This window comes from Enterobacter sp. UNJFSC 003 (assembly GCF_036903355.1).
GTDB lineage: Bacteria > Pseudomonadota > Gammaproteobacteria > Enterobacterales > Enterobacteriaceae > Enterobacter.
On sequence record NZ_JBAKHK010000001.1, the window covers coordinates 1,034,565 to 1,149,907 of the forward strand.

General features: G+C 55.8%; 104 protein-coding genes and 1 pseudogene (2 of these 105 cut by a window edge). 59 read left to right on the plus strand and 46 right to left on the minus strand.

The features are described 5' to 3' along the window. From V5P19_RS04845 to V5P19_RS04855, 3 genes are all read left to right on the plus strand, one after another. Positions 1-258 carry the 3' portion of a helix-turn-helix domain-containing protein gene (locus V5P19_RS04845; protein WP_334400632.1) on the plus strand. The gene continues 318 nt to the left of window position 1, outside the view, so only the last 258 of its 576 coding nucleotides appear in the window; the start codon falls outside the window, past its left edge; the stop codon is at positions 256-258. A gap of 65 nt (positions 259-323) precedes the next feature. Then, complete coding sequence (locus tag V5P19_RS04850; RefSeq protein WP_334400634.1) at positions 324-1,358, plus strand: NADP-dependent oxidoreductase; 1,035 nt, start codon at positions 324-326, stop codon at positions 1,356-1,358. A gap of 258 nt (positions 1,359-1,616) precedes the next feature. Next, positions 1,617-2,285, plus strand: a complete 669-nt coding sequence (locus V5P19_RS04855; RefSeq protein WP_334400636.1) for a GntR family transcriptional regulator — start codon at positions 1,617-1,619, stop codon at positions 2,283-2,285. A gap of 173 nt (positions 2,286-2,458) precedes the next feature. Here the strand turns inward: V5P19_RS04855 and pqqU are convergent, their stop codons facing one another. Then, positions 2,459-4,567: a TonB-dependent receptor PqqU gene (gene pqqU / locus V5P19_RS04860; RefSeq protein WP_334400638.1), complete on the minus strand. Its 2,109-nt coding sequence runs from the start codon at positions 4,565-4,567 to the stop codon at positions 2,459-2,461. A 244-nt stretch (positions 4,568-4,811) separates the two neighbouring features. On the opposite strand from pqqU, the gene V5P19_RS04865 reads away from it, so the two are divergent. Further along, positions 4,812-5,873 carry a YncE family protein gene (locus V5P19_RS04865; RefSeq protein ID WP_334400640.1) on the plus strand — a complete coding sequence of 354 codons (1,062 nt, stop codon included), beginning with the start codon at positions 4,812-4,814 and terminating at the stop codon, positions 5,871-5,873. Between the two features lie 51 nt (positions 5,874-5,924). On the opposite strand, the gene ansP is transcribed toward V5P19_RS04865, so the two are convergent. Both ansP and V5P19_RS04875 read right to left on the minus strand, forming a co-directional pair. Continuing rightward, complete coding sequence (gene ansP / locus V5P19_RS04870) at positions 5,925-7,421, minus strand: L-asparagine permease (protein WP_334400642.1); 1,497 nt, start codon at positions 7,419-7,421, stop codon at positions 5,925-5,927. 287 nt (positions 7,422-7,708) lie between these two features. Then, entirely contained in the window at positions 7,709-8,641 is a 933-nt protein-coding gene (locus V5P19_RS04875) for a LysR family transcriptional regulator (protein WP_334400644.1), read from the minus strand. A 112-nt stretch (positions 8,642-8,753) separates the two neighbouring features. Between V5P19_RS04875 and V5P19_RS04880 the strand changes: the two genes are divergently transcribed. Next, complete coding sequence (locus tag V5P19_RS04880; protein ID WP_334400646.1) at positions 8,754-9,152, plus strand: cupin domain-containing protein; 399 nt, start codon at positions 8,754-8,756, stop codon at positions 9,150-9,152. Here V5P19_RS04880 and V5P19_RS04885 read toward each other — a convergent pair. Next, positions 9,149-10,684 carry a PAS domain-containing methyl-accepting chemotaxis protein gene (locus tag V5P19_RS04885; protein WP_334400648.1) on the minus strand — a complete coding sequence of 512 codons (1,536 nt, stop codon included), beginning with the start codon at positions 10,682-10,684 and terminating at the stop codon, positions 9,149-9,151. The genes V5P19_RS04880 and V5P19_RS04885 overlap by 4 nt on opposite strands. A 343-nt stretch (positions 10,685-11,027) precedes the next feature. Between V5P19_RS04885 and V5P19_RS04890 the strand changes: the two genes are divergently transcribed. The 11 genes and pseudogenes from V5P19_RS04890 to V5P19_RS04940 all read left to right on the plus strand — a co-directional run bounded on the left by V5P19_RS04890 (position 11,028) and on the right by V5P19_RS04940 (position 20,888). After that, positions 11,028-11,567: an adenylate kinase gene (locus V5P19_RS04890; protein WP_334400650.1), complete on the plus strand. Its 540-nt coding sequence runs from the start codon at positions 11,028-11,030 to the stop codon at positions 11,565-11,567. A 110-nt stretch (positions 11,568-11,677) separates the two neighbouring features. Next, positions 11,678-12,679, plus strand: coding sequence for an LLM class flavin-dependent oxidoreductase (locus V5P19_RS04895; protein ID WP_334400652.1), 1,002 nt, complete (start codon positions 11,678-11,680; stop codon positions 12,677-12,679). Beyond that, positions 12,676-13,797, plus strand: coding sequence for an amidohydrolase (locus tag V5P19_RS04900; protein ID WP_334400654.1), 1,122 nt, complete (start codon positions 12,676-12,678; stop codon positions 13,795-13,797). The genes V5P19_RS04895 and V5P19_RS04900 overlap by 4 nt, the downstream gene beginning before the upstream one ends. Before the next feature lie 16 nt (positions 13,798-13,813). Then, positions 13,814-16,077: pseudogene (locus V5P19_RS04905) on the plus strand (NtaA/DmoA family FMN-dependent monooxygenase). Between the two features lie 9 nt (positions 16,078-16,086). Beyond that, positions 16,087-16,596, plus strand: a complete 510-nt coding sequence (locus V5P19_RS04910) for a GNAT family N-acetyltransferase (protein WP_334400657.1) — start codon at positions 16,087-16,089, stop codon at positions 16,594-16,596. Positions 16,597-16,605: 9 nt separating this feature from the next. Further along, positions 16,606-17,532, plus strand: coding sequence for an amino acid ABC transporter permease (locus V5P19_RS04915; RefSeq protein WP_334400659.1), 927 nt, complete (start codon positions 16,606-16,608; stop codon positions 17,530-17,532). Beyond that, on the plus strand, positions 17,516-18,289 hold the full coding sequence (locus V5P19_RS04920) for an amino acid ABC transporter ATP-binding protein (protein ID WP_334400661.1): 774 nt from the start codon (positions 17,516-17,518) through the stop codon (positions 18,287-18,289). Before V5P19_RS04915 ends, V5P19_RS04920 begins: the two co-directional genes overlap by 17 nt. Before the next feature lie 9 nt (positions 18,290-18,298). Next, positions 18,299-19,186: an ABC transporter substrate-binding protein gene (locus V5P19_RS04925; protein ID WP_334400663.1), complete on the plus strand. Its 888-nt coding sequence runs from the start codon at positions 18,299-18,301 to the stop codon at positions 19,184-19,186. A 38-nt stretch (positions 19,187-19,224) separates the two neighbouring features. Beyond that, complete coding sequence (locus V5P19_RS04930; protein WP_334400665.1) at positions 19,225-19,842, plus strand: glutathione S-transferase family protein; 618 nt, start codon at positions 19,225-19,227, stop codon at positions 19,840-19,842. Between the two features lie 37 nt (positions 19,843-19,879). Then, positions 19,880-20,110 carry a tautomerase PptA gene (gene pptA, locus V5P19_RS04935; protein WP_334400667.1) on the plus strand — a complete coding sequence of 77 codons (231 nt, stop codon included), beginning with the start codon at positions 19,880-19,882 and terminating at the stop codon, positions 20,108-20,110. Between the two features lie 124 nt (positions 20,111-20,234). Further along, the gene (locus tag V5P19_RS04940) at positions 20,235-20,888 is read left to right on the plus strand and encodes a DNA-binding protein (protein ID WP_334400669.1); all 654 of its coding nucleotides are present in this window, start codon (positions 20,235-20,237) and stop codon (positions 20,886-20,888) included. On the opposite strand, the gene V5P19_RS04945 is transcribed toward V5P19_RS04940, so the two are convergent. Continuing rightward, positions 20,869-21,300, minus strand: coding sequence for a hypothetical protein (locus V5P19_RS04945; RefSeq protein ID WP_334400671.1), 432 nt, complete (start codon positions 21,298-21,300; stop codon positions 20,869-20,871). The two genes, V5P19_RS04940 and V5P19_RS04945, sit on opposite strands and share 20 nt — an antisense overlap. A gap of 9 nt (positions 21,301-21,309) precedes the next feature. Beyond that, the gene (locus V5P19_RS04950) at positions 21,310-21,789 is read right to left on the minus strand and encodes a GNAT family N-acetyltransferase (protein WP_334400673.1); all 480 of its coding nucleotides are present in this window, start codon (positions 21,787-21,789) and stop codon (positions 21,310-21,312) included. 86 nt (positions 21,790-21,875) lie between these two features. Here V5P19_RS04950 and V5P19_RS04955 point away from each other — a divergent pair, with 86 nt between their 5' ends. Then, positions 21,876-22,808 (plus strand): LysR family transcriptional regulator, encoded by a 933-nt coding sequence (locus tag V5P19_RS04955; protein ID WP_334400675.1) that lies wholly within the window; start codon positions 21,876-21,878, stop codon positions 22,806-22,808. 27 nt (positions 22,809-22,835) lie between these two features. Here the strand turns inward: V5P19_RS04955 and V5P19_RS04960 are convergent, their stop codons facing one another. Next, entirely contained in the window at positions 22,836-23,138 is a 303-nt protein-coding gene (locus V5P19_RS04960) for a helix-turn-helix domain-containing protein (RefSeq protein ID WP_334400677.1), read from the minus strand. Positions 23,139-23,309: 171 nt separating this feature from the next. On the opposite strand from V5P19_RS04960, the gene fusA reads away from it, so the two are divergent. After that, positions 23,310-25,409 carry an elongation factor G gene (fusA, locus tag V5P19_RS04965; protein ID WP_334400679.1) on the plus strand — a complete coding sequence of 700 codons (2,100 nt, stop codon included), beginning with the start codon at positions 23,310-23,312 and terminating at the stop codon, positions 25,407-25,409. A gap of 65 nt (positions 25,410-25,474) precedes the next feature. Here the strand turns inward: fusA and V5P19_RS04970 are convergent, their stop codons facing one another. Then, positions 25,475-26,047 (minus strand): flavin reductase family protein, encoded by a 573-nt coding sequence (locus V5P19_RS04970; protein WP_334400681.1) that lies wholly within the window; start codon positions 26,045-26,047, stop codon positions 25,475-25,477. Positions 26,048-26,188: 141 nt separating this feature from the next. On the opposite strand from V5P19_RS04970, the gene V5P19_RS04975 reads away from it, so the two are divergent. From V5P19_RS04975 to nhoA, 4 genes are all read left to right on the plus strand, one after another. Next, positions 26,189-26,878 (plus strand): ABC transporter ATP-binding protein, encoded by a 690-nt coding sequence (locus V5P19_RS04975; RefSeq protein WP_334401156.1) that lies wholly within the window; start codon positions 26,189-26,191, stop codon positions 26,876-26,878. Continuing rightward, positions 26,875-27,843: an ABC transporter substrate-binding protein gene (locus V5P19_RS04980; protein ID WP_334400683.1), complete on the plus strand. Its 969-nt coding sequence runs from the start codon at positions 26,875-26,877 to the stop codon at positions 27,841-27,843. Before V5P19_RS04975 ends, V5P19_RS04980 begins: the two co-directional genes overlap by 4 nt. Positions 27,844-27,882: 39 nt before the next feature. Further along, entirely contained in the window at positions 27,883-29,538 is a 1,656-nt protein-coding gene (locus V5P19_RS04985) for an iron ABC transporter permease (protein ID WP_334400685.1), read from the plus strand. 72 nt (positions 29,539-29,610) lie between these two features. Next, complete coding sequence (gene nhoA, locus V5P19_RS04990) at positions 29,611-30,456, plus strand: N-hydroxyarylamine O-acetyltransferase (protein WP_334400687.1); 846 nt, start codon at positions 29,611-29,613, stop codon at positions 30,454-30,456. A 38-nt stretch (positions 30,457-30,494) separates the two neighbouring features. Here the strand turns inward: nhoA and V5P19_RS04995 are convergent, their stop codons facing one another. Further along, positions 30,495-31,424, minus strand: coding sequence for a LysR family transcriptional regulator (locus tag V5P19_RS04995; protein ID WP_334400689.1), 930 nt, complete (start codon positions 31,422-31,424; stop codon positions 30,495-30,497). A 155-nt stretch (positions 31,425-31,579) separates the two neighbouring features. Between V5P19_RS04995 and V5P19_RS05000 the strand changes: the two genes are divergently transcribed. From V5P19_RS05000 to V5P19_RS05055, 12 genes are all read left to right on the plus strand, one after another. Further along, positions 31,580-32,668, plus strand: a complete 1,089-nt coding sequence (locus V5P19_RS05000; RefSeq protein WP_334400691.1) for a 4-oxalomesaconate tautomerase — start codon at positions 31,580-31,582, stop codon at positions 32,666-32,668. A 41-nt stretch (positions 32,669-32,709) separates the two neighbouring features. Further along, positions 32,710-33,984 (plus strand): MFS transporter, encoded by a 1,275-nt coding sequence (locus V5P19_RS05005; RefSeq protein ID WP_334401158.1) that lies wholly within the window; start codon positions 32,710-32,712, stop codon positions 33,982-33,984. A gap of 70 nt (positions 33,985-34,054) precedes the next feature. Further along, entirely contained in the window at positions 34,055-34,918 is an 864-nt protein-coding gene (locus V5P19_RS05010) for a fumarylacetoacetate hydrolase family protein (protein ID WP_334400693.1), read from the plus strand. Positions 34,919-34,941: 23 nt separating this feature from the next. Then, positions 34,942-36,009: a [citrate (pro-3S)-lyase] ligase gene (gene citC, locus V5P19_RS05015; RefSeq protein ID WP_334400695.1), complete on the plus strand. Its 1,068-nt coding sequence runs from the start codon at positions 34,942-34,944 to the stop codon at positions 36,007-36,009. Between the two features lie 26 nt (positions 36,010-36,035). Then, positions 36,036-36,326, plus strand: coding sequence for a citrate lyase acyl carrier protein (citD, locus tag V5P19_RS05020; RefSeq protein WP_041145400.1), 291 nt, complete (start codon positions 36,036-36,038; stop codon positions 36,324-36,326). Then, positions 36,326-37,201, plus strand: a complete 876-nt coding sequence (gene citE / locus V5P19_RS05025; protein ID WP_115192841.1) for a citrate (pro-3S)-lyase subunit beta — start codon at positions 36,326-36,328, stop codon at positions 37,199-37,201. Before citD ends, citE begins: the two co-directional genes overlap by 1 nt. 20 nt (positions 37,202-37,221) lie before the next feature. Further along, positions 37,222-38,742 carry a citrate lyase subunit alpha gene (citF, locus tag V5P19_RS05030; RefSeq protein ID WP_334401160.1) on the plus strand — a complete coding sequence of 507 codons (1,521 nt, stop codon included), beginning with the start codon at positions 37,222-37,224 and terminating at the stop codon, positions 38,740-38,742. Positions 38,743-38,747: 5 nt separating this feature from the next. Continuing rightward, positions 38,748-39,290: a citrate lyase holo-[acyl-carrier protein] synthase gene (citX, locus tag V5P19_RS05035; protein WP_334400710.1), complete on the plus strand. Its 543-nt coding sequence runs from the start codon at positions 38,748-38,750 to the stop codon at positions 39,288-39,290. Continuing rightward, positions 39,262-40,137 (plus strand): triphosphoribosyl-dephospho-CoA synthase CitG, encoded by an 876-nt coding sequence (gene citG, locus V5P19_RS05040; RefSeq protein ID WP_334400712.1) that lies wholly within the window; start codon positions 39,262-39,264, stop codon positions 40,135-40,137. The genes citX and citG overlap by 29 nt, the downstream gene beginning before the upstream one ends. A gap of 21 nt (positions 40,138-40,158) precedes the next feature. Then, positions 40,159-40,707: an alpha/beta hydrolase gene (locus V5P19_RS05045; protein ID WP_334400714.1), complete on the plus strand. Its 549-nt coding sequence runs from the start codon at positions 40,159-40,161 to the stop codon at positions 40,705-40,707. 58 nt (positions 40,708-40,765) lie between these two features. Further along, entirely contained in the window at positions 40,766-43,360 is a 2,595-nt protein-coding gene (gene acnB / locus V5P19_RS05050) for a bifunctional aconitate hydratase 2/2-methylisocitrate dehydratase (protein ID WP_334400716.1), read from the plus strand. 94 nt (positions 43,361-43,454) lie between these two features. Then, on the plus strand, positions 43,455-44,894 hold the full coding sequence (locus V5P19_RS05055) for an anion permease (RefSeq protein ID WP_334400718.1): 1,440 nt from the start codon (positions 43,455-43,457) through the stop codon (positions 44,892-44,894). A 31-nt stretch (positions 44,895-44,925) separates the two neighbouring features. Here the strand turns inward: V5P19_RS05055 and narI are convergent, their stop codons facing one another. The 6 genes from narI to V5P19_RS05085 form a co-directional block, all read right to left on the minus strand. After that, positions 44,926-45,606: a respiratory nitrate reductase subunit gamma gene (gene narI / locus V5P19_RS05060; RefSeq protein WP_334400720.1), complete on the minus strand. Its 681-nt coding sequence runs from the start codon at positions 45,604-45,606 to the stop codon at positions 44,926-44,928. After that, a complete protein-coding gene (gene narW, locus V5P19_RS05065; RefSeq protein ID WP_334400722.1) occupies positions 45,603-46,298 on the minus strand; it encodes a nitrate reductase molybdenum cofactor assembly chaperone in 696 nt (231 codons plus the stop codon). The genes narI and narW overlap by 4 nt, the downstream gene beginning before the upstream one ends. Continuing rightward, positions 46,298-47,842: a nitrate reductase subunit beta gene (gene narH, locus V5P19_RS05070; protein WP_334400724.1), complete on the minus strand. Its 1,545-nt coding sequence runs from the start codon at positions 47,840-47,842 to the stop codon at positions 46,298-46,300. Before narH ends, narW begins: the two co-directional genes overlap by 1 nt. Further along, a complete protein-coding gene (locus V5P19_RS05075; RefSeq protein ID WP_334400726.1) occupies positions 47,839-51,579 on the minus strand; it encodes a nitrate reductase subunit alpha in 3,741 nt (1,246 codons plus the stop codon). Before V5P19_RS05075 ends, narH begins: the two co-directional genes overlap by 4 nt. 23 nt (positions 51,580-51,602) lie before the next feature. Continuing rightward, positions 51,603-52,994, minus strand: coding sequence for a NarK family nitrate/nitrite MFS transporter (locus V5P19_RS05080; protein WP_334400728.1), 1,392 nt, complete (start codon positions 52,992-52,994; stop codon positions 51,603-51,605). Positions 52,995-53,189: 195 nt separating this feature from the next. Beyond that, positions 53,190-53,777 carry a TetR family transcriptional regulator gene (locus tag V5P19_RS05085; RefSeq protein WP_334400730.1) on the minus strand — a complete coding sequence of 196 codons (588 nt, stop codon included), beginning with the start codon at positions 53,775-53,777 and terminating at the stop codon, positions 53,190-53,192. A gap of 116 nt (positions 53,778-53,893) precedes the next feature. Between V5P19_RS05085 and V5P19_RS05090 the strand changes: the two genes are divergently transcribed. Beyond that, positions 53,894-55,384 carry an MFS transporter gene (locus V5P19_RS05090; protein WP_334400732.1) on the plus strand — a complete coding sequence of 497 codons (1,491 nt, stop codon included), beginning with the start codon at positions 53,894-53,896 and terminating at the stop codon, positions 55,382-55,384. A 74-nt stretch (positions 55,385-55,458) separates the two neighbouring features. Beyond that, positions 55,459-57,333, plus strand: coding sequence for a KUP/HAK/KT family potassium transporter (locus V5P19_RS05095; protein WP_334400734.1), 1,875 nt, complete (start codon positions 55,459-55,461; stop codon positions 57,331-57,333). A gap of 38 nt (positions 57,334-57,371) precedes the next feature. On the opposite strand, the gene V5P19_RS05100 is transcribed toward V5P19_RS05095, so the two are convergent. From V5P19_RS05100 to V5P19_RS05130, 7 genes are read right to left on the minus strand one after another with little or no spacing between them, the layout of a single operon-like run. Next, positions 57,372-58,598 carry a Zn-dependent hydrolase gene (locus V5P19_RS05100; protein ID WP_334400736.1) on the minus strand — a complete coding sequence of 409 codons (1,227 nt, stop codon included), beginning with the start codon at positions 58,596-58,598 and terminating at the stop codon, positions 57,372-57,374. Continuing rightward, positions 58,595-59,077 (minus strand): L-2-amino-thiazoline-4-carboxylic acid hydrolase, encoded by a 483-nt coding sequence (locus V5P19_RS05105; RefSeq protein WP_334400738.1) that lies wholly within the window; start codon positions 59,075-59,077, stop codon positions 58,595-58,597. The genes V5P19_RS05100 and V5P19_RS05105 overlap by 4 nt, the downstream gene beginning before the upstream one ends. Before the next feature lie 17 nt (positions 59,078-59,094). Then, a complete protein-coding gene (locus V5P19_RS05110; RefSeq protein WP_334400740.1) occupies positions 59,095-60,252 on the minus strand; it encodes a branched-chain amino acid ABC transporter substrate-binding protein in 1,158 nt (385 codons plus the stop codon). Between the two features lie 24 nt (positions 60,253-60,276). Continuing rightward, positions 60,277-60,996 (minus strand): ABC transporter ATP-binding protein, encoded by a 720-nt coding sequence (locus V5P19_RS05115; protein ID WP_334400742.1) that lies wholly within the window; start codon positions 60,994-60,996, stop codon positions 60,277-60,279. Next, the gene (locus tag V5P19_RS05120) at positions 60,989-61,756 is read right to left on the minus strand and encodes an ABC transporter ATP-binding protein (RefSeq protein ID WP_334400744.1); all 768 of its coding nucleotides are present in this window, start codon (positions 61,754-61,756) and stop codon (positions 60,989-60,991) included. Before V5P19_RS05120 ends, V5P19_RS05115 begins: the two co-directional genes overlap by 8 nt. Continuing rightward, positions 61,753-62,859 carry an ABC transporter ATP-binding protein gene (locus V5P19_RS05125; protein WP_334400746.1) on the minus strand — a complete coding sequence of 369 codons (1,107 nt, stop codon included), beginning with the start codon at positions 62,857-62,859 and terminating at the stop codon, positions 61,753-61,755. Before V5P19_RS05125 ends, V5P19_RS05120 begins: the two co-directional genes overlap by 4 nt. Before the next feature lie 8 nt (positions 62,860-62,867). Beyond that, positions 62,868-63,818 (minus strand): branched-chain amino acid ABC transporter permease, encoded by a 951-nt coding sequence (locus V5P19_RS05130; RefSeq protein ID WP_334400748.1) that lies wholly within the window; start codon positions 63,816-63,818, stop codon positions 62,868-62,870. A gap of 170 nt (positions 63,819-63,988) precedes the next feature. Here V5P19_RS05130 and V5P19_RS05135 point away from each other — a divergent pair, with 170 nt between their 5' ends. Then, the gene (locus V5P19_RS05135; RefSeq protein WP_334400750.1) at positions 63,989-64,927 is read left to right on the plus strand and encodes a LysR substrate-binding domain-containing protein; all 939 of its coding nucleotides are present in this window, start codon (positions 63,989-63,991) and stop codon (positions 64,925-64,927) included. Between the two features lie 42 nt (positions 64,928-64,969). Here the strand turns inward: V5P19_RS05135 and ompC are convergent, their stop codons facing one another. Together ompC and yddG are read right to left on the minus strand one after the other, a co-directional pair. Beyond that, complete coding sequence (gene ompC / locus V5P19_RS05140; protein ID WP_334400753.1) at positions 64,970-66,052, minus strand: porin OmpC; 1,083 nt, start codon at positions 66,050-66,052, stop codon at positions 64,970-64,972. Positions 66,053-66,682: 630 nt separating this feature from the next. Continuing rightward, on the minus strand, positions 66,683-67,561 hold the full coding sequence (yddG, locus tag V5P19_RS05145; RefSeq protein WP_334400755.1) for an aromatic amino acid DMT transporter YddG: 879 nt from the start codon (positions 67,559-67,561) through the stop codon (positions 66,683-66,685). 221 nt (positions 67,562-67,782) lie between these two features. On the opposite strand from yddG, the gene fdnG reads away from it, so the two are divergent. The 3 genes from fdnG to fdnI are packed head-to-tail and all read left to right on the plus strand — an operon-like array spanning position 67,783 to position 72,375. Beyond that, positions 67,783-70,830 carry a formate dehydrogenase-N subunit alpha gene (fdnG, locus tag V5P19_RS05150; protein ID WP_334400757.1) on the plus strand — a complete coding sequence of 1,016 codons (3,048 nt, stop codon included), beginning with the start codon at positions 67,783-67,785 and terminating at the stop codon, positions 70,828-70,830. An 11-nt stretch (positions 70,831-70,841) separates the two neighbouring features. After that, positions 70,842-71,726, plus strand: a complete 885-nt coding sequence (gene fdxH, locus V5P19_RS05155; protein WP_334400759.1) for a formate dehydrogenase subunit beta — start codon at positions 70,842-70,844, stop codon at positions 71,724-71,726. Next, on the plus strand, positions 71,719-72,375 hold the full coding sequence (fdnI, locus tag V5P19_RS05160) for a formate dehydrogenase-N subunit gamma (RefSeq protein ID WP_334400761.1): 657 nt from the start codon (positions 71,719-71,721) through the stop codon (positions 72,373-72,375). Before fdxH ends, fdnI begins: the two co-directional genes overlap by 8 nt. Before the next feature lie 38 nt (positions 72,376-72,413). Here the strand turns inward: fdnI and ppk2 are convergent, their stop codons facing one another. Next, the gene (gene ppk2 / locus V5P19_RS05165) at positions 72,414-73,232 is read right to left on the minus strand and encodes a polyphosphate kinase 2 (RefSeq protein WP_334400763.1); all 819 of its coding nucleotides are present in this window, start codon (positions 73,230-73,232) and stop codon (positions 72,414-72,416) included. 169 nt (positions 73,233-73,401) lie between these two features. On the opposite strand from ppk2, the gene araJ reads away from it, so the two are divergent. Then, a complete protein-coding gene (gene araJ / locus V5P19_RS05170) occupies positions 73,402-74,577 on the plus strand; it encodes an MFS transporter AraJ (RefSeq protein WP_334400764.1) in 1,176 nt (391 codons plus the stop codon). A 6-nt stretch (positions 74,578-74,583) separates the two neighbouring features. Here the strand turns inward: araJ and V5P19_RS05175 are convergent, their stop codons facing one another. From V5P19_RS05175 to V5P19_RS05205, 7 genes are all read right to left on the minus strand, one after another. After that, positions 74,584-75,675, minus strand: a complete 1,092-nt coding sequence (locus tag V5P19_RS05175) for an alkylhydroperoxidase domain protein (protein ID WP_334400767.1) — start codon at positions 75,673-75,675, stop codon at positions 74,584-74,586. 10 nt (positions 75,676-75,685) lie between these two features. Then, entirely contained in the window at positions 75,686-76,675 is a 990-nt protein-coding gene (locus V5P19_RS05180) for a putative FMN-dependent luciferase-like monooxygenase (protein ID WP_334400769.1), read from the minus strand. Continuing rightward, positions 76,672-78,279: an ABC transporter ATP-binding protein gene (locus V5P19_RS05185; protein WP_334400771.1), complete on the minus strand. Its 1,608-nt coding sequence runs from the start codon at positions 78,277-78,279 to the stop codon at positions 76,672-76,674. Before V5P19_RS05185 ends, V5P19_RS05180 begins: the two co-directional genes overlap by 4 nt. Further along, positions 78,276-79,127 (minus strand): ABC transporter permease, encoded by an 852-nt coding sequence (locus V5P19_RS05190; RefSeq protein WP_334400772.1) that lies wholly within the window; start codon positions 79,125-79,127, stop codon positions 78,276-78,278. Before V5P19_RS05190 ends, V5P19_RS05185 begins: the two co-directional genes overlap by 4 nt. Next, a complete protein-coding gene (locus V5P19_RS05195; protein ID WP_334400774.1) occupies positions 79,124-80,068 on the minus strand; it encodes an ABC transporter permease in 945 nt (314 codons plus the stop codon). Before V5P19_RS05195 ends, V5P19_RS05190 begins: the two co-directional genes overlap by 4 nt. A 10-nt stretch (positions 80,069-80,078) precedes the next feature. Then, on the minus strand, positions 80,079-81,698 hold the full coding sequence (locus V5P19_RS05200) for a TIGR04028 family ABC transporter substrate-binding protein (protein ID WP_334400776.1): 1,620 nt from the start codon (positions 81,696-81,698) through the stop codon (positions 80,079-80,081). A gap of 140 nt (positions 81,699-81,838) precedes the next feature. Beyond that, positions 81,839-83,041 (minus strand): FAD-dependent oxidoreductase, encoded by a 1,203-nt coding sequence (locus V5P19_RS05205; protein ID WP_334400778.1) that lies wholly within the window; start codon positions 83,039-83,041, stop codon positions 81,839-81,841. Positions 83,042-83,173: 132 nt separating this feature from the next. On the opposite strand from V5P19_RS05205, the gene V5P19_RS05210 reads away from it, so the two are divergent. Continuing rightward, on the plus strand, positions 83,174-83,680 hold the full coding sequence (locus V5P19_RS05210; RefSeq protein ID WP_334400780.1) for an Rrf2 family transcriptional regulator: 507 nt from the start codon (positions 83,174-83,176) through the stop codon (positions 83,678-83,680). 43 nt (positions 83,681-83,723) lie between these two features. Here V5P19_RS05210 and adhP read toward each other — a convergent pair whose 3' ends face one another. Continuing rightward, a complete protein-coding gene (gene adhP / locus V5P19_RS05215) occupies positions 83,724-84,734 on the minus strand; it encodes an alcohol dehydrogenase AdhP (RefSeq protein ID WP_334400782.1) in 1,011 nt (336 codons plus the stop codon). 244 nt (positions 84,735-84,978) lie between these two features. On the opposite strand from adhP, the gene V5P19_RS05220 reads away from it, so the two are divergent. Further along, positions 84,979-85,578, plus strand: coding sequence for an inorganic diphosphatase (locus V5P19_RS05220; protein WP_334400784.1), 600 nt, complete (start codon positions 84,979-84,981; stop codon positions 85,576-85,578). A gap of 37 nt (positions 85,579-85,615) precedes the next feature. On the opposite strand, the gene V5P19_RS05225 is transcribed toward V5P19_RS05220, so the two are convergent. The 5 genes from V5P19_RS05225 to V5P19_RS05245 form a co-directional block, all read right to left on the minus strand. Beyond that, positions 85,616-87,325, minus strand: a complete 1,710-nt coding sequence (locus tag V5P19_RS05225; protein ID WP_334400786.1) for an ABC-F family ATP-binding cassette domain-containing protein — start codon at positions 87,323-87,325, stop codon at positions 85,616-85,618. A 361-nt stretch (positions 87,326-87,686) separates the two neighbouring features. Then, positions 87,687-89,384, minus strand: a complete 1,698-nt coding sequence (locus V5P19_RS05230; protein WP_334400788.1) for an NAD-dependent malic enzyme — start codon at positions 89,382-89,384, stop codon at positions 87,687-87,689. A 176-nt stretch (positions 89,385-89,560) separates the two neighbouring features. Next, complete coding sequence (gene sra, locus V5P19_RS05235; protein WP_013096533.1) at positions 89,561-89,698, minus strand: stationary-phase-induced ribosome-associated protein; 138 nt, start codon at positions 89,696-89,698, stop codon at positions 89,561-89,563. 95 nt (positions 89,699-89,793) lie between these two features. Further along, positions 89,794-90,009, minus strand: coding sequence for a biofilm-dependent modulation protein (bdm, locus tag V5P19_RS05240; protein ID WP_013096534.1), 216 nt, complete (start codon positions 90,007-90,009; stop codon positions 89,794-89,796). A 231-nt stretch (positions 90,010-90,240) separates the two neighbouring features. Further along, positions 90,241-91,092, minus strand: a complete 852-nt coding sequence (locus V5P19_RS05245) for a Vmh family MBL fold metallo-hydrolase (protein ID WP_334400793.1) — start codon at positions 91,090-91,092, stop codon at positions 90,241-90,243. A 111-nt stretch (positions 91,093-91,203) separates the two neighbouring features. Between V5P19_RS05245 and V5P19_RS05250 the strand changes: the two genes are divergently transcribed. Both V5P19_RS05250 and V5P19_RS05255 read left to right on the plus strand, forming a co-directional pair. Beyond that, positions 91,204-92,142 (plus strand): LysR family transcriptional regulator, encoded by a 939-nt coding sequence (locus V5P19_RS05250; RefSeq protein WP_334400795.1) that lies wholly within the window; start codon positions 91,204-91,206, stop codon positions 92,140-92,142. Positions 92,143-92,160: 18 nt separating this feature from the next. Then, positions 92,161-92,589 (plus strand): OsmC family protein, encoded by a 429-nt coding sequence (locus V5P19_RS05255; RefSeq protein WP_334400797.1) that lies wholly within the window; start codon positions 92,161-92,163, stop codon positions 92,587-92,589. Between the two features lie 23 nt (positions 92,590-92,612). Here the strand turns inward: V5P19_RS05255 and V5P19_RS05260 are convergent, their stop codons facing one another. Continuing rightward, entirely contained in the window at positions 92,613-93,518 is a 906-nt protein-coding gene (locus tag V5P19_RS05260) for a LysR family transcriptional regulator (protein WP_334400799.1), read from the minus strand. Between the two features lie 121 nt (positions 93,519-93,639). Here V5P19_RS05260 and V5P19_RS05265 point away from each other — a divergent pair, with 121 nt between their 5' ends. After that, positions 93,640-94,389 (plus strand): SDR family oxidoreductase, encoded by a 750-nt coding sequence (locus tag V5P19_RS05265; RefSeq protein ID WP_334400801.1) that lies wholly within the window; start codon positions 93,640-93,642, stop codon positions 94,387-94,389. Here V5P19_RS05265 and V5P19_RS05270 read toward each other — a convergent pair. From V5P19_RS05270 to V5P19_RS05300, 7 genes are read right to left on the minus strand one after another with little or no spacing between them, the layout of a single operon-like run. Continuing rightward, complete coding sequence (locus tag V5P19_RS05270) at positions 94,386-95,315, minus strand: ABC transporter ATP-binding protein (protein WP_334400803.1); 930 nt, start codon at positions 95,313-95,315, stop codon at positions 94,386-94,388. The two genes, V5P19_RS05265 and V5P19_RS05270, sit on opposite strands and share 4 nt — an antisense overlap. After that, on the minus strand, positions 95,308-96,294 hold the full coding sequence (locus V5P19_RS05275) for an ABC transporter ATP-binding protein (protein ID WP_334400805.1): 987 nt from the start codon (positions 96,292-96,294) through the stop codon (positions 95,308-95,310). The genes V5P19_RS05270 and V5P19_RS05275 overlap by 8 nt, the downstream gene beginning before the upstream one ends. Then, positions 96,291-97,187, minus strand: a complete 897-nt coding sequence (gene ddpC / locus V5P19_RS05280; RefSeq protein ID WP_334400807.1) for a D,D-dipeptide ABC transporter permease — start codon at positions 97,185-97,187, stop codon at positions 96,291-96,293. Before ddpC ends, V5P19_RS05275 begins: the two co-directional genes overlap by 4 nt. Then, on the minus strand, positions 97,184-98,206 hold the full coding sequence (locus tag V5P19_RS05285; protein WP_334400809.1) for an ABC transporter permease: 1,023 nt from the start codon (positions 98,204-98,206) through the stop codon (positions 97,184-97,186). Before V5P19_RS05285 ends, ddpC begins: the two co-directional genes overlap by 4 nt. 23 nt (positions 98,207-98,229) lie before the next feature. Continuing rightward, a complete protein-coding gene (locus V5P19_RS05290) occupies positions 98,230-99,762 on the minus strand; it encodes an ABC transporter substrate-binding protein (RefSeq protein ID WP_334400811.1) in 1,533 nt (510 codons plus the stop codon). A gap of 15 nt (positions 99,763-99,777) precedes the next feature. Continuing rightward, positions 99,778-100,353: a D-alanyl-D-alanine dipeptidase gene (gene ddpX, locus V5P19_RS05295; RefSeq protein ID WP_334400813.1), complete on the minus strand. Its 576-nt coding sequence runs from the start codon at positions 100,351-100,353 to the stop codon at positions 99,778-99,780. A 12-nt stretch (positions 100,354-100,365) separates the two neighbouring features. Next, positions 100,366-101,217, minus strand: a complete 852-nt coding sequence (locus tag V5P19_RS05300; RefSeq protein WP_334400815.1) for a MurR/RpiR family transcriptional regulator — start codon at positions 101,215-101,217, stop codon at positions 100,366-100,368. A gap of 268 nt (positions 101,218-101,485) precedes the next feature. On the opposite strand from V5P19_RS05300, the gene V5P19_RS05305 reads away from it, so the two are divergent. The 13 genes from V5P19_RS05305 to V5P19_RS05365 all read left to right on the plus strand — a co-directional run. Beyond that, a complete protein-coding gene (locus V5P19_RS05305) occupies positions 101,486-102,967 on the plus strand; it encodes an alpha/beta hydrolase (protein ID WP_334400817.1) in 1,482 nt (493 codons plus the stop codon). A 93-nt stretch (positions 102,968-103,060) separates the two neighbouring features. Continuing rightward, entirely contained in the window at positions 103,061-104,272 is a 1,212-nt protein-coding gene (locus V5P19_RS05310) for a diguanylate phosphodiesterase (protein ID WP_334400819.1), read from the plus strand. A gap of 88 nt (positions 104,273-104,360) precedes the next feature. Beyond that, positions 104,361-105,263 carry an aminoimidazole riboside kinase gene (locus V5P19_RS05315; protein ID WP_334400821.1) on the plus strand — a complete coding sequence of 301 codons (903 nt, stop codon included), beginning with the start codon at positions 104,361-104,363 and terminating at the stop codon, positions 105,261-105,263. 172 nt (positions 105,264-105,435) lie between these two features. Next, positions 105,436-106,953 carry a carbohydrate porin gene (locus V5P19_RS05320; RefSeq protein WP_334400823.1) on the plus strand — a complete coding sequence of 506 codons (1,518 nt, stop codon included), beginning with the start codon at positions 105,436-105,438 and terminating at the stop codon, positions 106,951-106,953. A 68-nt stretch (positions 106,954-107,021) separates the two neighbouring features. Continuing rightward, entirely contained in the window at positions 107,022-108,392 is a 1,371-nt protein-coding gene (locus V5P19_RS05325) for a sucrose-specific PTS transporter subunit IIBC (protein ID WP_334400824.1), read from the plus strand. Next, positions 108,392-109,798 (plus strand): sucrose-6-phosphate hydrolase, encoded by a 1,407-nt coding sequence (locus V5P19_RS05330; RefSeq protein WP_334400826.1) that lies wholly within the window; start codon positions 108,392-108,394, stop codon positions 109,796-109,798. Before V5P19_RS05325 ends, V5P19_RS05330 begins: the two co-directional genes overlap by 1 nt. Positions 109,799-109,825: 27 nt before the next feature. Beyond that, positions 109,826-110,842: a LacI family DNA-binding transcriptional regulator gene (locus tag V5P19_RS05335; protein WP_334400828.1), complete on the plus strand. Its 1,017-nt coding sequence runs from the start codon at positions 109,826-109,828 to the stop codon at positions 110,840-110,842. A 95-nt stretch (positions 110,843-110,937) separates the two neighbouring features. Then, a complete protein-coding gene (locus tag V5P19_RS05340) occupies positions 110,938-112,488 on the plus strand; it encodes a methyl-accepting chemotaxis protein (RefSeq protein WP_334400829.1) in 1,551 nt (516 codons plus the stop codon). A gap of 181 nt (positions 112,489-112,669) precedes the next feature. Continuing rightward, positions 112,670-113,272 (plus strand): hypothetical protein, encoded by a 603-nt coding sequence (locus tag V5P19_RS05345; RefSeq protein ID WP_334400831.1) that lies wholly within the window; start codon positions 112,670-112,672, stop codon positions 113,270-113,272. A 261-nt stretch (positions 113,273-113,533) separates the two neighbouring features. Next, positions 113,534-113,947, plus strand: a complete 414-nt coding sequence (locus V5P19_RS05350; RefSeq protein ID WP_334400833.1) for a hypothetical protein — start codon at positions 113,534-113,536, stop codon at positions 113,945-113,947. Positions 113,948-113,952: 5 nt separating this feature from the next. Continuing rightward, positions 113,953-114,507, plus strand: coding sequence for an RNA polymerase sigma factor (locus V5P19_RS05355; protein ID WP_334401162.1), 555 nt, complete (start codon positions 113,953-113,955; stop codon positions 114,505-114,507). 89 nt (positions 114,508-114,596) lie between these two features. Next, the gene (locus V5P19_RS05360; protein WP_334400835.1) at positions 114,597-114,974 is read left to right on the plus strand and encodes a hypothetical protein; all 378 of its coding nucleotides are present in this window, start codon (positions 114,597-114,599) and stop codon (positions 114,972-114,974) included. Between the two features lie 47 nt (positions 114,975-115,021). Then, on the plus strand, positions 115,022-115,343 hold the beginning of the coding sequence (locus V5P19_RS05365; protein WP_334400837.1) for a thioredoxin family protein. The gene runs 1,712 nt beyond the window's last position; the window shows 322 of its 2,034 coding nt (coding positions 1-322); its start codon is at positions 115,022-115,024; the stop codon falls past the right edge of the window.

Genomic DNA, 115,343 nt, shown 5'->3' on the forward strand with positions numbered 1-115,343 from the left:
GACTTGCCGATAGACCTTGTTCAGGTCGAACTGCCCGGCGGCAGCGATGTCCCCATGCCTGCATCTTCCTACGCGCTCGCACGACAGCTGATCTGGCTCCAGACGGGCGAACTGGTGTTTCAGGAGGGGGAGACTCGCCACGAAATGAAGGCTGGAGATTGCCTGGAGCTGGGGCCGCCGAATGACTGTCGGTTTATCAACGAAACAAATGATGCCTGTGTCTATCTGGTCGTGCGGCTTAACCAGTCTGGCTCGTAATGATAAAGCACGGTCATGGATTATGAGCCAGGCTCTACTGACATTTGCATTGTAAGGAGTTTCTTATGAATCAATCTGTTTCACGCAATCGTCGCTGGGTTCTGGCCTCCCGTCCGCACGGCGCGCCGGTGGTAGAAAACTTCCGACTGGAAGAACAGCCCGTTCCCGAACCCGGTGCGGGGCAATTGCTGTTGCGTACGGTGTGGTTATCGCTCGATCCTTATATGCGCGGCCGCATGAGCGACGCCCCCTCCTATTCGCCGCCGGTTGAAATTGGCGCGGTGATGGTGGGGGGAACCGTCAGCCGCGTTGAGCAGTCAAACCATCCTGATTTTAAGCCGGGTGAGTGGGTTCTGGGCTATAGCGGCTGGCAAGAATATGCACTCTCTGACGGCAGCGGCCTGGTGACGCTGGGCGATAATCCTTCCCACCCGTCCTGGGCGCTGGGCGTGCTGGGTATGCCCGGCTTTACCGCGTATATGGGACTTCTGGATATTGGTCAGCCTAAAGCGGGTGAAACGCTGGTGGTAGCCGCCGCAACGGGGCCGGTGGGCGGTACGGTCGGCCAGATTGGTAAGCTCAAAGGCTGCCGGGTGGTTGGCGTCGCCGGTGGCGCAGAAAAATGTCGTCACGCTGTTGAGGTGCTGGGCTTTGATGCGTGTCTGGATCACCGTGCCGATGATTTCGCTGAGCAACTGACAAAAGCCTGCCCGAATGGCATCGACGTCTATTATGAGAACGTTGGCGGTAAGGTGTTTGATGCGGTACTGCCGCTGCTTAACACCGCTGCGCGCGTGCCCGTGTGTGGCCTGGTCAGCGGCTACAATGCGACCGCGCTACCAGAGGGTCCGGATCGTTTACCGCTGTTGATGGCAACCATTCTGAAGAAACGCATTCGCATGCAAGGGTTCATCATCGGACAAGACTACGGGCACCGTATTGGCGAGTTCCAGCAAGACATGGGGCGCTGGGTGCAAGAGGGTAAAATTCACTACCGTGAGCAGGTTACTGACGGCCTGGAAAACGCGCCGCAGTCGCTGATCGGTCTGCTTGAAGGGAAAAACTTTGGCAAAGTGGTGATACGCGTTGCCGCGGACTAAAAAATAAAACGGTTTATGGCGGGGTTTCCCGCCATAATTATTTGTGAAGATACGATATATTGTCTTTAATTAAGCCTAGACAGCATTCCGCGCCATCAGTCATAGATGAGCCAGAGAATGATAAAAAAATAAATTTGCACTTTTTTGCGTTTTATAACGTTTCCCATCACCAGGCATAACGATACAGGATATATCGGTTCGGTGTCTTTTTATACAGACGCTGTAAATAGCATATTGTTTTGGCTACGGGAATTGAACATGCTTGATTTGGATCATTTAGAAAAGGCACAGCGCGTCAGTCTTACCATGCAAGTTGAGATCACTCTGAAAGGGGCATTAATTACCGGATCGCTGAAGCCGGGTGCCAGACTGATTACCAAAGAAATTGCGGATAAATTAGGCACCAGCATTACGCCTGTCCGGGAAGCGCTGCTTCGGCTGGTCTCCTCCGGGGCGCTGCATGCCACTCCCGCACAGGCATTTCTGGTGCCGGAGGTGACGCTGGATCGTTATAACGAGATCAATGCCATCAGAAAGCAGCTTGAGCCGATGGCCGTTGCTGCGGCCTGCGAGAATATGTCGGGGATTAAACTTGTTGCGCTCCGCGATTTATCGGCCGCCTTCCATGAGGCGATGCATCAGGGGAATGTTCAGAAAGCGCTGCACGCCAACCGCGTTTTTCGCTTTACGCTTTATCAATATGCTGAGATGCCAACGCTTAGCGCACTGATTGAGCAACTTTGGGTGCGTATTGGGCCGTGTATCAACTATCTCCATGAGCAGCTTAAAGACGTTCCGGCAGAAACTTACCACTATCAGGATTTACTTACTGCACTTGAACGCGGGGATGTTGAAGGCAGTAAGCAGGCCATTGATCGTGCAATTGATGAAGCCAATGAACTTTTACAGCGGCAATATTTTAGCTAAGGAATTATCAAGCAGAGTGCTTTTATTCTCACTTTAATATTTGTTTCGTGAATAATTCCCGAACGTGTTTCGCATTCGGGAGCGTTATTTCATTTGTCGATGATTTAATCAGACAGACGTCGAAATAATCACGTACGCTGAAACCCGGCAGCAGAACGCTGCCGGGTATTCACTTACTCGAAGCGATACGACACCGACAGCCCTACGCCGTAGTTACGACCCGGGGCGGGCTCGTAATAACGTCCGTTGGATTCATTGACAATAACCGAGCCGACATACTCTTTATCGAACAGGTTATCGACGCGTCCGAAGACGTCCATTCCCCAACTGCCATAGTTGAATTTATAACCCGTATTCAGGCCGACCAGCGTATAGGACGGGGCTTTCGCCGTGTTCTCATCGTCGGCCATGATATCGCTCATGTAACGCACGTCCGTACCGGCATACCAGCCTTCTTCAGGCTGCCAGCCAAATGAGGCGTACCCCATATTACGGGCAATGCCGGGCATCCGGTTGCCGTTACAGTCAGCATCCTTACACACGTTGGTGCGGTAGGTGGCGTCCAGATACGTCCAGGCCATCTTCAGCTTCCAGTTCTCAGCAAACTGCTGATCGAGGGAGACTTCCACACCCTGACGGCGGGTTTTGCCAGCATTTTTATAGCTGGTACGCCCGCCAGAACTCGCGTCCGCCACAATCTCATTGTCGGTGTCTGTACGGAACAGTGCCGCCGTCAGCAGACCGTTACCCACGCGCGTTTTGCTGCCTACCTCATACGTATTGTTGGTGGACGGCTTCAGGCCAAAGTTGAGCCCGCCCTTATCATCCGAACGGTACGAGAGTTCATTGATGGTGGGGGTTTCAAAACCACGCCCCGCGGCGGCATACAGGTTCCACGCGTCGGTTACGGCGTATTTCACGGAACCGGCCGGGAGCCATTTGTGGTAGCTCGCGTCGCCGCTGTCATCGCCGTTGCCCGGCGTTACGTAATGATCGTTCGAATCAAACCAGACGGAGCTGTAACGGACGCCAGCGTCCACGGACAGTTTTTGCGTTAATTGCCAGCTGGTCTGAAGATAAGGATCGACGTTCCACATCAGGTTACGTTCGTCACGACGCTTATCGCCTTTGACGCCGTAGTCTGGCGCGCCGTTGTTCATCACGAAGTTCTCGTAACCGCGGCGATCTTCGCTCATGTTTTCGTAGTTCAGGCCGGTCGTAAAGGTGACCGGTACCAGCAGCTCGCCGCGGTGCGTCCAGCGGGTATCAATCCCCTGATAGTGACGCTGCATGTCGATCACGCCGCCGGAGTGGGTCGGCTTCAGCTGCGGCTGATACGGAATCGACTGGTACTGCGTCATTTCGCGTTCACCGGCGTACATCATGACGCTGAGATCGTCCTGCTCGCTCAGCTGACGGTCGTAGCGCAGTCCGGCCTGGGTCTGCTTAATGGTTTTACGGGTGTTGTACTGATCGGCGCGCGGTGACTGGCGAGGGTTGTCACGCCATTCCTGATAGCTCAGACCGCCCGGGTCGTTGGCCTTCATGTCCACGCTGTTGAAGATCAGCGTCAGCTTGCTGACGTCATCGATACGCACGCCCAGCTTGGCGTTGGCGAGATTTTTACGCGCGCCGCTGTGGTCGCGATAGCCTTTGGTGGTGAAGCGGGTGGTCGAGACGGTGTAATCCACATCGCCCGCATGGGTGCCGTCACCCATCGCGCCGGTGGCTTTCATACCGTAGCGCCAGGTGCCGTAGCTGCCGTAATAGCTGCTGGCTTCAAGGGTGGGCGGCTGTTGTCCGGTCTGGGTCTTGATGTTAATTACGCCGCCTGATGCGTTGCCGTAGAGGGCAGAGAAGGGGCCGCGTAACACGTCGACGCTCTCTATGCTGCTGAGGTCGATGTTAGAGGTCTGCCCCTGACCGTCAGGCATGGTTGCCGGAATTCCGTCTACGTACATACGAATGCCGCGGACGCCAAAAGTAGAGCGTGCGCCAAAGCCACGTATTGAGAGCTGGAGATCCTGAGCATAGTTCTGGCGGTTCTGAATTTGCAGACCCGGGACGCTGCCGAGGGATTCCGACAGGTTAATGCGCGGCGCGGCCTGGCGCATATCGTCACCGCTCACGACGCTGACGGCCGCTGGCGTATCCAGCTCTGATACGGTTTGCGGCGCGGCGGTGACGATCATCGTCTGTTCATCCGCACTCATCGCGGTGAGGGGCGTAAAAATGACAGGAACGAGCAACAGCGTTGCCTTACGGGCAGTAATGATTTTCATGAATAAAACCGGTTATGGAATAAAAACGAACCAAATGGAACATGTGCGTGCATGTTAAATCTTTTGTAAATGTTTTGAAAACTATAAACGCACATTGCGTTAATTCCAGACGCTAATCAAAAGAAAGACTCCACATTTAGCCCATTAATGATTACTATTCTCATTATCAAAAAGGGCAATGCCATGACGTTGCCTGTTGGAAGCGATGTCTGCACTACACCCCCTCTTGTAAAAAGGAATTGTTATGTCTTTACGTCATCTGTGCTCGCCGCGCCTGCGGGGTTCTCTGCTGTTAGGCTCTTTACTGATTGCCGGTACGTTCCAGGTTCATGCTGCTGAAGAAATGCTGCGCAAGGCGGTGGGTAAAGGGGCGTATGAAATGGCCGTGAGCCAGCAGGAGAATGCGCTGTGGGTGGCGACCTCGCAAAGCCGTAAAACCGACAAGGGCGGCGTTGTTTACCGTCTTGACCCGGTCACGCTTGACGTGACGCAGGTTATTCATAACGATCTCAAGCCGTTTGGCGCAACGATTAACCAGGCCACCCAGACGCTGTGGTTTGGTAACACCATCAGCGGCGCGGTAACGGCCATTGATGCCAAAACGGGTGACGTAAAAGGGCGCCTGGTGCTTGATGACCGCAAACGTAGCGAAACGGTCAAACCCCTGCAGCCGCGTCAGCTGGTGGCGGATGAGCGCACCAACACCGTTTACATTACCGGCGTTGGCAAAGAGAGCGCGATCTGGGTTGTGAATGGCGCAACGTTGATGCTGAAAGAGACCATCGCCAACACGGGCACGTATAGCACCGGTCTTGCGTTGGATGCGCAGGCGAAACGCCTGTACACCACCAATGCTGACGGCGAGCTGGTAACGATTGACACGGCAACCAACAAAATCCTGAGCCGTAAAAAAGTGCAGGATGACGGAAAAGAGCACTTCTACCTGAACCTGAGCCTGGATACTGCCGGTCAGCGGGCGTTTCTTACGGATTCAAAACAGCCGGAAGTGTTGGTCGTGAGCCTCAAGGACGGCAGCACGATCGCGAAAATCGCCGCGCCGGAATCACTTGCCGTGCTGTTTAACCCGGCACGTAATGAAGCCTATGTGACGCACCGCGAAGCGGGAAAAGTGAGCGTAATTGATACCAAAACCTACACGGTGATTAAAACCTTCGATACGCCGGTATACCCGAACAGCCTGGCGTTATCCGCTGATGGTAAGACCCTGTATGTGACGGTTAAACAGAAATCGACCCGCCAGCAGGAAGCCACCCAGCCTGACGACGTCATTCGAATCGCGCTTTAATGCAGTAACGATAAAAGAAAAGGGAAGGCATTTGCCTTCCCTTTTTGTTGATTACCGCGACGTCTCTTCGACCAGCGGACCATCCTGTTTTTGATCGTCAGGATGAACCGGCGCGGTGCTGTGAATTTCGTTCACGCGCTTGCGCACGCCAAACCAGCCCGCAATCAGCAGCACGGCCAGCACCGGAATGGTGGCGATGGTATAGGTGCCGTTCGGATAGTCGAATGCCATCAGCACCAGCACGCTGAGCAGGAACAGCAGGGTGAGCCATGACGTCACCGGTGCTCCCGGCATTTTGAAGCTCACATCAGCGGCTTTGCCTTCTTTAATGGCTTTGCGCAGACGCATCTGGCAGACCACGATAAAGGCCCAGGATGCGATAATCCCCAGCGCGGCGACGTTCAGCACGATCTCAAACACCCGGGACGGAACCAGATAGTTCAGGAACACGCCAAAGACATACACCACCAGCGTCGCCAGAATACCCGCGTAAGGAACCTGCTGCTTGCTCATCTTCGACATGAACTTCGGCGCAGAGCCGCCCATCGACATCGAGCGCAGGATACGGCCGGTTGAGTAAAGACCGGAGTTCAGGCTAGAGAGCGCCGCCGTCAGCACCACGATGTTCATGATGCTGCCCACGTATGGCACGCCGAGCTTGGAGAAGAAGGTGACAAACGGGCTCTGGCCCGCCTGATAAGCGGTCCACGGCAGCAGCAGTACCAGCAGTACCACAGAACCCACGTAGAACAGGCCAATACGCCAGATCACGCTGTTGATGGCTTTTGGCACCATGGTCTGCGGATCTTTACATTCGCCTGCAGCGGTACCCACCAGTTCGATAGAGGCAAAGGCGAAGACGACGCCCTGAACCAGCACCAGCGCGGGCAGCAGGCCGTGCGGGAAGAAGCCGCCGTTATCGGTTATCAGATGGAAGCCGGTGGCATTACCGTCCAGCGGCTTACCGCTGCCGAGGAAGACCGTACCGACCACCAGGAACACCACAATGGCCAACACTTTAACCAGCGCAAACCAGAACTCCATCTCCGCGAACCACTTCACGCCGATCATGTTCATGGTGCCGACAATGGCCAGCGCGCCCAGGGCAAAGACCCATTGCGGCACATCACCAAACGCGCCCCAGTAGTGCATATACAGCGCAACCGCCGTGATATCGACAATACCGGTCATCGCCCAGTTAACGAAGTACATCCAGCCCGCAACATAGGCGGCTTTTTCACCGAGGAATTCGCGGGCGTAAGAGACAAAACTGCCGCTGGAAGGGCGGTGCAGGACCAGTTCGCCCAGCGCACGAAGAATAAAGAAGGAGAAGATACCGCACACCAGATAGACCAGCGCAAGAGCCGGACCTGCCATCTGTAGACGCGCACCTGCGCCTAAAAACAGACCTGTACCGATAGCGCCGCCGATGGCGATCATTTGAACCTGACGGTTGCCCATCGCTTTGTGGTAGCCCTCTTCATGAGAGTTTAACCAGCGACGTTTCGCAGCATGATGATCGGCTGCGCTTTTATTGCTTGTTTTCATTGAGTTACCTGTTTGCCTGTCTGAACCATTATCGTGATAGTCCTGTCTGGCAGGTGGCGAACCAAACGATTGCCTCTGCGCAAACACATGTCACCTTTCCAGTCATTCTGCGTATGGATAAGGTGAAACATGGCGAGGCATCCTACCCGCAATTCATAAGCGACGCAAAATATAACCGTGCCGAAAGTGATGCACGTCGAAGGAAATCGTGTGGTCAGAGCAGACGACGATCACAATGCGCTGAAATGTGGTGAGTTTTTAGACAAAGCACCAAATGAAGCGCTGCTTTAATCATCAGATTTGCTTAATGGTTTCGCGGGGGTAGGGTAGGCCGTTTGCCGAAGGGCATCCACCAGTAAAGTAAACGCCGCGGTGTGCTGGCGGCGGCTGGGGTAATAAAGATGATAGCCGTCAAAGGCGGGACACCAGGCTTCCAGAACGCGCACCAGATGCCCTTGTGCAATAGCGTCCTGGACGGCGTCTTCCGGCACGTAGGCCAATCCCAGTCCGTTTTCTGCCGCGTCGATGCGCCGCGGCAGGCTGTTGAGCGTCAACTGACCCTCAACCCTTACGCGCAGTTCGCGTCCGTCGCGTTCGAATTCCCAGGCATATAACCCGCCGAGCGTAGGCAGACGCATATTGATGCAGCGGTGCGCGGCAAGCTCGTCCGGCGTTTCCGGGATGCCAAAACGCTGCAGATAATCGCCCGACCCGACGACGGCCATCCGCATATCCGGCGCAATGCGTACCGCAATCATATCTTTCGCGACCTGTTCTCCCAGACGCACACCGGCGTCAAAACGACCGTCCACGATATCCGTCAGGCCATCATCTACCGTCACTTCGACGTTAATGTCGGGGTAGTGTGCCATAAATGGTTTCAGTACCGGCCACAGCACGGCAGACATCGCATGTTCACCGGCCGTGAGGCGAATATTTCCTGCCGGCCTGTCGCGCGTCTCGCGCAGCGCGGTCAGCTCCTGTTCTATTTCCAGCAGGTGAGGGCGCAAACGCGTAAAGAGTTGTTCACCGGCCTCAGTAGGCGCCACGCTGCGGGTGGTGCGGGTCAACAGACGAACATCCAGGCGGGCTTCAAGATTGCGCATGGCATGGCTTAATGCCGATTGCGAAACGCCAAGCTGCGCCGCGGCGCGCGTAAAGCTGCGTTCACGGGCGACCACCATAAAGGAGAGCAGATCGTTGAAATTGTCTTTTAACATGGCGGTGCCCCTGATTTATGAATTTTACTCATGGTTCCTTTCTGATTATGCACTCTAATGCTCGCGCCACGTTTCCGCTACTGTTAACACATCACCAAACGAGGAGTTCACCATGAAAATTATCCGTAGCGGTTCTTTACCGTCGGCCCAGGGCCCAGCGGCCTGGTTTACCGGCAACGTGCGCATTGATGCGCCGTTTCAGGCGAGCGAGCCTGCGAAAGTGGGTGGCGCAACCGTCACCTTTGAACCGGGCGCCCGCACGGCCTGGCACACGCATCCTCTTGGGCAAACGCTGATCGTGACGCAAGGGCGCGGCTGGTTACAGGAGTGGGGCAAAGAGGCTGAACCGCTGAATCAGGGCGATATTGCGTGGATCCCACCGGGCGTGAAACACTGGCACGGTGCCAGCGGGCAAACGGCGATGACGCACATCGCCATCGCCGAATCGGTAAACGGCAGCCCGGTAGAATGGCTGGAAAAAGTGACCGACGAGCAGTACCAGAACCGTTAACCCCCGAACACCGCGATAGCCTGCTGCAGACGCGTCGTGCGCTGCGTCAGGTGATTTGCGGCCTGGGTAACGTTATCCACCATTCCCGTATTATTATGCGTCATCACGCCAATACGGGAGATGGACGCATTAATAAGCGTCAGGGCCTGAGTTTGTTCCTGCGTGGCGTGGCCGATCTCTTTAATCAACGACGAAACCTGCAGCACGTTATCAATCATTACCGCCAACTGCGTTTCGGTTTGTTCAACCATTTCCACGCCCGCGTTCACGCTGGAGACGTTTTTCTCAATCAACGTTTTAATCTCTTTGGCCGCCGTCGCGGAATGCTGCGCGAGGTGACGGACTTCGGCGGCCACCACCGCAAATCCCCGCCCGGCTTCCCCTGCACGCGCCGCTTCAACCGCCGCGTTCAGCGCCAGAATATTGGTCTGAAATGCGATACGGTCGATCACCGCGATAATATCGACGATCTGGCTGTTATCTTGAGAAACAGACTGCATCATGCCGATAGTTTGCTTCATCATTGCTTCACCGCTGTGCGCGCTGGCACGGGTGCGATCCGCCATGTGGGTTGCCTCTTTCGCTGTCTCTGCCGTCTGTTGTACGGCGCTGGCAATCTCTTCCACCGCAGAGGCGGTCTGCTGCAAATCACCAGCCGTCTCTTCGGAGCGCGCCTGCAGGGCTGCACCTTCTTTTGCAACCTGCTGGCTGATGGTGCCAATACCGCTAATCTGGGTACCGACATCGTCCACCAGCGAATTCAGGTTTAATCCTGACTGGTTGACGAGGCGCATCATCAGTCCTATGTCATCGACGCGGTTAAAATGGGTAGAGTGCGTTTTACGGCCAGAAACGACACGCTGCATTTGCCGCACGATGGATTTTACGGGGCGCGTTATCTGACCGTGTAAATAAAATGCGAGGGCGATAAAAAGCAGCATTAATCCACCGGACTGAATAATTCGGTTGGTTAATAAAATACAGAGCGCAAAAGAGAGAAGTGCAGCGATTGCAATACCGAGATTGATGCGTTTCCCCGTGCTGAGCCGTTTAAAAAGAGACGTGAAGGAGAATAAGCCTCGACGGATAACCAACCCTTTATAAAATCGATGTTGTTTTAATTCGTTATTTCGTACTTTCTCATAGAGTTTTTCACTCGCGTCGATCTCTTCCCGCGTCGGAATATTGCGTACTGAAATATAGCCCGTTAACGTGTCCTTCTGATACACCGGCGTCACGTTGGCGCGCACCCAGTAGTGATCGCCATTCTGACGGCGATTTTTCACCAGCCCCGTCCAGCTTTCGCCCTGCTGTAGCGTAAACCACATATCGCCAAAAGCCTCGGTGGGCATGTCGGGATGGCGGATGACATTATGCGGTTCACCCAGAAGATGCTCTTCTTTATACCCGCTGGCTTCAATAAAGGCAGAGTTCGCATAGGTAATATGGCTGTGCGTATTGGTGGTTGACATCAGCGTCGAACCATCGTTAAGTAAATACTCGTTTTGTGTAACGGGAGTGTTACGCCTCATGAGTAACTCCATGGTGTAAATAAAAAATAAAAATACCTGAGAATAGTCAGGGGGAAATTAACGCTTATTATTTTGTTAGGCTGCTGGCGTATTCTCCCTGAAATGAAAGCCATCCGGAATACCTGAAAATAACTATTTTTTATTTGGCTATGTTGCCGCATGTAATAAAAATGAAAATATTTACAGTTCCGCGCGTTTGCTTCGCGTAAAAAAAATACTTAAGCCAAATAAAAAGATAGACGTAGAGGCTCCAGCCAAACTATTACGCCGAAATAGCGTTTCGTTAACAGGTTTAAAACGCTATGATTTGGACGGTTTTCGTGACGCAGGAGGAGACAGCGCGGTGAAAATGAATGTCATTGGCACCAGCGGCAGCGGCAAAAGCACGCTTTCACGGCGGATCGCCGCAGAGCTCGCGATCCCTTACGTAGAGATGGATCAACTTTACTGGCGTCCGAACTGGCAGGGAACGCCAGACGATGTGTTTTTGGAAAAGCTGGAGAAGGCATTATCCGCCTCAGCGGACTGGATCCTGGACGGCAACTACAATCGCACGCGGCCCGTTAAGTGGCGCGATGTGGAGGTGGTTGTATGGGTAGATTACGGATTTACACGCACCCTGTGGCAGGCGGTGACGCGAGCATGTCAGCGGGCATGGCACCATCAGGAGCTCTGGCCCGGCACGGGAAACTGTGAAAGTTTTCGACGCGCTTTTTTGAGCCGCGAGTCCATTATCATTTGGACCATTAAAACCTGGCGCAGTAACCGCGCCCGCTACGAGGCCGATCTGCGAAATCCGCAGTACGCGCACATTCGCTTTATACGCCTCACCCGTCGGCAGGACACAGACGCGCTGATTTCATCGCTAAAACAACAGGCTTAGCAGGGTTATGCATTTCTGATTTCCGGCAAACCAAATGTAAATTAATTGTTTCTCAGTGGTGAAATTCGCCTTTAATAATGACGACATGTTAACGCAAACGAGAACGCAACATGTCATGGCGAATCAGTATTCTGGATAAAAGCCCCCTCGCTGAAAATGAAACCGCGGCCGATGCGCTGGCACGAACCTTAGCGCTCGCGCAGCAGGCGGACACTCTGGGCTATCACCGCTTCTGGATTGCCGAACACCACAATACCCCACAGTTGGCCAGCCCGTCACCGGAGCTGCTGATTGCCTGGATCATCGGGCAAACCCGGCGCATACGCGTGGGGTCAGGCGGCGTCATGCTCCAGCATTACAGTCCCTACAAGGTGGCTGAAAACTTCAACGTGCTGGCGGCACTTGCCCCGGGACGCGTCGATCTGGGCGTAGGAAAAGCGCCCGGCGGTTTACCACTGTCTACCCGTGCGCTGCAGCAGGGGCTTAACTCTCAGGAAAAGGGCAGTTTTGCCGAGCAGCTGACCCAACTCGATCGCTGGATCCGCCCTGAAAATCAGTCGGTGGAGGAGGCTGTTCGCGCCACGCCGCTGCCGCCGGTGCCCGCGCAGGGCTTTTTGCTGGGGGCGAGCGTGGAAAGCGCGCTGCTGGCCGCCTCACTGGACTGGAATTTTGTCTTTGCCGCCCATCTGAATGGCGACCCGGATCTGCTGCGCGAGGTTGTGACGACCTGGCGGAAAAGCAGCGCCCGCGAGGTGATTGTGGCCGTACAGGCCATTGTCGCGCCCACGCAGGCCGAGGCAGACGCCCTGGCGCAAAAGGTGGAGGTCTGGGGCGTGGAGTTGGCCAACGGCCAGCGCGTCACCGTAGCCAGCGAAGAGCAGGCCTACGCCTTTGCGCGTCAGGCGGGGAGTGAACCGGTACGTATTGCACGCCGCGCGCAGTCCTTGCTGACGGGCACGGCTGAAGCGGTGCTGGCACAATTGACTGCGCTGCATCAAGCGTGGGGCATCGACGAATTTATTATCGATACGCCGGTTGCGGACGGCGCTACGCGCGTGCAGTCCCTGCGCCTGCTGGCAGAGGCGCGTCGCAACAAGGAGGTCACCGTATGAGTTTTGCCGAACAACTGATTGCCTGGCGCCGCGAGCTGCACCAGAACCCTGAGCTGTCGGGTCAGGAAGTCGAAACGACGGCGCGCTTGCGTCAATGGCTCACCCAGGCGGGTATTCCACCGCTGCCCTATGAACTGTCTACCGGGCTAGTGGCGGAAATCGGCACGGGCAGCAAGCTGATCGCCTTAAGAGCCGATATTGACGCGCTGCCGATTGACGAGCGAAGCGGCGTGCCCTTTAGCTCGCAGCGTACCGGCGTGATGCATGCCTGCGGTCACGACATCCATACCAGCGTGATTCTGGGGGCGGCCCTGAAGCTGAAAGAGCGTGAAGCTTCGCTCAACGGACGCGTGCGGATTCTGTTCCAGCCTGCAGAAGAGAATTTTGGCGGCGCAAAGAGCATGGTGCGCGCGGGGGCCTTACGCGACGTCAGCGCGATTTTTGGCATGCATAATGAGCCAGGCCTGCCGGTCGGGGAGTTTGCTACCCGCGGCGGCCCCTTCTACGCCAACGTCGACAGGTTTGTGATCCGCATTACCGGCAAGGGCGCGCACGCTGCCCGCCCGCATGAAGGTAATGATGCCATTGTGCTGGCCAGTCAGCTGGTCACAGCCCTGCAAAGCGTCGCCAGTCGCAACGTGAACACGCTGGATTCCGTGGTGCTGAGCGTCACGCGCATCGCCGGAGGAAACACCTGGAACGTGCTGCCGGAAAGCGTCGAACTGGAAGGAACGTTGCGTACGCATCGCACGGAGGTACAGCAAAATGTCAAATCTCGCGTGGGCGAAATTGCGGCCGGCTTTGCCAGCGCCTTTAGCGCGCAGATCGATATTACCTGGTACGCCGGACCCACTGCGCTGGTGAACGACGAGCGCTGGGCAGAGTTTGCCACCTCCGTTGCCAGAGAGGCGGGGTATGAAACACAGCATGCCGAACTGCACATGGGCGGCGAAGATTTTGCGGTGTATTTGCAGCAGATCCCCGGCGCGTTTGTCAGCATTGGCAGCAACAGTCCATACGGCTTACATCACCCGGCGTTTAATCCGGATGAAGCGTTAATTGAGCCCGCTGCCCGTTATTTTGCACAGCTTGCGGAAAAAGCCCTGCAACACGTTTAATCCATTTGAGGTGAATATGACTGCAAATCGACAATTGCGGCTGGGGACCATTTTGCATGGTGCATCCGGAAATATGTCTGCCTGGCGTCATCCTGCCGCCACCGCAGATGCCAGCATTAATTTTAACTTCGTGAAGGAGACGGCGTTAAAAGCGGAAGAGGGGAAGCTCGACTTTTTATTCGTCGCGGACGGCCTTTATATTAATGAGAGATCTATTCCCCATTTTTTAAACCGTTTTGAACCGTTAACGGTGTTATCCGCATTAGCCAGTCTGACTTCGCGACTGGGGCTGGTCGGCACGTTATCAACGTCCTACAGCGAACCTTTTACCGTGGCGCGCCAGTTTGCCAGCCTCGATCACCTGAGCAACGGTCGGGCAGGCTGGAACGTGGTGACGTCACCGCTGGAAGGCTCGGCGAAAAATTTTTCGCGTGAGAAACACCCCGAACATGCATTGCGCTACCGCATTGCCGACGAATATCTGGACGTGGTGAAAGGGCTGTGGGACTCCTGGGAAGGCGATGCCTTTGTGCGTAATAAAGAGAGCGGGCAGTTTTTTGATCCTGAAAAACTGCATGCTCTGGATCACCACGGTGATTTCTTCCAGGTGGCCGGGCCGCTGAATATTGGCCGTACGCCGCAGGGGCGTCCCATTGTCTTTCAGGCCGGCGCGTCCGATGACGGGAAAAAGCTGGCGGCGAAGCATGCAGACGCCATATTTACCCATCATGAAACTCTGGATGAAGCAAAAGCCTTTTACCGCGATGTGAAGCAGCAGCTGGAAATAAATGGCCGCAGATCGTCGGATTTACATATATTCCAGGGCGTCAGCGTCATCGTCGGACAAGACGCCGATGACGTCGAAAAACAATATCAAACGACGGCGGCGCTGGTGTCCATTGATGATGCCCTGAACTACCTCGGCCGTTATTTCGAGCATCACGACTTTAGCCAGTATCCGCTCGATGAAGCGTTTCCGGATATCGGTGACTTAGGTAAAAACAGCTTTCGCAGCACCACCGATGAAATTAAACATAATGCCCGCGAACGCAGCTTAACCCTGCGTCAGGTGGCGCTGGAAGCCGCATCGCCGCGCCCGCGTTTTTCCGGCACGCCGGAACAGGTAGCGGACGGCCTGCAGGCCTGGTTCGACGGCTATGCGGCTGACGGTTTTATCATTCAGGGGGGCACGCCGGACACCTTCCCACGCTTCGTTGACCAGGTCGTCCCTGTCTTACAGGCCCGGGGCCTGTTCCGCACGGAATACCCTGGCACCACGCTGCGTGACAGTCTCGGCTTAGACGAACCCAAAAATCAGTTCGCACAACAATAAAAGAGAAAACCGCTATGCAGAAAACATCGTTTATTCTAGCGCTTGCGCTGGCTTTTACCCCTGCCGTCTGGGCTGAAAATGTGAATATTAATGGTACTGGCGTCAGCATCGAGGCGAACAAAGCGCCCATTAATACGGCCAAAAACAGCGACGCGGTAGCGCAGCTGCCAAAAGATTATCGTTTTGCCGTGCCGGGTAAATTCACCGTGGCGGTCGCCGCGCTTAACTCACCGCCGCTGACGGTTTTCTCCGATGACAACAAAACCTTGCTTGGGAGTGAAGTCGACGTTGCCCGCCTGGTAGCCGACAGTCTGGGCCTGGAGCTGAATGTGGTGCCGACGTCCTGGGAAGACTGGCCGCTGGGCGTGGCGTCAGGGAAATACGATGCGGCTATCAGCAACATCACCGTGACCAAAGAGCGCAAAGAGAAGTTCGATTTTGCCACCTACCGTAAGGACTCCCTCGGCTTTTACGTGAAATCCACCAGCCCGATTAAGACGATTGAGAGGGCGGAAGACATTGCCGGGCTGCGCATTATCGTTGGTTCCGGCACTAATCAGGAAGCCATCCTGCTGGCATGGAATGCTGAAAACCTCAAAAAAGGCCTGAAGCCCTTTACGCCGGTCTACACCAAAGACGATGCCGCGCAAACCCTGGCCATTCAGTCCGGGCGTGCGGATGCCTTCTTTGGTCCGAATGTGATTGGCGCATGGAAAGCGGCGTTAACCGGTAAAACCAAGCTGGTCGGCAGCGTCGACGGCGGCTGGCCGAAGGCGGCGCACATTGCCGTTACGCTGAAGAAAGGCAGCGGGCTGGTTGAGCCAGTACAAACCGCGCTGAACGGCGCGATCAAAAACGGGAACTACGACAAAGTGCTGAACCGCTGGGGCGAAGGGGTGGAACGTATCCCAAATTCAGAGGTGAACCCGGCAGGCCTGGGTGATTAAGGAGGCAGTATGAGCGAACAATTTCGTGACGTTTCGCCGGAAGATGCCGATCTTCAGCCCATTATCGAAGGGTTGTTCGGTGAGTACGCCGCCCGCTACGGGGACTTCTTTTCGAAAGACGCAGAAGTGGAATTGACGGAATGGTACCTCGCACCGCAGGGGCTGTTTATCGCGCTGGAACGTGACGGCAAGATTATTGCCACCGGCGCATACAAACCTTTCGACGAGCGCACGGCTGAAATCAAGCGTATCTGGACCGATAAATCCCTGCGCCAGCAGGGGCTTGCTGGCCGGATGGTACAGGAGCTTGAACGTCGGGCCGTGCTGGCGGGCTACAGCCAAATTTACCTCACCACCGGCTTTCGTCAGCCGGAGGCGGTCAGGCTCTATCTCAGCCAGGGGTATCAACCGCAGTTCGATCTGAACCGGGATCCGGAAGAGTACAGCCAGCCGCCGTTCGATGGTCGGCTACGGTTCACCAAAACGCTGGTACGCGAAGCGTTCAGTAAAACTGCATGAGGAACGACGATGAGCAACGTTGAAACCATTAAGGTGGTCCCGGCACGTTATCCGCTGCGTGCCGTCGGCGCGGCGGCGGCCCTGTTTGTACTGGCGGTTGTCATTCAGTCCGTAGCCTTTAACCCGCGCTGGGAGTGGGCGGTGTTTGCGCGCTGGTTCTTTGATCCTGTGATCCTTGAAGGGGTCGGGCAAACGCTGTTGCTGACGCTGATTGGCACGGCGTTGAGCGTGGTGATTGGCGGCATGCTGGCGCTGGCGCGGCTGTCTTCGTCGTGGCTGTTGAGTAGCCTGGCCTGGGGCTATATCTGGCTGTTTCGATCGCTGCCGCTGATCGTCGTGCTGATCGTTTTGTACAACTTCTCCTATCTCTACGACACGCTCTCCCTCGGCGTACCTTTTACCGATATCACCTGGGGCAGCTTTCAAACCATCAACGTGTTGGGGCAGTTCTCGACCGCGGTCGTTGGGCTGACGCTGGTGCAGAGCGCCTATACCGCAGAGATCATCCGCGGGGGCTTCCTTGGGGTGGATCACGGGCAGTACGAAGCGGCCGCCGCGCTGGGTTTGCCCGCCTGGCGTCGTACTCTGCGCATCATCCTGCCGCAGGCGCTGCGAACCATTCTGCCGTCCGGGTTTAACGAAATCATTAGCCTCGCGAAAGGCACGGCGATGGTGTACGTGCTGGCGATGCCGGAGCTGTTCTACACCATACAGATGATCTACAACCGCACGCAGGAGGTGATCCCGCTGCTGATGGTGGGTGCCGTGTGGTATCTGGTGATTACGACCGTCTTGTCCGCTATTCAGCATTTAGTTGAGCGCGGCCTGGCGCGCAGCGAGCGTCGCTCGGCGGTGAATCAGCATCGCGTTGCCAGCCGTAAGCGCACCGTATCCACCACGCAAACGCAGGAGCCCGTTCATGCAAGCCTCTCCTGAAGGACATATTTCCATTACCGGCGTCAGCAAGTTCTTTGGTCGCCATAAAGCGCTGGACAACGTCTCGCTGGAGATCCCGCCAGGCTCCGTGACGGTGATCCTCGGCCCGTCCGGATCCGGTAAGTCCACGCTGCTGCGCACCATTAACCACCTGGAGCGCGTTGACGAAGGGTTTATTCAGATTGACGGGGATTACATTGGCTACCGCCGACAGGGCGACAAGCTCTTTGAGCTAAAAGAAAAAGAGATCCTTAAGCAGCGCGTCAACGTGGGCTACGTGTTCCAGAACTTTAATCTCTTTCCGCATTTGACGGTGCTGGAAAACCTGATTGAAGCCCCTATCGCCCATAAAAAACTCAGTCGTAAAGAGGCTATCGACAGGGCCTATAGCCTGTTGGACGTGGTTGGACTGCGGGACAAAGCCGATGCCTGGTCACGCCATCTCTCCGGCGGACAGCAGCAGCGCATTGCGATTGCCCGCGCGCTGGCTTTGCGTCCGCGGGTGATGCTGTTTGATGAGCCAACGTCCGCGCTCGACCCGGAGCTGGTCGGTGAAGTGCTGGACGTGATTAAAAAACTTGCCCGCTCCGGCACCACGCTGGTGGTGGTCACGCACGAGATTGGCTTCGCCCGGGAAGTGGCGGATCAGGTGGTGTTTATGGTTGACGGCAAAATTGTAGAGCAGGGCAGCAGTGACGAGGTACTGAATCGCCCGTCGCACGCCCGAACGCGACAGTTCCTGTCAAAAGTGCTGTAAGGAGCGCAGATGAAATATGGACTTCTGGCGGGCCTGGTGTTTACCGCGGCAAGCCATGCCAGTATTGATTTGAAAGCCAATGAACAGCCGCTGCCGGTAATGGTCGATCCGCAGGCGGTGGCGAAGATCCCCGCGAACTACACCTTTGTTGAGCCGGGAACGCTCACGGTGGCGATTTCGGCCCTTAACTCGCCGCCGCTGGCGCTGCTTGCCAGCGATAACCGCACGCGCATAGGCAGCGATCCGGACATTGCGCGTTTACTGGCGGGCAGCCTGGGGCTAAAGCTGAAGCTGGTGCCCACGGCGTGGGAAGACTGGCCGCTGGGGATCAGCTCCGGGCGCTATGACGTGGCGCTGGTGAACATCGCCGTGACCGAGCAGCGCAAAGAGAAGTTTGATTTTGCGACCTATCGCGTCGATTCTCTGGCGTTTTCGGTGAAGTCCACCAGCGATGTTCAGACGATCAAAAGCGCTGACGATCTGGCGGGTAAAAAGGTGATTGTCGGCTCGGGAACCAATCAGGAACGCATTCTGCTGGGCTGGAATGAAGAGAACAAAAAGGCCGGGCGGGCGCCCGCGCTGCCCGTCTATCTGACGGACGATGCCTCCGGTAATTTGTACATTCAGTCCGGCAGGGCGGACGTCTTCTTTGGACCGCAGTCTGTGTCCGCCTATAAAGCCGCACTGACGGGTAAAACGCGCGTTGTGGGCCTGGGGCCGAAGAAGGCCTACGTTGCCACGACCACCAAAAAGGGCAACGCGCTGGTGTATGCCTTACAGGCCGCGCTGAACGGTGCGATTACGCGCGGGGAGTATCAGAAGGTGCTGGCACGCTGGGGAGAGCAGGGCGAAGCGGTGGCGCAATCGGAGGTTAACCCGCCAGGGATTACCTACTGATGCTCTACACTTAGGGTTTTGATCCCTGAGGGGGCAACATGATCAAACTCTATGGCGTACCCGGCTGGGGCTCGACTATCAGTGAAGTGATGCTGACCCTGGCCCGTATCCCTTATCAATTTATCAACGTGGACGGGTTTGACCAACCCGGCCCGCAGCGGGCGCAGCTGCAAAAGCGCAATCCGCTGTGTCAGGTGCCGACGCTGGAGCGAGAGAATGGCGTCATCATGACCGAAACCGCGGCGATCGCCCTGATGGTGCTCGACCAATGCCCGGATCTCGCCCCGCCCGTGGGACGGGTAGAGCGCCAGCAGTTTCAGCGCCTGCTCATCTGGTTTGTTGCCAACGTCTATCCCACCTTTACTTATGCGGATTATCCCGAACGTTGGGTACCCGACGCGCCGGAACAGCTGAAGAAAAGCTGTATCGAATACCGTAAATCGCTCTACCTGTGGTTCGATAGCCAGCTCAAAGCGACCCCGTACGCATTGGGTGAACAGCTGACATTGCTGGACGTGTACATTGTGGTTGCGCGGACCTGGGGACCCCGGCAGGAATGGTTTCTGGCAAATGCGCCGAAGTTCACGGCAATTGCGGACAAGATGTGCCAGCTGCCAGAACTGCACAAGGTGTTAAAGGCTAACGGCATTATCTGATAACGTGGAACCCTAACTCACAACAGGAAGCCTGCATATGCCACACGTAGACATTAAATGTTTTCCCCGCGATCTGAACGACGAACAAAAAACCGCCCTGGCGGAGGACATCGCGAAGGTGATTATTCGTCATTTTGACAGTAAAGACAGTTCTGTTTCCGTGGCGCTGAATCAGGTTCAGCCCGAGGACTGGAAAGCGCAGGTCTGGGACACCGAGATCGGCCCGAAGCTGGACGCGCTGATTAAGAAGCCCGGGTATTCAATGTAAGATTTGCTGGCCGCCGGGTAAGGGGTGAACGTTACTCGGCGATTCCCTCCGGAAAAGTCCCCTCTTTATAAAAACACCGTCTCTGGATAGAATCGCCACATCCACAGTGACGGGATACAACAGCATGACCGGAAGAGTCGATTATCAGATTGAAAAATATCTCCTGACGGAAGCCGCGGAGCCGGAGCGTCTGACGCGCCAGTGGGCTGAGGTACTGGACGAGTGTCGCGAGCAGCAGTCTGGTGCAGAAGATCGCTTACGGCTCGCGCTGCTGAATGTGGATTACGTAACAAGCTTTGAGCTTCCCTTCAGGTTACTTCTCACCCGCGCGCCGCAGTTAATTGACGGTATCAGGAATGAGCTTCAGCTCAGCCAGAAAAATGTTCTCTTCAATGGAAAGCGGTTCGGCTGCGTCTATAGCCTTAAAATGAATCTCGACGGCATCCCCGACGAATTTACCTACCAGCTGAAGACGCGCATCCAGCGAAGCGATAGCGAAGGGGGGAGCGAAGTGCCTTTCCGGCACATTGCCCAGCAGGTTAAGGCCCCGCGAGAACGCCTCAAGCTGGCGCTGGAAAACGGGCTGGCCGTCACGGCACTGGACGGGCTGTTCTGGTTTGGCATTCAACGCATCGCGGCGGATGTGCAAAGGTTAAGAAAAACGGGTGTGAGGATCGTGACGTCGGAGACCGAGGTGTTTGATACGCTCACGAAGACGACGCGGCGGATCCCCGTATATAGGCTACCCACTGTCAGCATCAAAGAAGGCGAAAAATAGCGGCCAGCTGTTTTACCGCGTCTTCTATTTCCCTCTCCGTGTACGCGGCAAATCCCATTAAAAAACCGGTGGACGCTGGGCTGCCCGCATATAAATCGGTAAGTCCCAGGAGATCAATACCAGCACGGTGGGCGGCAACCGCAATCTCTTGCTCTGATATCCCGAGCCTGAGGTGACAAGGCATCTGCATTCCGCCCGCAGGCTTGACGCAGACAACGTAATCAGAAAGATAGGCGTCCATGAGGGCAGCCAGCCTGTCGCGACGAGCCACATAAACACCGCGCATCTTGCGGATATAGGCACCGAAGTGCCCGCCTTCCAAAAAAAGCGGAATGATTGAATATCGGATGCACGTAAGATAAATACGGTAATTGATATCACGCCCCTTAAAGAGTGACGGGGTGTTTTTCATGCAATGGCATTACTCTTCAGCAAATGCCCGTAATGCTTCCCCATCAAGACGATAGCGTATCCATTCTGACTGCGGCAAAGCGCCGATGCTCAGGTAAAAATCAATGGCTGGCTGGTTCCAGTCAAGAACGCTCCATTCCAGGCGGCCGCAATTGCGGCTCACTGCACACTGCGCGATAGTTTTCAGCAATGCCTTTCCCGCCCCTTTACTGCGATATTCAGGGGACACATACAAATCTTCCATATAAATACCGTTGCGACCCAGCCATGTGGAATAACTGGTGAAGAAAACGGCATACCCCACGACGTTGCCATCTAATTCGGCGATAAGTGCTTCGGTTTTACTTTCAGCACCAAAGAGCGTTTCTCGGATCTCGTCCGGTGTGGTAACCACTTCTTCTGGCGCTTTTTCATACACGGCGAGCTCATAAATCATATCGTAAATTGCCGTGGCATCTTCTGGTCGTGCCTGACGAATTGTGATGCTCATTCGTTTTCCTGTTGTCGCTGCTTGAGGTTGATGGGGCTAAGCATAAAGGGTAATGTCAGAAGAATTAAGTGCAATGAAATCAACCCATGATGAATATTATGCATCCAGCATTAAGGCGCCTTGATTTAAACCTTCTCCCTGTTTTTGACGCTATTTATCGTCACAGCTCCGTTCGCCTGGCTGCGGATGAACTGGCGATGAGCACGTCGGCGCTCAGCCACGCCCTGTCACGGCTGCGTATTTCCCTTAACGATCCGCTATTTTTTCGCGAAGGCCACCGAATGTGTCCCAGCGTGTATGCCACTCAGCTTGCGCCCGCTATTGCATCTGCACTCAAATTCCTCAATCAGGAGCTGTCGCCGCAGCCGGAGTTTGACGCCGCGGTGAGTACGGCGTGTTTGCAGATCGCGATAACCGACTTCACCGCGTTTTGCATTTTCCCTGCGCTCATGCACACGCTGCAGCATACCGCGCCGGGCCTGCGCATTGAGTTACGCTATTTGCCGCACAGCCCGGCGCTGACGGAATTACTGGCCGGTGAAGTGGATCTGGCGTTGGGATTCAGCACGTCAGAGGATATCCGGTATCCGGAGCTGGAAGAGATCGGCTGGTTCGAAGATGAGTATGTCGTCATCAGCAACACGGACCGCACGCAGCTGACGCTGGAAGAGTATCTCGCCGCCCGGCACCTGGTGGTTACGCCGTGGAATGAGAAGCAGGGGGTTCTGGATTTACAGCTTGAACGCATGGGTTATGCCCGACAAATTGCGATCAAAACCCCGTCAATGCTCAGCGCGCCGTTCATTGTTGCAGAAAGCGATCTGCTGATGGCGCTTCCTCGATTCGCCGCCGAAAAGTTGATGCCGGCCGCGAATATCAAGATTTTTGCGCTGCCGTTCGACATTCATCGGTTTGAGGTGAAGATCTACTCGCATAAGCGCAGCGGCCAGCGAAGCGTAACGAACTGGCTCAAAGCGACGCTGCGGTCGCTGGCTGAAGGGGTGAATGCAGGACGGTAGCGCAGGGCAAGCAACGCAGGCTTGTCCTTATGATTTCGCCTGCAAAAGTATCGCCATCAGCCCGGGAAAGCGGGCGTCCAGATCCTCTCTTCGCAACGAAATGAGATTTTCACGCCCCTGCGGGCGCTGCCAGATCACGCCGCTGTCGCGCAGCACGCGCCAGTGGTGGGTCATGGTCGACTTCACCACATCGTCCGGGCGTAGCGTATTGCAGCTCAGTTCACTGCCGTCGGCCAGCCTGCGGATAATCGCCAGCCGCAGCGGGTTGCCGAGGGCAAACAGCACGTTTTCTAACAGTATTTGTTCAGGTTCTGGGTGATTGGGGGTCATGGTTTTCCTGCGTGACGCCTGCGTAAATGGTCAGATTGAGCTATATCAACAATAGGCCAACCGTTAAAAAATAGTTCGATAATACTCGTACAATAGGACTATTATAGCAAACGAACGAATACGCGACCATCCTGGTCGTCACAATGCAGTCTTAATGACTAAGGAAATATCATGCCCCGACCCATCCCCCTCGAACGTTATCGCAACATCGGTATCTCCGCGCATATCGATGCCGGTAAAACAACCACCACGGAGCGCATCCTGTTTTATACCGGGATGAGCCACAAATTAGGTGAAGTACACGATGGCGCGGCAACAACTGACTGGATGGCGCAGGAGCAAGAGCGCGGGATTACCATCACATCCGCCGCGGTGAGCTGCTTCTGGCCGGGTATGGACAGAGGGTTTGAACCGCATCGGATTAACATCATCGACACCCCGGGGCACGTGGATTTCACCATTGAAGTGGAACGGTCTATGCGCGTGCTCGACGGCGCCGTGATGGTGTATGACTCCGTGGGCGGCGTGCAGCCGCAGTCGGAAACCGTCTGGCGTCAGGCCAATAAATACCATGTTCCGCGCCTGGCGTTCGTCAATAAAATGGACCGCCCGGGTGCCGATTTCTTTCGCGTAGTGCGGATGATGCAGGAGCGTCTGAAGGCCAATCCGGTACCGATTGTGATCCCGGTTGGCGCAGAAGAGCACTTCACCGGCGTTGTGGATCTGATCAAGATGCGCACCATCCTGTGGGACGATGCAACGCAGGGCATGGCGTTTAGCTATGCGCCGGTGCCTGACGATCTGATGAGTATCGCGCAGGCGTGGCGGGAAAAAATGGTCTCTGCTGCGGCAGAAGCCAGCGAAGCACTCATGGATAGTTATCTGGAGACGGGCGATCTTGATGAAGCCGATATCATCAAGGGTTTGCGAATCCGCACCATTTCCGGTGAAATTCAGCCGATGCTGTGCGGCAGTGCCTTTAAAAACAAAGGCGTGCAGCGCATGCTCGATGCGGTGATTGAGCTGATGCCGTCGCCGCTGGACGTGCCTGCCATTGACGGTATTGATGAAAAAGGGCAGCACGCGGAGCGTCACCCAAGCGACGACGAGCCGTTCTCCGCGCTGGCATTCAAGCTGATGAGCGATCCCTACGTTGGGCAACTGACCTTTATCCGCGTTTATTCAGGCGTGCTGAGAAAAGGCGACGCGGTGTATAACCCGGTAAAAGGGAAGAAAGAGCGCATCGGGCGCATCGTGTTAATGCATGCCAACGATCGTCATGAAGTGGATGAACTGCGCGCGGGGGATATTGCTGCCTGCGTGGGCCTGAAAGATGTGACCACCGGCGACACGCTGACCGACCCGAACGCGGTCATTACGCTTGAACGCATGGAATTTCCTGACCCGGTCATTTCATTGGCGATTGAGCCGAAAACCAAGGCGGATCAGGAAAAAATGGGTATCGCGTTGCAACGACTGGCGGCGGAAGATCCGTCGTTCCGTCTGCACACTGACGAAGAGTCCGGCCAGACGATTATTTCCGGGATGGGCGAGTTGCATCTGGAAATTATCGTCGACCGCATGAAGCGTGAATTCGGCGTGGAGGCGAACATCGGTCGCCCGCAGGTCACTTACCGCGAAACCATTCGTCGCGCGGTAAAGGATATCGAAGGCAAATTTGTCCGGCAGTCCGGTGGTAAAGGGCAGTACGGACATGTGGTATTGAGTTTTGAGCCGTCAGAGCCTGGCAGTGGCTTTACGTTTGAAGATGCCACCAAGGGCGGCGTGGTGCCGCGCGAGTACATTCCCTCCGTGGAAAAAGGGCTGCGCGAAGCCATGAACACCGGCGTGCTGGCGGGTTATCCGGTTGTCGATGTGAAAGCGACCCTGACCTTTGGTTCGTACCACGACGTTGACTCCTCGGAAATGGCATTCCGCATGGCGGCAATTCTTGGTTTTAAGGACGGCATACGTAAAGCCGATCCGGCGATCCTTGAGCCGATGATGCACGTCGAGGTGGAAACGCCGGAAGAGTACGCCGGAAACATTATGGGCGATCTCTCTTCTCGTCGCGGGATGGTGCAGGGCATGGAGGAGCAGTATGGTAGCCAGATTATTCGCGCCGACGTCCCGCTGGCCGAGATGTTTGGTTATGCCACCACGCTGCGTTCGATGTCGCAGGGGCGCGCGACTTATACCATGGAGTTCCACCATTTCGCTGAAGCACCGCGAAATGTCGCGGAGGAGATTATTGCGCGGCGTGCCAGGTAATCGTTGATAGCGTGGTTTGCCAAAATGGGGGAGTGGACATGCGTGTTCACTCCCCCTTTTTTCTTTCAATCCGGTGCCTTCACTCTCTTTCCGCTCGTCACAAATGTTCCGGCCCCCAAATGATGCAGCGTATTGAGCTTATCCTCGTCAAACTGCCAGCGCCCGGCGACAAACGCGCGCTCATCCGCAGCCGCGGACACGACTTCGCCGAAGAGGGTATCGTATTTCTCTGCCGCCGCGGTCATCGGCAATAGCCGACACTCCATCCACGCCAGGCATTTCTCTTCAATCACGGGTAAACCCAGCTCGGGGCCCCTCACAACTGGGATCCCATAGCAGTTAAATTTATCTTCATCGCGACCGCTCACGCTGCCGACAGCGTAAGTCCAGTTGGCGGCCGCCACGCCCGGGATAACGATGCCAAATTTGCCGCTGCGCTCAATTAACTCCCGCGACCAGGCGCTTTTGTCTACCACGATCGCGATCCGCGGCGGTTCAAACTCGACCGGCATAGACCAGGCCGCAGCCATCACGTTACGACGGTCAATAGACTCATCCCGGCTGGTTATTAACACCGTAGGGCCATGATTCAACAGTCGACTGGCGTGCTTTAACTCAACGGGACGAAACGCGCTCATAAACAAATTCCTCTCAATAAGTCTTCCGGCAGTAAACGCCTGAAGCGGACGAGAAATCAAGACGCAACGTGAGCGTCATGGTTTCGTCACGTTCGCTCCCTACAGTGGCGGACAGTAAATCCCAAAGAGGATAACACGTTGATGACCTCCATAACGCTCAAAAGCGTGACGTACGCTTTTGGCGCGAACACCGTTTTGAATCACATCGATCTGCACATTGATGCTGGCAGCGTGGTTGCACTGCTGGGGCCATCAGGCTGCGGAAAAAGTACGCTATTACGGCTGCTGGCAGGCTTAACTCACCCTGCAGGGGGCGAAATACGCTTCGGCGATCGCCAGGTCGCGAAAGCGGACTGGTCGCTACCGCCGGAGGCACGTGATATCGGCATGGTCTTCCAGGACTATGCTCTCTGGCCGCATATGACGGTGGCACAGAACGTGGCCTTCCCGCTGAAAATGCGCAATATCCCTCGCCAGGAACGCGATGTCCGCGTGGCGCAGGCGCTTTCTCGCGTCGGGCTAACGGCGTTTGCCGACCGCAAGCCCGCAGGGCTGTCGGGCGGGCAGCAACAGCGCGTGGCGCTGGCCCGGGCGATTGTCGCCGAACCCCGCGTTCTGCTTTTTGACGAGCCGCTCTCCAACCTCGATAGCGAACTGCGTGAATCACTGTGTCAGGAGATGGCCAGCCTGTTGCGCCAGCTCCGGACAACCGCTGTGTACGTTACCCACGATCGCCGGGAGGCTGAAATCCTGGCCGATCGCATCGTGCATTTATCTGCCGGCAGCGTTGCTGCCGATCGTTTGATTTCATCCTCAGGGGAGTTTGTATGAAAGCCACGCTGTCTGTGAAAAAAGGCGTTCTGCTCGCAATGGCATTATCGTCCGTTATGATGCCCAGCGCCCATGCGCTGACGGTATACACCGCGGGGCCGGGATCGCTGGCCAAAAATCTGGCAAGCGGCTTCGAAAAACAAACCGGCATAAAGGTGGATATCTTCCAGGCGACCACCGGCAAGGTGATGGCGCGTCTGGAGGCTGAACAGGCTAATCCGCAGGCAGACGTTTTAATTTCTGCGTCATGGGATACGGCGGAAGATTTGCATACTCGCGGCTGGCTGCTGCCCTACCAGAGCGCCAATGCAGAGAACGTCCCTGCCGATCTGAAATCCGCTGATTATGTCGCGCAGGGCGTCTCGGCGCTGGGGATTGTCTGGAACACTAAAAGCGGCACGCCGGAGCCGAAAGAGTGGCAGGATCTGACAACGAATGCGTATAAAGACAAAGTCACAACCCCCGATCCGGCGCTATCCGGCGCCTCGCTGGATTTGCTGATCGGGCTGCAAAATGGCATGGGTGACAAAGCCTGGGCGCTCTTTGATGCGCTGAAAAAGAACGGCATGGTGGTCAGTGGCCCGAATGCTCAGGCGGTGACGCCGGTCATGCAGGGCGCGAAAGCGGCGGTGTTTGGCGCGGTGGACTATGTCTCCTACGGCAACATCAGTCAGGGTGAGTCCCTGAAGGTGATCTTCCCGGCCAGCGGTACGGTGATTGCCCCGCGTCCAATGATGATTCTCAAATCTACCCGGCATGCCGATGAGGCAAAAGCCTTTGTCGATTACGTACTCTCTGAGGAAGGTCAAACGATGGTCGCTGACGCGTGGCTGATGCCCGTACGCGGTGACGTGAAGGCGAAGCGTCCATTGCTTAATGCGCTGAACGTGCTGCCAACCAAAAGCGATGGCGCCAGCACGCGCAGCGATATCCTCAAGCGTTTTAATGCCATTTTCTCTTTGTAATTCATCTGACGGGGGCAGCCCCGCCTTCAGGATTGTTTCGTGAATCAACGACTATTATCCGCAATGACGCTGGCGCTGCTGGTGGTTCTGGTGGCGCTTCCGCTGTCGTTTATCGCGCTGCAGGCGGTATTTCCCCCGTTCAGCGCAGGCGAGCTGACGGGCGCATTTAGCGGATTTCCCGTCCTGTTCGCTGAACCGCAGTTGCCCACTCTGCTTGGGGGGACGCTCCAGGTGGGGATCGGCGTTGCGCTGGTGAGTGCGCTACTCGGTTTTCCTCTTGGCGTGGCGCGCGGCCTGTTACATCTTCCGCTCCCGCGTCTGTGGGATCTGCTGTTTCTGATCCCCTTTTTAACGCCGCCTTATATTGCTGCACTGTCGTGGATGCTGGTACTGCAAACCAACGGTTATCTGCAACAGTTAACCGGTATTAACCTTAACGATCTGCTGTTTAGCAAAACTGGCATTGTGCTGGTCATGGCGATGAACATATTCCCGGTGGTCTATTTTGCCGTCTCGCGCAGCCTGCTGGCGAGCGGGCAACGTCTGGCGCGGGTCGCCCGCGTCCACGGCGCCAGCGCGGGGAGGGCGTTTTGGTACATTACGCTGCCGATGCTCTCTCCGTCGCTGGCGGCGGGAATGCTGCTGGCGTTTACGTTGGCGATTGAAGAGTTCGGCGTTCCGGCAGCTCTGGGCACGCGAGCGGGCGTCTTAATGCTGACGACCGATATCGAAAAGAAACTGGCCGACTGGCCGGTCGATCTCTCCGGAGCCGCACTGCTCTCCGTGGTTTTAGTGGCGATTGCCCTCAGCGCCTGGGGGCTACAGAAAAAGCTGACCGGTCATCACGACGTCACCAGCGTGACGGGTAAACCCACTGAAAACACCGGGGCAGACGCGGGGGGCTGGACGCTGCCGATTGTGACAGCGATGGCAGCGGTGGGGGCCATCGCCGTGGTGTTGCCCGGTTTATCGATGGCGCTGTCCGGCGTATTGGGCACTTTATCCGGTGGCGTTACGTTTCAAAACGTGACGTTGTCACATTACGCTGCGCTGTTCAGTCAACACGGCGACGCGCTTTTAGCGCTCGGGACCAGTTTGTCTCTGGCCGTGGGGGCAGCCTGTATAACCGGGTTCGTGGGGCTGTTGGTCTCATGGCTGGTCGTGGTGCAGAAGATAAAAGGGCGCGGCGTACTGGACGCGCTATCACTGATGCCCGCAGCGTTACCGGGCATCGTGGTTGGTGTCGGGCTGATCCTGCTGTGGAACCGGTCGTTCTGGCCGGTCTCGCCCTACAATAGCTGGGTTATTTTGCTGCTTTCCTATTGCTGCCTTTTACTTCCGTGGCCGGTGCGATACGTCGGCAGCGCGCTGCGCCAGCTTGGCGGCAATCTCGAACCTGCCGCGCGGGTTCACGGCGCATCGGCGTTTCAGGCTTTACGGTTCATCGTCATGCCGTTGGTATCGCCAGCCTTGCTGGCGGCCATGTTGATGGTGTTCGCAATTGCCTCGCGTGAGCTGGTAACGTCTTTGCTGCTGGCGCCTGCGGGCACGCAGACGGTTTCGGTATTTATCTGGCGTCAGTTTGAGCAAGGCTCCGTCGGGCAAGGCATGGCGATGGCAACACTCACGCTTATCGCCGGGCTGGTTTTGATGCTCTGTGCGCTCGGTATCATGCAGCGCAGCACGCGCAATTAAAAAAGCACTTTCGCGCATGTGGCCCCAGTAAAATAGTTTATAAACAAGGGACATTACATAAGGAAGCGAACCATGTCCCCATTTCTGAGTGCTTATTTCACCCGCACGGGCTGGCAACAGCCTGTTCAGGTTGATATCGATACCCTGCGCGCGCTGCATTTACGCCACAACTGCGAGATCCCCTTCGAAAATATTGATGTCGTTCTGCCGCGAGAGATCCACCTTGAAGATCAATGCCTGGTCGAGAAGCTGGTGACGGCCCGCCGTGGGGGATACTGCTTTGAGCAAAATGGCCTGTTTGAGCGCGTACTGCGTGAAGTCGGGTTTACGGTGCGCAGCGTGCTGGGGCGCGTGGTTCTGGCTAATCCGCCGCAAATGCCGCCGCGTACGCACCGGCTGCTGCTGGTTGAGCTGAACGGTGAGCGCTGGATTGCCGACGTGGGGTTTGGCGGGCAGACGCTAACGGCGCCTATCCGGCTGATCGCGAATGAAGAGCAGGAAACGCCGCACGGACTTTATCGCCTGCTGAGTGAAGGTAACGATTGGGTGTTGCAGTTCCGCCACCACGAGCACTGGCAGTCGATGTATCATTTTGACCTGACGACGCAGTATTTCAGCGATTACGTGATGGGTAACTTCTGGTCGGCGCACTGGCCGCAGTCGCATTTCCGTCATCACCTGCTGATGTGTCGCCATCTTCCTGACGGCGGCAAGCTGACGCTGACCAATTTCAATTTTACCCACTGGAAAAATGGCCACGTTGAGGAGCAAATTCACCTTCCCGATGCAGGGGAGCTCTATCAGCTGATGCAGGAAAGATTTGGGTTAGGGGTGGAGGATCCGAAACACGGCTTTTCGCTGGCCGAACTGACGGCGGTAATGGCCGGCTTTGAAACGCATCCACAGGCGGGTAAATAGGGCATAAAGGGGCGTTGGCCCCTTTCTCTTGTCGGGGCTTAGAGCTGGCTAAACTTATTAATCCACGGACTGTTATCTTCGCCAGACCACAGCTGTACTAACATCTCTCTGAATTTCTCCGCCGCCGGGCTCAGCGGCGTTTCGCGACGCTGCACAAGCCCTAAGGTACGTCGAATGACGGGTTCAATCAGCGGGCGGCTGACCAGAACATGATGTTCATCAGTCGGCATTGCCAGGCTGGGAACCACCGATACGCCGAGGCCCGCCTCCACCATTCCCAGTGAAGTAGACAGGTGTCGGACCTCGTAAAACCAGTTAGGTTTCCAGGCCATTTTCTCGAAGGCCTGATCGATAAGCGACCGGTTACCGCTGGAGCGCCTGACGCCAATTAACTTCATTCCGGCAAGATCTTCCCACGTTACCAGCGGTTTTTGTGCCAGTTCATTGTCGCGCCGACAGGCCAGAACAAACGGTTCATTGACCAACGGCGAAAAATCGATATTAGGATGTGTGATGTTTATCATATTTATGCCGAAATCTGCATCGCCATTTAACACCGCTTCGAGACAATCGCTGGCGCTGTGCTCAAGTATGCGAATACGGATGTTTGGATGGTCATTGTTATAATCTCGTATCACCGATGGCAGAAAATAGAACGCGGCGGTCGGGATACAGGAAACGGTAATAACCCCTGCCTGATGCGTCGCCATCTCTTTAATACTCAATATTGAGCTTTCATAAAAATCGATTAAATTCTTTGCCTTAGGCAAAAACTCTCTGCCTACCGTCGTTAATTTGACGCTCCGCGTCGATCGTTCAAACAGCGCCGTTCCCAGGCTCTCTTCAAGCTTTTGGATTCTACGTGTTAATGCAGGTTGTGATATGTGAAGAAATTGAGATGCTTTTGTAAAGCATCCGATTTCTGCAATTTTTACAAAAGCTTGTATACCCTGTAATTCATGTTGCATCTCAGCATCCCTTTCTCGTTTCTATTTCTCCAGGGTAACTCACGCGCTATTAATGTGCAAAACGAATTAATGATGCTTTTTTTGACATTAGAGTTATCAACCCGAGTATGAAAACCTTATTGCGTTCCTGAGAAAAAGCGAAATGAGAAAAACACATGTTAACGATCCCTTGCGTATTAATGCGTGGCGGTACGTCAAAAGGCCCGGTTATTCTGGCCAGCGATCTGCCGTCTGAAAATGAAGAACGCGACGCCGTGTTGCTGGCGTTAATGGGCGCAGGCCATGAGCTCGAAATTGACGGTATCGGTGGTGGAAGTCCGCAGACCAGCAAAGTGGCGATCGTCAGTCCTTCCGACAGTCCGGATGCCGACGTCGATTATCTGTTCGCACAGGTCATGGTTAACGAGCGACGCGTCGATACCACGCCCAACTGCGGCAATATGCTTTGCGCGGTGGGGCCCTTTGCCATCGAAAAGGGGTTGGTTAAGGCGCAAAGTCCGGTGACGACGGTCCGCATCCGTAACCTGAATACCGGCACGCTGGTTGATGCAGAAGTTCAGACGCCTGATTATCGGGTGATTTACGAAGGTGATACCCAAATCGACGGCGTACCGGGTGTTGCGGCACCGGTTGGTTTGACCTTCCTCAATTCTGCAGGCTCTAAAACAGGGAAACTGCTCCCGACCGGCAGCGTGACGGACGTTTTTGAGGGTATCCCCGTTACGTGTATCGACATGGCCATGCCGATGGTGCTGATTGATGCAGCCCAACTGGGAAAAACGGGCGGGGAGTCGCCGACAGAACTGGATGCGGATACAACCTTCAAGGCGAAACTTGAACGCCTGCGCTGTAAGGCGGGTGAGGCAATGGGGCTTGGCGATGTTACATCGAAAGTGATTCCGAAACCCGTTCTGCTCAGCCGAGCGTGCAACGGAGGAACGCTTCAGGTTCGCTACTTTATGCCACACGTCTGCCATAAGTCGCTGGCCATTACTGGCTCGATTGGCATTTCAACCGCAACGCTGATTGAAGGGTCTGTTGCCCATACCCTTATCGCCGACCGGCCCAGAGATTTATTCACCAACATTATTGATATTGAACATCCCAGCGGAAAAATTTCGGTGTCATTGTTACGAGACGGAGACAAGATCGAAAATACTCGCGCAGCGGTTATACGCACGTCGCGAAAATTATTTGAAGGCGTCGTTTGCGTGCCGGAAAACGTTTTATCAGAAGCGATTTAAATAAAAACATCCTGACCTGAAAGGTTAGATAAAAAACCACTCTGTACCCAAATTATAATACTGAGGTTATTATGGCGTTAACGCATGCTAAAAATACCCTGAAAGACTCGGATTCCGTAAAGGCCAGTAGTCATATTCGTGTCATTCTGGCGTTAGCCTTATCCGGGCTTGCTGAACTTGCTTCTCTTTTCTTTATTCAGCCACTTCTTCCAACGCTGGCGGTGGAATACAACGTTCCCGTCAGTCAGGTAAGTATTATTTTATCTGCTGAAACTGCACTGCTGGCTATTGGGCTGCTCTTTACCGGGACCTTATCCGACCACTATGGCAGAAAGCGATTAATTATTGTGTCGCTGCTGTTGGGCGGTGTTTTAACGCTGCTGTGCCCGCTGGTCGAATCCTGGGCGATGCTGGTGGCTCTGCGCGCGGTGATTGGTCTGGCGTTAAGCGGCATAGCCGCAGCGGCGACGGCGTATATCAGCGAAGAAGTTGCACCGGTGGCGGCGGGAATCGTCACGGGATATTTTGTCTTCGGTAACTCGATGGGGGGAATGTCAGGGCGTATTATTGCCAGCCAGCTGATCGATCATATCTCCATAAATACCATCTTCTACGGTTTTGCGGTGAGTCTTATTGTGGTTGCCATTCTGGTTAACTTCTTGCTGCCCGCATCCCGTAATTTCACGCCGACGCAAAATCTCAACGTGATGCGCATGGTGAAAGGTGCTGCATCACATTTTAAAAATAAAAATCTGGCGCTGGCTTTTATTATTAGCTTTATTATCTTTGGCGCATTTACCTCACTTTATAACTACCTTGCTTTCTTCCTTAAAGGTGAACCTTTCCATATATCTCCAGCCAACGCGGGCCTGCTCTCCTTTAGCTTCGCGCTGAGCTTCTTTACTGCTCCACAGGCAGGGCGTTTATCGGCTAAATATGGCGCAATGAAAGTGCTGAGAGTGCTGTTCCTGATTATGGCTTTGGGGATGTTGCTGACGCTGACCGCGAATGTCGTCACCTTTATTGCGGGTGCCGTTATCTTCACCGGCTGCTTCTTCGGCTGCCACTCCATCGGCCTGAGCTGGGTCAGTAAAAATGCTACCCACGCAAGAGGCCAGGCAGTCGCGCTCTATTTATTCTTCTATTACATGGGCGGTTCGGTTGTCGGTTTTGTAAACGGTTTTGTCTTCCATTCAATGGGTTGGCAGGGGATGACGGGATTCATCCTGGCGTTACTCGGGGTCGGCGTTGTTGTGGCTACCTATCTGGCGTCCGGTACGAAACCGGCACTGGTACCCGCGCAGTCCGCTGAATAAAAGCTTGGCAAGGTGTTCACGCTGTAAGGCGTGAACACGGTATGGGCACGAATATTAATCAGGTATCAACATGAAATTAGCGAGTTATATTCATCACGGACGTAGAAGTTACGGAATAGCTATTGAGTCCGGCATTATCGATTTGGGTAATAGAATCGGTCATCAGTATGCAACCCTAAAAGATCTTCTTCAGTGGGATGCGCTTGAGGTTGCAAGGCAATATATCGATTGCCCTGCAGATATCCTTCTGGAAGACATTACCTTTTTACCCGTCATCGAAGAACCCGGAAAGATTTTCTGCGTGGGCATGAATTACGCCGAAAAACGAAAAGAGTTCGCGGAGACGAATAACGCGCCGACGCTGTTTATCCGATTCCCTGATTCGCAAACCGGACATGCCCGACCGGTGATCAAGCCTGTTCACTCCAGCGAGTTCGATTATGAGGGTGAACTGGCCGTCATTATTGGCAAACCAGGTTCCCAAATAACCACGAACAATGCGCTCGACCACGTCGCTGGCTACAGCTGCTATATGGACGGCTCGGTGCGCGACTGGCAGCACGCCTGGTTCACGGCCGGTAAAAACTGGAAACAGACCGGTGCCTTTGGGCCCTATATGACCACTGCAGATGAGATCCCCGATCCCCACGCCTTAACCATACATACCTGGCTTAACGGCAAGCTGGTCCAGGATGACTCCACCGGCAGCATGATCCACAAAGTGGCCGATCTTATCGCGTATATCAGCACTTTCACCTCACTGAGCGCTGGGGACGTCATTATTACGGGCTCACCGGGCGGCGTTGGTAAAAAACGCAATCCACCGCTCTTTATGCATGATGGCGATCGGGTTGAAGTGGAAATAGAAAATATCGGCCGCCTGATGAATACCATTGTGGAAGCTCAACCGCTGCAAGAATTGCGGGCTGTTTAATCGCTGTTCTCAGGAGAAATAAGATGTTCACCGCCAGAACGCCAGAATTTGAGGTCATTCAAACCGGCCAGGGGAATACCAGAGAGGAGATCGCCTGCTTTCTGGAGACAAATGGTTTAGGCATCGACGACGATATCGCGCAGTTTGTCATTGCGCGCTATCAGCGCAAGCTTATCGCCTGCGCCGGAATTGCCGGGAATACCTTAAAATGCATTGCTATCGATACCGAGTGGCGGGGGACTTCACTAAGCCTGACGTTATTGCATGAGGCAGAGCTTCAGGCGGCACAAAACGGCGAACATCATCTCTTTCTTTTTACCTGTCCGGGAAATGTAAAATCGTTTCGCGGGTGCGGATTTTATCCGCTAGTGACGATCGTGAATCGAGCCGCATTAATGGAGAACACGCCGATCGGTATTCACCGTTATTGCAGCCAGCTTCGCAGCCACCATTTGGTGCAGGGCAATAAGATCGGCAGCATTGTCATGAATGCCAATCCCTTTACCCTTGGGCACCAGTATTTAATTGAACACGCCGCGCGCGAGTGTGACTGGCTGCATGTTTTTGTGGTGCAGGAAGATGTTTCCGCGTTCTCTTTCAAAGAGCGGCTTGCGATGGTTCGCGACGGCTCGCGGCATCTGCACAATGTGACGGTTCATCCGGGCTCCGCCTATATTATTTCCCGCGGCACGTTCCCCGGCTATTTCCTGAAAGACAAACAGGTGATTGATAAAGTTTATGCCGCCATCGATTTAACCCTGTTCAGGAATTACATCGCCCCCGCGCTGAATATACGTCATCGCTTTGTAGGTACCGAACCATTCTGTCAGCTGACCGCGGACTATAACCGTGCAATGCATCGCTGGCTGGAAGAGGAAACCGGCATCGCTGCCGGTATTCGGGTGCATGAAATAGCGAGAAAAACGGATGGCAATAACATCCCGGTCTCCGCATCCGCCGTTCGACGTTTAATAAGTGAAAGAAATTTTTCTGCCGCCAGTCATATGGTGCCTGAAACAACACGCGTTTATCTGAATAGCGGAGTGCCGCATTCGTCTTGTTTAGCAGAACGATTGCCGGCAGAAGTTTAACCGCGTTATCACACAGGAAGAGTTATATGAAAATTGTGCAAGCCGCCATGGCGGGGACGCTGGAATCAAGCGACCTGATGGTGAAGGTGAGTCCCGTAGAGAGCGGGCTGGATGTGGTCATCCAAAGCGAAGTCTACAAGCAATTTGGCGACCGTATTACCGAGGTCGTTAATGAAACTCTTGCAGCATTGAATATCCAGCAGGGGCTGATCGTTGTCGATGATAAAGGCGCATTGGACTGTGTGATCCGCGCGCGCATGCAGGCTGCGCTGCTCAGAGGAATGGCCCGGGAAGATATTGTATGGGAAACGTTATAATGAAGAAATTACGCCGCAGTATGTTATTTTTACCCGGTTCAAGCGCCGCAATGCTCTCAACCGCATTCATTTATAAACCAGACTCTATTATGTTCGATCTGGAAGATGCCGTTGCCCTGAAAGAAAAAGACAGCGCTCGCCTGCTGGTATTCCATGCCCTGCAGCATCCTATGTATAACGATATAGAAACCGTTGTCAGAATTAATCCGCTTAATACGCCTTTCGGCTTAAAGGATCTGGAAGCTGCCGTCCGGGCTGGCGTTGATGTTATTCGTTTACCTAAAACCGATACCCCTGAAGATATTCATCAGCTTGAACGTGAAATTGTGCGTATTGAAGAGAGTTGCGGACGTCCCGTAGGCTCAACAAAACTGATGGCGGCGATTGAATCCGCTGTAGGCGTTATTAATGCCGTTGCTATTGCGAAATCTTCCGCTCGATTGATGGGCATTGCGCTGGCGGCATTTGATTACGTGATGGACATGCAGACCGAGCGAGGCGATGGGACGGAGCTGTTCTACGCTCGATGCGCGGTCTTACATGCCGCGCGGGGCGCGGGTATCGATGCCTTTGATGTGGTCTACGCCGACGTGAATGATGAGGCCGGTTTCCTCAAGGAAGTGGACCTGATCCGCAGAATGGGATTCAACGGAAAATCGCTGATTAACCCGCGACAAATTGAGATTCTCCATAACGCGTATGCCCCAACTCAGGAGGAGGTGGATTATGCAGAGCGCGTTATTGCAGCGGCAGAGGAAGGTGAACGTAACGGACTTGGGGTGATTTCGCTGAACGGCAAAATGATCGATGCGCCAATTATCAACCATGCTCGCGTTGTTATCGAACGCAGAAATGCGTCCGGCATTCGTCAGTAATAACCCTTACAGGAAAAATGATGACAAACCTCACTGAAACCCTGCATGACATTCCCGGTACCCGACGTGAATACGTTGCGTTCAGCGGCGCTAATACCGCGACGCCTTATCTTTCTGACGCTCAGCAAAAATATCAGCGCAAACTGTTTGCCAGCGTCGACGATGTCCTGGCGCGCTGCGATCTTCATGACGGTATGACGGTCTCCTTCCACCACGCGTTTCGCGAGGGGGACAAGGTCATCAACTATGTTATCGATAAGCTGGCTGAACGCGGGCTTAACGGACTCACGCTCGCCTCGAGTTCCTTAATGTCCTGTAATACGCCACTGATTGAACATATCCGAAACGGCGTCATCAGCAAAATCTACACATCAGGCATGCGTGGCGATCTCGCCGACGCGATATCACACGGTTTGATGGACGAGCCGGTACAAATCCACTCGCACGGCGGGCGAGTCAACCTGATTCAACAGGGTGAGATTGCCATCGACGTCGCGTTTCTGGCGGTATCCTGCTGCGATGAATACGGCAACGCCAGCGGCAACGGCGGGAAGTCGCAGTGCGGCTCGCTCGGGTATGCGATGGTCGATGCGAAGTACGCCAAAAAAGTGGTCCTTCTCACCGAAACCCTCAAACCGTTCCCGAACCTGCCTGCGAGTATCGTCCAGGATCAGGTTGATTATGTTGTTCAGATAGAGAGCGTAGGGGATCCGGCAAAAATCAGCGTCGGCGCTGCCAGGGTCACCAGCAATCCGCGTGAGCTGATGATTGCGCGTTCGGCCGCTGACGTTATTGAACACTCGGGCTATTTCCGTAACGGCTTTTCCATTCAGACCGGTTCCGGCGCGGCGTCAACGGCCTGTACGCGCTTTATGGAAGCCCGCATGAGGAAGCACAACATTGTCGCCCGGTTTGCGCTGGGGGGCATCACCGGCAGCATTGTCGATCTGCATCAAAAAGGGCTAATTGAAAAAATCCTCGATACGCAAAGCTTTGACGGTGCAGCAGCTGCGTCAATGGCGGTCAATCCCGACCATGTGGAGATATCAACCAACGTCTATGCGAATCCGGCGGCAAAAGCGGCCTGCTGCGACAGGGTGGACGTGGTCATTCTCAGCGCCCTGGAAGTGGACACCCAGTTTAACGTGAATGTCCTGACCGGCTCCGATGGCGTCATGCGTGGCGCTTCCGGCGGGCATTGCGATGTGGCCGCAGCGGCCAATCTCACCATTGTGGTTGCGCCGCTGATCCGTAGCCGCATTCCTACCGTGGTGAGACGCGTTACAACTCTGGTGACGCCAGGCGAAAGTATTGACGTTCTGGTGACCGATCACGGCATCGCCGTCAATCCGGCCCGTCCGGAGATCCGCGAGCGTCTGATGGCTGCGGGCCTGGCCGTTGTCGATATCGACGCGTTGCATCAAAAAGCGTTGCTTATTTCGGGTGAGCCTAAGCCGGTTGAATTTACCTCGCGGATCGTCGGCGTGGTGCGCTATCGCGACGGCAGCGTGATTGATGTGGTCCACCAGGTTAAGGAGTAATCAATATGATGGATAAGGCCTCTAACGCCATCGTCTCTCTGGAGCAAATCCTGGCAGCCAGAGAGCAGCGGGCGAAACGGCAGCAGGCGTGGCTATTTCAGTCTGAGCATACCGTGGTTTCCGTCACGCTGGTCTGGCCCGGGGAACGCAAAGATACCGAGCTCGCCAGGCGAGTAATGGCCGTTGCGGATGAGACGCTCGGTGCCGTGTTCCAGCGGCATCACTGGCGCGTCTGTCGGCACCAGACGTTGCGGCCGGTGACAGGGCCTGAAGCCCTCTGGTCAGTGGCGGCACCGGCATGGATGATCAAGCACGTTACGGCGCATCTTGAAGATACCCATCGCCTGGGACGGCTTTGGGATATCGATGTCATCTGCCCGAAGACGGGGCTGTTGAAAAGAGATGCCATCCAGCAGCCGATGCGCAGATGCTTTATCTGTCATGAACCTGCGCACGCGTGCTCCCGCGCGCGACGTCATTCGCAGGCCGAACTTACGCGCAGCATGGAGGCGTTAATCGATGACTATTTTGCCTGCCAGGCATCCTGAATGCGGTGTTCAGCGTTCCGTTGCTGAACTGGCGGCCGAGGCCATGTATCGGGAAATCACCTTAACGCCGAAACCGGGCCTGGTGGATCGCGACAATAGCGGCGCCCATCAGGACATGAACTTCACCGTGTTTATGGCGAGTATCGCGGCGGTTGCTCCCTGGTTTTCGTTGTTTTTTAACCTTGGCAAGGAGACCGCATCGCTTGGGGGAACGCAAACGCTGCGGGCAATCAGGCCGACGGGACTGGCGTGTGAACAGGCGATGTTTGCGGCTACAGGCGGAGTGAATACCCATAAAGGCGGGATCTTCTCCCTGGGACTGCTGTGCGCCGCCGCAGGGCGTCTGAGCCAAAGGGATGAAGCTCTCACTCAGCGCAGCTTGTGCAATGAAACCCGTCTTATCTGTACCGGCATTGTCGAGCTGGAGCTGAAAAAATCGGGCGTCGCAAAAACGAAGGGCGAGCAGCTGTTCAAGACGTTTGGGTTCACCGGGGCGAGGGGGGAAGCGGCCAGCGGTTTTATGACCGCGCGCACCGCGGGTCTTCCCCTGCTGGAAAAATCGTTACGGCAGGGGGAACCTGAACGTGTGGCCTTGCTGAGAATGTTGCTTGGGCTGATGGCAGAAAATCCCGACACGAATCTTCTTTCGCGCGGTGGGCTCGCCGGGTTGAATTATGTCCGACGCTATGCCAGACGCGTATTAAACATTAAAAACCTGACGTCAGAAAAATTAGATAAAGCATTAACCAGAATGAATTCGGAATGCGTCAAAAGAAATTTAAGCCCCGGCGGTAGCGCAGATCTTCTTGCCGTTGGGTGGTTATTGTCGAAATTCCCACGCGAATAATAGCGAAATAAGGAAAACGTCATGATTGAACAGCGCCTGCAGCAGCTCAGCGATCGTTACACCCTGATTCTTGTACCGGGCCTGAGAGACAGCGATGAATATCACTGGCAGAGCTGCTGGGAGCGACGTTTACCTTTCTGGAAACGCATACAGCAGAAAAACTGGTTAGCGCCCGATATTGAAAATTGGGTGTCGGCCATCAGGCGAGAACTTGCGGTTTCCCGGCTGCCTGCGGTCCTCGTTGGACACAGCTTTGGTGCCCTGGCGTCCTGCAGGCTCTTACAAACGCAGCAGGTCAACGTGGCCGGGCTCGTTATGGTGGCGCCGGCAGAACCGGCTTTCTTTGGGCTGGAGGAGGCTATCCAGCCGACGACGCTATCCGTTCCCTGCATCCTGTTCGCGAGTAAAAACGATCCCCTGATGCCTTTTTTCCGAGCCCAGTACTGGGCCACATGCTGGGGCGGTCATTTAATCGATATCGGCGAAGCCGGGCATATTAATTCGGAGTCTGGTTACGGGGAATGGCAATACGGACTCGAACGACTTACGGAATTCTGCGAACAACTTTAACGACATTTACCTATTTACGATTAACGCTCAGGCAGCTTTGTCCTGAACAGGAGAGCATATGTTAGATGATTACAATCAGCACGTGACGCTGCGTGCAAACGAGGGGATTCCGGCAAAACCGTTAACGGCTGAACAAACGCAGGCGGTCGTTAATGCATTAATCGATAACGCGTCCGAACACCATCAGGCATTCATTGATTTATTAACCCGCTGCGTGCCGCCCGGGGTTGATCCTGCGGCAAAAGTTAAAGCCGATTTTCTGTTTAAGGTCGCGCGTGGGGAGCACAGCATCAGCGGGCTTTCACCCGAAGAGGCCACCACGCTGCTGGGCACAATGCAGGGCGGCTACAACGTCCGGCCGCTGATTGAGCTGCTTGACCACCCCGTTCTGGCCCCGCTTGCCGCAACGCAACTGTCTGCCACGCTTCTTATTTTTGAAAAATTCGGTTTGGTCGAATCCAAAGCGAAGAGCGGTAACGCCTGGGCTCAAAGGGTGCTCGAATCCTGGGCACGTGCCGAATGGTTTACGCGTCGGCCTGCGGTGCCAGAAAAGATCACGCTGAAAGTCTTTAAGGTCAGCGGGGAGACGAACACGGACGATCTCTCTCCGGCCCCCGTCGCCTGGTCGCGCCCGGATATTCCGCTGCATGCGCTTTCTTTGCTCAGCAACGCCCGGGAAGGGGTAACCCCTGACGAGCCGGGCGTACGCGGTCCGTTGCGCCAGTTGGCAGAATTAAAAGAGGCGGGCTGGCCGCTGGTCTACGTTGGTGACGTCGTGGGAACGGGGTCATCGCGCAAATCTGCTACCAACTCCATCTTGTGGCATATCGGGAACGACATCCCTTTTGTCCCCAACAAACGTAATGGTGGCGTTGTGTTTGGCGGCAAAATCGCCCCTATCTTCTTCAATACCCTGGAGGATTCCGGCGCTTTGCCGATAGAACTGGATGTCTCCGCGCTGGCGACCGGAATGCTCATCGACCTGTATCCGTATCAGGGCGAAATTCGTGAGACGGAAAACCAGCATCTGGTAACGACATTCGCGCTTAAAACCGAGGTGTTACTGGATGAAGCGCGTGCAGGCGGGCGTATCCCGCTGATTATTGGACGCAGCCTGACGGCCAAAGCGCGGGAATCGCTGAAGCTGTCGCCATCGGAGGTCTTTCGCCAGCCTGGCGCACCGGCGCCATCGCGCGCTGGCTTTACGCTGGCTCAAAAAATCGTGGGTAAAGCCTGCGGCGTTTCGGGGATCCGTCCGGGGCAGTACTGCGAACCGAAAATCAGCACCGTGGGTTCTCAGGACACCACCGGGGGGATGACGCGCGATGAGCTCACCGATCTTGCCTGCCTGACGTTTTCCGCCGATCTGGTGATGCAGTCTTTTTGCCACACCTCGGCGTATCCTAAGCCTGTTGATGTCCAGCTGCATGAAACCCTGCCGCAGTTCATCACCCGCCGTAAGGGCGTGGCGCTGAAGCCGGGCGACGGCATCATCCATTCGTGGCTCAACCGCATGCTGCTTCCTGACACGGTCGGCACCGGCGCGGATTCGCATACCCGCTTCCCGCTGGGGATTTCATTCCCGGGCGGCTCCGGTCTGGTGGCGTTTGCCGCGGCAACGGGCATTATGCCGCTGGATATGCCCGAGTCCGTACTGGTGCGATTTAACGGTGATATGCAAAAAGGGATCACCTTGCGCGATCTGGTGCATGCCATTCCGCTCTATGCCAGGAAGCAGGGGCTGCTGACGGTGGAGAAGAAGAATAAACGCAATATTTTCTCCGGACGAATCCTTGAAATAGAAGGGCTGGAGACGCTAAGCGCGGAACAAGCGTTTGAGCTGGCCGATGCGTCCGCTGAACGTTCTGCCGCCGCGTGCGTGATGCGCCTGGCGGAAGAGAACGTTACGCAATACCTTCGCTCAAATGCGGCGCTGCTGCGCTGGATGGTCAAGCAGGGTTATGAGAACGCCGCCACGCTCGAAAAGCGCATTGCTGAGATCGAGGCGTGGCTGGCGAACCCGTCACTTCTGTCCGCCGATCCTGACGCTGAATATGCGGCCGTTATTGACATAGATCTTGCTGAAATCACCGAACCGGTCGTGTGTGCGCCGGACGATCCGGATGACGCCCGTCTGCTCTCAGAGGTGGCCTGTACGCCAGTTGACGACGTTTTCATTGGCTCCTGCATGACCAATATTGGCCATTTCCGCGCGGCAGGGAAAATTATGGCGGATGCGAAAGAAACTCAGGCGCGTCTGTGGCTGGCGCCTCCGACCAAAATGGATGCCCAACAGCTCTCCAGAGAGGGCTACTTTAACCAGTTTATTCAATCGGGTGCGAGAATCGAGCCAGCCGGCTGCTCCCTCTGCATGGGGAATCAGGCGAGGGTGCGGGAAGGGAGTCACGTAGTGTCAACCTCCACACGAAATTTCCCACACCGTCTGGGCACGAATGCCAAAGTCTTCCTGGCATCGGCTGAGTTAAGTACCGTTGCGGCTATCCTGGGGAAAATGCCAACCGTTGACGAATATTTCAGCCATACCGTTAAACTTAGCGATGCAAATGAAAATATCTACCGCTATCTCAGTTTCGACACGCTTACTGAATATCAATCCGGCGAGGATGATAATATTCGAGTGGTTAACCTGTAGCGGTTATTTATTTTAGAACAATCATCTTTAGTCAGCGGAGGTTTCTCCGAGGAGAGGCCTTTGCTATTCAGGGAACATTTCTCATGGGTGAGATATGATTAAATCAAATGTATTAAAAACAATATTACTTGCGGTGGTGATATTATTATCGACATTCATTCCTCCGCCTGATGGATTGAGCCGAGAGGCCTGGATTCTCGCAGGAATATACCTTTCCGCTATCGTCGGGCTGGTTATTAAACCGTATCCCGAACCCGTTATTATGCTGGTTGCTGTCGCATTAACCTGTTTTACGATTACCCAGTTTGCCGATTCACCGGTGAAGTCAATGGACGTCCTCAGCGGGTATGCTTCAGGTACAACCTGGCTGGTGTTCAGTGCCTTTACGCTTAGCGCGGCGTTCGTTACCACCGGATTGGGGAAGCGGCTCGCCTACTGGTTTATCCTCAAATTTGGCAACACAACGCTCAGGCTGGGTTATGTCACCGCGCTATTAGATTTGGTGCTGGCGCCCGCCACGCCATCAAATACGGCGCGTGCAGGTGGCGTCGTGTTTCCCATTATCAACAGTATCGCGATGGTATTAGGCTCAACGCCGAAGGAATCACCCTGTAAAGCTGGCCGCTATCTGATGGTCAACGTGTATATGGTCACCAAAACGACCAGCTATATGTTTTTAACGGGCTTTGCCGGCAACGCGTTAGCGCTACAGTTAATTTCTGATATTTTCCATATTCATATTAGCTGGATCGGCTGGATGCTGGCAGGGGCACCGTTGGGATTATTGATGCTGTGTATAATTCCCTATATCTGCTATAAGGTGTCCGCCCCGGAGATTAAACGAATCGATAATATTGGCATTGCGAATGACGGGCTTAAAAATCTTGGGCCAATGAATAACAAAGAGAAGGGGTTAGTGGTGGTATTTATCGCCGCGCTATTAGGCTGGATTTTCTCTCGTCATCTTGGTCTGAATGAATCGTCGGTGGCTATTATCGCGATGGGGAGCGCACTGCTGTTTAATATCATCAGCTGGAGTGATGTTCAGCAAAATAAAGGCGGATGGAATACTCTGATTTGGTATGGCGGCATAATTGGCCTCAGCGCCACCCTCAGCAAGGTGGGGTTCTTCCGTTGGCTGGCGGATTTCCTGTCAGCGCATCTGGATTTCCTCAGCGCAGGCAATATGACCATCGTCATTATCGTGTTCCTGAGCGTGCTGGTGCGCTATTTCTTTGCTTCCGGCGGAGCATATGTAGCGGCGATGGTGCCGGTCTTCGCCACGGTAGGGCTGGTCACCGGAACGGCGCCCGTGCTGCTGGCGCTGGCCATTTTGTTCTCAAACTCCTACGGCGGCTGCATTACCCACTATGGCGGCGCAGCGGGACCGATTATCTTCGCGTCGGGGTATAACGATATCAAGTCGTGGTGGACCATCGGCACTTTCGTGGCGCTATGCACGTTTCTGGTCCATATGGTTCTTGGCATTCCCTGGTGGGAATTCCTGCTGCAGCACGGAATGCTGCAGTCCTGATAGCCCGGCTACGCCATGCCGGGCCTCTCCCTCAACGCCGGGATCGCACTACCTGATACCGGCGCGTGAAATACTCAAACGGGGCACTCCAGACGTGCACCAGACGCGTGAACGGGAAGATAAGAAAGATGGTCATTCCCAGTACCAGATGGACGCGGAAGATGGGCGCCACGCCGCTCAGCATTTCCGATGAGCCGCCCTTAAAGGTCACGATGCCCTGCGCCCAGCCGACCAGCTTCATCATTTCACTCCCGTCTGGATATTGTGCGGAGAAGGGAATGGTTGAGAGCCCCAGAATGCACTGGATCAGCAAAATGCTCATGATGATGATATCCGGCGTGGTGGAGGTTGCGCGCACGCGCTGATTAAACAGGCGGCGGTAGAGCAGCATGGAACCGCCAATCAGCGTCAATACGCCGCACACCCCGCCGGCGATCATGGCCAGCTGCTGTTTGACGGCAACGGGTAAAAACCAGGCGTACATCCAGTGCGGGGTTAACATGCCGAACAGGTGTCCGAAGAAAATCCCCAGAATCCCAATGTGAAACAGGTTAGAACCCCAGTTCATGCCGCGCTTGCTGAGCAGCTGGCTCGATGAGGCGCGCCAGGTGTATTGCCCGTAGTCGTAACGCAACCAGCTACCGAGGAAAAACACGGTGGCGCAGATGTACGGATAAATGTCATAGAAAAACACGTTGAGGTAGTGCGTCATTTTGGGCCTCCGGCACTGACGTCCACATACTGCGGTGCAACGTCCTGGCTAAAGCGTCGTTGATATTGCTGCATCGGCGAGCTGTCGCACGATGTGGCGTTGTCTTCGATAAACTTGACCTGTTCCTCTTCCCAGACGGCGTCCAGCGCCTGGCGGGTGTCGTCCCGTTTCTCACCTGAAACCTGCTTTGCCACGCTGTCGCTGGACAGCCGCGTTCCCGCCAGCGTCAGAAGCGCATCAAACAGGTGATAATGCGCCACCCCGCGCTGCTTAAGGCGCCCGCCAATCAGCGCCAGAATAGGGGCGACGTTTTGCAGTCCATCGCGCGCTTCGTCGTCGCTGACGAGGCTGAGATACTCCAGATAGAGCGGCAGATAGTCCGGCAGCTCGCGGCAGTCCAGCTCAAGCCCGGCTTTCTCATACTGGCTCATGAGATCGACCATCGCCTGGCCGCGATCGCGGGACTCGGCATGAACGTGTTCAAACAAAAGCAGGGAGGTTGCGCGACCCCGCTCAAATACCTCGCACCACTCAGCCTGTTTATCCAGCAGCGGGGCGTCCAGGTGCTGCTGGGCAAAAGGCCGCAGCAGGGGCGCGTCTTGCTCAATAAGGGAAAGTGCTTCCTCGCGGCTTTCCCAGAGGGTTTCATCGGGATACTCAATCAGCAGCGCGATGATTTTGAGGATCTGCATTATTCTCCCTCCCCGTGTTCGCGCACCTCGGTGATGTTAATCGCGTCTATGCGGCTACTGTTGAAGAGATTGAACTTCGTGTCGGAGCCGTGGCAGCCGTCGCCGAAGGTAAAGCCGCAACCGTTTTTCTCCGGGAAAGCGTCGCGCGCCATTTCGCGATGGCTTGTCGGGATCACGAAGCGGTCTTCATAATTCGCAATAGCAAGGTAACGGTACATCTCCTCTACCTGCGCTTCGGTCAGGCCCACTTCTTCGATGGCGCGCGTATCGGTCACGCCTTCAACGGTTTGAGAGCGTTTGTAATGGCGCATCGCCATCATTCGCTTCAGGGCGCGCAGCACCGGGCCGGTATCGCCCGCGCTAAGCATATTGGCCAGGTACTGAACCGGAATACGCAGGCTTTCAACGGCAGGGAGCACGCCATCGCTCATCGGCAGGCCACCCGCGTCCGCGTAGGACTGGATCGGTGACAGGGGGGGAACGTACCAGACCATCGGCAGAGTGCGGTATTCCGGGTGCAGCGGCAGGGCAAGCTTCCAGTCCATCGCCATTTTGTAGACCGGCGAACGCTGGGCTGCATCGATCACGTTCTGCGGAATCCCCTGCTTAACGGCTTCTTCAATTATCGCCGGGTCGTGCGGGTCGAGGAAGATGTCGCACTGACGCTCGTAGAGATCGGTTTCATGCTCGGTGCTTGCTGCCTCTTCGATACGATCCGCGTCGTACAGCAGTACGCCGAGATAGCGGATACGCCCGACGCAGGTTTCCGAGCAGACGGTCGGCTGGCCGGATTCAATGCGCGGATAGCAAAAAATGCATTTTTCTGATTTGCCGCTTTTCCAGTTGAAGTAGATTTTTTTGTACGGACAGCCGCTGATGCACAAACGCCAGCCGCGGCATTTGTCCTGATCGATCAGCACAATGCCGTCTTCTTCGCGCTTGTAAATTGCGCCGCTCGGGCAGGTCGCCGCGCAGCTCGGGTTCAGGCAGTGTTCGCACAGGCGCGGCAGATACATCATGAAGGTATTTTCGAACTGGCCGTACATCTCCTTCTGGATCTTCTGGAAGTTACGGTCGCGGGCGCGCTTTTCAAACTCGCCGCCCAGCAGCTCTTCCCAGTTGGGGCCCCAGACGATCTTATCCATCCGTTTACCGTCAATCAGCGAGCGCGGGCGGGCCGTCGGAAGGTGATCGCCGTCCGGCGCGCGGTGCAGATCCTGGTAATCAAAGGTGAAGGGTTCATAGTAATCATCAATCTGCGGCATAACGGGGTTGGCGAATATCTTTGACAATACGCCGAGCTTGCTGCCAAGACGCGGCGTGAGCTTGCCGTGAATGCCGCGGATCCAGCCGCCTTGCCACTCGTCCTGATCTTCCCAGTTTTTCGGGTAGCCGATGCCCGGCTTGGTTTCAACGTTGTTGAACCACGCGTATTCCATGCCTTCTCGCCCGGTCCAGACGTTCTTACAGGTCACCGAGCAGGTGTGGCATCCAATACATTTATCGAGATTCAATACCATTCCAACCTGTGAGCGTATCTTCATTTTTTCGCCTCCTGAACCTGATCCCGACCTTCGCCATCCAGCCAGTTAATGTTTTTCATTTTGCGGATCATGATGAACTCGTCGCGGTTGGAGCCGACGGTTCCGTAGTAGTTAAAGCTGTACGCCAGCTGCGCGTAGCCGCCGATCATGTGCGTCGGTTTTGGGCAGACGCGCGTCACCGAGTTGTGGATCCCGCCGCGCCGTCCGGTCACCTCTGAACCTGGAATGTTCAGAATGCGCTCCTGCGCGTGGTACATCATGGTCATACCCGGCGGTACGCGCTGGCTGACCACCGCGCGGGCGGTGAGGGCGCCGTTGGCGTTGAAGGCTTCAATCCAGTCGTTATCCTCAATGCCCAGTTCACGCGCGTCGGTTTCGCTGATCCAGACAATCGGCCCGCCGCGCGACAACGTCTGCATCAGCAGGTTTTCGCTGTAGGTGGAGTGAATGCCCCATTTCTGGTGCGGCGTCAGGAAGTTCAGCGCTTTTTCCGGGAAACCGTTCGGGGGGATCTCACGCATGTGGGTCACGCTGCGGGTATCAATCGGTGGACGATACGCCACCAGGCTTTCCCCGAAGGCGCGCATCCACGCGTGGTCCTGATACAGCTGCTGACGCCCCGACAGCGTGCGCCACGGGATCAGCTCGTGAACGTTGGTGTAGCCGGCGTTATACGAGACGTGCTCGCTTTCAAGGCCTGACCACGTTGGGCTAGAGATGATTTTGCGCGGCTGCGCCTGAATATCGCGGAAGCGGATTTTTTCGTCTTCCTTGTTCAGGGCCAGGTGCGTGTGGTCGCGTCCGGTAAGCTGGCCGAGCGCTTGCCAGGCTTTCACCGCCACCTGGCCGTTGGTTTCCGGCGCCAGCGCGAGGATCACCTCAGAGGCGTCAATGGCCGTTTCAATGCGCGGGCGGCCTTTGGCCGGGCCATCGAGCTTGACGTAGTTCAGCTTGCCGAGGAAATCGACTTCGTTCTGCGTATTCCACGAGATGCCTTTCCCGCCGTTGCCAAGCTTATCCATCAGCGGGCCCAGTGAGGTAAAGCGCTCATAGGTTTCCGGGTAGTTGCGCTCGACGACGGCAATGCTCGGGGCGGTTTTGCCGGGGATCAGATCGCATTCGCCTTTGCGCCAGTCCTGAATATCGAACGGCTGCGACAGTTCCGCCGGGGAGTCGTGCTGCAATGGCTGTAGCACCACGTCGGTTTCGGTACCCAAATGGCCCACGCACACGTCAGAGAAGACGTTGGCGATGCCTTTGTAGATCTCCCAGTCGCTACGTGATTCCCACGCCGGGTCGACGGCGGCCGACAGCGGGTGAATAAACGGATGCATGTCCGAGGTATTCATGTCGTCCTTTTCGTACCAGGTGGCGGTCGGCAGCACGATATCGGAGAACAGGCAGGTGCTGGACATGCGGAAATCCAGCGTCACCAGCAGGTCGAGCTTGCCTTCAATGGCGGCGGTTTGCCATTCCACCTCTTCAGGCTTCACGTCATCCGTCGAGCCCAGATCCTCGCCCTGAATGCCGCTCTCGGTGCCGAGCAGGTATTTCAGCATGTACTCATGGCCCTTGCCGGATGACCCGAGCAGGTTAGAGCGCCAGACGAACAGGTTGCGCGGGTGGTTTTTGCCGTTGTCGGGCTGTTCGCAGGCGAAGCGGATATCGCCCGATTTCAGCGCCTGAACGGTATAGTCCTGCAGCGTCATGCCGGCGGCGTCGGCGCGGGCCTTAACGTGCAGCGGGTTAAGGCTGAGCTGCGGGGCCGACGGCAGCCAGCCCATCCGTTCGGCACGAACGTTAAAGTCGATGAGATGGCCGGTGAATTTTGTCGTATCCGCCAGGGGGGAAAGCAGCTCCTGTGCGGTCAACTTCTCATAGCGCCACTGGCTGGCGTGATTGTAGAAAAACGAGGTGCTGTTCATCTGACGCGGCGGACGGTTCCAGTCCAGCGCAAACGCCAGGGGCAGCCAGCCGGTTTGCGGGCGCAGTTTTTCCTGACCCACGTAATGCGACCAGCCGCCGCCGCTCTGGCCAACGCAGCCGCAGAAGACCAGCATGTTGATCATCCCACGGTAGTTCATGTCCATGTGATACCAGTGGTTTACGCCAGCACCGAGGATGATCATCGACCGACCGTGGGTTTTATGCGCCGTGTCGGCAAACTCGCGGGCGATTTTTTCAATCAGATGGGCGGGTACGCCGGTAATTTGCGCGCCCCACGCAGGCGTGTAGGCTTTGATCTCGGCGTAGTTTGCCGCCGCGTTGCCGTCTTCAAGCCCGCGATCGAGGCCGTAGTTCGCCAGCACCAGATCGTAAACGCTGGCCACCCGCGTTTGGCTCCCGTCGGCCAACGTCAGGGTTTTGCTCGGCACGCGACGATAAAGCACGGGCTCCTGCTTTACGCTGCGAAAATGTGGGTTCTCATTACCGCCAAAGTAGGGGAAAGCTACCTCCGCAATATTGTCGTGTGTAATCAGCAGCGAAAGCGTCAGCTCGGTTTCCTGGCCCGCCGCCACGGACTCAAGGTTCCATTTGCCTTTTTCGCCCCAGCGAAAGCCAATCGACCCGTTCGGTACCACCAGATTACCGGCGACGTCAAAGGCGATGGTTTTCCATTCCGGGTTATTGGCCTCACCAAGACCGTCTGTCAAATCTGAGGCGCGCAGCATACGCCCGGGCACCGCGCGGCCATCTTCTTGCTCATCAAGCATGACCAGCATCGGCATGTCGGTGTAGCGTCGGCAGTAGTTAAGGAAGTAATCGCTCGGGTTATCGAGATGGAACTCTTTAAGAATCACGTGGCCCATTGCCATGGCGAGGGCGCTGTCGGTGCCCTGCTTGGGGGCCAGCCACTGGTCGCTGAGCTTGGCCACCTCAGAGAAGTCCGGGGTAATGGCGACGGTCTTGGTGCCTTTGTAGCGCACTTCGGTAAAAAAGTGGGCATCCGGGGTACGCGTCTGCGGCACGTTGGAGCCCCAGGCGATGATATAGCTGGAGTTGTACCAGTCAGCGGACTCCGGCACGTCGGTTTGTTCGCCCCAGGTCATCGGCGAGGCGGGGGGTAAATCGCAGTACCAGTCATAGAAGCTCAGGCAGGTGCCGCCGATAAGAGAGAGGTAGCGCGTTCCGGCAGCGTAAGAGACCATCGACATCGCCGGAATAGGTGAAAAACCGGCCACCCGGTCAGGCCCGTAATGTTTGATGGTCCAGACGTTAGCGGCGGCAATCAGCTGGTTGAGTTCTTTCCAGCTTGAGCGAATAAATCCGCCGTGACCGCGCGCCTTTTTGTAGCTCTGCGTTTTTTGCGGGTCGTTCTGAATGGCATCCCATGCCAGCACCGGATCGGCCTGCTGCGCCAGCGCCTCGCGCCACAGCTCAATTAATTTTCTGCGCACCAGCGGGTATTTCAGGCGGTTGGCGCTGTAAAGATACCAGGAGTAGCTCGCACCGCGCGGGCAGCCGCGGGGTTCATGGTTTGGCAGGTCAGGGCGGGTGCGCGGGTAGTCGGTCTGCTGCGTTTCCCATGTGACCAGACCGTTTTTAACGTAAATCTTCCAGCTACAGGATCCGGTACAGTTTACCCCGTGGGTGGATCGCACAATTTTGTCGAACTGCCAGCGCTGACGGTAGCTATCCTCCCAGTCACGGTTGGTGTTATACACCTGGCCGTGTCCATTGGCGAAACTGTCGCCTTTTTGTTTGAAATAACGGAAGCGATCCAACAGTTTACTCATGACATTTCTCCTGCTTCGAACGTTTAGTTATTTTTCTCGGAGGATTTGCGGCCATATACCAGCCAGGTGACAAAAACGCAGACGATGTAAAACACGAGGAAGACTTTCATGGCGCCAACCGGCGAGCCCGTCAACGCCAGCGAGGTGCCAAAGGCTTTTGGGATAAAGAACCCGCCGACGGCACCGATGGCGGAGATAAAGCCCAGCGCTGCCGCCGTTTCGGTGACCGCTTCATGCTGCGCCTGCTCGTCGGTTCCGCCCCGTTGCTTCACGCGAGCGAGGGTTATCTGGCGAAAAATAATCGCAATCATCTGGAAGGTGGACCCGCTGCCCAATCCGGCGGTCAGGAACAGGCCCATAAAGACCAGGTAGAAGGCGATAAAGCTGCCCGAACCGGAGCCGGGCAGCGTCAGGAAAAGCAGGGCGCTGAAAGCGGCCATAAAGACGAAGTTGATCAGGGTGACGCGTACGCCGCCAAGTTTGTCAGAGATCATCCCGCCCGCGGAACGCGCCAGCGCGCCGATGAGGGGGCCGAAGAAGGCCAGATGGAGGATATTCACGTCCGGAAACTGGGTTTTTGACAGCATGGCAAAGCCTGCCGAGAAGCCGATAAAGGAGCCAAAGGTGGCGAGATAGAGCAGGCTCAGCAGCCAGAGGTGAAAACGTTTTAGAACCGGAAGCTGGCTGGCAATAGAGGCTTTAGAGCTGGCGATATCGTTCATGCCGAAGAAGGCCGCTATCGTCGCCAGCAGCAGTAGCGGCACCCAGATCCAGGCCGCGTTTGCCAGCCACATGGAGGTGCCGTCGTCCTGCGGCACGCCGTTTACCCCCAGAAAGGTAAACATCGGCAGGAAAATCACCAATGGGGCAACCATCTGCATCACGCTGACGCCGAGGTTACCCAGCCCGCCATTAATGCCCAGCGCGCTGCCCTGTTTCGCTTTCGGAAAGAAGAAGCTGATGTTACCCATGCTGGAGGCAAAGTTAGCCCCGGCAAATCCACACAGCAGGGCGATGACGATAAAAATCCAGTATGGCGTGGCGGTATCCTGAATGGCGATCCCTAGCCAGACGCAGGGAATAATCAGGATCACGGTGCTTAATACCGTCCAAAGGCGCCCACCAAATATCGGCACCATAAAAGAGTAGGGGACGCGCAATATCGCGCCCGACAGAGACGGTAATGCAGTGAGCAGGAATAACTGATCGGTAGTGAAATTAAATCCGACTTTATTCAGATTGACTGAAATGGCGCTAAATAACATCCAGACGCAAAAAGCGAGCAGCAGGCAAGCCACAGAAATCCAAAGATTTCTTCTCGCGATGTGTTTCCCTTTATTCTCCCAAAATGGCGGATTTTCTGGTTTCCAGTTACTCAGTAGGTAATGATTATTCTTCTCACTTTGTTGTGACATATCGCCCTCTTGCTTACCCAAATAATGAGAAAAGTGAAGTTAAAACAGACAGATGCCTGACGGTATGTTGTTAGCGTTATTGGATGTTTTTGGATGCAATTGAAAGGATAGATAAAAAAGCAACCCCCTGAGTTGAGAAAGGAAATAATGGGTTGCCTTATGTGTTACTAATTGTAACCTTTGAGATTGTAATACTTATAAAGGAGTATTAAACAATTCGAGAGATATTAACTTATCAAGATGTTTATTAAATGCCGCATCATCCATTTCCGGCATATCTAATACGTAAATACCGTCGAGGCCGCAGACCAGGCCAATCAATCGCCAGGCAATATTTTCAGCCCGGTCGGTAAGCGTGAAGACCCCCGCCTTGTGCCCGGCCTGGATAATTGCCACCGTCTCCTGGTGCCACATCTCCATCGTCAGCACATAGGCGCCTTTAATTTCCGTATCGCGGCTGGCGAGGATCTGCGCTTCTCGCCAAAGACGAATATAGGGTTCAAACCTGCCGTCGTCGCTGCCGAGCATGGCATGCAGCCGTTCCCGCCAGCCTGCATTTTCTCCCACGCCATCGGCGTCAAGCAGATCGCGGATCAGCCTGACAAACGCCAGCGATTTTAGTTCGCCCCCAGAGGTGAAATGGTGATGAACCTGCCCGGTCGCCACGCCGGCCTCCATTGCAATACGACGAACCGTCATCGCTGCGAGCCCTTCGGCCAGCGCCACGCGCATAGCCGCCTGTAAGATCTCTTCCCGTCGCTCGTCCTTGCTCAAATAACGCATTTTTACTCACTCTCAATGGGGATGAAACGAGTGTAACAAAAAGCTGGACAAGTGTTCAACAATACGTAGGATCCTCTGCTGGACATGTGTCCAGGTTTAGAGTGAAAAGGAAATTTATGTTTCGTCAGTGGTTAGCGTTAGTGATTATCGTGCTGGTTTATATTCCGGTGGCGATTGACGCGACGGTGCTGCACGTTGCTGCGCCGACATTGAGCATGACGCTGGGTGCCAGCGGCAACGAATTATTATGGATCATCGATATATATTCGCTGGTAATGGCGGGTATGGTGCTGCCGATGGGGGCTCTGGGTGACCGTATTGGTTTTAAGCGTCTGTTAATGATCGGCAGCACGCTGTTTGGCCTGTCATCTCTGGCTGCGGCATTTGCGCCCTCTGCGGATTGGCTGATTGCTGCCCGCGCGTCGCTGGCGATTGGGGCCGCGATGATCATCCCGGCGACGCTTGCCGGGATCCGCACGCTGTTTGTTGATGCGCGCGATCGCAATATCGCGCTTGGCGTGTGGGCGGCGGTCGGCTCCGGCGGTGCAGCTTTTGGTCCGCTGGTCGGCGGCATGCTGCTGGAACACTTCTACTGGGGATCGGTATTTTTGATCAATGTGCCCATTGTGCTGGTCGTCGTTTCCCTGGCCGCGCGTTTTGTGCCGGCGCAGCAGGGGCGGCCCGAGCAGCCGATCAATATCAGCCATGCCATTATGCTGATTGTGGCGATTTTGCTGCTGGTCTACAGCGCGAAAACGGCGCTGAAAGGCACGCTATCGCCATGGCTGGTGGCCTGCACGCTGTTTACCGGCGCGGTAATGCTGTTTATCTTCGTCCGCATCCAGCTGCGCGCCCGCGTGCCGATGATCGACATGCGTCTGTTCTGCCACCGCATCATTTTGAGCGGCGTGGTTATGGCGATGACCGCCATGATCGCGCTGGTGGGCTTTGAGCTGCTGATGGCGCAGGAACTGCAGTTCGTGCACGGATTCACCCCGTTTGAAGCCGGGATGTTTATGCTGCCGGTAATGGTCGCGAGCGGGTTCAGCGGCCCAATTGCCGGTGTGCTGGTGGGCCGCCTGGGGCTGCGCATCGTGGCGGCGGGTGGAATGGGGCTGAGCGCCGTCAGCTTTATTGGGCTGTCGATGCTCGACTTCAGCACGCAGCAGTGGCAGGCCTGGTGTCTGATGGTACTGCTGGGCTTCAGCGCCGCCAGCGCGCTGCTCGCATCAACCTCTGCCATTATGGCCGCCGCGCCGAAAGAGAAAGCCGCCGCCGCGGGCGCGATTGAGACGATGTCGTATGAGCTGGGCGCGGGGTTGGGGATCGCGATATTTGGTCTGTTGCTTACCCGCAGCTTCTCGGCGTCGATTGAACTCCCGCAGGGGCTGAATGCGTCACTCGCCGATAAAGCCTCGTCGTCGATTGGCGAAGCGATGAAGGTGGCACAGGATCTGACGCCGTCTCTCGCCGACCCGGTCGTCGAGGCCGCGAAAGCGGCGTTTATCACCTCGCACAGCGTGGCGCTTGGCAGTGCAGGGGGGATGCTGTTAATCCTGGCAGTGGGGATTTGGTTCAGCCTGGCGAAGGTTAACCAGCCGCAATAAATCACCTCTGAGTGGCGAGAGTCAGTCCTGTGGGCTATGTTTTTTAAAGGATTGTCTGACTCTCGCTGGAAACTATGAGCCTGCGCAGCAGTGAAACATCGCAACCTTTATCCCGGTTAACCCTGCTTGCAGGCGGTGCGCTGGGAGTGGTATTTGGCGATATCGGTACCAGCCCGCTCTATACCTTTAAAACCGTGCTTTCCCTTTCCGGTCATGATCCAACCCCCGACGTGGTTCTGGGCCTGCTTTCTCTTATCACCTGGACTCTGATTCTGGTGACCTCTATAAAGTATGCCGCCTTTGCGATGCGCATAGATAACCACGGCGAGGGCGGCATTATGGCGTTGATGTCGCTGCTGGTCGAAAAGGGAAAAGGCGGGCGCGGGGTGATTTTTGCCGCGCTGATTGGGGCTGCGTTAATTTACGGTGATGGCGCCATCACCCCCGCGATCTCCGTGCTCTCGGCCCTCGAAGGGTTAGAAATCGTCATTCCCGCATCCCAGCCCTACATCCTTCCCCTGACGGTGCTTGTCCTGCTGGCTCTTTTTCTTATTCAGCCTTTTGGTACGGCCAAAATCGGCAAAATATTTGGCCCGATCATGGCGCTGTGGTTTTTGGCCATCGCGGCGCTGGGCGTGTGGGGCATTGTTCAGCACCCATCGGTGCTGCTGGCGCTCAATCCGTGGTACGGCATCACCTTTTTATTCTCGAATGGCTTCATCAGCTTTTTGGTGCTTGGCGGCGTATTTCTCTGTGTCACCGGGGCTGAAGCCTTATATGCCGACATGGGCCATTTTGGCAAAAAGCCGATCTGGCTGGCCTGGTACGGCATCGTTTTTCCCGCTCTGCTGCTCAACTATGCCGGGCAGTCGGCGCTGATTCTGTCCGGCGCAGACAGCAAGAAAAACATCTTCTTTATGCTTTGCCCGCCTGCACTACAAGTTCCGCTGATTATTCTGGCCGCACTGGCCACCATTATCGCCAGCCAGGCCATCATCACCGGTGCGTTTTCGATGACGCGACAGGCCATTCAGCTCGGCTGGCTGCCACGGCTGCGTATCAAGCAGACTGCAGCCGAAAGCTACGGACAAATCTATATTGGCACCATCAACTGGCTGCTGATGGTCGTGACGATCGGGTTGGTTATTTTCTTTAAATCGTCCGATAAGCTGGCCGCGGCCTATGGTATTGCGGTGTCATTGACCATGCTGATGACCACGGGACTGCTGTTTGTGGCAATGCGTGACGTGTGGCGCTGGAGCCTCTTTAGCAGCGCCGTCATCGCTGCGGGCTTTTTCATTATGGATACCAGCTTTCTGTTTGCCAACATGATTAAGGTGCTCGAGGGTGGCTACATTCCACTGCTGATGGCGGCGGCGATTTGTACGGTGATGCTGGTCTGGAATCGTGGGGTGAAAGCCGTATCGGCGGCGGTGGGTGAGAAAAGGGTTAGCGTCGATGCTTTCTTTTCGCATCTTCATCAACAAGACGTTCCAAGGGTGAACGGTTCGGCAATCTTTTTAACCCGCACGCGGGACAACATCCCGCCGGTGATGCGCTGGCATGTGGCGCGAAACCGCGCCTTACAGCGTGAAGTTTTGTCCCTGACTATCGATATTCTTAATGTTCCCTATGTGGATGATGAGCAAAGAGTGGAGGTGGTTCAGCGCGCGCCGGGCTACTGGCATGGCGTCGCGCAGTATGGCTTTATGCAACATCCAGACCTGCCGCAGCTGCTGCAGGGGATAAGCGAAATCAACGCGCTCTTTGCCAATGAAGACGCGACCTGGTACGTCGGGCATGAGACGATCGTATCCGGTGCGGGGGGAATGGCGGCCTGGCAGCGTCACATCTTTGCCTTTATGAAGCGTAACTGCACGCATGTGATTAACCACTACCGTCTTCCCAGCGATCGGGTCGTGGAAATTAGCCGACGCGTGGCGATATAACGCCGGCGAAAACAGAGCGCCTCTGCTTTCGCCGGCCGTTATTTCTCCTGGGCTGCGCTCAGAACGCTGTGCAGAAGCACATTCGCCCCTTTCTCAGACCACGCGGGCAGGATTTTTTCCGCTTCGTTATGGCTGATGCCCTTCACGCAGGGGATAAAAATCATGCTGGCTGGCGCGATTTTGCTGACGTAGCAGGTATCGTGCCCGGCACCGGAAACCATCGGCTTAGATGAATACCCCAACGCGGCAACGGCTTTTTCCGTGCGTGCAAGACATTCCGCGTTAAACGCAATGGGAGCATAGTCAAAAATACGTTCCACGTAAGCCTCCACGCCGCGCGCGGTAAGCCTCTCCGCCGCCTGATGCAGTGCGGCTTCCATCGCGGCCAGCGCATCCTGTTCCGGATGACGAAACTCGACGCTGCACATCACGCGAGACGGCACCACGTTGCGCGAGTTCGGCGTAACCTGCGCCATACCGACAGTGGCACGGCCGTCGGGCTCATGCTGATAGCCAATCTCTTCGACCTTCAGCGCCAGCTCGGCAAAGGCGGTGAGCGCATCGCGACGGCTGTGCATCGGCGTGGTGCCCGCATGGGCAGCAAAACCGTCCAGCGTAATCGTATACCAGCGCTGGCCCATTGCCGCACGCACGAGGCCGATATCAATGGTCTCGTCTTCCAGAATCGGTCCCTGTTCGATATGCAGCTCGTAGCAGGCGTGAACCGGGAAGGCGCGAGCAGGGCGTTCACCGCAGTATCCAATGGCCTCAAGGGCCTCGCGAACCGTGACTTTTTTGCTGTCCATTCGGGTCCGGGCGAATTCCTCCGTCAGCTGGCCCGCCCACACGCCAGAGGCGAGCATCGCCGGAACGAACCGCGCGCCTTCCTCGTTGGTCCAGTTTACCAGCACGATATCGCGCTCGGTTTCAACGTGGCGATCGTTCAGCGTTCGCAGCAGCTCAAGCCCGGCGAGTACGCCGTAAATACCGTCGTAATTGCCGCCGAGCGGCTGAGAATCCACGTGCGAACCGGTCATGACCGGCGCGAGCGCGGGATTTTTGCCCGCGCGGCGGATAAACATGTTGCCCATGCTGTCCACGTCGCAGGTGAATCCAGCGCCCAGCGCCCAGTCACGCAGCAGGTTACGCGCAATGCGGTCTTCTTCGCTCAAGGCCAGGCGGGTAACGCCACCGGCGGGCGTGCCGCCGATCTGCGCCATCATCTCAAGCGTGGACCACAGCCGTTCGGCGTTGACGCGGATCATGAGGGATCCTTTTTGCTGCGATAGCGGAAGTCGCAGCACGATCCGCCCTGCATAATGGTGGAGGTGCGGGTCAGTTCGACGTCCGGCGCGTAACCCACGATGAATTTCTCATCGCGCGCGCAGGAGAGCAGGTGGCCGATCTCACCCAGCCCCATCTCGTGGTACATCTCGGCGTAGCGACAGCGCGTCACGTTGTAATTGTACTGCTGGTCGTCGGCATCAATGACGTTGACCTCCAGAGCGTTATCTTTCTCCCACAGGTACTGCAGGGCGATAAAGCTCTTCACGTCCGCGCCGTTGGGTTCTTTGCGGGCAAATTCCTTGCCCGCGTCGATCGCGGCCTGCTCAATGGCCTCGCCAATCACTGCCTGTGCGCGGGTTTTGCCGATCTCGCGCACCAGGATTTCATAAATTGGCTTAATAATTTCAGCTTCAATTTTGCGGCGGGCGAGGATGCCCAGCTCATGATTATCACTCATCACATTACCTCACTGCGTTACTTAGCGTTTGCGCCACCCAGCACGGTTTGCGGCTGCCATTTGCCGTCCACCACCTTATAGACGGTGAATGACGGGGCTTTCAGGTTGCCTTCTTTATCAAACGCAATTTGCCCGGTTACGCCGGAATAGCGGATGGCGCGCAGGGCGGGAAGGTATTCGGACGGTTCGACCGAGTCAGCTTTTTCCATCGCGGCAACCAGCACGCGCGTGGCGTCATAGGCGAACGGGGCGTGCAGCTCGATATGCGTGTGATAGCGAGACTGGTACGCCTGCTCGAAGGCTTTGCCCCCCGGCATCTGTTCCACCGGCAGACCGGGCTCCAGCGCGACCACGCCTTCACCTTCTTTCTGCGCCAGCTGGAGGAATGTCTGGCTAACGAATCCACCAGCGCCCATCAGCGTCGCGTTCATACCCAGCTGTTTGATTCGACGCGCCAGCGGTGCAGCCTGGCTGTCCACGCCGCCGAAGAAAATCAGATCCGCATTTTTGCTGCGAATGGCGGTCAACACCGCGCTGAAGTCCACGGTTTTATCGTCGACGTACTGGCGGTCAACAATTTTCACCCCCTGGGCTTCCAGCGATTTTATAAACTCATCCGCCAGACCCTGGCCAAACGCCGTACGGTCGTCGATCACCGCAATGCGTTTGGCTTTCAGGGTGTTGACCGCATACTGACCGGCAAACTGGCCGCCGTCATCGTCATGGCCCATAACGCGGAAGCTGGTGTCAAAACCCTGCCTGGTGTAAGCGTGACCCGTCGCGACGGGCGCAACCTGCGCAATGCCAGCATCGTGATAGATACGTGCGGCAGGAATACTGGTGCCGGTGTTCCAGTGACCGACAACGCCAGCAACGCCGCTGTCCACCAGACGCTGCGCCACGGCAACCGCGGTGCGCGGGTCAGACTGATCGTCTTCGGACTGCAGTTTGAAGGTTACCGCTTTGCCGCCGATGGTCGGGTGCTGCTTGTTGATGTCGTCAATCGCCAGCTGGGCGCCGTTTTCCAAATCTTTACCGATACGGGCAGACGGCCCGGTCAACGGACCCGCCAGGCCGATGAGCACGGTTTCACTGTCGGCCGCCCATGCGCCCGTTGAGGCAAAACCACTGAGCAGAATAGCGGCGCTGAGCGCACTGATTTTTACTGTTTTCATTGTTTTTCCCTGGTGTTGGTGGTGTTAAACGGGCATTTCGCCCAAATAAATCTGTGCAATACGATCGTCATTGAGCATCGCTGTTGACTCGCCGTGATGAACGATGCTGCCGCTGTCCATCACCCACGCGCTGTCGGTCACTTCCAGCGCCAGGCGGGCATTCTGCTCGATAAGCAGCAGGGCGACGCCGCGCGCGCGCAGCTCGGCGATGACGGAAAATATGTTTTCAATCATCTTCGGTGCCAGCCCCATTGAAGGCTCGTCGAGGATCAGCAAACGTGGGCGACTGAGCAGAGCGCGGTTAAGCGCCAGCAGCTGTTGCTCGCCACCGGAAAGCAGCCCGGCAAGCTGATGCTGGCGCTCTCCCAGGCGCGGAAAACGCTCAAAAATTGCGTTCATTTCCTGTTGGATAGTGACAGTGTCACGCCTAAGCCATGCGCCCATTTGCAGATTTTCGAGCACCGTCATGCGGGTGAAGATACCGCGGCCTTCCGGAACCATCACCAGGCCGTCGCGAAGCAGCGCTTCCGGTTTCTGCTTGTTTACCGGCTTGCCGTTAAAGGCGATATCGCCGCTAAATTTTTCCAGCCCGGTAATGGCGCGCACGGTTGAGCTTTTCCCCGCGCCGTTAGCGCCAATTAGCGTGGCTTGTTCACCTTCATGCAGCGTGAAAGAGACGTCCCGTACCGCCTGGATCCCACCGTAATGGACGCTCAGGCGTTCAACGTTCAGTAATTTAGACATGGGCGCTGCCTCCGAGCCAGGCGGCAATCACGGCCGGATCGCGGCGCACGTTATCCGGCGTACCGCTGGCGAGGGTTTTGCCATAATCCAGTACCGTCAGGCGATCGCAGATCCCCATCACCAGCTTGACGTCATGCTCAATCATCAGCAGGGTTTTACCGTCGTCGCGGATACGGATGAGAAGTTCGCCGAGCGCCGCTTTTTCAACGGCATTCATTCCGGCTGCGGGTTCGTCCAGCGCCAGCAGCAGCGGATCCGTTGCCAGCGCCCGCGCGATTTCAAGGCGACGCTGATGCCCGTAGGCCAGATCGCAGGCCCGGTAGTGAGCAAACTTCGCGATGCCGGTGTACTCCAGCCAGTGCCAGGCCTTTTCACGGGTCTGCGCTTCTTCCTCGCGTGCGCGTTTATGGCGACTTAGCGCCGCCCACAGGCCGTTGCGGGTACGGACGTGACGGCCAACCATGACGTTTTCCAGCACTGACATCTCATTAAACAGCCGCACGTTCTGGAAGGTTCTGGCAATGCCGGCGACGGTGACTTTCTCGATCTGCTTCGGATAATAGGGCGTATCGGCAAGCAAAAACTCGCCGCTGTCGGCGGGATACAGCCCGGTTATCAGGTTAAAGCAGGTGGTTTTCCCCGCGCCGTTGGGGCCGATCAGGCCGTAGATCTCGCCTTTGTTAACGGCGATCGACACGTTGTCCACGGCTGTCAGGCCGCCAAAGCGTTTCGTCATATCGCGTACGGTAAGCAGACTCATGCTTTTACCTCCTTGTGACGCACCGGCCAAATACCGGAAGGGCGAACCAACATCACTAATACCAGCGCGAGCCCGTAAAACAGCTGCCGCAGAATTTCAGGGTCAATCAGTACCGACCCGAACAGCGCCTGCTGAACGGGCGCTGCCTGGCTGCGCAACAGTTCAGGCAGTGCGGTCAGCAGCACCGCACCAAGGATCACGCCAGGGATGTGTCCCATCCCGCCCAGTACCACCATCGCCAGCACGGCAATCGACTCCTGCAAGGTAAAAGATTCTGGCGAAACAAAGCCCTGGAACGCGCCGAAGAGCGCGCCCGCAACGCCGCCAAAGGATGCCCCCATGGCAAAGGCAAGTAGCTTATAGTTGCGCACGTTAATGCCCATCGCACGGGCCACGTCTTCATCTTCGCGGATGGCGTGCCAGGCGCGACCAATACGCGAATGTTGCAGACGCAGACAAACAAAGATGATGGCCACGATGAACAGCATCAGCAGGTAGTACCATAGCCACAGGGCAGGTACTTTGACGCCAAACCAGTGATACATGCCGCTGAACTTCAGGCCGAACAGGTTCAGCGTATCCACGCCGGTAATGCCTTTTGCGCCGTTAGTGATGTTCACCGGACGGTCAAGGTTGCGCATCAGGATGCGGATAATCTCGCCAAACCCGAGGGTCACAATGGCCAAATAATCCCCGCGCAGCTTCAGCGTCGGCGCGCCAAGCAAAATACCGCACACGGCGGCGACCAGCGCCGCAGCGGGAATGATCAGCAGATAAGACGTGTGTAGCCCGTCCGGGAACCAGACGGCAAGCAGCGGAAACACCTCGAGCAGATGTGGCGAGGCCAGCAGCGCGGCCAGATAGGCGCCGACCGCGTAAAAGGCGATAAAGCCCATATCCAGCAGGCCGGTGTAGCCCACCACAATGTTCAGCCCCAGCGCCAGCATGATGTAGAGCAGGGCGAAGTCAATCACGCGTACCCAGTAGTTGCCGCCAAGCTGGGTGGCAACCACGGGCGCAATCAGCAGAGCGAGGCAGAGCAGCGTCATGCCGGACCAGAATTTGCGTGTTACCACGGGAGTCTGTAAGTGAACGGTTGTCATCGTATTCCTTATGCCCTGTGCGCGACGCGCTCGCCGAGCAAGCCTGCCGGACGGAAGACCAGCACCAGAATCAGCACCATGAACGCAAAGACGTCCTGATAGTTACTGCCAAACACGCCGTGGGTGAGTTCGCCGAGATAACCGGCCCCCAATGCTTCGATAATGCCCAGCAGGATCCCGCCAATCATCGCCCCACGGATGTTGCCGATACCGCCCAGCACGGCGGCGGTAAAGGCTTTGATGCCGGGCAGAAAGCCCATGGAAAAACTGGCGTTACCGTAATTGCTGGCCATCATTACGCCTGCCAGCGCGGCAAAAATACCGCCAATGGCAAAGGTCAGCGTTATAACGGCGTTGGGGTTTACGCCCATCAGGGTTGCCACTCGCGGGTTTTCTGCCACGGCGCGCATGCCGCGACCAAGACGGGTGTACTCCACCAGCAGCCAGAGTCCGGTCATCACGATCAGGGCCAGGGCGACGGTCACGATACCCGTTACGGTGATGATGGCCGGGGGATGTGCCTCACTGCCCGCGGTGACGGCAATCGGATCCATGGGCAGGATCTGCGGAAACATCAGCGGATTACGCGTCCAGATAACCATTGCCGCGGTCTGGAGCAGCACGGAAATACCAATGCCGGAGATAAGCGGGGCCAGTCGCGGTGCGTTACGCAGGCGGCGATAGGCAAATCGCTCAACCGCCATTGCCAGCAGCGCGCAGACAACCATCGCGACCGCGAGCGCACAGCCGAGCTGAAGCAGCAGCGGCATGTGGGGGAAGGTGGTGTTCAGCGCGTTAACGGCTGACAGCGTGGTTAACGCGCCAACCATCAGAATATCGCCATGAGCAAAGTTTATAATGCGCAAAATGCCATACACCATGGTATAGCCGAGCGCGATCAGCGCGTAGATGCTTCCCAGCATCACCCCGTTGATCAGCTGTTGTATGAGTGTGTCCAACGTCTGTTCCCGCAAAGTGCTCTTTCTGCGGCTACCATCTAATAAATGAATTAAATTGTAAAATACACATATATTATTTCTTATGATAAACCGGTATTGTTTTATCTTTATGATTTATATAAAGATAATGGAAAGGTGTTTTCAGGTAAAAAGCCTAAAGAAATCAATATATGAATAAAACAGAACAATCCAGCGAGCTGCCAGCCCACGCGGAAAGCCGCCTGGCAAACGATCCCCCGTTACGGGCGGTGCGCGCATTTGAGGCCATTTCCCGGCTCGGCAGCGTGACGCTCGCCGCGCAGGAGCTGGACATTTCACCCTCGGCCGTGAGTCATCAGCTCAGGGTGCTGGAAGGGTATCTGCAGATACCGCTGACCGAGCGTCAGGGGCGCAGGCTGGTGCTGAGCCAGCAGGGGCGAGACTATTACCGATCGATCCGCGCGGCGTTTAACGTGCTGCGTCAGGCCACCGAGCATCTGGTTGAACAAGCACAGACGCGTCAGGTCACCATCAGCCTGATCCCGCTGTTTGGTATGGGCTGGTTTATTCCGCGCCTGCCCGCGTTTATGCGTGCGAACCCGCAAACGGAGATCAACGTGGTTTATGCTAATCACCGCAATTACCTGAGCGATGCGTCAGATATGTCGATTCGCTTTGGCAATGGGCAGTGGGCGGGATATCAGAGTGAAAAATTGATCTCCGGGCAGATGGTGCCGGTCTGCAGCCGGGAATTTGTGCGCATCCACGGCCATATCGATACGCCTGAACAGCTGTTACACATGCCGCTCCTGCATGACGAGGAGCGTTCCACCTGGCCGCAATGGTTTATGCAGCAGGGGGTTAAGCGTCCCTTGCGGCGAAGCGGCCCCTTGTTTGAAGACGGACTGTTGACGCTTGCGGGCGTGCAGGCAGGCCTGGGTTGCGCCCTGATGCGCGAGCCGCTGATTGCGCCGTACCTTGAGAGCGGCGAGCTGGTGAAGATTTTTGATTTACCGATTGATGACGGGCGGGACTATTACCTCTGCGTCCGCACAGATCTGGACATGACGGAGGAGGGGAAGCGACTGCAAAACTGGCTGCGTCGGGTGGCGGATACCCACACGGAATAAAAAAAGCCAGCCGCGAGGGCTGGCTGTTTATTGCGACAACGCTTAGAACTGGTAGGTCAGGCCTACAGCAACGATGTTGTCGGTCGTAACGCCAGCAGCTTTGGTGAAGCTGTTGTCGTCAACCAGGTTGATTTTGTAATCAACGTAGGTAGACATGTTTTTGTTGAAGTAGTAGCTCGCGCCAACGTCAACGTATTCAACCAGATCCTGGTCACCGTAAGAACCGATGTCTTTACCTTTGGATTTCAGGTAAGCGATGGATGGACGCAGGCCGAAGTCGAACTGGTACTGAGCAACAACTTCGAAGTTCTGCGCTTTGTCGGCGATGAAACCGCTACCGAAGTTAGTCATGTTGCGGGTTTCAGAGTAGGTGGTTGCCAGGTAGATGTTGTTTGCATCGTACTTCAGACCGGCTGCCCATACTTCTGCATTTTCACCGCCAGCGTTGAGGGTGTTAGCGACGCGACCCGCAGCAACCTGACGGTCGGTACGGTCAGATTTTGCATAGGTAGCACCCACGCCGAAACCGTCGAATTCATAGGTAGAAGACAGACCCCAGCCGTCACCGTTCGCTTCGGTGATGTCGGTACGGTCGTTTTTACCCTGGTACTGTGCAGCTACGTTCAGGCCATCAACCAGACCGAAGAAGTCGGTGTTACGATAGGTTGCAACGCCAGTCGTACGGCCAGTCATAAAGCCGTCAGTCTGAGTCCAGCTATCGCCACCGAATTCTGGCAGAACGTCAGTCCATGCGCCGATGTCGTAAGCTACACCGTAGTTACGGCCGTAATCGAAAGAACCGAACTGGTCGAATTTCAGACCTGCGAATGCCAGACGGGTTTTGTTGCTGTCAGAGCCTTCAGATTCAGAGCGGTTGCCTTTGAACTCATATTCCCACTGGCCGTAACCGGTCAGCTGGTCGTTGATCTGAGTTTCGCCTTTGAAGCCCAGACGAACGTAAGTTTTGTCACCGTCATTGTCAGTGTCGTCAGAGAAATAGTGCAGACCTGTTACTTTACCGTACAGATCCAGCTTGTTACCGTCTTTGTTAAATACTTCAGCTGCGTTCACAACGCCTGCTGCCAGCATGGAAGTTACTGCCACTGCAACTAATTTAAGTTTCATCTTAAATAATCCTTATAATTTTCTTAGGTATTTCCTGAGCCACTTTGAACGAAGGCTAAACGAGGCTGCTCGTCAATGGCATGCTATTCTTAAAAATCTTGTAGCCTGCTTTCAATAATAAGTTTCAAAATATTAGGAATAATTTCAGGTAGTGTGATCCTGATCCAATAAATTGCCATTATCTGAAATGTTTTGATTAATAAGTGCACGTTTATTGGCGGTTTTTACGCCGTGAGAAAAGGTGCGAATATAATTTTTATGCGGTTTGGTTTTTCAGGGAAATAGTCGGTATATTCGAGGGTTTAACCATTTAAAATAAATGTCGTTCTTTTTAAAACAACGGCTTATAGGATTATTCGCAAGGTTTTTGTGCTGCTGGTGTTGAAATATCCAGAAATGCACTATTGCATTTTGTGCTATATAGCACGTGAATATTCGCCGGGCACTAGTTGAGTCGCGGTGTCAGTTTATGTCAATTTGTGGTGATTGGAATTTACGAACGGGTATAACTATAAACAACGATTAAACATATTCTCTAATGCTTCGAATAATATTTCTACGCGGCATCACATTTTAAATTTGTGTTAAATTCTGTCGAGCAAGGAAATTGCCCGACAGTGGGGGAAGGCGTTAATTTCGGGTGGCGTACCAGCAAAGAAGTGAACCGGCGCAAACCATTACAGCCCCCTGCCAGAAGGAGAACGACAGCGGTGAACTGAGCAGTACCGCTGCCAACGCCGCAGATAACACGGGGGTAAAATAGGAAACGGCGGCCAGCACCGTGACGTTGCCATGAAGAATGCCAATATTCCAGGCGGCATAGCCAAACCCGAGTGCGACACCGCACATTAATAGCTTCACGGCCACAGGAGCCGTGAACACCATCGCTGGCTGATCGCTTAACGCAAATTTCACCCACAGGCTAAGCGCGGTGAGCAGGACAAAAAGGGTAATACCGTTTTGCCCTTTCGCAAATTTACGGGTCACGGTGCAGTAGGCCGCCCAGATAAACGCCCCGGCAAACGCCAGCGCATAGCTGAGCGGGCTGGAGACAATATTGCGGGTAATTTCATCGAGATGCAGGCCATTCTCTCCACCTAATACCCAGCAGACGCCGAGCAATGAAATGGCTAAGCCCGGGATCACCCACAGAGTTGATTTTTGACCATTGAACAAAATTGCAAAAACGATCGTCAGGCTCGGCCAGAGATAATTCACCATCCCCACCTCAATGGCCTGAGCGCGGGTGGCGGCATAGCCTAAAGACAACGCCAGGCAAATTTCGTAGCTGACAAACAGCACGCTGCCGGCAATAAGGTAGCGGGGGGAGAAACGGCGAATATTCGGAAAGCCGACCGTCACCAGACACAGTAATCCACTGACGGTGTAAATCATTGCCGCGCCGCCTACTGGCCCCAGCCCCTCGCTCACGCTGCGAATAAGCCCCACCATGGTGCTCCATAATAGTATCGCGGCCAGCCCAATGAGGGTTGCTTTTTTTCTGTCCATTACCTTGCCATCTTTATAAAAATCAACGGGAAAATTTATAACATTAAACCCGCACTCGTCGCGAATTATTCTGCTAAGCGATTAATCATTAAGGGGTATTCAAATATCGTTGGGGTGACTATTAAGGGGGCGAAGATCGACGACCTTGATTTGACGCAAAAAAATCAGGGGTTTTGCTGTTAGTTTGCGGCGCGAAGTCTTATTCGAAAACGAGGACAACAATGGACGTCAGCCGCAGACAATTTTTTAAAATCTGCGCGGGCGGTATGGCCGGAACAACGGCTGCCATGCTGGGATTTGCTCCCAAAATGGCGCTGGCTCAATCACGCAACTACAAGCTGCTGCGTGCCAAAGAGATCCGTAACACCTGCACATACTGTTCCGTAGGTTGTGGGCTTTTGATGTATAGCCTGGGCGATGGCGCAAAGAACGCCAAAGAAGCGATTTATCATATTGAAGGGGACCCGGATCATCCGGTGAGCCGCGGGGCGCTTTGCCCGAAAGGGGCGGGGCTGCTGGACTATGTCCACAGCGAAAACCGCCTGCGCTATCCGGAATACCGCGCGCCGGGATCCGATAAGTGGCAGCGCATCTCCTGGGACGACGCGTTCTCCCGTATTGCAAAAATGATGAAAGCCGACCGCGACGCCAACTTTATTGAAAAGAACGCGCAGGGCGTGACGGTCAACCGCTGGCTTTCCACCGGGATGCTGTGTGCCTCTGCGGCAAGCAATGAAACCGGCATGCTGACGCAAAAATTTGTGCGTTCTCTCGGCATGCTGGCGGTAGACAACCAGGCGCGCGTCTGACACGGACCAACGGTAGCAAGTCTTGCTCCAACATTTGGTCGCGGTGCGATGACCAACCACTGGGTTGATATCAAAAACGCTAACGTTGTGGTGGTCATGGGCGGTAACGCCGCAGAAGCCCACCCGGTGGGGTTCCGCTGGGCGATGGAAGCGAAAAACAACAACGATGCGACGCTTATCGTCGTCGATCCGCGCTTCACGCGTACGGCGTCGGTGGCCGATATCTATGCACCTATTCGTTCCGGCACGGACATTACGTTTCTGTCCGGCGTGCTGCGGTATCTGATTGAAAACGGCAAAATTAACGTAGAGTACGTCCGCCATTACACCAACGCCAATTTGCTGGTGCGGGATGATTTTGCTTTTGATGACGGTCTTTTCAGCGGCTATGACGCCGATAAGCGTCAATACGATAAGTCTTCATGGAACTATCAGTTCGATGAAAACGGCTATGCGATGCGTGACGAAACGCTGACGCATCCGCGCTGTGTATGGAACCTGCTGAAACAGCACGTTTCACGCTATACGCCGGACGTGGTGGAGAACATCTGCGGTACGCCAAAGGCGGACTTCCTGAAGGTGTGCGAAGTGCTAGCGTCAACCAGTGCAGCCGACAGAACCACCACGTTCCTGTATGCGCTGGGCTGGACGCAGCACACCGTGGGCGCGCAGAACATCCGTACCATGGCGATGATCCAGCTGCTGCTTGGCAACATGGGCATGGCGGGCGGTGGGGTGAATGCCCTGCGCGGTCATTCAAATATTCAGGGGTTAACCGACCTCGGCCTGCTGTCGACTAGCCTGCCGGGCTACCTGACGCTGCCCTCTGAAAAACAGCATAACTGGCAGACCTGGCTGAACGCCAACACGCCAAACGCCACGCTGCCGGACCAGGTGAACTACTGGAGTAACTATCCGAAGTTTGCGGTCAGCCTGATGAAATCTTTCTACGGCGATGCGGCGCAGAAAGAGAACGACTGGGGCTTTGAGTGGTTGCCTAAATGGGATCAAGCCTACGACGTCATCAAGTATTTTAACATGATGGACAAAGGTGAGGTTACCGGCTACATCTGCCAGGGTTTTAACCCGGTCGCGTCCTTCCCGGATAAAAACAAGGTTGTTCGCAGCCTGAGCAAGCTGAAGTACATGGTGGTTATCGACCCGCTGGTGACGGAAACCTCGACCTTCTGGCAGAACCACGGTGAAGCAAACGATGTGGATCCCGCATCGATTCAGACCGAGGTATTCCGCCTGCCGTCGACCTGCTTTGCGGAAGAAGATGGCTCTATTGCCAACTCTGGCCGCTGGCTGCAATGGCACTGGAAGGGGCAAGATGCGCCGGGCGAAGCGCGTAACGACGGTGAAATTCTGGCCGGGATTTACCATCGCCTGCGTGAGATGTATCGCACCGAAGGCGGCAAAGGCGCTGAGCCCCTGCTGAAGATGAGCTGGAACTACAGGCAGCCGGATCGACCTGAATCAGAAGAGGTGGCAAAAGAGAACAACGGCGTGGCGCTGGACGATCTCTACGACGCTAACGGCAACCTGGTGGCGAAAAAAGGCCAGCTGCTCGGCAGTTTTGCGCTGCTGCGCGATGACGGCACCACCGCATCCTCATGCTGGATCTACACCGGTAGCTGGACGGAGCAGGGTAACCAGATGGCTAATCGCGACAACGCCGATCCGTCAGGGCTGGGCAATACGCTCGGATGGGCGTGGGCGTGGCCCCTGAACCGTCGAGTGCTGTATAACCGCGCCTCGGCGGACATCAACGGTAAGCCGTGGGATCCCAAACGGATGCTCATCCAGTGGAACGGGTCGACGTGGACGGGCAACGATATTCCGGACTTCAACACCGCGCCGCCGGGCAGCAAAACCGGACCGTTTATTATGCAGCCGGAAGGGCTGGGACGTCTGTTCGCTCTGGATAAGCTGGCGGAAGGGCCGTTCCCGGAACACTACGAGCCAATGGAAACGCCGCTCGGCACGAACCCGCTGCACCCGAACGTGATTTCAAGCCCGGTCGTGCGTATCTACGAAGAGGACGTGCTGCGATTAGGTAAGAAGGATAAGTTCCCGTACGTCGGGACAACCTATCGCCTGACGGAACATTTCCACACCTGGACCAAACACGCGCGACTTAACGCTATCGCGCAGCCGGAGCAGTTCGTCGAGATCAGTGAAACCCTGGCGAAAGCGAAGGGGATTGCCAACGGCGATCGCGTGAAGGTGAGCAGCAAGCGCGGCTTTATTCGCGCTGTCGCGGTGGTAACCCGTCGCCTGCAGGCGCTGAACGTGCATGGTCAGCAGGTGGAAACCGTGGGTATCCCGCTGCACTGGGGCTTTGAAGGCGTGGCGCAGAAAGGCTATATCGCCAATACCCTGACGCCAAACGTCGGCGATTCCAACTCGCAGACGCCGGAGTACAAAGCGTTTTTGGTCAACATCGAGAAAGCGTAAGGAGCGAGTAAATGGCGATGGAAACACAAGACATTATTAAGCGCTCCGCGACTAACCCAATAACCCCCGCGCCTCGTGCGCGGGATTACAAGGCAGAAGTCGCCAAGCTCATCGATGTCTCCTCCTGCGTGGGTTGTAAAGCCTGCCAGGTGGCGTGCTCTGAGTGGAATGATATCCGCGATGACGTGGGACATTGCGTCGGGGTTTACGACAATCCGGCTGATTTGAGCGCCAAGTCCTGGACGGTAATGCGTTTTAGCGAAACGGACCAGAACGGCAGGCTGGAGTGGCTGATCCGCAAGGACGGCTGTATGCACTGCGAGGATCCGGGCTGCCTGAAGGCGTGCCCGTCTGCCGGGGCAATCATTCAGTACGCCAACGGGATCGTTGATTTTCAGCAGGACAACTGCATCGGCTGCGGTTATTGCATAGCCGGGTGCCCGTTTAATATTCCCCGCCTCAGCAAAGAGGACAACCGGGTCTATAAATGCACCCTCTGCGTGGACCGCGTGAGCGTGGGTCAGGAGCCTGCCTGCGTGAAGACCTGTCCCACTGGTGCTATTCATTTCGGCACCAAAAAAGAGATGCTGGACGTTGCCCAGCAGCGTGTGGACAAGCTGAAAGCACGTGGTTATGACAATGCGGGCCTTTATAACCCGCAGGGCGTGGGCGGTACGCACGTCATGTATGTATTGCACCATAACGACCAGCCGGCGCTGTACCATAACCTGCCGAAGGATCCGGCGATCGATACGTCGATCAACCTGTGGAAAGGGGCATTGAAACCGCTCTCGGCGGCGGGCTTTATCGCCACCTTTGCCGGGCTGATTTATCACTATATCGGTATCGGGCCAAACAAAGAGGTGGATGATGACGAGGAGGAGCATCATGAGTAAATCGAAAATGATAGTGCGCACGACGTTTATCGACCGCGCCTGTCACTGGACGGTAGTGATTTGCTTCTTCCTGGTGGCGGTCTCGGGGATATCGTTCTTCTTCCCGACGCTGCAGTGGCTGACCGAAACCTTCGGCACCCCGCAGATGGGGCGCATTCTGCATCCGTTCTTCGGCGTGCTGATTTTTGTGGTGCTGATGTTTATGTTCGTGCGCTTCGTGCATCACAACATCCCGGACAGGCAGGATATTCCGTGGGTGAAAGGGATTGTCGAAGTCCTGAAGGGCAACGAGCATAAAGTGGCCAAGGTGGGAAAATACAACGCCGGGCAGAAAATGATGTTCTGGACCATCATGAGCATGATTTTTGTGCTGCTGGTGACGGGCGTAATCGTCTGGCGTCCTTATTTTGCCCACTATTTCCCGATTCAGGTGATTCGCTACGCGCTGCTGATCCACGCGACCTCCGCCATCATTCTGATCCACGCCATCCTGATCCATATGTATATGGCGTTCTGGGTGAAAGGGTCGATTAAAGGAATGGTTGAGGGCAAGGTGAGCCGCCGATGGGCGCAAAAGCATCACCCGCGCTGGTACCGCGACGTTGAGCGTCTGGAAGCGAAAAAAGAGAGTACGGAAGGGATGAAGTAAGCCCCGCGCCGTCGGCGTTGCCCGGCGGCGCTTCGTTATCAGAATCGCTCTTCCACATAGCGGAACGGATATTGGGTCGGTTTAATCTTGCTAATTTTACGTTTTGGCAAATCCATTGCTTTAATGTGCAAATCTTTATACGGAATGTGGGAGAGAAGATGCGTGATAATATTCAGGCGCACGCGCTTTTTATCTTCCGAACGAGCCACAAACCACGGTGCCCATGCCGTATCGGTGGCTTCAAACATTGCATCTCGTGCCGCGGTATACTCATCCCACATATTGAAAGATTTAATATCCATCGGGGAGAGTTTCCAGGTTTTTCGGCCGTCGTTAATGCGGTCGCGTAAACGACGTTCCTGCTCTTTTGGCGTAACCTCAAGCCAGTACTTCAGCAAAATGATCCCCGCATCGATCATGGCTTTCTCCATCACCGGCGTACCCTCTAAAAATTTCTCAACCTGTTCTTCGGTGCAGAATCCCATGACCCGTTCCACGCCTGCGCGGTTATACCAGCTGCGATCGAAGATAACGATTTCGCCAGCCGAGGGCAGATGCGGCACGTAGCGCTGGAAGTAGAGCTGGCTTTTTTCTTTATCCGTCGGTGCGGGCAGCGCGACGACCCGGAAGACGCGCGGGCTAACGCGCTCGGTAATCGCTTTGATGGTCCCGCCTTTACCGGCACCGTCCCGTCCCTCAAACACAATGCACACTTTCAAACCTTTGGCGACAACCCACTGCTGGAGTTTAACCAGCTCAACGTGCAGGCGGCGGAGCTCCTTTTCATACTCTTTTGTTTTTAGCGGGGCAGTTTTAACGACGTCAACAACGACTTTGGCTTTCTTCTTACTGACCATAATTGTCATCCTCTTAGTGTCCTGTCGCGGTGGGAAAAGGGAAGCCGCACTAAGAAGTGTAATCTACCTGTATTGATGGATTAACGTGTCGGAACGCCGATTTGAACTGGCTCACCATACAAGATTGTTCAATAATGCGTGTTGCAAATCATTAACAACTGGTTGTGGTATGAAAAAGACGATTTTTTCGTTAGCGCTTGGCACCTTTGGCTTAGGAATGGCCGAATTTGGCATTATGGGCGTATTAACGGAACTGGCGCATGATACCGGAATTTCGATTCCCTCCGCCGGGAACATGATTTCCTTTTACGCCTTCGGGGTGGTGATCGGCGCGCCGATTGTGGCGCTTTTTTCCAGCCGGTTCTCGCTGAAAACGACCCTGCTTTTTCTGGTGGGCATGTGTGCCGTCGGCAATGCGATTTTCACCTTCTCCACGTCCTATGTCGGGCTGGCGATAGGGCGACTGATATCCGGCTTTCCGCACGGTGCCATTTTTGGCGTCGGGGCGATCATACTGTCCAAAATTGCCCCTCCGGGTAAGGTGACGGTTGCTGTTGCGGGCATGATTGCCGGGATGACCGTGGCCAATCTGGTGGGGGTTCCGCTGGGCACCTGGCTGGGGCATGCGTTCAACTGGCGTTATACCTTTATGCTGATTGCCATCTTTGACGCGCTGGTAATCCTCTCGGTCCTGGCGTGGGTCCCGACTCTCCACGATAAATCAGAAACCAGGTTAACCGAGCAGTTTCACTTTCTGAAAAAACCGGAACCCTGGCTCATTTTTTCCGCCACCCTGTTTGGTAATGCCGGTGTGTTCGCATGGTTCAGCTTTGTGAAGCCCTTTATGGTTAACGTGTCGGGCTTCTCGGAAGGGCTGATGACCGTCATCATGATGCTCATGGGGCTGGGCATGGTGCTGGGAAATCTGCTTAGCGGTAAATTGTCGGGACGCTTTAGCCCGCTGCGTATTGCTGCGATCACCGATCTGGTCATTGTCGCGTCGCTGCTGCTGCTCTTTGCCTTTGGAGAACAGAAAACGGCTTCGCTGGTGATGGGCTTTATCTGCTGTGCCGGGCTGTTTGCGCTGTCGGCACCCCTGCAAATTCTGCTGCTGCAAAATGCAAAAGGCGGCGAAATGTTGGGTGCTGCAGGGGGACAGATGGCATTTAACTTGGGCAGCGCGATTGGGGCATATTTTGGCGGGATGATGATTACGCTCGGCTTTAGCTGGAGCTACGTCACGCTGCCTGCGGCGATGCTGTCCTTCTCTGCCATGACATCACTGCTGATCTACGCCCATCTGCGCGCCAGGCGTGCTCAGGCTAACGCTCGCGCGCTAGCCTGATACGGGTCAGGAAAGCCAGGGTTCGCCCAGGGTCAACATCAAACGGTTGGCCCAGGCGAAGAAGGCGGCAGACTGCAGGAGATCGAGCTGCTCTAGCGTATCCAGCCCTTGCTGCTGTAGCGCCGCAAGATGGCGCGGCGTGACGGCAGGCGGTGTGACCGACAGCGCCGCCGCGAAGGTGATTTCTGCCTGCCAGCGCGCAGACTGACCCTCGCTCAACGATTGCCCCGGCCGCACGGCCAGCAGGGCCTCCACCGCATTATCCTCCTTCGACAGCTGGCTGGCTTTACGCGCATGGACTGATGCACAGTAAATGCAGCCGTTGATTTTGCTGGCAACCGTCGCGGCCAGCTCGCGCTCGGCGCGCGGTAACCCTCCCGGCGTATAAAAAATCCCTTTATCCGTTAGCGTTCGCTGTTCGAGAACCGGCAGGTTGCGTCCCAGCAGGCGGAAATAGTCAGAATCGGTATGGCCAAATTTCGCCAGTATGGCCACTTCATCATCGCGAAAATCGGCCAGCGGTTTGGCGGCAAGCCAGGGTTCCCAGCCGAGCGCCTGTTGCGTAAAGGCCACGGGAGCCGCCTTGCCTGTCGCCGTTACCGCATTGGTGTGCCAGACGCCCGCGACAACCGTAGCCTCGCTGGCGTCGACGGGTTTATCGTTGAGCAAACGCAGCCCGGCGATAAGCCGGTTCTGGAAGCTAACAAAGGCGATAAGCTGGGCCAACGTAACGATACCTTCTTTGCTCCAGCCCGCCTGTTTCAAGGCATTCAGCGCGCCAGGCGTGGCTTCCACTGGGGAGAAGGTCAGCAGACGTGCAAAGGTGAGCGCCGGGGTCAGGCGGTCTGAGGTCGGGTCGGCAAGGCCAAACCCGGCATAATGCGCTGCCAGCGCCGGGGCGTTATGCCATTTGGCCACTTTCGCCGCGACGGCAAACCGTTCGTCCAGCGCGAATGTGGCGTCCTGCTGGCTGAACAAGGTTTCGTAGCTGCCCTGAGCGTGACGGGTAGCGGCGTCGCGTACGGCGCGAGCCTCTGCCAGCGGGGAGCCGGGGGCGATTTCCGCCAGCTCGGCAAGAATATCCTGACTTAATGCCATAGGAGTGTCCTCAAAGAATGTAGGGGGCGATATGTTCTGCAATAAGCTCAATCGAACGAAGCGTGTCGCGATGAGACGGTTCGACCGAATGGACCTGGAATGAGATGTCCGTTGCGCGGCGTAGCACAGAATCCGCCTTCAGCGAGTTCAGCACCGTTTCCGGCGAACCAATATGTGCATCAAACTGTCTCCGATGATCGGTGACAGTGTCACCTAAAACGGTGTGTCCGGCGTCACGATGCTGCTGGGCTTGTCGGGCTAAGCCGGGGGCAGCCACCTTCAGGGCATACTCATCGCTATCGGCGACGAACGCCGTGCGGGAAGCCAAAATCCGTGGGGCAATACCTGCGGGAAGTGCATCGAGATAAGCATCCACCATCGGGTTTTGGATCGCGTCCAGCGTGAGATCTAACCTGTCCGCCGGACGAGGCTGGGTACGTGAAAGCATGAGGCCATGTCCTGCCTGGGCGGCGCGAACGGCACCGTCAACGGAGAAGGTGGCAATCCAGATGCGCTCCGCAAGCTGTGGGGCCGGCGGGTAAAGATGGTTGTCCGGGTGGGTCAGCGAATCCCCGCGCCAGGCGCTTTGTATCAGGTGCAGATGGTCGGTAAACGCCGTGCCGCGCGCCTCGAACGTGAGGCCGAACGGCAGGAAGGAGGTTGGCGTTCCCCCTGAGCCAAAGCCAACGTCGAGACGCCCATCTGCCAGCAGATCCAGCACCGCGGCATCTTCTGCCACGCGCAGCGGGTTTTCCATCGGCAGCGTGATGATGGCCGTCCCCAGGCGGATCGTTTCGGTATGCGCGGCAACGTGCGCCAGAAACAACAGCGGCGACGGCAGGCCGCCTTCACGTTCATGGAAATGGTGCTGCGCGATCCAGGCGCTGTCAAAGCCGTGGCGTTCGGCGTGGCGGATCTGTTCCGTCGCCAGGCGATAGCGCTCTTTGGGCGTGGCATCATCAAGCAGGCGGGTGAAAAATCCCAGGCGTTTTCGCGTCATGCGAACTCCTCCGTAGCGGGTGAAAAATGGGGAATGGCGTCAATCAGCTCACGGGTGTAAGGGTTCTGCGGTGTGGCAAACAGCGTTTCGACGCTGCCCTGTTCTACAACCAGACCGCTACGCAGCACGGTGACGCTATGCGCAATTCGGCGCACCGTTGCCAGATCGTGCGTAATAAACAGATAGGTCAGACCCAGCTGCTGCTGAAGCTGCTGGAGGAGCGCCAGAATTTGCGCCTGCACGGTAACATCCAGTGCGGACGTGGCTTCATCCAGCACCAGAATGGAGGGTTCCAGAATCAGCGCCCGTGCAATCGCCACGCGCTGACGTTGTCCGCCGGACAGCTCGCGGGCTGTACGCGTCAGCAGCTCAACGGGCAGGGCAACCCGCTGCGCAACCGTCTCAACCCGGGCTTTACGTTCCGCTTTACCGATGTGGGCAAAGTTCTTCAGCGGCTCTTCGACGATGTCAAAAAGCGTCTGGCGCGGGTCGAGGGAGGCGAACGGATTTTGATAAACAAACTGGATCTTCTGGCGGAGCTGTCGGCGCGCCTCGTGGCTGAGAAGGGTGGCGTCTATATCATCAATGATGACCTGCCCGCTATCGGCCCGTTCGAAGCCCAGCAAAATACGCGCGAGCGTGGTTTTCCCCGACCCCGATTCACCGACCAGCGCATGGGTGCTGCCGCGCCTCACGTCAAAACTGACTCCATCCAGCGCCTGGAGCTGATGGCCCTTACCCAGCGAGAACGTTTTGCTCAACGCGATGGCGCGAATGGCGGGTGAGGCCAGGCGGTGCCCTGAGACCGGGGCAATGGTCAGTCGTTGTCCCTGCAAATCGCTCAACAGCTGGCGTGTATAGACGTGCTGCGGTGCACGCACGATGTCAGCGGTGGCGCCGTGTTCCTGAACTTCACCATGGCGAAAGACCAGCAGCCGATCGGCGCGTTGTGCAGCCAGAGCCAGATCGTGCGTTACAAACAGCACCGCCGTGCCGGACTCCCGGCGTAGCACATCCAGCAGATCCAGAATGCGTTTTTGTACCGTCACGTCCAGCGCGCTGGTGGGTTCATCGGCGATAATCACATCCGGGCGCAGGGCGATAGCGATTGCAATCAGCACGCGCTGTTTCATGCCGCCCGAAAGCTGATGGGGATACTGCTTCATGCGCTGTTCCGGATGGCTTAAGCCTACTTTTACCAGCAGGGCGAGAACCTGCTCATCGCGCTGGGCAGAGGTCATTTTCTGATGTAGCTGAATAATTTCACCTACCTGCGCACCAATGGTTTTCACCGGATTTAACGAATTGCCCGGATCCTGCGGCACGAGGCTGATCCTCGCTCCGCGCAGGGCATCGAGTCGTTTGGATGACCACTGCCCGATCTCCTCGCCGTTGAGCACGATGTTGCCTGCATCACGCCGGGCGTTGTCGGCCAGCAGGCCAATAATCGCTTGTGCCGTCGTGGTTTTACCCGAGCCCGATTCGCCGACAAACGCCAACATTTCACCCCGCTTAAGGGTAAAGCTGACGCTGTGCACCACTTCGCGCCACTGGCGGGCGGTGCGGTAGCTAATGGTCAGGTTTTCTACTGAGAGCACGCTCATTGACGACCTCCGCTGAACTGTTGGCTGATACGGTTGGTGGCTAGCACCACGGCAATCACCACCACGCCGGGGAAGGTGGTTAACCACCAGGCGGTCGAGAGATAGTTTCGCCCTTCGGCGATCATCAGCCCCCATTCAGGGACAGGCGGAGGCGTGCCGTAGCCGAGGAAGCTTAACGTTGAGAGCGCAAGAATGGCCTGGCCAAACTGCAGGGTGGCAAACGCCAATACGGCGGTTAACGAGTTGGGCAAGATGTGCCGCCACAGCACGGACAGAAAAGTACCGCCGCTGCCAAACGCCGCTTCAACATAGTCCGTATGGCGAACGCGCACCACTTCACCCCGCGCCAGACGGGCAAAGCTGGCAATCGACGCGACGCCCACGGCTATCGCCGCGTTGACGGTGCCAAAACCGAGCAAAATGATGACCGTCAAAGAAAGTAGCAGGGACGGAATGGCGAGCAAAACGTCTACAAACCGCATCAGCAGAGTTTCAACGCGACCGGCGAACGCCCCGGCAGTAACGCCCAGCGCGGTGCCTACCAGTAATCCCAGCGTTACCGCCGCCAGCGCGGCGCTTAGAGAATGGGAGGCGCCGTAGACGATGCGGGTATAGACATCTCGACCCAGCTGGTCGGTGCCGAGCCAATGCTCTGTCTGCGGTGCAAGCCGCTGAGCTCTGGCGATGCCTTCGATGGGGCTATAGTGGGTCAACAGGCCCGGCGCCAGGGCTGCAAAAGCCGCAAGGATAATCACCGTCCACGCCAGCCACAGGCCGGGTTGCCACTGTAACCCGTGCCAGGTTGGCACGCGTTTTCGCGCGGCGGCAGCGTAATCCACAAGACTCATCGTGCACCTCCGATAACGGTTTGCAAACGCGGATCGAACAGCGGCATCAGCAGATCGACCAACAGATTGATCAGCACAAACCCGAGTGCAGATATCATCACCACCGCCTGAAGGACGGCGATATCCTGGTTATTCACCGCCTGCTGTGTCAGCTGGCCCAGGCCGCTGCGCCCGAATACGGTTTCAGTGATTAATGCCCCGGCAATAAGTTCGCCCAGCAGCAGTCCGGCGATGTTCAGGACAGGCAGCAGGGCGTTGCCGGTCACGTGTCGCCAGAGCACGGCGGTTTCGCTCAACCCCTTAGCGCGGGCGACCGCGACAAAAGGTTGAGAGGCGACCTGATCCAGACTGCGCATCAGAATCTGTGCCAGCGGGGCGGAGATCGGTATGGCCACGGTCACGATCGGCAGGATTAACCCCTGCAGCGGCGAGGGGTTAATCACCGGGATCAGCCGCAGTTGGAAGGAGAAAAGCTGAATCAGGGCGATACCCAGCCAGAACGTCGGCAGCGAAATAAACAGAACCGGTAATGATTGGAGGGTATTGCTCAACCAGCGTAAACCAGGCAGGCGTGAGGCAAAGGCCAGCGCAAACGCCAGCACTACCGCCAGCGCAAACGCGGGTAGGGCGAGACTCAGCGTGTCCGGTAAATTACTGGCAATCAGTTGGCTGACGGGCACGCCTGCCTGTAATGAATAGCCAAAATCCCCCTGCAGCATAGCCAGCAGCGTGTGGGCATATTGTTGCCAGAGGGGGCTATCCGCGCCGTATGCCACGCGCATCTCCTCGATTTGTGCCGGGCTTAATCCCAGATCCGGGTTCTGGAATTTAATCAGCACCGCATCACCCGGCAGAACCTGTAGCAATACGAACGAGAGGGTAAACGCGGCCCATAGCACCAGCAGCCCATGCCCTAAGCGTTGAAGAAGTGCGTGGCTCATCGTCAGATCCTCAGTGTTTCTCAATCCACGCGCCATAGAACGACGGGCGGCCAACTGCTTCAAAGCTCACGCCTTTCAGCCAGGGTGCACCGGCGTAGACCTGCGGCTCTTCAAAGATTGGAATGACGTAGGCGTTATCCAGAAGATAGCGCTGGGCATCACCGGTTAGCTGGAGGCGCTTTTGCGGGTCGACCTCGGCGGAAATATTCACCAGCAGTGCATTCAGCCCGTCATCGCGGAAATTTTTAACCTTGTCGCTGGAGCCACCCTTTTGCAGCAGCGCGTCGCGGTTGGCGGGGTAGAACATGCTTTTCACCACGTCCGGGTCGGCGCGTCCGACTTCGGAAACGGTCAGCGGTGTTTTAAGCGGGTCGAGGCTGTCCAGGGTGCGACTGCCCGCATCGCCCGCCTTCACGCTCAGCGCAACGCCCACCTGACGCCATTGCTGGGCCACCAGTTGCAGCACCTCTTTGTTTTGCGGCTGCGGCAGGGATTCATAGACGGTGAGCGCCAGACGCTGGCCCTCTTTAGCGCGGATCCCGTCGCTGCCTGTTTTCCAGCCAGCCTCGTCCAGCAGCGCGTTGGCTTTGGCGGGATCGAAGGTGAGCCTGTCGCTGAGATCGACAAAGCCCGCGGCAGAATCGGCAATCACCGATTTAGCCTGGGGATAGTTAGGTGAGAAGAGGGTGTCGACCACCTGTTTCGCGTTGGTGGCATGAAGCAGCGCCTGACGCACCCGAATATCGGCAACCAGCGGGTTATCCGGGCGGAAGCTGATGCTGTCGTTAACCCCTCGTGTGGGGGCTGCGTAGATTTTATAGCTCTGGTCGGTGGTCTGTTTTTCGTCATAGGCCTGAACCTGACGGATAAAGTCCGCCTGGCCAGCGAGGAGTGCGCCGACGCGCACGCTGTCCTCCTGCGTCACGATAAACTTGATGCCGTCGAGGTTTGCCGGTCCCTGCTGCGTCAGGTTTTTCGGCCCCCACCGATAGTCTTTACGCGCTTCAAGCGTCACTTCGCGACCGAGTTTTTCATCTTGCACCACAAAGGGGCCAGAGCCGATCACGTGGCGGGCATCGCCCAACTCTTCAAAGTTGCGCGATAACGTACTTAAGGACACCAGACCCGAGCCAATGGTGGCGGTGCCTTGCAGGAAGCCGGGTGATGGTTTTTTGAAGTAGAACTTCACGGTAAGCGGATCAACCACTTCGCTGCGATCGTAGTTGTTAATGACCTCTGAGACCGGCAGGCGCTGCGCCTTATTGCCTAACCCGTAGGTATCAAAGTTTTTTGCCACGGTGCTGGCATCCAGCGGCGTGCCGTCAGAGAAGGTGATGCCGGGGCGAATTTTAAAGGTATATTCCGTTTTATCGGCATTAGTGGTCCAGCTTTCGGCCACCCAAGGTTCCACCTGCAGCGTCTTCGGGTTCTGCCACGTCAGCTTATCGGTTATCTGGTTAAGAATGCCGCCGTTAGGATAAAAACCACCGGCAGGCGGATAGAGGTTAGTGTGCGCCTGTTGTTCCAGATAAATCAGCGTGCCGCCTTTGACCGGCGCATCTGCGGCCCAGCCGGTGCCAGTAGCCAGAATCAGCGCCGTCAGCAGCGGCAGGCGAAAGGGGGTTTGCATGGTGAATTCCTTTGTTATCTTCTTGTTAGCGTCGGATTCATCATCGGGCGCAGGGCAAAACAAGGGAACAAAGGAATTGAGATAAGGTTTGCCGGAAAGTGGAAATAAACATGCCCCTCGGGCGGGGCAGTGGCAGGGAATTACACAAATTTCGCCAGCGGATCGGCGGCAGCGAAGGCGACGCCTTTGTCTGCTGCAGGGGGGTAAATCAGTTCGTTGGTGATAGCAATTTTGATTTTCTTTGCCTCGTCACGTACGGATTTGACCGCCTGTTCCCAGCCTTCGGTATAGACAGCACCCCAGCCGCCCAGGTCTAGACAGGTTACGTAGTTTACCTGGCGATAAGGGTAGGGCTCGATATTCAACAGGCTGGCTGCGGCGTTGTGACCGGCAAATTTACCCAGCTGGATTGCGTGCTGGCAGGTCATCAGCGCTGTATTGCCCAGATCGTCCGTTTGGGCATGCGCCATATCGCCGGTGGCGTACACTTCCGGATGCCCCGGAACCTGTAGTGATTGAGTGACGTTGAGACGCCCCAGATTATCGCGCTCGGCATCAATCTGCTGGCTTAAGGCATTTGCCTCCACGCCCGCAGTCCAGACCACGGTTGATGCCGCAATACGTTCGCCATTTTTCAGCGTCACGCCATGCGCATCGATCGCCTCTACTTCGCTATTAAGACGCCATTCAACACCCAGTGCTTTACTCGCATCTGCAACAGTGGTGCGCAACGCATCACTGTAACGTCCACCAATCGTTTTTCCTCTTTCAACTACGATTACTTTGGTATCCGTAACATCACCGAAACGGGCACGAAGACGGGCCGGTAACTCGGTGGCCAGCTCAATGCCGGTAAAACCACCGCCGCAGACCACGACGGTGTTACGCTCTGGCGTGGAAGGGCGCGAGGCCAATGAGTCCAGGTGCCGTTCGAAGACCTGCGCTGATTCCAGCTGGTCGATATCAAACGCGTATTCCTCCAACCCCAAAATGGGGGGGCGCTTACTCTGGCTCCCCGTCGCCAGCACTAGCCGTTCGTAGATGACTGTTGATTTATCACCGCTGGCAGCACGATAGGTGACAGTTTTATTTTTTGTATCAATGACTTCTGCGCTGCCTGCGATAAACTCAATATCCAGCGCGGTAAACAGGTCGTTAAGGGGAGCAATCAGCGTTGACACGTTTTCTTCATAGAATCGCGGGCGAACGCGCAGTTCCGGGACGGGAGACAGCACGGCGATCTTCAGACTGCTGTTTCCATTCAGTGCTGACAGGCGAGCGGCACTGACTGCCGCCCACATGCCCGAAAACCCACTACCCACAATTAAAATTTGCTTCGTCATGTTCGATCCTTTTTGATCGTCAGGCCGTATGTCTGACATAACTGCAACTATACTTGTCGGAGTTAACTGCGACAACTTCTTTCTGAGTTAAAAATCGTTATAATGGCTGGAACAGTAACTTCGGAGTTAACCATGGCGTTTTACAGTTCCGGTGTGGAATATGGCATTCATAGCCTGATGTGTATGGTGGATGCAAAAGGCAGTGAGCGTGAAATGAGCGTCAGGGAGATGGCAGCCCTGCAGGGTGTGCCGTACGACTACCTTGGCAAAATCTTCACCCGTTTGTCACGCGCTGGGCTGGTGGTCGGTACGGAAGGCAAGGGCGGCGGATTTAAGCTGGCCCGTGCCGCTGAGCTGATTACCGTGCTGGATGTGGTACACGCCATCGACGGCGAGAAAAACATGTTTGAATGCCGCGAAATACGCCAGCGGCTGGCATTATTTGATGAAACCCCTCCGGCCTGGGTGTGTGATGGCCCGTGCGGCGTACGTTCGGTGATGGATAGCGCACAACAGCGGATGGAAGAGGAATTAGCGCGGCATACCATTCTCGATCTGGCGCGCAAAATGTATCGTAAGGCACCGGATACTTTTCAAATTGACGTTCAGGAGTGGATCTCCGACAAGCGTTCCCTGTAGCTGAAGGCCGGGCAAGGCAACGCCATCGCCCGGCAACAGTGGTTTACGCGCGTAAATCGATGACCATACGGCCACGGATCTGGCCCTGCTCCATCTCTTTGAAGATGGCGTTGATGTCTTCCAGCGGACGCATTGTTACCTTCGGCACGACCTTGCCTTCCGCGGCAAACTGGAAGGCTTCCATCAGATCCTGACGGGTACCCACCAACGAACCGACGACCTGAATCCCGTCCAGCACCAGGCGTGGAATATCGAGGCTCATCGCTTCCGGCGGCAGACCTACCGCCACAACGCGGCCACCGGCACGCACTGCATCGACGGCGGAGTTGAAGGCGGCTTTGGCTACAGCCGTTACCACGGCAGCATGCGCACCGCCGGTTTTCTCCTGAATCACTTTTGCGGCATCTTCACTGCGGGAGTTGACTGTCAAGTCCGCGCCCATGCTCGCGGCCAGCTTCAGCTGTTCGTCATTGACGTCGATAGCGATAACCTTGGCATTGAACACATTTTTGGCGTATTGCAGCGCGAGGTTACCCAGCCCGCCGAGGCCATAAATGGCAATCCACTGGCCCGGCTTGATGCCGGATACCTTCACCGCTTTATAGGTTGTCACGCCAGCGCAGGTAATGCTGCTGGCTTCAGCGGAACCCAAGCCTTCCGGCACTTTTACTGCATAATCGGCGGTGACGATGCACTCTTCTGCCATGCCGCCGTCAACGGAATAACCGGCGTTTTTCACGTCACGGCACAGGGTTTCATTGCCGGTATTACAATACTCACAGTGACCACAGCCCTCAAAGAACCAGGCCACGCTTGCGCGGTCACCGACCTTCAGCGAATTTACGCCGGGGCCCACTTCTTTCACGATACCAATCCCTTCATGGCCCAGGATTACGCCGGTCTTATCCCCGAAATCACCGTTTTTCACGTGGAGATCGGTATGGCAAACGCCGCAGCACTCCATCTTAAGCAGGGCTTCTCCGTGCTTCAGCGGGCGCAGCGTTTTTTCCGTGACATTGACGTTGTGATCCTGTGTTACGACAGCAGCCTTCATGTGATTCTCCTTGTTCATGGCGAGTTTTGTATTGCAGGTGTAATACTTCTTAAGGATTAATTCTTTGCCACGGTAATGCAAGGGAACAGCAACATAATGTCATCATTTCAGTGGATTTCAGATTAAGAATAGAGCGATCCTCTCATAACTGGGAGGGTGGAAATAACGTAAAAAAACCGTCATGTTTCTGTCATCCGCCCAACGTACCGTGTTGTCTTCCTAATAACCGAAGAGTTAAAAGACAATGCATCTGGTGAAAAAACTTATCGCAATCAGCGTCCTCCTGTCCGCTTCCGTACAGGCGCAAAACATCCTTGAATTCCCTCAGCCGGAGAACAATCCCGAAGAGTTCTATGCCGTCACTGAGATCCCGGCGGGCGGCATTATCAAATATGAAACTGACGCTAAAACCGGTTTTATCGTGGCTGATCGCTTTCAGTCCATGCCGGTGGCGTATCCGGCAAATTACGGTTCTCTGACCCAGTCTCTGGCCGGTGATGGCGATCCGCTGGACGTGATTTTCTATACCCGGGCCCCCATGGCGCCGGGAACGCTGATCAAGCTGCGGGCGATTGGCGTGCTGAAGATGGTCGACGGCGGGGAGAAAGATGACAAAATCGTCGCCGTGCCGGCGAGTAAAATCGACCCGACCTATGACGATATTAAAGAGTTAAGCGATCTGCCGAAAATGGACGTGCAGCGTCTGGAATCGTTTTTCCGCGTTTATAAACAGCTTCCCGAAGGGCGAAAAAAAGTGGAGCTGAGCGGCTTTAACGATGCTGCGACGGCGAAGCAAGAGATCAAACAGGCATGGGATGCCTGGAAAGAGAAAAAACCGCAGTAAAAAAACTGGCCCGGCGAGGCTACCGCCGGGCGCAGTCTTACAGTTGGGCTTCTATCACCTCAATCTCTTTACGCCATTGGGCCTGCAGCTGCGGCTTTTGATGCTTAGGCTTGCGCGCCAGGTCTTCTTCCAGCAGCGTTTCCAGCGTTACCAGTCGCTCTAGCAGGTCGTCACATTCGGAAGGACTCTCTTCAGGCGTTTCCCGTATGGCTGTTGTTGAGGTCAGGCCCGCGCTTTCTCGCAGCCGCGCAAAGACGGCTTCGGCATCGTGCCATTCGCTCATCTTTCCGTCTTCGATGAGCCAGAAACGGTTACAGCTCTGACTAATCAACTGACGATCGTGACTGACCAGCAGCACGCCGCCCTCAAACTGCTGCAGGGTGTCCGCCAGCGCTTCTTTGCCTTCCATGTCCAGATGGTTGGTAGGTTCATCAAGCATCAGCAGGCTGTAGCGGGCAAGCGTCAGGCCAACAAACAGCAGGCGAGACCGCTCGCCGCCGCTCAGCGTACTGACCTTTTGCCCGTGCCGCACCCACGGGAATCCGGCGCTGATGAGGGCCATTTTGCGGTTCTGTGGGTCAGGCGCAAAAGGTGCCAGCGCATCAAGCAGCGAGGCATCGTCCGGCAGCTGGTTCAGCGTTTGGTCGTAATAGCCTGGCGAGACGCGCGGGTGGATTTTCATCCCTGCATCGGTTATGTCATCGGTAAAATGCTGCCAGATGAGCTTCATCAGGGATGATTTACCGCAGCCGTTGCGCCCGACGATCGCCACGCGATCGCCGCTTTTAAGCCGTGCAATATCGACGGTAAACAGCCCAGGCAACCCTGGTGCAGGCGGCACTGCGAGGTTTTCCATTTCCAGCAAACGGTCTGCCCGCAGCGCGTCGCCGCGCAGGGTTAACGTCCACGGGCTGCCTGCGGTGACCTCGGTCTGGCTCTCCTTTAGCCGCTCCACCTGTTTTTCCATCTGTTTGGCTTTGCGGGCCAGATCTTCGTTATCGTAGACCTTGCCCCAGGTCGCCAGCCGTTTGGCGCTGGCGGCCACACGGTCAATTTCCTTTTGCTCTGCCTTATGGCGTAACGCATCGCTTTCGTCTTTTGCCACCAGCGCTCCGCGTGCGGCGGTGCAGGGAAGGGCAAAATAGTGCAGCGTTTTATCACGCAGGATCCAGCTGCCGTTGGTGACGGCGTCCAGCAGCTGCCGATCGTGAGAAACCAGCACGAAACTCCCCGACCAGTTTTGTAAAAACTGCTCCAGCCAGAGCATGGTCGGCAGGTCGAGGTGGTTGCTCGGCTCATCCAGCAGCAGAAGATCCGGTTCGCTTATCAACGCCCGAGCCAGCAGCAGGCGCGTATGTTGCCCGCCGCTCAGCGTGGCCGACGAGAGAGACATATCTTTAGGCGTAAAGCCCATGCCCGCCAACAGGGTTTCTGCTTTCCAGCGCAGGCCGTCACGCTCGCCAGACGGCAGTTGCGCCAGAACGGCATCCAGCATGGTGAGTGAGTGAATTGCTTCCGGCAGATGTTGTTCAACGCGCGCCATCAGACAGTGTCCGGCCAGCGCTACCGTTCCGGCTGCAGGGGAGTCCGTGCCGTCGAGGATCTTCAACAGCGTGCTTTTGCCACAGCCGTTATCGCCCAGCAGACCAATGCGGTCGCCTTTTTTCAGCGTAAAGGAGAGTGAGTCGAAGAGCGTGCCAAATGCCGTATCAACGCGTAAAGATTGTGCAGTGAGTAAAGTGCTCATTGTTGCTTACCCAAGAGTTACAGGCATGTTTATGCCTCGTCAAACATCGCTGACGATAACTCAGTAAGCCCGAGAGAAGGGGAGTTAGGGGTTGGTGTCTTCGCTCAAGCCGAAGTTATCGCAGCACGATATCGATAACGCTTGAGCTGATGCGATCGCCAAAAGTATGTGAAAAATTGAAAATTTCACAGTACAGCATATTTGTCCTCCTTATATATTCAGTGGGTTAATGGATGAAAGGAGTGTAGCGGGGGAAAAGGGGTTTGGCTAGTGGGGAATTAGTGCTGTAGATTCTTATCCCAAAACGGGAGGGGGTGTCATTGTACCCTCTCCCGTTTTGGGAGAGGGTGAGGGGCGGTATTTAGATGGACGTCCTGCGGTAGCTGCGGTATTCCGGCTTCCAGTAGTTGTCGTCAATGGCCTGCTGCAGGGCATCGGCAGAAGTTTTTACCGCCACGCCTTGCTGCTGCGCCATCTTGCCCACCGCAAATGCGATAGCGCGGGACACTTTCTGGATATCTTTCAGCTCTGGCAATACCAGGCCTTCACCGTCATTCACCAGAGGGGAGTAACCCGCCAGCGTTTCACTCGCAGACATCAGCATTTCGTCGGTAATGCGAGACGCGCCGGAGGCGATAACCCCCAGACCAATTCCCGGGAAGATATAGGAGTTGTTGCACTGGGCAATTGGGTAAACCTTATCTTTCCATACCACCGGATCAAACGGGCTGCCGGTGGCAACCAGCGCATTCCCTTCCGTCCAGGCAATGATGTCCTGCGGGGTCGCTTCCACGCGGGAGGTAGGGTTAGACAGCGGCATCACGATAGGGCGTTCGCAGTGCTTGTGCATCTCGCGAATGATCTCCTCGGTGAAGAGACCGGTTTGCCCGGAAACACCGATCAGGATATCCGGCTTCACGTTGCGCACGACGTCCAGCAGGGAAAGGACTTCGTTGTCGGTATCCCAGTTTTTCAGGTTCTCGCGTTTTTGCACCAGCTTAGTCTGGAACGGCAGCAGGTTCGGCATGCCGTCGGTCAGGAGGCCAAATCGGTCAACCATAAAGACGCGAGAGCGCGCCAGCTCTTCGCTTAATCCTTCGCGTTGGGTTTGGGCGATAATCTGCTCGGCAATCCCACAGCCCGCAGATCCCGCGCCGAGGAAAACAATTTTCTGATAGCTTAGCTGACTACCGGCCGCGCGGCTGGCGGCGATCAGCGTGCCGACGGTGACCGCGGCAGTGCCTTGAATATCGTCGTTAAACGAGCAGATCTCATCACGATAACGGTTCAGCAGCGGCATGGCGTTTTTCTGAGCAAAATCTTCAAACTGCAGCAGCACGTCAGGCCAGCGCTGCTTCACGGCCTGGATGAAATCGTCAACAAACTGATAGTACTCGTCGTCGGTAATACGCGGATGACGCCAGCCCATGTACAGCGGATCGGTGAGGAGCTGTTGGTTGTTCGTCCCCACATCCAATACCACCGGTAAGGTGTAGGCCGGACTGATCCCACCACAGGCGGTGTAAAGGGACAGCTTGCCGATGGGAATGCCCATCCCGCCAATACCTTGGTCGCCGAGGCCCAGGATACGTTCACCGTCAGTCACCACGATCACTTTGATGTTGTGGTTTGGCACATTCTGCAAAATGTCGTCCATGTTGTGACGGTTCTGGTAGGAGATAAATACGCCACGGGAACGACGGTAAATCTCAGAGAAACGCTCACAGGCAGCACCGACCGTCGGGGTGTAGATCACCGGCATCATCTCTTCGAGATGGTTTTGCACCAGGCGATAGAAGAGGGTTTCGTTGGTATCCTGAATGTTGCGAAGGTAAATGTGCTTGTCGATTTCTGTTTTGAAACCCTGATACTGGATCCAGGCACGCTCTGCCTGTTCTTCAATGGTTTCAACAACTTCTGGCAGAAGGCCAAGCAGGTTAAAGCTGCTGCGCTCTTCCATGCTGAAGGCACTGCCTTTATTCAGCAGGGGGAACTCAAGCAAAACCGGGCCGGCATAGGGGATATATAAGGAACGATGTTTTTTCAGTTTGTTGTCCATGTCACTCACTCTTTTTTTTGAAGATCCGTCCCTGACACTGCTGTTTGTCATCTTTCTGGCCTGTGCTGTGGGGTGCGGTCAGGCGCTATTATAAAGGAGCTAAATATTAATTACCGCAACGCAGATACAAAAACACCATCGGGATTGCCGATGGTGTTAAGGATCTTTACCGGGTCTTACTTGCCTGCGTGGCGCTTTCTACCGGTGGCGTGGGTGACTTGCGTTTCGCTGTCGCCCTCAATCACCACTTTACGTTGATTAGAAAGCTTGTAGTTCAGCCCCAGGATGTGGCGTGCCTGACGGTTCGATTTCATATTAACTCCTCAATCCTGTTGATAGTTTTAAGGACAAGTTTGCTGACGCAAACGAAATGTAACCCCTTAGGTTGCAGATCCAGCTTAGCAGGTTTTTACAACGGTGCGTTTTGCCCGCTGACGACGTAGTTAATGGTCTGCTGGTAGATGTCACTGAGGATGTCATTGTCTGTGGATTCCACCCACTTGGTCAGTTCCATCAAAATGTCATCTTCGGTTACAGCACCATGCTCGGCGTGTAGACCTTGTGCAATGGCGTTGACGAGTTCAGGTTGTGCTGCTGCAGTATTTGCCGGGTAATAAGTAAACATGCTGCCTCCGTGTCGTTATCTGTTTAATGTTACGGCTTGCAAAAACGTAATTCACAAACAGAATGGCAAATATTTTTACCCCTGTGTCTAAGATTCATCTCAGAAATAAAAATGTCATAAGTACATGCTTTTATGTACTTTTAAAAAAAAGGGGATATATCGAAGGTTGAGCAGAGAATATTTTGATGGTGCTCCTGCTATCGCCGATAAATAGCAGGAGCCGGTATTAACTTACCACTTCATTTCGCCGGTATTCACTTTTGCACTTAACTCCAGCGAACTCGCTTCGGCGAGGTCAGGATACTGTTTTTTCATGGCAGCAATCACGCCTGCAGAATCCTTATGCTTCGCCAGCGCCTGCTCAAACTCCTGCAAATACTCGCGGGTAAACGCGATAGCGCCCGTTCCTGACGGTGGCGTACCCAGATAATGGCCAGGGATCACGCGCTCTGGCTTATGAGCGGCCATGTTGACCAGCGTTTGCTGCCATTCTTTGCGGATGGCTGGCGTCTGCGTATCTGCTGTCCAGACGTGAATGCCCCAGGAAATACCGGTTCCGCCAAGGATCGTTTTTGCTGACGGGATCCATACATAGGCCGCGTAGCTATTCGGCTGTTCAATGTCGATTTTTTCGCCATCCACCATAAACGTTGTCGAGGCCAGCACCTGCGGGACAATCAGCGCTGTAGGAGCGCCGTCCTTCATCTGCGGGCCCCAAAAAGCGAGTTTAGCGTCTTTGGTGGCGTTAATATGATCGACGACGTGCTGTGTGGCGACCACTTTGGCATTCGGGAAGGCTCTCACCAGCGGCTGTAGGCCAAAATAGAAATCCGGGTCGCCAGAGGTGATCACAATCTTATTCAGCGTTTTGCCGCTTTTACGAATTTTCTCTACCAGGGCTTCACCGTCCTTCACGCTGAACTGGGCATCAAACAATACGGCCTCTTTCGGGCCAGAAACCAGCGTGGAAGAGACGGCAAAAATGCCTTTTTCCTGCGGGTTGTAGGTATCAATGGTTAACGGCGCAGCAAAAACGGCTGGCGTGAAGAGGGCGCATAGCACTGCAAGGCGGGTAATTTTCATTCTATTGTCTCTGTTGTCCGGGAAAGACGCTATTGTACGGATTTCAGCATTTGCCAGAATTCCTGAAACAAGACATGCTTAGTTTCATAAATCGAGCAAATGGAGTGTTGTATGGATCGTGTTATTGCCGCTCAGGTCTATAACCGGATTTGTGAGCTGGGTAGCCTGAGCGCGGCGGCTCGCGCGCTGGGCATTTCTCGCCCGATGGTGAGCCGCTACCTTGAGCAGATGGAAAAGTGGGCCGGTACGAGGCTGGTGAACCGCTCAACGCGCAAGCTGACGCTGACCGCCGCGGGCGAAAAAATACTGCTCAAAACGCGCACGCTTTCGCAAATCTCGCAGGAGATAGAAGATCAGTCGGCGAAGGATATGCCGTCCGGCACGCTGCGCGTTGCCTGTGCGCATTTTACCGCCATCCATATGATCGCGCCCGTGTTGCCCGATTTGCTGTCGCGCTATCCGCAGCTGCGAATAGAGCTGGATGTGAATAACCATCCGGTAAGCCTGGTGGGAGAGCGTATCGATGTGGCAATCCGAATCACCGACAACCCGGAGCCGGGCATGATTGCCCGCAGCTTGGGGGAGTGTCGTTCCGTACTCTGTGCGTCGCCAGACTACCTGGCTCGCCGTGGTACCCCTGAAACCGCTGCTGCGCTGGCGCAGCATAACTGTCTGCACTATAGCTTCTTCGCCGGTCAGTCGTGGTCTTTTTTGACAACGGCGGGGGAGACGGTGTCAATGGCCGTCAGCGGCAATCTGAGTGCCAGCATTTCGTCTCTGCTGATGGACGCCGCCATCAACCATTGTGGTATCGCTATGCTGCCGGAGCGAGAGGCTCGCGAGGCGTTATCACAGGGCAAACTGGTGCGCGTGCTTGGCGAATTAACGCCGAAACCGATCGGTATTTTTGGTATTTATCAGTCGCGAGATCATCAGCCCGCCGCGCAGCGCGTGTTCCTTGATGCGCTGGCGCAATACCTTTGTGAACCTTCGGACTCGTCTGTCTTCCCTGCAGAATCGGTTATTCGTCCTATACTTAACCCTTTGTAAGCCAAAAGGAGAGCAATAATGACGATTCATAAGCACGGTTCAGCGCACTGGTCTGGCGACATTAAGCGCGGGAAAGGGACAGTATCGACCGAGAGCGGCGTTCTTAGCCAACAACCTTACGGCTTCAATACCCGCTTTGAAGGCGCAAAAGGCACCAACCCGGAAGAGCTGATTGGTGCAGCCCACGCGGCCTGTTTCTCCATGGCGCTGTCATTGATGCTTGGCGAGGCGGGCTACACGGCAGACTCCATTGATACGACGGCGGATGTCTCGCTGGACAAAACCGATAGCGGTTTTGCAATCACCAAAATCGCGCTGCAGAGCAAGGTGACGGTGCCAGGCATCGATCCTCAGCAGTTTGACGGCATTATCCAGAAAGCCAAAGCCGGCTGCCCGGTGTCGCAGGTATTAAAAGCGGACATCTCGCTGGACTATAAGCTGAACTAACTCAACGCCGGGTGAAAGCCCGGCTATCCTTTCAGCGCAGCTGGAAATACCTCGGCAAGCCAGGCAATAAACACCCTTAGCCGATGCGTCAGATGCCGGTTTTGCGGATACACCACATGAAAGGGATAACGCTTCGGACGCCAGTCGTGAAGGATTTCAACCAGCGTTCCCGTTTTTAAATAATGTTGGATGGCGTACCCAAAGGTCTGAATAATGCCTAAACCCGCCACTGCCGCCGCCAGGTGTGCATTGCTTTCATTGACCCCCAGATAGTGCGGAATATCCACCTCCAACGCTTCTCCCTTATCCCTGAACCGGAACGGAAATGCCCGGCCGCTGACGGGGGAAAGATAGCTCACCAGCTTGTGACCATTACGTAATTCCTGCGGATACGCCGGAACGCCGTGATTTTTCAAATAGCCCGGCGTGGCACAGGTAATCATTTCTGCATCGCCGATGTGCCGTGCGATAAGCGTCGAATCATCAAGCGGGCCGCCTCGGATCACGCAGTCTACGTTAGCGCTAATCAGGTCAACGGGCCGGTCGGCCACGCCGAGATCGATGCGGATATCCGGGTGCTGCTGCATAAAGTCGGGCAGCAGGGGAATTAAAACGTCACGGGCGGTTGAACCGCCAACGTCAATACGCAAATGCCCTTTTGGCGTACAGCAGGAGGCACGAAACGCGGTGTCGATATCCTCAATCTCAATCAGTACCCGCAGGGCTTTATCGTAATACTCCTCGCCCTCCTGGGTGGTCACGACGCGGCGCGTGGTGCGTTGCAGAAGCCGGGTTTCAAGATGTGCTTCAAGCGATTTCACCAGCTTGCTCAGGGTCGCTATTGGCATGTTCAGCGAGTCGGCCGCCCGGGTAAAACTTCCGCTTTCCACCACCCGCGTGAACGCGCGCATTGCCATTAATTGATCCATGGATACCCCGGATTATTTCCGTACGTGAATAGTCATTTTCATTTTTGCCTATTTTTCACCCCTTACGCCAGCGCTAAAGTCAGTCCAACGCAATCTCACTCACTCATTAAAGGTCAATACGATGAACACCACGCTTTCAGGAAAAATTGCATTAGTCACCGGCGGCAGCACGGGCATTGGTCTGGCTACGGCGCAGGAGCTGGCCGCACAGGGTGCGAAAGTGTATATCACCGGGCGTCGCCAGGCTGAACTGGATGCAGCGGTCGCGGATATTTCGCCAACGGCGGTGGGGATTCGGGCTGATGTGTCTAAGCTCGCTGACCTGGATGACGTTTACGCCCGGATAGCGAAAGAGGAAGGGCGGTTGGATATTCTGTTCGCCAACGCGGGCGGCGGCGATATGCTCCCCCTCGGTGCCATTACCGAAGAACAATTTGACCGGATCTTCGGCACCAACGTGCGCGGCGTGCTGTTCACCGTGCAAAAAGCGCTGCCGCTCCTCACCGCCGGATCGTCCATTATCCTTACCGGATCGACCGTTTCCGTTAAAGGAACGGCAAACTTCAGCGTTTACAGCGCGAGTAAAGCCGCCGTGCGTAACTTTGCACGCTCATGGGCGCTCGATTTGCAGGGACGCGGCATTCGCGTCAACGTCGTCAGTCCGGGCCCTGTCAAAACGCCCGGGCTGGGCGATCTGGTACCGGAAGATCAGCGACAGGGCCTGTACGACGCGCTCGCCGCACAGGTGCCGCTGGGCCGTTTAGGCGCGCCGGGAGAAGTGGGAAAAGCGGTGGCGTTTCTGGCATCCGATGCGGCCAGCTTTATCAACGCCGTTGAGCTATTTGTTGACGGCGGGATGGCACAAATTTAATCCGCACTGCGCCAGCAGCGTACGTTACGGCCCTCGTTTGAGGGCTGTAACGTTTGAGGACTCTCGCAGCCCTGCGTCGCCAGCGGACATCGGTCACGGAAATAACACCCGACGGGCAGATGGCGGTTGCCGGGCAGATCCGTTTTGCGCAGCGCCAGGCTCTCATCCAGCGGTTCGCCGGTTCTGGGAACGGAGTCGAGCAGCAGTCGGGTATAGGGATGCTTCGGCTCGCCCAGCACCTGCGCGGCGTTTCCCAGCTCAACTATCTGCCCCAGATACATCACCGCCACGCGATCGCTCATGTGCCTGACCACCGAGACGTTATGGGAGATCAGCACATAGGTCAGATTGCGCTCCCGCTGCAGCGTGACCAGTAAATTCAGGATCTGCGCCTGCACGGAAATATCCAGCGCGCTGGTCGGTTCGTCCAGCACGATGATGTCCGGATTGGAAGAAAGCGCGCGGGCAATCGCAATGCGCTGACGCTGTCCGCCGGAAAAGGCGTGCGGCAGGCGATCGAGGTATTCCGGACGGATGCCGACCTGCTGCGCCAGGTTCTCCGCCAGATGGCGGCGCTCGCGCTCGCTGCTGCGCTTTTGCACCCACACCGGCTCGGTAATAATGCGCCAGACCGGCAGGCGCGGGTCGAGGGAAGAGAGCGGGTCTTGAAACACCATCTGCATGCCGCTTGCCGAATTCGGTCGACGGCAAGCGCCGGTGCTGGGCTTTAACATGCCCATCAGCAGCTGCGCCAGCGTGCTTTTCCCGCAGCCGGACTCACCGACAATGCCCAGCGTTTCACCGCGATGGATGTGCAAATCCAACCCGTTGAGCGCATGCACCTGCTCCGTGACGCGCCCCAGCCAGTTTTTGCGTGCGGGAAAGTTGACGTGCACGCTATCCAGTTCCAGCAAAATATCAGACATCGTGATTCTCCGATTGCGGGTACCAGCAGGCAGCCCGTTGGCTCTCTGCACCCGTAGGCATGAGTTTTGGCGTTTCACCACATTTCGCGCCCGCCGCAAAACAGCGCTCGCGAAACGCGCAGCCGCGCGGGAGCTGGCTGAGATTCGGCACCGTGCCCGGGATAGCCGGTAACACGCCGCGCGGCTCGCCGTTTTCCGGCGCGCACTGCAGCAGCCCGATGGAATACGGGTGGACAGGGCGCTGAATCAGCGTTTGCGTGGTGCCGCTTTCAATCACGCTGCCCGCGTACATCACATACATCCGATCGCAGAGCTGTGAAACGACGGCCATATCATGGCTGATAAACAGCACCGACGTTCCGCTGGCGCGCGCCTTGTGCTTAAGCAATCGCAACACCTGTAGCTGCACGGTGACGTCCAGCGCGGTGGTAGGTTCATCGGCGATAATAAGCTCAGGCTCGCAGGAGAAGGCCAGGGCGATCATCACCCGCTGGCGCATCCCGCCCGAAAGCTCAAACGGGTAGCGGGCCATTACCTCGGCGGCATCCGGAATTTGCATCTCTTCCAGCAGCGAAATGGCCTTTTGCTGTGCCTCGCCGCGCGAGAGCGGCTGATGCTGGCGGATCACCTCCACCATCTGTTTGCCTATCCGCCGCGTGGGGTTAAGCGCGGTCATCGGCTCCTGAAATATCATCGCCACTTTTGCCCCGCGCCACTGGCGGAGCTGTTTCTCCGACGCGTTCAGCACGTCTTCACCCAGCAGTTTTACCTGCCCGTGATGAATGCGATAGCTTCCCTCGGGCAGGAGGCGCATTGCCAGCATCGCGGTCACCGACTTGCCCGAGCCTGATTCGCCCACCATGCCAACGATTTCTCCGCGTTTGATATCCAGCGAAACGTGGTTGAGGGCGTGGACTTCACCGCGATAAACAGGAAAACTCAGGTGCAAATCGTCAATGGTCAATACCGAGTCGGTCATGACTGTCTCCCTCCCGATTTCGGATCCAGCAGGTCGCGGATCCCGTCACCAAACAGATTAAAACCGACGGCCGTGATCAGGATCGCCGCACCCGGAAAGGCGCAGTACCACCACTGGTCGAGAACATAGTTACGCCCGACGGCGACCATCGCTCCCCATTCCGCCGTCGGCTGCTGTGCGCCGAGGCCGATAAAGCCCAGCGTGGCGGCCATCAGAATCGCGCTGCCGATATCCAGAGACGCCTGAACAATCAGCGGCGGCAGGGCATTGCGCAGGATGTGCCAGCTGATCAAATGCCAGCGCGAGGCACCGAAGGTACGGGCGGCCTGCACGTAGGTAAACTGGCGTACCACCAGCGTCTGCCCGCGTGCCAGGCGGACGTAAAAGGGAATGCGTACGATCGCGATCGCCAGCATGGCGTTGAACAGGCTCGGCCCGAGCGCGGCAGCCAGCGCCATGGTCAGCACCAGGGAGGGGATAGAGAGCATGATGTCCATGATGCGCATAATAATGGCATCACCGCGCCCGCCCAGCACGCCGGACAAACAACCTAGCAGCGAGCCTATTCCCCCTGCGATGGCGACAACCGCCAGCCCTGCGCTGATGGACTGTTGACTCCCCACCAGCACGCGGCTGAACAAATCGCGGCCCACTTCATCGGTGCCAAACCAGTGTTGCGCGGACGGCGCCTGCAGGCGTGCCGTCAAATCCAGCGCGTTCGGGTCGTGCGGCACTATCCACGGCGAGGTAACCATCAGTAATAGCATCAGGATCATAATCACGCCGCCGATCAGCGTGAGCGGGCTTTTACGCAGCATCCAGAACAGCTTTGCCCAGTCGAGGCGCGGTTTAGGGGACGTAGCCTGGACGGACGTTTCCTGAGTCAACATCATTCGGCACCTCCGCGCCCGATTCGCGGGTCAATCCACAGATAGAGCAGATCGACCACAAGATTGACCAACACGTACGCCAGCGAGACCACCACCGCGAAGCCCATCACCGCAGGGAAATCGAGCGCCTGAATGGAGGTCACCACCCATGCGCCCATCCCCGGCCAGGCAAAAACGGTTTCGGTCAGCACCGCGCCGTAAAGCAGATCGCCCAGCGCCAGACCGAGCACGGTAATCGACGGGATCATCGCATTCGGCAGGGCATAACGCAGAACGATATACCAGCCTGGTAACCCGCTGGCGCGGGCGGTACGAATGTAATCCTCGCTCAGCTGTTCGAGCATGGCAGAGCGAACCTGACGCGCCACAATGCCCAGGTGAACAAAGGCCAGCGTCAAGGAAGGCAAAATCAGGTGCTGAAGCGCATTAAGAAAGACCTCGCCGTTACCTTCCAGCAGAGCATCAACCAGATAAAAGCCGGTAACGCGCGCAGGCGGGTCAAGCCAGTCGTCCAGCCTGCCGCCGCCGGGCAGAATTTGCAGCTGCCCGTAGAACAGCACAATCACGCCCAGCCCCAGCCAGAATGCAGGGGTAGAGATCCCGGTCATCGCCATTAGGCGCACCAGGTGATCCAGCCAGCGATTGCGGTAAACGGCAGACAAAATGCCCAACGGTACGCCAATGATTAACGCCAGCAGCAGGGAACAAAACGCCAGCTCCAGCGTGGCGGGGAAAAAGGCCTTCAGATCTTCCGCCACCGGACGGCCGGTGCGGATGGAGGTGCCTAAATCACCGTGCGCCAGGGCATCGACGTAGCGGCCAAACTGGATATACAGCGGCTGATCCAGCCCCAACTGCTGGCGGATGCTTTGCACAATGTCGTCGCTGGCACGGTCTCCGGCCAGCAGACGGGCCGGATCGCCGGGGATCATGTGTGAAATAATAAAGGTGATGATACAGACACCGGCCACCACCAGGATTAACCCCCAGCAGCGCTGGCGCACTATGCTCCAGAACGTCATTCGCTTTCCCCCGGCGACAACCGTTACTTACTCATGGTGGCGATGTTGAACACCTGCTCAAGCATTGGATTAAAGGTGAAACCTTTGACCTCTTTGTTCATCGCCAGCTGGTAGTTCTTCTGGAACAGATAAACGTAGGCCGCTTCGTCAATCACCACCTTTTGCGCCTGCTGGTAGTCTTTGGTGCGCTGCGCCTGGTCGGTGGTTTTCAGCGCCGCCTGCAGCAGAGAATCGACGGCTTTGTTGTCATAGAACGCGCGGTTGCCCGGCAGCCCTTTTTTGTCCGACTCAAACCAGTAGTTCATGAACATGTACGGGTCGGCAAAATCCGGGCTCCAGTTGCCGATGGCAATGTCGTAATCGCCTTTTCCCACGCGGTCACGCATGGTGGCATTGGCCAGTTTTTCCAGCTTGACGTTGATACCCAGCTTGCCAAGGCTGGCCTGGGTGGAGAGGGCAATCGGCTCCCAGTTCGGGTCGTTGTCAGAGTAGAGGAACGTCAGGCTTGCAGGTTTATCCTTTACGTTTTCCAGCGCCGCTTTGGCTTTCTCCTCGTCAAAGCGGTACTGCATGGCGCTTGAGTCAAAGCCCCACATGCCGTCCGGGATGGGGCCCCGCATCTGCTTGCCATTGCCGCTCAAAATACCTTTCACCATGCCCTCATAATCCGTTGCCCAGGACACCGCGCGGCGTAAATCGACCTGATTCATCGGCGCTTTACCGTTGTTAAGATACAGATAGGTAACGCGCAGGGACGGGTACTCGGCAACGGCCACCTTGCCTTCCTGTTTCAGGGCGGTAAGTTGATCCACCGGCAGCGAGTCGGCAATATCCAGGTCGCCACGGGAGAGCTGCAAGCGACGCGACGCGCTTTCGCCGATGATTTTTACCGACACGCGCTTAAAGTGTGGCTTATCGCCCGCCCAGTGTGGGTTAGGCACCAGAATCAGCTGCTGACCTTTCTGCCAGCTTTTCAGCATAAACGGCCCTGAACCCGCGGTGTTTTGTGCCAGATAACCGCGTGCATCATCCGCCGCGTTGGCTTTCAGCACTGCCGGGTTGATGATGGACGCGCCATCGTTCGCCAGGGTGTAAAGGAAAGGGGCAAACGGCTGGCTTAAGGTGAATTTCACCGTGTGTTCATCCACCGCATCAATTTTGAGATCTTTCGGGAAGGCTTCGGACGGACCTTGACCGATTTTCAGCAGTCGCTCAAACGAGAGCTTGACCGCCTCGGCGGTAACCGGAGTGCCATCAGAAAATGTCGCCTTGTCCGTCAGGGTGAAGGTCCACTCCTTCTGGTCATCAGACGCCTTCCAGCCCGTCGACAGATCGCCTTCAACCTCGGTGGTGCCGGGCTTGTACTTGACCAGACGTTGATAGGACGGGTAGGTCACCGTCCAGTCGTTGTTATCAATGGTGACCGCCGGATCGAGCGTTTGCGGGTCGGCCGCTTTGCCGATCGCCAGCATATCTTTAGGGACGGCAGCCAGCGCAAGCGGCGCGCTCAGTGCAAACGTGGCGGCAATCAGGGTGGTCAGAAGCGTTGTTTTCATGGCCGTGCTCCAGAATTAAAGGGATGTGTGCGTCAAAGGGAAACAGTCAAAGCGATCGTCAAGCAAAGGATAGCTGGCAGCATCGGGTAGCTCGAAATGCCACCATTCGCTGCTAATGCCGACAAAGCCGCCGCCAAACATAATGGCGTTAAGCAGCAGGCGGTTGCGCTGGGCATGCGGCGGGACTGAAGGGTGATAGGGATGCGAACGGTCGTGCATTTCGTCGAACCCGGCACCCATGTCCAGCACGTTGTCATGTTCGTCCATCAGCGTAACGTCGATAGCCGTGCCGCGGCTGTGATTGGATCCAATAGCGACGTCAACGACATAGTCGGGATTCGGGCAGGCATCCCACAGCTGGGCCTGCGCCTGCTGCGGGCGGTAGGCGTCGTAAACCACCAGCTTCAGCCCGGCTAGCGTCGCGATGCTGATAGCTTTCGCCAGCGCGGTGGCCGCGTCACGATGCAGCAGACACTGCGTCTCGCGATAAATCGGGCGGCCAGTAAGGTTGTCGGCCGTGGCGTATTTCAGATCGATTGACAGCGTGGGGAAGGTCTTCGCCACATCAATCAGTTCACTCTCTTCGGGCATAGCTACGCTCCTTTAGCGTTCGAATTGACCAAACTCTTGTTGTAATTGTCGGTTTACCGCAAGGCGCTCAGGAAGGGCATCACCCAACGCTTCCACCACGCCCGACAGAAGCAGGTTGAACAGACAGCTCACGGGGGCCAGTGAATCCCAAAAGTGGCCGGTATCGGTTTTCACCTGCAGTAAATCAATGGGGTAATCCCGCGCCCAGGGGCACCAGATGTCGGTAATCAGCGCCATCGGTATGCTTTTCTCGCTTGCGACGCGGCAGTATTGACGGGCAATGGCGGAATAGGCGCGGGTATCGGTCAGTACTACATAAGGATGCGAAAAACCGGAGTTCAGCGATTCAACCCAGCTGCCGGATAACCCCTCGGAATAACTCACGCGCGGGCGCAGGTACTCCAGATGGCTGAAGAAGGCGTTGGCAATCCCGCGCGTTGACTGGATACCCAGGACAAACACCGCGTCGGCGTGCGTCAGCTGATGGACAACCTGCTTAAACGCATCGCTTTGTGCCAGTTGATACACATGGGTAATGGCGTCAATCTCCAGCGACAGGGCGTGCTGCACGCGATCCGACACGGGCTGCTGCTGCCAGGAGTCGAGACGCTCGTTCATGCCCCACGGCTGGTACGGGTCGCGCAGGCTTTTTTTAGCATCGTCGAGATTGCGATAGCCCAGCTTGCGCAGGAATCGTCCAACGGTTATCCCGCTGGTACCCGTCGCCAGCGCCACGCTCTCCGCGGTTTCAAAGGGTATTTGCGCAGCATGGGCCAGCAGCCAGCTCGCCACCCGCTTTTCGCTGGGGGTGAGCTGGCTGAATGTTGCTTCAATACGGCTCAGCACTTCGGGTTGGGTGGTCATACCGCCTCGCTGTTAACGTGCTGTCAATGACAGGCGTTCTGTTATCAGATTAACAATGCATGACGCGTGCCATATTCACAGTGAGCGGAATACCGCCTGTGCTGCAAAGTTAATGCAATATTTGTTTAACTAATGATCAACATTTGTGCAGCGTAGTTCACTTTTGGTGCAACGGGGAGCGATGAAGAGGATGATTTTGGTGAATACGTCAGTGTCCTCACATTATTTGTTAAGATATAAGCACTATGAATAAGAAAGGGATGGCGGCATGGCAAATCTGCCCTGGCGAATCAGCGTGCGGCTGATCGTTGTTGCAAAGAAAATCGCGATGGTGCTGGGGATTATCCTGCTTGTGCTGCTCGCCGTCCGGGTTTACCTCTCCCAACAGGGGCCAGCGCTGCATCGCTGGCACACCTGGCAAGCCGATGAAATGTCCGTGGACGAGATCGATAAGGCGAGCTTTGCACAATACACCGCACGCGAAAACGTCATCTTCGCCGATCTGGACGCGGACGTGACGGCAAAAACGGCGGGCGAGGAGCGCACGCCGCTGAACCGCTATTTCCGGCAGAGCCTGGTATGGCCCGGCAAATTTTCGCCCGATGCAAACCGCTCGTTCGTGTTAATGCCGCAAGGAAAACCGCGCGGCGCGGTGGTACTGTTGCACGGACTCACGGATTCACCCTACAGCGTTAAGCATATTGCGCAGGATTATCAGCAGCGCGGTTTCGTGGCGGTGGTTCCCCGTCTGCCCGGACACGGGACGGCCCCCGGCGCGCTAACTGACGTCGACTGGGAGATGTGGCTGGCGACAACGCGCCTTGCCGTACGCGAAGCAACGCGTCTGGCGGGCGAAGGGGTTCCGCTGCATGTGGTGGGCTACTCTAACGGTGGGGCGCTGGCGATGAAATATGCCCTTGACGCGCTTGATTCTCCCTCGTTGCGTAAACCTCAGCAGCTGGTTCTGCTTTCCCCGATGATCGGCGTGACCGCATTTGCCCGCTTTGCAGGGTTCGCGGGGCTTCCCGCCCTGTTACCGGCGTTTGCCAAAGCGGCATGGCTCAACATTGCCCCAGAATATAACCCTTATAAATACAATTCATTCCCGGTTAACGCGGCGCGCCAGTCGTGGCTGCTGACGCAGGCTCTGCAGCAGCAGTTGAGTCGTGATGCACGGGAGAACACGCTCAGCGGATTACCGCCGGTGCTGGCGTTCCAGTCGGTAATGGATTCAACGGTCAGCACCCGCGCCGTCGTCACCGAGCTGTTCGATCAGCTGCCTGAGAACGGCAGTGAACTGGTGGTGTTTGACATCAATCAGGCCGCGAGTTTCCGTCCGCTGTTCAGGCCATCGTCGTGGACGGCGCTGTCAGAACTGTTGCCCGCCGAGCTCAGGCGTTACAGTGTCACGGTTATCACCAATGCCGATACAGACAGTTTCGATACGGTTGCGAAAATAACGCCCGCGGGCAGCATGCATGAAACTGTCGTGCCGCTGGCGCTTCGCTGGCCACAAGAGGTCTATTCGCTGTCGCACGTTGCCGTGCCGTTTCCACCGGATGACGATCTCTATGGCCGTCTTCCTGCCGCTAAAAATCGGTATGGCATCAGCCTGGGGACGATTGCGCTGTGGGGAGAGACATCGGTGCTAAGTGTTGGAAAAGAGGCGCTAATGCGGGTGACGTCCAATCCGTTTTACGACTATATGCAGGAGAGGATTAACAGGCGTATCAATCCAGAGGATAAATGACGAGCCATTCGCATGGCTAATGTATTAGGTGGCATTCTTAAAATATGCTAAAGAATAATTTAGGGCGCATATTTCACAACGGGACACATTTCTGTGCTGACTACACTTATTTATCGAAGCCAGTTAAATCCATCCTGTCATTCAGCCGACCTGATTTCATTGGTCGAACGCGCGAAGATCAGAAATACAGGGCTGAATATCACCGGCGTGCTTATCTCTAACGGACGCGAGAACCTGCAAATTCTCGAAGGCGCGGAGGAGAGCGTTGTTTCGCTATTCCATACAATCCGTGCCGATAAACGTCACTTCGGCGTCGTAGAACTGCTACGTGACTATGGGCCGCGCAGACGTTTTGAAAACGTGGGCATGCTGCTGTTCGATCTGCAGGTTCAATCGCAGAAAGAGGTCCTGCAGTCGGTTTTGCACTACAGCAAACTTGAAAGCTACCTGACATCAGACGATCGGGTGTTCAAATTCATTCAGACTTTTATTACCGGCAAAAAAGCGTCACCTACCGGCACGCCTTTCGACGTGGAGAAATGGACGCTCTCGAGCGAGGATCTTCCGTTCGGGGAGGGCGTCGGGTTAATCGCAAACCAGTTTTGCCAGTTTGCCTTGCAGCCTATTGTTGAGCCGACGGAGGGGAAGATTAGCTCGCTTGAGGCCCTTATTCGCAGCAATGATGGCGGAAGCCCGGAGCATTTCTTTCATTCCCTCGACCAGGACAAAATTTACGAAGTTGATTTGCAGACCAAGGCCTATGCCTTTGCGCTGGCGAAGAAGCTGGGCATTGGTGGGCATAAAATTGCGGTCAATCTCTTGCCAATGTCGCTGGTGAATGTGCCCGGCGCGGTGGAATTTTTAGTCAAGCAGATCAGGCTTAACGGCCTGCAGCCAGAGCAGGTGATCATAGAAGTCACCGAAAATGAGATGATTTCAGGCTTCAACCGATTTAATAGCGCCATTAAACAGCTGCGTGCCGAAGGGATCGGCCTGGCGATTGATGATTTTGGTTCCGGATATGCGGGACTGTCGCTATTAACGAAATTCCAGCCAGACAAGATTAAAATCGATCGCGAAATCATCAGCGATATTCATCTTAGCGGTCCGAAGCAGGCGATTGTGAAATCGATCGTTAGCTGTTGTACCGATATGGAAATCACGCTGGTGGCGGAAGGAATTGAGAAGATGGAAGAGTGGTGCTGGCTTGAGTACGCCGGTATTCGCCGCTTCCAGGGTTTTTTATTCGCCCGACCGAAGCTTAACGGCGTGGGTAATATTAACTGGCCCCACCTGGCACGATAACGCAATTTCTCTCGTCTATATTTCCCCTTTTCCCAGCCTGTGCTTAAATAGCTAAAACGGTTTAACAATGTTTAGCTAAGGTGAGCGTATGAGTAAAATTTGGGTGCTTGGGGATGCCGTCGTGGATCTCCTGCCGGAAAGCGATGGCAAACTGCTGCAGTGTCCCGGCGGCGCGCCGGCGAATGTGGCGGTGGGTATTGCCCGGCTGGGCGGGAATAGCGCGTTTATTGGCCGAGTTGGGGACGATCCCTTTGGCCGCTTTATGCAAAAGATATTAACGGATGAAAAGGTCGACGTGCAGCGGCTGCGGCTGGACCCTTTGCGCCGCACCTCCACCGTCGTTGTTGACCTTGATGAACAGGGCGAACGCTCGTTTACCTTTATGGTACGACCGAGCGCGGATCTGTTTCTGGAGCCAGCCGATTTACCGACGTTCTCTGCCGGAGAGTGGCTCCACGTCTGCTCTATTGCGCTCAGCGCAGAACCCAGCCGTTCCGCAACGTTTCAGGCGATAGCGTCTATTCGAAAGGCGGGTGGCTTTGTCAGTTTTGATCCCAATATTCGCCCGGATCTCTGGGCGGACGAGGATGATCTCCGCGACTGTCTGGCGCAGGCACTGCGCGGTGCAGACGTGGTTAAACTCTCCGTTGAGGAACTGACTTTCCTGACCGGAGATCGGCGAGTAAAAGAAGGGCTGGATACGCTTATGAACACGTGTCCGGCAAGCCTGGTGCTGGTGACGCAGGGCAAAGAGGGCGTGGTTATCTGGCACAGGGATACGCTGACGCACTATCCGGCTACGCCTGTCGAATGTATTGACACGACCGGTGCCGGTGATGCCTTTGTGGCGGGACTGCTTTACGGGCTCGCATCCACCGGCCACATCCCCGACGATCTCACCCGCATCATTGGCTTGGCGCAGCGCTGCGGCGCGCTCGCCACGACGGCCAAAGGCGCAATGACCGCGCTACCGTACCATCACGCACTCTGATTTCCGCCCGTTGGCCGCCGCTCGGCGGCCTGAATTGTTGCCTCGATCACACTTACTAAATCGGTTTAGCAAAAAACATTGCCGATTCAAAATTCACAGGTTTAGTATCATCAACCTAAACCGGTTTAGCAATTTAGCAACGTTCAAATATTTCTTTTAGGGATGCGACAAAATGTATAAAAAACGCAGACTTGCCGTGATGATAGGCATGCTGGCCGGCAGTACCTCTGTTTTTGCCAAAGCGGATATGACAAGTATCGAATCGCGCCTTGCGGCGCTTGAGCAGCGTCTGCAGGATGCGGAAACGCGCGCGCAGGCGGCCGAGAAACGTGCGGCCTCAGCGGAACAAAAAACGCAGCAGCTGGTTGCGGCACAGCAGCAGGCGCAAACCCGCACGCAGGCGGTAGCGCAGCGAACCTCGGTGCTGGAGAAGAAAGCCGACCAGAGCAGCGGCTTTGAATTTCACGGCTATGCCCGCTCCGGCTTGCTAATGAACGATGCGGCCTCAAGCAGTAAAAGTGGCCCATACCTGACGCCAGCCGGGGAAACCGGTGGGGCGATTGGCCGTCTGGGGAATGAAGCGGATACGTACGTTGAGCTGAACGTGGAACACAAACAGACCCTGGACAACGGGGCGACGACACGTTTCAAAGCGATGCTTGCCGATGGACAAAAAACCTATAACGATTGGTCAGCCGATACCAGCGATCTCAACATTCGTCAGGCATTTGCTGAGCTGGGCAATCTGCCTGATTTTACCGGCGCGTTGAAGGGCAGCACCTTCTGGGCGGGTAAACGTTTTGACCGCGATAACTTTGATATTCACTGGCTGGATTCCGACGTGGTGTTCCTTGCCGGGACCGGCGGCGGCGTATACGACGTGAAGTGGAACGACACGCTGCGTAGCAACGTCTCGATTTACGGGCGCAATTTCGGCAGCGAAGAGCAGATTGACAACAACGTCCAGAACTACATCCTCAGCATGAACCACTTCGCCGGACCGTTCCAGCTGATGGTGAGCGGCCTGAGGGCAAAAGATAACGACGACCGTAAAGACGCGAATGGCGATCTGATTAAAACCGACGCGGCAAATACCGGCGTGCATGCCCTGGTAGGCCTGCACAACGACAGTTTCTACGGCCTGCGTGAAGGTTCTGCCAAAACGGCGCTGTTATACGGTCACGGACTGGGAGCAGAGGTGAAAAGCATTGGGTCTGATGGCGCGTTGCTGTCGGAAGCGGATACCTGGCGCTTTGCAAGTTACGGTGTCACGCCGCTGGGGGGCGGCTGGCACATTGCCCCTGCGGTACTGGCCCAGAGCAGTAAAGATCGCTATGTCAAAGGCGACAGCTATGAGTGGGTTACGCTGAACACCCGCCTGATCAAAGAGGTCACGCAGAATTTTGCGCTGGCGTTTGAGGGCAGCTATCAGTACATGGATTTAAACCCGGAAGGTTACAAAGATCGTAACGCTGTTAACGGAAGCTTCTACAAGTTGACCTTCGCGCCGACGCTAAAAGCGGGCAAGATCGGTGATTTCTTCAGTCGTCCTGAATTACGCCTGTTCGCTACCTGGATGGACTGGAGCAGCAAACTGGATAATTACGCCAGCGATGATGCCTTTGGCAGCAGCGGCTTCAACGCCGGTGGGGAATGGAACTTTGGGGTTCAGATGGAAACCTGGTTCTAACTCTTTCACGCCCCCGTTCTGCGGGGGCGTTTCAAACATCATAAAAACGAAGTCAGGCAGAGGTATCTATGGATTTTGATAATATCGCCCGCGCGCTCATTCCGCTGCTCGGCGGCAAAGAGAACATCGCCAGCGCCGCGCACTGCGCCACGCGCCTGCGGCTGGTGCTGGTCGACGATGCGCTTGCCGATCAGCAAGCTATCGGCAAGGTTGACGGGGTAAAAGGGTGTTTTCGCAACGCCGGGCAGATGCAGGTGATTTTCGGTACGGGCGTAGTGAACAAGGTCTACGCCGCGTTTATTCAGGCGACGGGGATCGGTGAATCCAGCAAGTCGGAAGCGGCGAATATCGCCGCGCGCAAGCTGAACCCGTTCCAGCGTATCGCCCGCTTGCTGTCGAATATTTTTGTGCCGATCATTCCGGCGATTGTGGCGTCCGGTCTGCTGATGGGCCTGCTGGGGATGGTGAAGACCTACGGCTGGGTCAGCGCCGATAACGCGATATACATCATGCTGGACATGTGCAGCTCGGCGGCGTTTATCATTCTGCCCATCCTGATTGGTTTTACCGCCGCGCGCGAGTTTGGCGGCAACCCGTATTTGGGCGCAACGCTGGGCGGCATCCTGACGCACCCGGCGCTGACGAACGCCTGGGGCGTGGCGTCCGGTTTCCATACCATGAACTTCTTCGGCCTTGATATCGCTATGATTGGCTATCAGGGGACGGTGTTCCCGGTGCTGCTGGCCGTCTGGTTTATGAGCATTGTGGAGAAAAACCTGCGCCGGGCAATCCCGGACGCGCTTGATCTGATCCTGACCCCGTTCCTGACCGTGATTATCTCCGGCTTTATCGCGCTGCTGATTATCGGCCCGGCAGGGCGCGCGCTGGGTGACGGAATCTCGTTCATTCTGAGTACCCTGATTGAGCATGCGGGCTGGCTGGCCGGATTGTTGTTTGGCGGGCTCTATTCGGTGATTGTCATCACCGGTATTCACCACAGCTTCCATGCCATCGAGGCCGGGCTGCTGGGCAATCCGTCGATCGGCGTTAACTTCTTGCTGCCTATCTGGGCGATGGCGAACGTGGCTCAGGGCGGCGCGTGCCTGGCGGTGTGGTTCAAAACCAAAGACGTGAAAATTAAAGCCATTACCTTACCGTCGGCGTTTTCGGCGATGCTGGGCATCACCGAGGCTGCGATTTTTGGTATCAACCTGCGCTTCGTGAAGCCGTTTATTGCGGCACTCATCGGCGGGGCGGCGGGCGGCGCCTGGGTGGTGTCGGTACATGTGTATATGACCGCCGTTGGGCTGACCGCGATCCCGGGGATGGCGATTGTACAGGCAAGCTCGCTGCTGAACTATATTATCGGCATGGTGATTGCGTTCGGCGTGGCGTTTACGCTTTCCCTGCTGCTGAAATACAAGACGGATTCTGAATAATGACGCGACCTTCTCGCTGGCCTGCCGTACTGCAGGCCGTAATGAAAGGCCAGCCGCGGGCTTTTGCCGATAGCCACTATCCGCAGTGGCACCCGGCACCGGTTACGGGGCTGATGAACGATCCTAACGGCTTTATCTGGTTTGCCGGGCGTTACCATCTGTTTTATCAGTGGAATCCGCTGGATTGCGATCATCGCTATAAATGCTGGGGACACTGGAGTTCAGCCGATCTTGTGCACTGGCAGCATGAGCCGATGGCGCTCATGCCCGATGAAGAGTACGACCGCAGCGGCTGTTATTCCGGCAGTGCCGTAGACAACAATGGGGTGCTGACGCTGTGCTACACCGGCAACGTCAAGTTTGACGACGGCAGCCGTACCGCCTGGCAGTGCCTGGCGGAGGAACAGGATGACGGCAGCTTTAAGAAACGGGGGCCGGTTCTGCCCTTGCCGGAGGGCTATACCGGACACGTGCGTGATCCGAAGGTCTGGCAGCACGACGGGCAGTGGTACATGGTGCTCGGTGCGCAGGATCTTCAAAAGCGGGGCAAAGTGCTGCTGTTCAACTCGGCAGATCTCTACAGCTGGCAGCCCTGCGGTGAGATTGCCGGGCACGGCGTTAATGGCATGACGGACGCCGGGTATATGTGGGAGTGTCCGGATCTGTTTGCCCTGGACGGGACGCATATTCTGATTTGCTGCCCGCAGGGGCTGGCGCGTGAACCGCATCGCTATCTCAATACCTATCCGGCCACCTGGATGAGCGGGGCGTTTGACTATCAACACGCCGCGTTTGACCACGGTGAGCTTCACGAGCTGGACGCCGGTTTCGAGTTTTACGCTCCGCAAACCACCACAGCGGAAGATGGCCGACGCATCCTGATTGGCTGGATGGGCGTGCCCGATGGAGAAGAGATGCTGCAGCCAACGCGAGCTCACGGCTGGATCCATCAGATGACCTGTCCGCGCGAGCTTGCGTATCGTGACGGCACGCTGTGGCAAACCCCGATCAGGGAACTGGCACAGCTTCGCGAGGCGGAACATCAGTGGCAGGGAAACGCCAGCGATGCGCCCATACTGGACGCCGCGCGTCTTGAGTTTGAGATCGCCGCCTCGCACCTAAATGTGGATTTTGGCGGAGCGATACGACTCACGATGGATGAAAACGGGTTGCGCCTCGAACGCGCCAGCTTGAGCACCGGGGAAACATTAACGCGTTATTGGCAGGGTGAGGTGCGTCATATACGCGTACTGTGCGACCGTTCCAGCGTCGAAATTTTCATTAATGGTGGCGAAGGGGTCATGAGCAGTCGCTATTTTCCTGTCCACCCGGCGCAGGTTCGCTTCGAAGGTGCGTCCAACATCACATTACGCTACTGGTCGCTGCGCAGCTGCATGATAGAATAGCGTTTTTGGCAGCCGGACTAGGTCGTTGTGAGAAAAACCAAACGCGTCACAATAAAAGACATCGCGGAGCTGGCAGGGGTATCAAAAGCCACTGCCAGCCTGGTACTGAACGGGCGCAGCAAAGAGCTTCGCGTCGCGGAGGAGACCCGCGAACGTGTACTGGCGATAGCAAAAGAGCACCATTATCAGCCCAGTATTCACGCGCGCTCGCTGCGTGATAACCGCAGTCACACTATTGGTCTGGTGGTCCCGGAGATCACCAACTACGGTTTCGCCGTTTTTTCTCACGAGCTGGAGACGCTGTGCCGTGAGGCTGGCGTCCAACTGCTGATCTCCTGTAGCGATGAAAATCCGGGGCAGGAGACGGTGGTGGTCAATAACATGGTGGCGCGTCAGGTGGACGGGCTGATTGTCGCCTCAAGCATGCTCAATGATGCGGACTACCAGAAACTGAGCGAACAGCTGCCTGTCGTGCTTTTTGATCGTCATATGAACGACAGCTCTCTGCCGCTGGTCATTACCGATTCCATTACCCCAACGGCTGCCCTGGTGGCCGACATTGCCCGCCAGCATCCCGATGAAATCTATTTTCTTGGCGGCCAGCCGCGCCTTTCCCCGACGCGCGACCGTCTGGAGGGGTTTAAGCAAGGCCTGCATGACGCTAACGTTCAGCTGCGCCCAGAGTGGATCATTCATGGCAATTATCACCCAAGCTCCGGCTACGAAATGTTCGCTGAACTGTGCGCGCGTTTAGGCCGCCCGCCCAAAGCGCTTTTCACCGCCGCCTGCGGGCTGCTGGAAGGGGTATTGCGCTATATGGGGCAGCACAACTTATTGCAATGTGATATGCGTCTCGCCAGTTTTGACGATCACTATTTGTACGACTCACTTACCATTCCTATCGATACCGTACGCCAGGATAACCGCCAGCTGGCATGGCACTGTTTTGATCTGATCGGGAAATTAATTGAAGGGGAAACGCCGGAGCCGCTGCAGCGCAAGCTGGATGCGACCCTGCAACGACGCTACAAAACGACGGGATAAAATGTGAGCGGCTGAGGGATACTTCAATAACTTTAATTAATTAAAGATCTGAATCAGCCGATAACCAAAGGGAAATTATATCCCTGAGGTGTTTTATGTCGTTGAAAAAATCGTCACTCATCATATTGTTCTCATTGTTGTTTTTCTTTGTTGCCAGCACCCTCACCAGCGTTGATCTCATCATCAAAAGTAATAATTCGCTGGATAACGTGAATAAAGAAATTCAGGTTGTTTTGTCAATTATTGACCCCATCAACCACAGCCGTACGTTGCGCGTGCGGGTGATGGAATATGTAAAAATGGTGGAGGCGGGGGACACAGCGGATCAATCGGCCAAGCTGTCTGCCGTTAAAGAGGCACTCGGCAAAGCGGATAATGCATTTGCCGCGTTTATGGACTCTCCGCGTTTAAACGATGAGGCGCCGCTGGTGGCGGCGTATCAGGACGCCTGGCAAAACTATCGTAATCAGGGGCTTGAGCCACTGATTAACGCCGCCGCTGCACATGATGTCGCGAAGTTTAACGCGCTTATCCCCGTGGTGTCTCAACGCGATCGCCAGTACGAAATTGTGCTCGACCAGGTGCTGTCCGTACACCAGAAATACGCCAAAAGCCTGAATGAGGATGCGAACAGCAACTTCATTTCCGGCCTGGTGATTATCGCCGCTGTCGCATTACTGTTTGTGTTGGTGATCGTTGTCGTCAGCCTGCTGATGAAGCGCTTTGTTTTCGCCCCGCTCAACCTGGCTCGCGAGCATTGCAGCCAGATTGCGGCAGGTAAACTGGACGTACCGGTGCCCGTGAAGGGCAATGCCGGCAATGAAATCGATCGTCTGATGGGGTCGATGGAGCAGATGCGCCTTGCATTGCTCTCCACCATTGCCCAGGTCCGCGACGCCAGCCATACCGTGACCCACGCGGCACAAGAGATCGCCTCCGGAAATATCGACCTGGCGTCACGTACCGAGGAACAGGCTTCCGCACTCACCCAGACGGCGGCCAGCATGGAAGAGCTGAGCGCGACCGTGGCGAATAACACAGATAACGTGTTCCAGGCGGGGAAACTGGTTCAGGATGCGGTGAAAAATGCCCATACCGGGGAAGCAGTAACCCGTGAAGTTATAGAAACGATGAATACCATAGCGGCGAACTCGAAGCGTATTGAGGACATTACCAGCGTGATCAACAGTATTGCTTTCCAGACCAACATTCTGGCGCTGAACGCAGCGGTTGAGGCTGCACGCGCCGGCACCCAGGGCCGCGGATTTGCGGTTGTGGCCAGTGAAGTTCGCACCCTGGCGCAGAAAAGCGCGGTTGCGGCGAAGGATATTGAAAGCCTGATTGCGCAATCTGTGTCCAGCGTGAAAAACGGCGCATCGCTGGTGAACCGCTCGGGGGAGGTCATTGATTCGATTATTACCTCAGTGAATAAAGTGAACTCGCTGATGGAACAGATATCCGTTGCCTCTGAAGAGCAGAGCCGCGGGATTGGTCAGGTCGGGCAGGCGGTAACCGAAATGGATGGCGTAACCCAACAAAACGCCGCGCTGGTACAGCAATCCGCCGCCGCGGCAGCGTCGCTCGAAGAGCAGGCGCAGCAGCTGTCGCGGAGTATTTCGAGCTTTAGGCTGCCTGTGCAGGCGTGATTGAAGGGGGAGGCTCCTGCGGGAGCCTTTGAATTGCAATATATTACCCTATTTACAGTAAAAACCAATTCTCAAAATCTGGGGGCTATTCTGTTGTTTATATCTCGTTATTATACCTCTAGGGAATGCATAACACTTTGAATGTGCATTAAGAAAAAATGAACTTACAGGCGCTTTAAATATGCAATATGCTGCAGCATTAATAGAATATATTGTGACAGGTCTGATATCACTGATTTGGATGATTCTATTTGTTCATGGTTGCTATGATCTATCAAGTATTGATTTAAGTAAGTATAAAGAATTTATAATTATTGGTGTATTTCCAATAGCATATGTTTCTGGAATCTTTGTCGATGTTGTTTCATCATATTTGTTAAAATTACTAGGAAGAACTTGGCGTTGGATTTTTTGCAGAACTATTTTCACGAAGGCTATAGGTTGGCTAAGAAATATTTTCATAGGTATGGAACAATCTAAATCATATGACAAAACAGCAAAAATACTCTCCTATTCAACAGTGGACGCTATCAGAACGATGGAGGCATATGTAAGCCGAGATAGAATTGCTCGCGGAATGGCGCTCAATTCATTATTTACAGGTTTGGCTATCCTTTATAGTTTTGATGGGAGGCGTAAAATGCTGATTGTTTATATTTGCATGGCGATAACGATGCTAGCCCTTATTGTAAGGGTGCGTTGTCTGACGTTGGCTGAAACATTTAAAATTAAAGTGTTGAAGAATCTTAGTATTCATAACTCAACTAAGACTAAAGCCAAATAAATTGCAGCGATTATTTATAAGCAAGGCGAGAAATAGCTCTCTTGTTGATTTTTAGGAGCACAACTTTTGCCCAGATATTCATATTGCATGTTTTGATTAACAATGCTTGTGGCTATACAAAGCCTAAATTTTGTGTTTCAACTATTTGGCCTGTGTTGCAAGTTGTATCAACTTTTTTATCATTCTTCAGCAATATTTCCCTTGCTCATCCGTCTACCTCAGCACACGCCATAATCAGTAACGATTAACGAGGTACACACCATGAGAGATTTCAACATGCAGGGCCGAGGACACGGGCGCGGATTTGGTCGCCACCGTATGGGCAAGGGCTTAGTCATTGGCGCAGTAATCTTCGTCGCGCTGGGGCTGCTGGTCATGTCACTGTGGAATGCATTACTTCCGGCTATCCTTGGCGTGAAAGCCATTGGATTCTGGCAGGCGCTGGGCATTCTGGCGTTGAGCCGTATTTTGTTTGGTGGGCTGGGCTTCCGCCCGGGGATGTTCGGTGCGCACCGTCGCATGCATGAGCGCTGGATGAATATGACCCCCGAACAGCGTGAAGCCTTTATGCAGCAGCGCCGGGAAGGATTTGGGCGGCGCGGGCACTGTGGCCAACACTGGCAGCACGACGATAAACGCGACGACAACGCACCAAAAACGCCGGATGCAGAGTGAGCGAGATGAATAACGGAGAGGCGGGTGAATCATTGCTGATGTCGGCACTTAATGCCTGCCGCTCCCGGCTGAAAGCCTTCATTCGCGGGCGAACGTCGGTGCGCGATGACGCCGATGATATCCTGCAGGAAATTACCTGGCAGCTGATGAAGGTGGAACAGCCGGTGGAAAACGTCGCCGCCTGGCTGTTTCGCGCGGCGCGTAATGAGATGACTGACCGAGCGCGGAAAAAACGCGAGGTTCCGCTCTCTGGCTATTTCACCGATGATGACGATTTTGTTGAGGATGAGGTAGCGGAAACCTTGTTCGGCGTGCCGCAAACGCCGGAGGAAGAGTATCTCAAGACGCTGCTGTGGGAAGAACTCGGGCAGGCGCTGTCTGAACTCCCGCCGCCGCAGCGTGAGGCGTTCGAGAAAACTGAATTACAGGGATACAGCATCAACATGCTGGCCGAAGAAACCGGAGCCAGCACGCAGGCGCTGTTATCCCGCAAGCACAAGGCGGTGCTTTTTCTGCGAACGCGACTGCGGGACGTCTTTGAGGCGCTGACGGGCGAGTAGGCAGCGCGCAGACAAAACCTTACACAGCAGGGACTTGTAGATTCATCACTATCGTTTATGATCGGGGCGTCTGAACACTTTGGAACGTTATGCGCAACCGTCAGCTTCTCGGTAAATGGCTTTTGATAATCGCCTGTCTGGCAATGGCAATTTGCCTGGTGCAGCGTGCGGTTTATCTTAACCATTTTTTACAGGGGCTGGGGGAGCAAACGCAAACGACGCTGCTTGTTGACGCCCCCGTTCAAAGCAGCGATCTCGACCCGTCCGGGCCTTCGCCCTGCCAGTTAGGTGCTCACTCGCTTCTTTGCGCACAGCCTCTGTTCTTCGATGGCGCGCTGCCGGCCATTATTCTCTTCCTCATTCTGATACCGCTGCTGGCTGAAGTCCGGACTCGGGCGTTCAGAGAACAGCCTGTCCAGGCTCCGCCCCCCCGAATACACCTTAAAAACTGCGTTTTCCGTGAATGAAAAATATCGTCATCACACGATAATTTTCACTATTCACGGAGTAAAACATGTTTAACGTCTTCAGGGGATGTCTCTTCCTGTTGCTGTCCTGCATTGGCATTGCCCATGCGGCAGACACAGGTTGGCTGGTTTCCCCACAAAACGATCATGCACGTATTCGCTTTCAGGCGGAACGGGATCAAAACCGCATCATCGGCCTGCTCAGCGTAGAGCTGCAGCCCGGCTGGAAAACCTACTGGCGTTCACCCGGCGAGGGTGGCGTCGCGCCAAAAATCAGCTGGCCAGCGGGTGCAAAGGATGTCTGGTACTGGCCGGTGCCGTCGCGTTTTGATATTTCTGGCCTGACGACGCAGGGCTATCACAATAACG

Excerpts from the sequence above, each read along its gene's own strand:
- V5P19_RS04850 (WP_334400634.1), top strand. The coding sequence starts at position 324 with ATGAATCAATCTGTTTCACGCAATCGTCGCTGGGTTCTGGCCTCCCGT.
- V5P19_RS04855 (WP_334400636.1), top strand. The coding sequence starts at position 1,617 with ATGCTTGATTTGGATCATTTAGAAAAGGCACAGCGCGTCAGTCTTACC.
- pqqU (WP_334400638.1), bottom strand. The coding sequence starts at position 4,567 with ATGAAAATCATTACTGCCCGTAAGGCAACGCTGTTGCTCGTTCCTGTC.
- V5P19_RS04865 (WP_334400640.1), top strand. The coding sequence starts at position 4,812 with ATGTCTTTACGTCATCTGTGCTCGCCGCGCCTGCGGGGTTCTCTGCTG.
- ansP (WP_334400642.1), bottom strand. The coding sequence starts at position 7,421 with ATGAAAACAAGCAATAAAAGCGCAGCCGATCATCATGCTGCGAAACGT.
- V5P19_RS04875 (WP_334400644.1), bottom strand. The coding sequence starts at position 8,641 with ATGTTAAAAGACAATTTCAACGATCTGCTCTCCTTTATGGTGGTCGCC.
- V5P19_RS04880 (WP_334400646.1), top strand. The coding sequence starts at position 8,754 with ATGAAAATTATCCGTAGCGGTTCTTTACCGTCGGCCCAGGGCCCAGCG.
- V5P19_RS04885 (WP_334400648.1), bottom strand. The coding sequence starts at position 10,684 with ATGAGGCGTAACACTCCCGTTACACAAAACGAGTATTTACTTAACGAT.
- V5P19_RS04895 (WP_334400652.1), top strand. The coding sequence starts at position 11,678 with ATGTCATGGCGAATCAGTATTCTGGATAAAAGCCCCCTCGCTGAAAAT.
- V5P19_RS04900 (WP_334400654.1), top strand. The coding sequence starts at position 12,676 with ATGAGTTTTGCCGAACAACTGATTGCCTGGCGCCGCGAGCTGCACCAG.
- V5P19_RS04910 (WP_334400657.1), top strand. The coding sequence starts at position 16,087 with ATGAGCGAACAATTTCGTGACGTTTCGCCGGAAGATGCCGATCTTCAG.
- V5P19_RS04915 (WP_334400659.1), top strand. The coding sequence starts at position 16,606 with ATGAGCAACGTTGAAACCATTAAGGTGGTCCCGGCACGTTATCCGCTG.
- V5P19_RS04920 (WP_334400661.1), top strand. The coding sequence starts at position 17,516 with ATGCAAGCCTCTCCTGAAGGACATATTTCCATTACCGGCGTCAGCAAG.
- V5P19_RS04925 (WP_334400663.1), top strand. The coding sequence starts at position 18,299 with ATGAAATATGGACTTCTGGCGGGCCTGGTGTTTACCGCGGCAAGCCAT.
- V5P19_RS04930 (WP_334400665.1), top strand. The coding sequence starts at position 19,225 with ATGATCAAACTCTATGGCGTACCCGGCTGGGGCTCGACTATCAGTGAA.
- pptA (WP_334400667.1), top strand. The coding sequence starts at position 19,880 with ATGCCACACGTAGACATTAAATGTTTTCCCCGCGATCTGAACGACGAA.
- V5P19_RS04940 (WP_334400669.1), top strand. The coding sequence starts at position 20,235 with ATGACCGGAAGAGTCGATTATCAGATTGAAAAATATCTCCTGACGGAA.
- V5P19_RS04945 (WP_334400671.1), bottom strand. The coding sequence starts at position 21,300 with ATGAAAAACACCCCGTCACTCTTTAAGGGGCGTGATATCAATTACCGT.
- V5P19_RS04950 (WP_334400673.1), bottom strand. The coding sequence starts at position 21,789 with ATGAGCATCACAATTCGTCAGGCACGACCAGAAGATGCCACGGCAATT.
- V5P19_RS04955 (WP_334400675.1), top strand. The coding sequence starts at position 21,876 with ATGATGAATATTATGCATCCAGCATTAAGGCGCCTTGATTTAAACCTT.
- V5P19_RS04960 (WP_334400677.1), bottom strand. The coding sequence starts at position 23,138 with ATGACCCCCAATCACCCAGAACCTGAACAAATACTGTTAGAAAACGTG.
- fusA (WP_334400679.1), top strand. The coding sequence starts at position 23,310 with ATGCCCCGACCCATCCCCCTCGAACGTTATCGCAACATCGGTATCTCC.
- V5P19_RS04970 (WP_334400681.1), bottom strand. The coding sequence starts at position 26,047 with ATGAGCGCGTTTCGTCCCGTTGAGTTAAAGCACGCCAGTCGACTGTTG.
- V5P19_RS04975 (WP_334401156.1), top strand. The coding sequence starts at position 26,189 with ATGACCTCCATAACGCTCAAAAGCGTGACGTACGCTTTTGGCGCGAAC.
- V5P19_RS04980 (WP_334400683.1), top strand. The coding sequence starts at position 26,875 with ATGAAAGCCACGCTGTCTGTGAAAAAAGGCGTTCTGCTCGCAATGGCA.
- nhoA (WP_334400687.1), top strand. The coding sequence starts at position 29,611 with ATGTCCCCATTTCTGAGTGCTTATTTCACCCGCACGGGCTGGCAACAG.
- V5P19_RS04995 (WP_334400689.1), bottom strand. The coding sequence starts at position 31,424 with ATGCAACATGAATTACAGGGTATACAAGCTTTTGTAAAAATTGCAGAA.
- V5P19_RS05000 (WP_334400691.1), top strand. The coding sequence starts at position 31,580 with ATGTTAACGATCCCTTGCGTATTAATGCGTGGCGGTACGTCAAAAGGC.
- V5P19_RS05010 (WP_334400693.1), top strand. The coding sequence starts at position 34,055 with ATGAAATTAGCGAGTTATATTCATCACGGACGTAGAAGTTACGGAATA.
- citC (WP_334400695.1), top strand. The coding sequence starts at position 34,942 with ATGTTCACCGCCAGAACGCCAGAATTTGAGGTCATTCAAACCGGCCAG.
- citD (WP_041145400.1), top strand. The coding sequence starts at position 36,036 with ATGAAAATTGTGCAAGCCGCCATGGCGGGGACGCTGGAATCAAGCGAC.
- citE (WP_115192841.1), top strand. The coding sequence starts at position 36,326 with ATGAAGAAATTACGCCGCAGTATGTTATTTTTACCCGGTTCAAGCGCC.
- citF (WP_334401160.1), top strand. The coding sequence starts at position 37,222 with ATGACAAACCTCACTGAAACCCTGCATGACATTCCCGGTACCCGACGT.
- citX (WP_334400710.1), top strand. The coding sequence starts at position 38,748 with ATGATGGATAAGGCCTCTAACGCCATCGTCTCTCTGGAGCAAATCCTG.
- citG (WP_334400712.1), top strand. The coding sequence starts at position 39,262 with ATGACTATTTTGCCTGCCAGGCATCCTGAATGCGGTGTTCAGCGTTCC.
- V5P19_RS05045 (WP_334400714.1), top strand. The coding sequence starts at position 40,159 with ATGATTGAACAGCGCCTGCAGCAGCTCAGCGATCGTTACACCCTGATT.
- acnB (WP_334400716.1), top strand. The coding sequence starts at position 40,766 with ATGTTAGATGATTACAATCAGCACGTGACGCTGCGTGCAAACGAGGGG.
- V5P19_RS05055 (WP_334400718.1), top strand. The coding sequence starts at position 43,455 with ATGATTAAATCAAATGTATTAAAAACAATATTACTTGCGGTGGTGATA.
- narI (WP_334400720.1), bottom strand. The coding sequence starts at position 45,606 with ATGACGCACTACCTCAACGTGTTTTTCTATGACATTTATCCGTACATC.
- narW (WP_334400722.1), bottom strand. The coding sequence starts at position 46,298 with ATGCAGATCCTCAAAATCATCGCGCTGCTGATTGAGTATCCCGATGAA.
- narH (WP_334400724.1), bottom strand. The coding sequence starts at position 47,842 with ATGAAGATACGCTCACAGGTTGGAATGGTATTGAATCTCGATAAATGT.
- V5P19_RS05075 (WP_334400726.1), bottom strand. The coding sequence starts at position 51,579 with ATGAGTAAACTGTTGGATCGCTTCCGTTATTTCAAACAAAAAGGCGAC.
- V5P19_RS05080 (WP_334400728.1), bottom strand. The coding sequence starts at position 52,994 with ATGTCACAACAAAGTGAGAAGAATAATCATTACCTACTGAGTAACTGG.
- V5P19_RS05085 (WP_334400730.1), bottom strand. The coding sequence starts at position 53,777 with ATGCGTTATTTGAGCAAGGACGAGCGACGGGAAGAGATCTTACAGGCG.
- V5P19_RS05090 (WP_334400732.1), top strand. The coding sequence starts at position 53,894 with ATGTTTCGTCAGTGGTTAGCGTTAGTGATTATCGTGCTGGTTTATATT.
- V5P19_RS05095 (WP_334400734.1), top strand. The coding sequence starts at position 55,459 with ATGAGCCTGCGCAGCAGTGAAACATCGCAACCTTTATCCCGGTTAACC.
- V5P19_RS05100 (WP_334400736.1), bottom strand. The coding sequence starts at position 58,598 with ATGATCCGCGTCAACGCCGAACGGCTGTGGTCCACGCTTGAGATGATG.
- V5P19_RS05105 (WP_334400738.1), bottom strand. The coding sequence starts at position 59,077 with ATGAGTGATAATCATGAGCTGGGCATCCTCGCCCGCCGCAAAATTGAA.
- V5P19_RS05110 (WP_334400740.1), bottom strand. The coding sequence starts at position 60,252 with ATGAAAACAGTAAAAATCAGTGCGCTCAGCGCCGCTATTCTGCTCAGT.
- V5P19_RS05115 (WP_334400742.1), bottom strand. The coding sequence starts at position 60,996 with ATGTCTAAATTACTGAACGTTGAACGCCTGAGCGTCCATTACGGTGGG.
- V5P19_RS05120 (WP_334400744.1), bottom strand. The coding sequence starts at position 61,756 with ATGAGTCTGCTTACCGTACGCGATATGACGAAACGCTTTGGCGGCCTG.
- V5P19_RS05125 (WP_334400746.1), bottom strand. The coding sequence starts at position 62,859 with ATGACAACCGTTCACTTACAGACTCCCGTGGTAACACGCAAATTCTGG.
- V5P19_RS05135 (WP_334400750.1), top strand. The coding sequence starts at position 63,989 with ATGAATAAAACAGAACAATCCAGCGAGCTGCCAGCCCACGCGGAAAGC.
- ompC (WP_334400753.1), bottom strand. The coding sequence starts at position 66,052 with ATGAAACTTAAATTAGTTGCAGTGGCAGTAACTTCCATGCTGGCAGCA.
- yddG (WP_334400755.1), bottom strand. The coding sequence starts at position 67,561 with ATGGACAGAAAAAAAGCAACCCTCATTGGGCTGGCCGCGATACTATTA.
- fdxH (WP_334400759.1), top strand. The coding sequence starts at position 70,842 with ATGGCGATGGAAACACAAGACATTATTAAGCGCTCCGCGACTAACCCA.
- fdnI (WP_334400761.1), top strand. The coding sequence starts at position 71,719 with ATGAGTAAATCGAAAATGATAGTGCGCACGACGTTTATCGACCGCGCC.
- ppk2 (WP_334400763.1), bottom strand. The coding sequence starts at position 73,232 with ATGGTCAGTAAGAAGAAAGCCAAAGTCGTTGTTGACGTCGTTAAAACT.
- araJ (WP_334400764.1), top strand. The coding sequence starts at position 73,402 with ATGAAAAAGACGATTTTTTCGTTAGCGCTTGGCACCTTTGGCTTAGGA.
- V5P19_RS05175 (WP_334400767.1), bottom strand. The coding sequence starts at position 75,675 with ATGGCATTAAGTCAGGATATTCTTGCCGAGCTGGCGGAAATCGCCCCC.
- V5P19_RS05180 (WP_334400769.1), bottom strand. The coding sequence starts at position 76,675 with ATGACGCGAAAACGCCTGGGATTTTTCACCCGCCTGCTTGATGATGCC.
- V5P19_RS05185 (WP_334400771.1), bottom strand. The coding sequence starts at position 78,279 with ATGAGCGTGCTCTCAGTAGAAAACCTGACCATTAGCTACCGCACCGCC.
- V5P19_RS05190 (WP_334400772.1), bottom strand. The coding sequence starts at position 79,127 with ATGAGTCTTGTGGATTACGCTGCCGCCGCGCGAAAACGCGTGCCAACC.
- V5P19_RS05195 (WP_334400774.1), bottom strand. The coding sequence starts at position 80,068 with ATGAGCCACGCACTTCTTCAACGCTTAGGGCATGGGCTGCTGGTGCTA.
- V5P19_RS05200 (WP_334400776.1), bottom strand. The coding sequence starts at position 81,698 with ATGCAAACCCCCTTTCGCCTGCCGCTGCTGACGGCGCTGATTCTGGCT.
- V5P19_RS05205 (WP_334400778.1), bottom strand. The coding sequence starts at position 83,041 with ATGACGAAGCAAATTTTAATTGTGGGTAGTGGGTTTTCGGGCATGTGG.
- V5P19_RS05210 (WP_334400780.1), top strand. The coding sequence starts at position 83,174 with ATGGCGTTTTACAGTTCCGGTGTGGAATATGGCATTCATAGCCTGATG.
- adhP (WP_334400782.1), bottom strand. The coding sequence starts at position 84,734 with ATGAAGGCTGCTGTCGTAACACAGGATCACAACGTCAATGTCACGGAA.
- V5P19_RS05220 (WP_334400784.1), top strand. The coding sequence starts at position 84,979 with ATGCATCTGGTGAAAAAACTTATCGCAATCAGCGTCCTCCTGTCCGCT.
- V5P19_RS05225 (WP_334400786.1), bottom strand. The coding sequence starts at position 87,325 with ATGAGCACTTTACTCACTGCACAATCTTTACGCGTTGATACGGCATTT.
- V5P19_RS05230 (WP_334400788.1), bottom strand. The coding sequence starts at position 89,384 with ATGGACAACAAACTGAAAAAACATCGTTCCTTATATATCCCCTATGCC.
- sra (WP_013096533.1), bottom strand. The coding sequence starts at position 89,698 with ATGAAATCGAACCGTCAGGCACGCCACATCCTGGGGCTGAACTACAAG.
- bdm (WP_013096534.1), bottom strand. The coding sequence starts at position 90,009 with ATGTTTACTTATTACCCGGCAAATACTGCAGCAGCACAACCTGAACTC.
- V5P19_RS05245 (WP_334400793.1), bottom strand. The coding sequence starts at position 91,092 with ATGAAAATTACCCGCCTTGCAGTGCTATGCGCCCTCTTCACGCCAGCC.
- V5P19_RS05250 (WP_334400795.1), top strand. The coding sequence starts at position 91,204 with ATGGATCGTGTTATTGCCGCTCAGGTCTATAACCGGATTTGTGAGCTG.
- V5P19_RS05255 (WP_334400797.1), top strand. The coding sequence starts at position 92,161 with ATGACGATTCATAAGCACGGTTCAGCGCACTGGTCTGGCGACATTAAG.
- V5P19_RS05260 (WP_334400799.1), bottom strand. The coding sequence starts at position 93,518 with ATGGATCAATTAATGGCAATGCGCGCGTTCACGCGGGTGGTGGAAAGC.
- V5P19_RS05265 (WP_334400801.1), top strand. The coding sequence starts at position 93,640 with ATGAACACCACGCTTTCAGGAAAAATTGCATTAGTCACCGGCGGCAGC.
- V5P19_RS05270 (WP_334400803.1), bottom strand. The coding sequence starts at position 95,315 with ATGTCTGATATTTTGCTGGAACTGGATAGCGTGCACGTCAACTTTCCC.
- V5P19_RS05275 (WP_334400805.1), bottom strand. The coding sequence starts at position 96,294 with ATGACCGACTCGGTATTGACCATTGACGATTTGCACCTGAGTTTTCCT.
- ddpC (WP_334400807.1), bottom strand. The coding sequence starts at position 97,187 with ATGATGTTGACTCAGGAAACGTCCGTCCAGGCTACGTCCCCTAAACCG.
- V5P19_RS05285 (WP_334400809.1), bottom strand. The coding sequence starts at position 98,206 with ATGACGTTCTGGAGCATAGTGCGCCAGCGCTGCTGGGGGTTAATCCTG.
- V5P19_RS05290 (WP_334400811.1), bottom strand. The coding sequence starts at position 99,762 with ATGAAAACAACGCTTCTGACCACCCTGATTGCCGCCACGTTTGCACTG.
- ddpX (WP_334400813.1), bottom strand. The coding sequence starts at position 100,353 with ATGCCCGAAGAGAGTGAACTGATTGATGTGGCGAAGACCTTCCCCACG.
- V5P19_RS05300 (WP_334400815.1), bottom strand. The coding sequence starts at position 101,217 with ATGACCACCCAACCCGAAGTGCTGAGCCGTATTGAAGCAACATTCAGC.
- V5P19_RS05305 (WP_334400817.1), top strand. The coding sequence starts at position 101,486 with ATGGCAAATCTGCCCTGGCGAATCAGCGTGCGGCTGATCGTTGTTGCA.
- V5P19_RS05315 (WP_334400821.1), top strand. The coding sequence starts at position 104,361 with ATGAGTAAAATTTGGGTGCTTGGGGATGCCGTCGTGGATCTCCTGCCG.
- V5P19_RS05320 (WP_334400823.1), top strand. The coding sequence starts at position 105,436 with ATGTATAAAAAACGCAGACTTGCCGTGATGATAGGCATGCTGGCCGGC.
- V5P19_RS05325 (WP_334400824.1), top strand. The coding sequence starts at position 107,022 with ATGGATTTTGATAATATCGCCCGCGCGCTCATTCCGCTGCTCGGCGGC.
- V5P19_RS05330 (WP_334400826.1), top strand. The coding sequence starts at position 108,392 with ATGACGCGACCTTCTCGCTGGCCTGCCGTACTGCAGGCCGTAATGAAA.
- V5P19_RS05340 (WP_334400829.1), top strand. The coding sequence starts at position 110,938 with ATGTCGTTGAAAAAATCGTCACTCATCATATTGTTCTCATTGTTGTTT.
- V5P19_RS05345 (WP_334400831.1), top strand. The coding sequence starts at position 112,670 with ATGCAATATGCTGCAGCATTAATAGAATATATTGTGACAGGTCTGATA.
- V5P19_RS05350 (WP_334400833.1), top strand. The coding sequence starts at position 113,534 with ATGAGAGATTTCAACATGCAGGGCCGAGGACACGGGCGCGGATTTGGT.
- V5P19_RS05355 (WP_334401162.1), top strand. The coding sequence starts at position 113,953 with ATGAATAACGGAGAGGCGGGTGAATCATTGCTGATGTCGGCACTTAAT.
- V5P19_RS05360 (WP_334400835.1), top strand. The coding sequence starts at position 114,597 with ATGCGCAACCGTCAGCTTCTCGGTAAATGGCTTTTGATAATCGCCTGT.